Genomic DNA, 108951 nt, shown 5'->3' with positions numbered 1-108951 from the left:
CCCAGCGCCGCGGCCATCAGGCTGCCCGAGCCCACGCCGGCGCCCATGGCCAGCGAGCGCGGATCGAAGATGTGCAGGCTGGCGATGAAGCCCGCCAGCACCGCGATGAAAAGCGCGCCCAGCACCGTGCCGGTGATGTACTCGGCCAGCACGCCGCGGCCTTCGGGCGAGGCCATGCCGTATTTCTCTCCGATGATCACGAGGTTGCCCTCGCGGCCCACCGAGAAGGTGGCGCCCACCGCCTCGCGCTTGATGCCCAGCAGCAGCGCCAGCGGCAGGCCCAGCGCCAGAGTACCCAGCGCATGGCCGAACTCCTGGAACAGCAGCGCCCAGCCGGCCTGCTTGACCTGCGGCAACGCGGCACCGACCGTGAGGCCCAGCTTCACCACGAACAGCAGCAGGCCCGCATTCAGCAAGCCGCCGGCAAACGACTGCTCGGCAGTCGCCACGCGCGCCACGCCCGGCACACGGCTGTGCGCGATGCCCCATGCGGCTGCGATCAGCAGCGCCCACAGCATCGGCAGCAGCGCCACCTTGCCCGGGCCGACGCTGAACTGCACCGGGCCGATGAGCTCGGCCACGGCCACGATGGCCAGGGTTACGAGCGCGAGCTTGAGTTTTCCGGAGGCGCTGGAGGGCGCGGCAGCGGCAAGGACGGAGGCGGCAGAGGTCATGGGTGGGGCGTCTTTTCGTGGCGCAGTACCTGCGGGGTGCCGGCGAGTTTCGGCTTGCAGGTCTATTGCATCAATGACCGTAAATCGGGATATTCGATGCATTGAATGCAACACTCACCACGAACTTCAGGAGACCGGGCCATGGACGACAAGCTCGACACGCGCCGCGTGCGCTACTTCATGCAGGTGCTCGACAGCGGTTCGGTGCGCGGCGCCGCCGACGTGCTCGACATGGACCCTTCGGCCGTGAGCCGCGCCATCGGCATCCTCGAGCAGGAGTGCGGCGTGCCGCTGCTGGAGCGCCACGGCCGTGGCGTGGTGCCCACCGACGCGGGCGAGATGCTGGCTGGCTACGTGCGGCGCCAGAACAGTCAGAAGCAGCACCTGATGGCGCAAATGGACAGCATCCGCAAGATCGAGCGCGGCCACATCGACGTCGTGGCCGGTGAGGGGTACGTCGACTGGCTCATGCGCCACAGCCTGCGAGACTTCATGACCACGCACCCGAAGATCACCATCGACCTCGACGTGGCGAGCACCGACGAGATCGTGCAGCGCGTGGTCGAGGAACGCGCCCACATCGGCATGCTGTTCCAGCCGCCGAAGGACGACAGGCTCACCTCCCACCAGTCGCACTCGCAGCCGATCCAGGCGCTGGTGCTGGCCACGCACCCGCTCGCGCAGCTGGGCCGTCCGCTGAAGCTGGCCGACCTGCTGCCCTACCCGGGCGCCACGCTGCACCGCAACTTCGGCGTGCGGCAGCACATCGAGGCAGCGGAAGTCAGCGAGGGCGTGCGGCTGCCGTCGCTGCTGACCACCACCTCGTTCAGCGCGCTCGGCCACTTCGTGTCGGCCGGGCTGGGCTATGCGCTGGGCACGCGCATCTCGCTCACGCCGAACGCCACCAACCCCGAACTGGTCGAGCTGCCGATGAAGAACCCGCTGCTGTCGCAGGGCCGCTCGCACATCGTGTCGCGGCACGGGCGCATGCTGTCGCCGGCCGCGGCGGAATTGCTGCGGTGCGTGGTGGCCGACATGCGGCGATATGCCGATCTGGCCGCCGGCAAGGACAAGCCGGAGAAAGCGGAGAAGCGCGCGGCCTCGCGTGCACGAAGCACCGCGGCATGAGGCACGACATTGCGCGCCTCGCCCTTTCGGTGTTCTGATCGGGCCCCATGTCGTACGCCATTCCGCTTTTCATTCACCTGCTCTGCGCCGCCTTCTGGGTCGGCGGCATGGCGACCATGCACTTCGCGGTGCGCCCTTCCGCCGTCGCCACGCTGGAGCCGCCGCTGCGCCTGCGCATGATGGCCGCGACGCTGCGGCGCTTCTTCGTGGGGGTGGACGCGTCGGTCACGCTGCTGTTCGTGACCGGCGTGGCGATGATCCTCTCGACGGGCGGCTTCCGCGGCCTGCACTGGCGCATCGAGGCGATGATGAGCATCGCGATCGTGATGGCCGCCATCTACGTCTACATCCGCGCCTCGGTGTTCAAGGCAATGCGGCGCGCGGTGGAAGAAAGCGCCTGGCCAGTGGCGGCCGCGCGGCTCAACACCGTGCGCAAGCTGGTGATGGTGAACCTGGTGTTGGGCGTGATCGTGTTCGGCGTGGCGACCATCGGGCGGGCTGGCTGAGGCTGCGGCGCTCAGACCAGGTTGAGCTCGACGTCGATGTTGCCGCGCGTGAGCTTGGAGTACGGGCAGGTCTGGTGCGCGGCGTCGACCACAGCGCGGGCGGTTTCGCGCTCGAGGCCCGGCAGGCTCACGTTCAGGCGCGCGCGCAGGAAGTACTGGCCGTCTTCGTTGGCCAGGTCGACCTCGGCATCGACGGCCAGGTCGGCGGGCAGCTTGATCTTCATCGCGCCGGCCGCCTTGCCCATCGCACCGATGAAGCAGGCCGACCAGCCCGCGGCGAACAGTTGCTCGGGGTTGGTGCCCGCGCCAGAGGTGCCGGGCGACGAAAGCCGGATGTCGAGGCGCCCGTCGTCGCTGCGCGATGCGCCGTCGCGCCCGCCGGTGGTGTGGGTCTTGCCGGTGTAGAGGATCTTTGCGGTGGTGGAGCTCATGGGGATTCCTTTCAGGCTCGCCGGAATGGCGATGCATGGATTGAATCGGCGGGCTGTATCCGCGATGTGTCGAGCGGGGCGCACTTTTGCATGCCCATGTGTGCCGCGGGCGGCCAGACACACTGGCGTACAAAGCGGCCACTCGGTCGAGCCGCAGGTCAGCGAGGAGCGCCCTTGAGCTCGACGGTGTTGCCGTCGGGGTCGGCGATGTAGATCGAGGGGCCATTGCCCTCGGCGCCGAAGTTGTTCTGCACCTCGCCATTCACCGCTACGCCGTGGGCAACCATCAGCGCGCGAATGGCGGCTTCGTCGAAAGGCTCGATGCGCAGGCAGATGTGATCGACGTTGCGGCCTTCCACGCCGGCAAGCGCCCCGCCCTGCCTGCCCAGCGGGCCATCGGGCGTGACGAGATCGATCAGGCTCGCGCCGGCGCGCAGGTGCACGAGCCCCAGGTCGTCGCGGCGCTTCTCGATGGCGCAGCCCAGCACGTCGCGGTAGAACGTGATGGCGCGTTCGATGTCCTTCACGCGCAGCACGATGTGGTCGATGCGCAGCACCGAGAACGGTGGCGTGCGCATCGGGCTCGTCATGGCTGCCTGGTGGTCAGACCACGCCGGCCGATCGCAGGGCGTCGAAGCGGGCGGCGTCGATGCCCATTTCCGCCAGCACTTCCTGCGTGTGCTGGCCCAGCGCCGGTGGTGCGTGGCGCAGCACGGGCGGCGTGGCCGTCAGCCGCAGCGGGCTCGCCACGCCCGTGATGCCGGCGATGCCGTCGCCCGCATCGCGCGGCAGCGTGACCGCAAGGCCGCGCGCCTTGACTTGCGCGTCATCGAAGGCCTGGGCAATGTCGTTGATCGGGCCGCAGGGCACGGCCTTGTCTTCGAGCAGCGTGACCCACGCGGCCGTGGTGCGGGTGCGCGTGAGTTCTTCCATCATCGGGATCAGCACCAGACGGTGCTTCACGCGCAGTGTGTTGGTGGCAAAGCGCGCGTCGGTCGCCCATTCCGGATGGCCCGCTGCTTCGCAGAAGCGCGCGAACTGCCCGTTGTTGCCGATGGCCAGCAGCATCGAGCCGTCCTGCGTCGGAAAGTCCTGATACGGCGCGAGGCTCGGGTGCGTGTTGCCCTGGCGTTCGGGCGCCTTGCCGGTGTTGAGGAACGCGCTCGCCTGGTTGGCGAGGATGGCCATGCCCACGTCGAGCAGCGCCATGTCGATGTGCTGGCCTTCGCCGGTGCGGTCGCGCACCTGCAGCGCCGCGAGGATGGCGGTACTCGCGTAGACGCCGGTGAACAGGTCCGTGAGCGCCACGCCCACGCGCAACGGGCCGCCACCGGGTACGTCATCGGGGCGGCCGGTGATGCTCATCATGCCGGTCATGGCCTGGATCATCAGGTCGTAGCCCGCGCGCTCGGCATAAGGGCCGTCGTGGCCGAAGCCGGTCACGCTGCAGTAGATGAGGCGCGGGTTGGCCGCGCGCAGGCTCTCGTGGTCGAGGCCGTATTGCTTGAGGCCACCGGTCTTGAAGTTCTCCACCACGATGTCGGCCTGCGCCGCCATCTGCCTGAGCAGCGCCTGCCCGTCGGGCGTGGCCATGTCGACCGTGACCGAACGCTTGTTGCGGTTGCAGGACGTGAAGTAGCTCGCCTGGTCGGTGTCGTTGCCGTCCGCGTCCTTGATGAAGGGCGGACCCCAGGTGCGCGTGTCGTCGCCGACGCCGGGGCGCTCGATCTTGACGACGTCGGCGCCCAGGTCCGCCAGGATCTGCGTGCACCACGGGCCCGCGAGCACGCGGGACAGATCGAGGACCCTGATGCCGTCGAGTGCTGCGGGCTTGGTCATGCGGCTCAGTTGGCGAAAGCTGCGATGCCAGTGATGGCGCGGCCCAGGATGAGCGCGTGGATGTCGTGCGTGCCTTCGTAGGTATTGACCACTTCCAGGTTCACCAGGTGGCGGGCCACGCCGAACTCGTCGCTGATGCCGTTGCCGCCCATCATGTCGCGCGCCATGCGGGCGATGTCGAGCGACTTGCCGCAGTTGTTGCGCTTCATGATCGAGGTGATTTCCACCGCGGCGATGCCTTCGTCCTTCATGCGGCCCAGGCGCAGGCTGCCTTGCAGGCCCAGCGTGATTTCGGTCTGCATGTCGGCCAGCTTCTTCTGGATGAGCTGGTTGGCGGCGAGCGGGCGGCCGAACTGCTTGCGGTCCAGCGTGTACTGGCGGGCGCGATGCCAGCAGTCTTCGGCGGCGCCGATCGCGCCCCACGAGATGCCGTAGCGGGCGCTGTTCAGGCAGGTGAACGGGCCCTTGAGGCCCTGCACTTCGGGGAAGGCGTTTTCTTCGGGGCAGAACACGCCGTCCATCACGATCTCGCCGGTGATGCTGGCGCGCAGGCCGACCTTGCCGTGGATCGCCGGAGCCGACAGGCCCTTCATGCCCTTTTCGAGCACGAAGCCGCGGATGGGGCCGACCGTGCCGCTTTCGCTGACTTCCTTGGCCCACACCACGAACACGTCGGCGATGGGCGAGTTGCTGATCCACATCTTCGAGCCGCTGAGCGAGTAGCCGCCCGGCACCTTCTTGGCACGCGTGGCCATGCTGCCGGGGTCGGAGCCATGGTCGGGCTCGGTCAGGCCGAAGCAGCCGATCCATTCGCCGGTGGCGAGCTTGGGCAGGAACTTCTGCTTTTGCGCTTCGGTGCCGAATTCGAAGATCGGCACCATCACCAGCGAACTCTGCACGCTGGCCATCGAGCGGTAGCCCGAGTCGACGCGCTCGACTTCACGGGCGATCAGGCCGTAAGCCACGTAGTTGAGGCCGGGGCCACCGTACTGCTCGGGGATCGTCGGGCCCAGCAGGCCGAGCGCGCCCATTTCGCGAAAGATGGCGGGGTCGGTTTCGCCGGTGCGGAAGCCTTCGATGACGCGGGGCGCAAGGCGCTCCTGGCAGTAGGCATTGGCCGCGTCGCGGATCATGCGTTCTTCGTCGGTCAGTTGCTGGTCGAGAAGAAGGGGGTCGTCCCAGTGGAATTGCGCTTTGGCGGCCATGTGGCTGTCTCCGGAAATTAGGGGAAAGGTGAAAAGAGGGGGAATGGGGCCGATGCTAGCCATGCGGGTGGCATGACGCAAACGATGATTCCGCACCCAGATATGCGTTCGTAGAATGTCTTGCAAGATGTTCGATCGGCCTCTTCATTGGTGAGGCCAGGGTTTCATACATACACCCGAGGCATACATGCGCCGCAAGATCCCACCCCTGCAAACCCTCGTGTGCTTCGACGCCGCCGCGCGCCACGAGAGCTACACCCGCGCTGCGCAGGAACTGGCGCTCACCCAAAGCGCCGTGTCGCGCCAGATCGGCACGCTCGAAGCCTTCCTCGGCGTGGCGCTGTTCCGCCGCACGCGGCACGGGGTAGCGCTCACGGCCAGCGGCGCGGCCTACGCACGGCAGATCACCAAGCGGCTCGAAGCGATGGAGCGCGACACGCTCGACGCAATGGCCCACCAGGGCGAAGGCGGCTCGCTCTCGCTGGCGGCCGTGCCCACCTTCGCCACCCGCTGGCTGATGCCGCGCCTGAAGGGCTTCGCGGCGCTGCAGCCCGACGTGGTTGTGCACATCGAGACGCGCACCCGCCCCTTTCTGTTTGCCGACGCCGAGTTCGACGCCGCGCTGTACGCCGGCACGCCCGCGCAGGTAGAGAACTGGGCCGGTACGCGCGCGCTGCTGCTGATGCACGAAGACGTGGTGCCGGTGTGCAGCCCGTCGCTGCTCCCACGCGGCAAGGCCGTGACGCCGGCCGCCATCGCGAAGATGCCGCTGCTGCAGCAAAGCACGCGGCCCGACGGCTGGCGCCAGTGGTTCGACGCGCAGCAGATCGACGCGCCCAACGCGCGCGGTGGTCCGCGCTACGAGCTGTTCTCGATATTGGCCGCGGCCGCGTCGCACGGGCTCGGCGTGGCGCTGATGCCGACGATGCTGGTGGCCGACGAACTGGCGCGCGGCGAGCTGGTGGTGGCGTGCGCACGGCCCTTGTCGGGCGAGCGCAACTACTACCTCGTGACGCCGGAGCGGGCCGATCAGCGGCCGCTGCTGAAGTTCTTCAGCGACTGGCTGCTGGAGCAGGCCCGGCAGGAGCCCGAACGCGGGGCAGCTTGAAAGGGCCGGTGACTTTCTCGCCATGTGGGGCGCCAAAGCCCATGCCCGAAACCCGCGTCCGGAAACGGCGAGCCTTGCGGGCCCGCGGGCGGGACACTGGGCGCATGACAAGAAAGCCTTCCCGCATCGATTCGCTCGACTGGCCCCGCATCGAAGCGGACCTCGCCGCCCGCGGCTGCGCCGTCACCGGCCAGCTGTTCACTCCCGAGGAATGCGCCGCGCTCACAGCCATGTACGACGAAGGCCACCGCTTTCGCAGCCGCGTGGTGATGCAGCGCCACGGCTTCGGACAAGGCGAGTACCAATACTTTGCAAACCCGCTGCCGCCCAGGCTCGCGGCATACCGCAGCGCGCTGTACGAACGCCTCGCGCCGCTGGCCAACGCGTGGGCCGCGGCGATGGGCCAGCCGGCCGACTACCCGCCGGACCACGCCGCGTATCTCGCGCGCTGCCACGCGGCGGGCCAGTTGCGCCCCACCCCGCTGCTGCTGCGCTACGACGAGGGCGACTACAACTGCCTGCACCAGGATCTGTACGGCGACCTGCAGTTTCCGCTGCAGCTCACGGTGCTGCTGAGCAAGCCGGGCGAAGACTTCACCGGCGGCGAGTTCGTGCTGACCGAGCAGCGCCCGCGCATGCAATCGCGCGCCGAGGTGGCGCCGCTCGCGCAGGGCGAGGCGGTGATCTTCGCGGTCAACCAGCGGCCGGTGGCCGGCACGCGCGGCAGCTACCGCGTGACGATGCGCCACGGCGTGAGCCGCGTGCGTTCGGGCCGGCGGCATACGCTGGGCATCATCTTTCACGACGCGCGCTGAAGGGCTGCTCCCACGCGCTTCCACGACTCCGGTCTAGACAGGCCTGAGCCACCGCGGCGCTGTTCAGTACCGCACAGACAGCCGAAGTCGAGCGAAAATCGCGCCCGCCTCCGGCGCCACCAGGATCCCCGACACCAACGATCGAGGCCGTGGCTCACCGAAGGTCGGCCCGCGGCTTCGCTGCAGCGGGTGCGTTCGAGTGGTCGTCAGGGAGCTGTATGAACAACAAGAACTCTTCCGGGAATCCGGAAGTGGCTGGAAAGCCGTCGGTCGAAAAATCTGTCACACAACCGGCACCGGCCGGGCGCTCGCGCCGCTTCCGGGTAGACGTAGGCACCATCGTCAGCGTCGTGGCGCTGGCCCAGTCGCTGCTGCTGGTGTCGCTCGGCTACTGGGGCTCGCAGCGGCTGGTGTCGCGCATCGGCGTGTCCGCGCACAAGGCCAACCATGACCGCACCGAAGACAAGGTGCTGGCCTTTCTGCAGAAAGCCGAGTCGGTCATCAATGCGGTGGGCACCGCCCCCAGCCTGCAGCCCGCGGGCGAGCACTCCGAAAGAACGGCGGAGCTGCTCTGGACGCTGCTGCAGCAGTCGCCCGAGCTCGACAGCATCTACGTCAGCAACGAGAAGGGCCAGATGCTGATGGCGCTGCGCTACCCGGTGCCGGCCATGCGCTACATCGAGCGCGGCGCAGGCTCCACCACCGAGACCTGGCAGTACAAGCTGCCGCTGGATGCCGAGGCCGACGTGCAGCAGCGCTATGCCACGCAGCGCCTCGAGTCGTTCCGCAGCAACTACAACCCGACGCAGCGCAGCTGGTACGTGCAGGCATGCAAGGCACAGGGGCCCATCTGGACGCAGCCGTACGTGTTCGCAGCCGCGCAAGAGCTTGGCGTGACCTACGCACTGCCCAGCAAGCGCCGCTACGCCGACAGCAGTGCGCAGGCGCTGGTGGTGGCAGGCGACGTGTCGCTCGGACGGCTGTCGGAATTCGTGCGCCAGTTCAGCAGCGACGGCTACGGCGACAGCGCGCTGCTGAGCGCCGACTTCAGCGTGCTCGCGCGCAGCGACATGCCGGGCGTGCTGCACGAGCTGCAGCCGCCCAGCGGCGTGCTCGGTGCATTGCATGCGCACATGGTGGCCGACGGCACGGCGGGCGGCGGCACCGACACGGAGTTTTCCTTCACGCACGAAGGCCGCCGCTATCTGGTGCAGGCCTCGCGCATTCCCAGCACCGGCTGGCAACTGGTGAGCTGGGTGCCCGAAGACATGCTGCTGGGCGACCTGCACCGCGCGGTGCTGTGGGGCCTGGCGCTGGCACTGGTCTTCCTGGCGATGGCGTTGTTCATGTCGCTGAAGCTGTCGAAGCTGGTGACAGCGCCGGTCGAGAACCTCTCGCACATCGCGCGCCGCATCGGCCTGCTGGAGCTGGACAACCTGCCGCGCGAACCGAGCCGGGTGCTCGAGATCCAGCACCTGGACCAGGCCCTGGACGACTCGGCCCGCAGCCTGAAGGCCTTCAGCAAGTTCGTGCCGGTGGACGTGATCAACCAGCTGATCGACGCGGGCCACACGCTCGCACCCAGCGGCTCACCGCGGCGCGTGACGGTGATGTTCACCGACGTGGAGGGCTTCACCTCGATCTCGGAGTCGCTCGACACCGACGTGCTGGTGGTCATGCTGACCGAGTACTTCAACCTGGCGACGGGCGTGTTCGCGCGGCACGGCGGCGTGGTCGACAAGTTCATCGGCGACGGCATCATGGTGCTGTGGGGCGCGCCCTCCGACCTGAAGGACGCGGAATACAAGGCCTGCCTGGCCGCGCTGGAGCTGCACGTGGAGATGGACGATCTCAACCGCAAGTGGGCGGCACAGGGCCTGCCCGAGTTCCGCACGCGCGTGGGCATCCACACAGGCACGGTGATCGCGGGGGTGCTGGGCTCGAACGACCGGCTGTCGTACACGGCGTTCGGCGACGTGATCAACGTGGCGAGCCGCATCGAGGGCTTCAACAAGCAGCTCGGCACGCAGACGCTGATGTCGGAAACCACCTTCGCCGGGCTCGGCGGCCGGCTTCACACGCGGCGCATCGAGGAGCAGGCGGAACTGCGCGGCCGGCAGACGCGCATGGTGCTCTACGAGCTGATGACTTCCTAGCGCGGAGCCTGGGCGACGCGCACCAGCACCAGGTCGGCGCTGGTGGCGCCGCCTTGCGTGAGCACGGAATACTGCGTGTCGTTGATGAACAGAAGCTGGTCGCCGCGCGAGATGCGCGCCGACACGGCGTAGCGCATGCGCGGGTCGATGCGCGCGGCATCCACCTTCAGCTCGTAGGCAAAGGGCACCTGCTTGCCGTTGGCCTTGATGCGCTGCTCGGCAAGCACGGTCGAGGGCGCGTCCATGCGCGACACGTCGAGCAACTGCACCACGACTTCGGCCGCGGGGTCCAGCGCGATGCGTTCGCGATAGGTGACGGTGCCGCTCACGCGAAGCTGCGCGGCACCGCCTGCAGCTGGCGAAGAAGGCACTGCGCAAGCGCTCAGCAACGAGGCGCCTGCGATGATGGAGAACGTGAGGAGGCTGGTGCGTCTTTTCATGCGGCCATTATGCGGAGGCACTTGCGGAGGCACGCTGTGCGGCAAAGGCCACGTACCAGTCCAGGCTGCCGGGGTTTGCCATCGCCTCGCGGTTGACCACCTTCTCGATAGGCTGGCCCAGCAGCAGCTTCTTGATCGGCAGCTCCTGCTTCTTTCCCGAGAGCGTGCGCGGGATCTCGGCCACCTGGAAGATGTCGTTGGGCACGAAGCGCGGCGACAGCGAAGTCTTGATGGCGTTGTTGAGCCGCGTGCGCATGGCGTCGTCGAGCGACACGCCGGGGCGCAGCACGACGAACAGCGGCATGTAGCTGTCGCGGCCCAGGTATTCGAGGTCGACCACCATCGAGTCGAGTACCTCGGGCAGGCCCTCGACGGCGCTGTAGATCTCGCTGGTGCCCATGCGCAGGCCCTGGCGGTTGATGGTGGCGTCGCTGCGGCCGTAGATGATGCAGCCACCGTCCTCGCCGATCCTGATCCAGTCGCCGTGGCGCCACACGCCGGGGTAGGTGTCGAAGTAGCTCGACACGTAGCGCGCATTGCCTTCGTCGCCCCAGAAGTAGAGCGGCATCGACGGAATGGCCTTGGTGCACACCAGCTCGCCGACTTCGCCGATAACCGGCTGGCCCTGCTCGTTCCACGCCTCGACCGCATGGCCGAGTTCGCGGCACTGCATCTGGCCCGGCACTTCGGGCAGGTCGCGGTTGCCGCCGACGAAGGCGCCGCAGAAATCGGTGCCGCCGGAAATGTTGCACCACCACACCTCCTTCGAACCCGCCTCGAGAATCTGCCTGGAGCCCCATCGCTGCACCTCTTCGGGCAGCGGCGAGCCGGTGCTGCCGAGTGCACGCACGCGCGACAGGTCACCGCATTCCTTTGCGACAAGGCCGGCCTTCATGCAGTTGGTGAAGTAGGCCGCGCCCGCACCAAAGAACGTTACCTTGTGCCGCGCCACGAAGCGCCACAGCACGCTCCAGTCGGGCTTCTCCTTGCTGCCCGCCGGGTTGCCGTCGTAGATGCAGATGGTGGCGCCGAAGGCCATGCCCGAAAGCTGCGAGTTCCACATGACCCAGCCGGTGGAGCTGTACCAGTGGTAGCGCTCGCCGAAGTTGTTGGCGCCATAGCTCGCGCCCACGTCGTTGTGCAGGCCGCAGGCGTGCATGGTGAGGATGATGCCGCCCTGCCCGTGCACGATGGGCTTGGGCAGGCCGGTGGTGCCGCTCGAATAGACGATCCAGATCGGGTGGTCGAAGGGCAGCCATTCGGGCTCGAAGGCGGCAACCTCGGCACCGTTGCGCTCGGTGGCCTGCGCCCAGTCGACATCGTGCGGCACGGCATTGGCGGCGTACGGCGACTTCACCAGCAGCAGCTTCTGCACGCTCGGCAGCTGGCCGCGCAGCTCCTGCAGCACGGAGCTGCGGTCGAGCGGCTTGCCGCCGTAGTGCACGCCATCGACGGCGATCAGCACCTTGGGCTCGATCTGGCGGAAGCGGTCGGCCACTGCGGCCGTGCCCATGTCGGGCGCGCACACGCTCCAGATCGCGCCGATGCTGGAGCACGCGAGAAAGGCCACCATGGTCTCGGGCACGTTGGGCATGTAGGCCGCAACGCGATCGCCGCGCTGCACGCCTAGCGACTTGAGCGTGAGCGCCACTGACGCCACCTGGCGGCGCATTTCGGGCCACGACATCTCGCGCACTTCGCCGCGTTCGTTGTCGCTCACGATGGCGGGCATGCCGGCCGCGTGTGCCGCATCGGCATGGCGCAGCACCTCGCGGGCGTAGTTGACCTGGGCGCCCGGGAACCAGCGCGCGCCGGGCATGCGCGATTCGGCGAGCACGGCTGTGTGCGGCGTGGGCGACTCGATGCGGGCGTAGTCCCAGATGCTCTGCCAGAAGGCGTCGAGCTCGGTGACGGACCAGCGCCACAGGGCGTCGTAGCTGTCGAACACGAGGCCGCGCGTCTCGCGCAGCCAGTCTTGATAGAGGCGGATCTGGGGGATGTTGGGAGCGGGCATGGCACGAGCGTAGCGCTGCAAACGACCGTGCTCAATCGGGGTTGACCTCAGGGTTTGTACGTGTGTTCAATGTTTTTGTACAAGCGTTCAATACGCCTTCATGAGCACCCGCACACCTGCCGCAAGGCGCAGCACCTCGCGCGCTGCGACGCCTTCCCCCGCCGCAGTCGCCATCGCGACTGCGCGGCCCGACCGCAAGCAGGCGATCCTGCTGGCGGCCGAGAAGCTTTTTGCGCAGCACGGCTACCACGTGGTGACGATCCGCCAGATCGCCGAGGAGGCCGGCGTGCCGCTGGCGCTGGTGGGCTACTACTACGGCCAGAAGCACGAGCTGTTTCACGCGATCTTCGAGCACTGGGGCCACTCCATCGAGGCGCGGCTCGCGGGGCTGGCCGCTGTGAACATCGACCCCGACGACGCGCGCACGCTGCCGCGCATCATCGAAGCCTTCACCGCGCCCGTGCTGGCGCTGCGCGCAAGTTCAGAGGGCGAGTACTACGCGCTGCTGGTCGCGCGCGAGCTGTACCACGCCACCGAGGAAGCCGACCGCGTGCTGCGCGCCTACTTCGACCCGCTGGCCGAGGCGTACATCGATGCACTGCACGTCGCGCTGCCGCATGCCACGCGCAGCCAGGCGGCCTGGGGCTATCAGTTCGCGCTGGGCTCGCTGCTGCACCACCTGAACGACAGCCGCATCGAACGGCTCTCGCGCGGCGAGAACACGCGCGCCGACCCGGCCGTGGCGCCGATGCTGGTGAGCTTCATCGTGGGCGGCCTGCGCGCCGCGCTGCCGCGGCCCAAGACCCCACGCACGAACAAGACCATCTCCAGGAGACAAAAGCCATGATGAAACGACGCACCCTGCTGTCGGCGCTTGCCGCAGCATCGGTCACCGCCGCGCTGCCTTCGCGCGCCCAGTCCAACCCGAAGATCGTGTTCGGCTACACGGCCGTGACCGACTTCGCCTCGGTCTTCGTGGCGGCCGAAGAGGGCTACTTCAAGAAGCGCAATCTCGAGGTCGAGCTCAAGTTCATCCCGCTGAACTCGACGATCCCGGCGGCGCTGCAGTCCGACTCGCTGCAGATCGGCGGGCCCACGCCCTCGGTGTTCCTGCAGGCGGTGGATGGCGGGCTCGACCTGGTGCTGGTGGCCGGCGGCGGCCTCACCTCGAAGACCATCACCGGCTTCGGCCTGGTGGCGCGCGCGGGCTCGGGCATCAAGGGTCCGCAAGACTGCATTGGCAAGAAGATCGGCGTGCCGGGCCTCGGCGCCTTCCTGCACGTGACCTTCCGCGCATGGCTGAAAGACAGCGGCGTGGACTACCGCAAGGTCAACTTCATCGAGGCCGCATTCCCGCAGCATGCCGACCTGCTGCGCGGCGGCTCGGTCGATGCAGTGGTGTCGGCCGATCCGTTCATGAGCCGCATCACCGAGAGCGGCGCGGGCTACGTGGCTTCGTACTACTCGACCTTCCTGCCCGAGAACAACCAGACCATCGTGCATGCGGCCAAGCGCGAGTGGGTGGCGAAGAATCCCGCGGCGGCGCGCGCCTTTCGCGAAGCACTGGTCGAGTCGGGTGGGTTCATGCAGCAGCCGAAGAACGACGCCAAGGTGCGCGCGGCCATCGGCAAGTACATCAAGCTGCCGCCCGAAGTGCTGGCCAAGGTGCAGATCTCGCCGCCCGGCCCCGTGGTGACGGAAAAGCAGCTCGCCTACTGGACCGGGCTGATGAAAGAGCAGGACATGCTCAAGACGAGCATCGACGTTGCGAAGCTGGTGGCGAAGTGATCTCAGCACCTGCCCCCATCACCGCACGCGCCGCGCTGTCGGCGAGCGCCTTTCATTCGCCGGCCAGCCCCACGATGCAAGCCACTCCCTTCCTGCGCTTCGACGGCGTGACCATCCGCCTCGGCGGGCGCGAGATTCTGTCGCCCACCTCGTTCGACGTGGCGCGCGGCGAGTTCGTCTGCATCGTCGGCCCCAGCGGCTGCGGCAAGACCACGCTGCTGCGCGCGGCCAGCGGGCTCGTCACCGCGAGCGCGGGCGAGGTGCGGCGCAACGGCGTGAAGATGACCGAGCCTTCGCGCGAAGTCGCTTTCGTGTTCCAGGACTACGGCCGCGCGCTGCTGCCGTGGCGCACGGTGGAAGGCAATGTGAGCCTTGCGCTGGAGGCGGCTGGCGTGCCCGCCGCCGAACGCGCGCCGCGCATCGCCGACGTGCTCGGCAAGGTCGGCCTCGCGAAGCATGCGCAGAAGTTTCCGGTGCAGCTATCGGGCGGCATGCAGCAGCGTGCGCAGATTGCGCGCTGCCTCGCGCAGAAGCCCGAGCTGATGATGATGGACGAGCCCTTCGGCGCGCTCGACGCGCTCACGCGGCAAAGCCTGCAGGACGAGCTCGCGCGACTGGTGCGTGACGACGGGCTCACAGTGCTGTTCGTCACGCACGACCTGGAAGAGGCCATCTACCTTGGTGACCGCGTGATCGCGTTGCAGGCCAACCCAGGGCCGGGGCGGCCGAGCCTCGCGCGGATGATCGACGTGAAGATCCCCCGGCCGCGCGACCAGCTTACGACGAAGGAGCATCCTGAGTACCTGCAGTTGCGGCGTGAACTGTTCGCCTTCATCGAGCAGGGCCATGACTGAGAACCGCCTCTTCCGCTGGCTGCGGCCGTGGGTGTTTCCGGTGGTGCTCGTCGGAGCCTTCGAGTGGTACGCGCGACGTGCAGCCGCGCTGGGCAGCGATGCGCTCGCGCCACCGAGTGCGGCAGCCAAGGCTTTCGTCGGCGCGGCCATGGACGGCTCGCTCTGGCAGGCCACCGGCTTCACGCTCGGCACCGCGGCACTTGGTTTGCTGCTGGGCGCTGTGCTCGGCATCGCATTGGGCCTGGTGCTCGGACTCTCGCGCCGCGCGGCGCAGCTCGGCTCCGTCTCCATCGAGGTGCTGCGCCCGGTGCCTTCGGTCGCGCTGATTCCGCTCGCGATGCTGACCTTCGGCTTCGGCGTGCGCATGGAACTGGCCATCGTGGCGTTTGCCACCTTCTGGCCGCTGCTGGTGCTGGTGCAGTCGGCGGTGCAGCAGATCGAGCCACGGCTGCTCGAAGTCAGCCGCGTGCTGGGCCTGTCGGCGCGTGAGCGGGCCTTCAAGATCGTGCTGCCGGCCATCGTGCCGCGCCTGTTCGTCGCGCTGCGGCTGGGCGTGGCGGTGGCGCTGGTGGTGGCCGTGACGGTGGAGATCGCCGCCAACCCGAATGGCATGGGCTACGCGATGATGATCGCGCAGCAGAGCTTCGACCCCGCGCTGATGCTCGCCTGGCTGGGCTGGATCGGGGTGGTGGGCTTTGCGGTCAATGCGGGCATGCTGCTGTTGCAGCGCGTGGTGTCGCGGCGCATGGGGGTGCCGTCATGAGCGGCAACAACAACGATCGCACCGGTCTGAACTGGCTCGGCTCGCTGGGCGTGTTGCTCGCGCTGATCGCGCTGTGGTGGGTCGCGAGCAACGCGGGCTGGGTCAGCCGCGTGTTCCTGCCGACGCCGCAGGCTACCTTCTCCAGCCTGCTCGAAGGACTCAACCTCTCCGGCGAAGGCGGCAACGGCGAACTGCTCGGTTTCACGCAGGCCACTGTGGGCCGGATGATCGAGGGCTGGCTGCTCGCTTCGCTCTTCGGCGTGCTGCTGGGCGCGGCCATCGGCGTGTCGCCCTCGGTGCGTGCGTGGGTGCAGCCGACGCTGGAGTTCATTCGCCCCCTGCCCGCCTCGGCGCTGCTGCCGCTGGCGATTTCGATCTTCGGGCTGAACCCCGGCATGGTGCTCTTCGTGGTCGCCTTCGGCGCGATGTGGCCGGTGCTGCTGGCCACGGTGCACGGCTTCGCGGCGGTGGAGCCGCGCCTGTCGGAAGTGGCGCGCTGCCTGCAGATGTCGCGCGCGGCGTACATCTGGAAGATGGGCCTGCCCAATGCAATGCCCGACATCCTGGCCGGCATGCGGCTCGCGCTGACCATTGCGCTGATCGTCGCGGTGGTGGGCGAAATGATCGCCTCGCAAAGCGGCCTGGGCCAGGCCATTCTGCTGGCCGCGCGCGCCTTTCGCGCGAGCGACCTGTTCGCCGGCATCGTGCTGCTCGGGCTCATCGGCTTCGCGAGCAACGCGCTGCTGGCCTTTGCCGAGAAACGCCTGCTGCGCTGGCAGCAGCCCTGATTCCTTCCTCTTCTCTTTCCCTCTCTTTCCTTTTCTTCCAACACGAACACCCCACAAGGAGCCCCGCCATGCCACGCAAATTCGTCGACCTCTCGATCTTTCTCGAAAACGACGTGCTCTCCGACCCGCCGGCCTTCGCACCGAAGATCCAGTACTTCACGCACGAGCAGACCTACGAGCAGATCGAGCCCTTCTTTCCCGGCCTTCAGCGCGAAGACCTGCCCGACGGCGAAGGCTGGGCGGTGGAGCTGGTGCAGCTGTCGACGCACAACGGCACGCACCTCGATGCGCCCTATCACTTCCACTCGACCATGGACAAGGCGCTGGGCGAGAAGAAGCCCGCCATCGCGATCCATGACGTGCCGCTCGAATGGTGCTTCCAGCCGGGCGTGAAGCTCGACTTTCGCCACTTCGCCGACGGCTACGTGGTGACGGCCGACGACGTCGAGGCCGAGTTGAAGCGCATCGGCCACACGCTGAGTCCGCTGGAGATCGTGGTGGTCAACACGCGCGCCGGCTCGCGCTACGGCAACCCCGACTACGTGTCGGCCGGCGCGGGCATGGGCTACGAGGCGACGATGTACCTGCTCGAGCGCGGCGTGCGCCTCACCGGCACCGACGCATGGAGCTGGGACGCGCCCTTCGTGCACACCGCGAAGAAGTACGGCGAGACGCATGACGCCTCGCTGATCTGGGAAGGCCACAAGGCTGGCCGCGACATCGGCTACTGCCACATCGAGAAGCTGCACAACCTCGAGGTGCTACCACCCACGGGCTTCTTCATCAGCTGCTTTCCGCACAAGATCCGCGGCGCGTCGGCGGGGTGGACGCGCGCGGTCGCGATCTTCGACGACGCGCTGATGGCTTCGGTGTGAGGGCCTCTTCACCATGAGCGCACTCAACCACACGCACGACGCCAACGCGCGCAGCTGGGTCGAATCGGCCAATGCAGCGGACAGCGACTTTCCGATCCAGAACCTGCCGCATGCGGTGTTTCGCCGCGCGGGCAGCAGCGAGGCGTTTCGCGGCGGCGTCGCCATCGGCGACCAGGTGCTGGACCTTGCGGCGCTGGCCGCCCAGCAACAGCTCGACGGTCTTGCACTCGATGCGGCGCGAGCGGCCGCGCTGCCCGCGCTGAACGACTTCTTCGCGCTCGGCGGCGCCGCGTGGAAGGCGCTGCGGCACGCGCTCTTCGACCTGCTGAAGAACGACGCACCCGTCGCCACGGTGCAGGCCGTGCGCGAATGCCTGGTGCCGCAGGCCGAAGTCGAATACACGGTGCCTGCACGCATCGGCGACTACACCGACTTCTACACCTCGATCGACCATGCGCTGAACATCAGCCGCCTGATGAATCCGGATGGCGACGTGACGCCCAACTTCCGCTGGATTCCGACCGCGTACCACGGGCGCGTGTCGACCATCGGCGTGAGCGGCCAACGCTTCCGCCGGCCGATGGGGCAGGCGATGGCGCCGGGCGCGAAGGCGCCGACGTATCAGGCCTGCGCGCGGCTCGACTACGAGCTGGAGCTTGGCGTGTGGATCGGCAGGGGCAATGCGCAGGGCGAGCCCATTGCGCTCGAACATGCGGAAGAACACATCTTCGGCATCTGCCTGCTCAACGACTGGTCTGCGCGCGACATCCAGTTCTGGGAGATGGCGCCGCTCGGCCCCTTCCTCGCGAAGAACTTCGCAACCACGATCTCGCCGTGGATCGTGACGATGGAAGCGCTTGCGCCCTACCGGCAGGCGTGGACGCGGCCAACGAGCGAGCCCCAACCGCTCGCGTACCTGGAGAACGCGAAGAATCGCGAGAGCGGTGCGCTCGACATCCGCCTGGAGGTCTGGCTCGAAAGCGAGAAGGCGCGCAAGGAGAAGACCGGACCGTCGCGCCTGTCGTCCACGAGCTTCAGGCACCAGTACTGGAGCGTCGCGCAGATGGTGACGCACCACACGATGGGCGGTTGCAGCCTGAACCCGGGCGACCTGTTCGGCAGCGGCACGATCTCCGGGCCCGGTGCAGGTGAAGCCGGCGCAATCATCGAACTGACGCGCGCCGCGCAAAGCCCGGTGACGCTGACCAATGGCGAACAGCGCGGTTTTCTGGAAGACGGCGATGCGGTGCTGCTGCGCGGCTGGTGCGAGAAGCCGGGGCATGCGCGCATCGGGTTTGGGGAGAGCCGGGGGACGGTGTTGGCGGCCAGGGGTTGACGCCGCCGTAAACATTATTTACAGTCCGCCTCCTTCGCGAATTTGCTCGCGTCGATCCGACAACGGAACACACCCACAACCGCCACCCGGAAGCCTCTTCGTGAACGCAGCACTGGTCGTTGCCAACGTCATCGACAACGCGAGCCCGACATCGGGCCGTGCGTTCGTGTGCGGCATGGGCCATGCGATCGGCCTGCAGCAAGCGGGCTATCACGCATCACCGGGAGGAGTCGGCGCATAGCGCGCATCTCTTCAGCACTCTTTTCAAGGAGGCCCGGACACCGAATGGTTCCGGGCCTCTTTTCTTTTGCGTCACCATCAACCACAGGGAGAAAACAACCATGCGCAAACTCGTCACCGTCCGCACCGTCGACGCCATCCGCCCCATCCCCGGGGCCGATGCCATCGAATGCGCCATCGTCGAAGGCTGGACCGTCGTCATCAAGAAGGGGGAGTTCGCCGTCGGCGACCGCTGCGTCTTCTTCGAGATCGACGCGTTCCTGCCGCTCGACGATCCACGCTTCGCCTTCCTGGAGAAGGCCGCGATCACCTGGAACGAACAACGCGGCGTGCGGCTGCGCACGATGAAGCTGCGCGGCCAGATCTCCCAGGGGCTGATCCTGCCGCTGTCGCAGTTCGCGGAAATCGACGCGCTCGCGCTGGCCGATCCGGCACTGCGCCAGCGCGATTGGGCCGAGCTGTTCGGCATCGGCAAATGGGAGCCGGTGATCCCGGCCTGCCTGTCGGGCGAGGTGGAGGGCCCATTTCCGTCCTTCATTGCCAAGACCGACCAGGAGCGCATCCAGAACCTGCCGGAGGTGCTTGCGGCAAACGACGGGCTTGCGTTCGAGGTCACGGTCAAGCTCGACGGATCGAGCATGACCGCGTTCCACAACGCGGGAGCACTCGGCGTGTGCGGGCGCAACTGGCAACTGCGTGAAACCCCGGGCAACAGCCTGTGGCGCGTGGCGCGGGAAAACCGCCTGCTGGAAGCGCTCGCGACGCTGGGCCGCAATGTAGCGCTGCAGGGCGAGATCATCGGCGAGGGCATCCAGGGCAACCCGGAGAAGCTGCGCGGTCAGCAGTTCCACGTTTTCGATGTGTTCGACATCGACCGCGGCAGCCACTGCGGGATGGATGAGCGCAACGCCATCGTCGACGCGCTGCGCGTGTTGGGAGCGGGGGTGCGCACCGTGCCGCTGCTCGAAGTGAGCACGCTCGACCGCTTCGACGGATCGATGGCCGAGGTGCTGGCGTATGCCGAAGGGCCGTCGCTGAACCCGGGCACCTCGCGCGAGGGGGTGGTGTTCAAGCGGCTGGACGGCGGGCTGTCGTTCAAGGCGATCTCGAACAGCTACCTGCTGAAGCACTCGGACCGCTGAGCAAGCAGGGCAGTTGCCCAACGAAAAAAGGCCACCCGATGAGGTGGCCTTTTTTCTGCAATGTGGAGCGGGAAAAGAGTCTCGAACTCTCGACCTCAACCTTGGCAAGGTTGCGCTCTACCAACTGAGCTATTCCCGCGTGAAGCCTCGGATTATAGGGTGATCTTGAGCCACTTTTCCCGGATCCGGGAAAAAAGTTCATTCAAGCGTCGAACACCAGCGACCGATGCAGCGACACGCCGGCCATCAGGCCGTCCGCCGAGGCCAGCGTGGCATTGGTGAATTTCATCGAGAGGTCGCCCGCCGCGTAGACGTCGGGCACCGTCGTCATCTTCATGCCATCGACGCGCAGCACCGGGCCGAAGGGGCCGTCGTCGAAGGCGCAGCCGAGCTGTTCGGCCAGCGGGCTGGACGGACGCGTGTGCGGCACCACGTACAGCGCCTCGATCGGCACGAGCCTGCCATCGTCGATGCGCACGCCGGCAAGCTGAGGCGCCGCGCCTTCCAGGCCAACGATGCGCCCCGGCTCGATGGCCACGCCGCGCGACTGCAGCTTCGCGCGCGTCTCGGCATCAGGTCCATCGCCGCCATTCAGGAAGACCGTGGTCGGGCCCCACTCGTTGATCAGCAGCGAATGGTCCGGCGGATGCCCGCTGTGGAACAGCACGCCCAGCGGGCGCCCGCTGAACTCGTAGCCGTGGCAATAGGGGCAGTGCAATACGCTCTTGCCCCAGCGCTCGCCGATGCCGGCGATGCCGGGCAGGCCGTCCTGAATGCCGTACGCCAGGAGCAGCTTGCGGGTCTGAACCTGCTCGCCGTTGTTCAGGGACACCGTAAACCCCTCGGCGCCATCGGAGCTCGCGGCCACCGCACTGCCGCTGACGAACTTGACGGACGGATACGCAAGCAGCTTGTCGCGCGCGTCGGCAATCATCTTCAAGGGCGGCACGCCGTCCTGCCCGAAGAAACCGTGCGACGCCGCGGCAAAGCGGTTGCGCGGCGCACCCGCATCAACGACGCACACGCTCCTTCGCGCGCGCGCCAGCTGCATGGCAGCGGAGAGGCCGGCAAAGCTGCCGCCCACGATCAGAGCGTCATAGCGCATGTTCAATGTCCTTCGATGTGAAGCCGCCGCCCGTCATGCGGCGGTGGAAGTCCCTGGAAAGATCGGCCAGCGTGATGCTGTTGAAACGCCTGAGCAGCAGTGCCTCGGCCTCGTCGCACGCTCCGTCGAGCGCCGCGTTCACGGCCTGCTCGACGATGCAGCCCGGGCTCTCGGTGCGATTGCCCATGGCCAGCAGCGCGGGCGCGCCGACGGCGTTGTGGATGTCGCCCAGCGTCACCGCCGCCAGCGAACACGACAGCACCCAGCCGCCGCCGTGGCCCTTGGCCGAGCTGACGAACCCCGCCTGCCGCAGGCCGGCCATGAGGCGGCGAACGACGACCGGGTTGGTGTGCATCGCAGCCGCGAGCGACTCGGAAGTGACGGGGTCGTTCATCTCGGCCATGTGCAGGAGCACGTGGAGAACGGCTGAAAGCTTGCTGTCTCGTTTCATGCAACATTATGAGTTGCATATGTTTGTCATGGCGTGCCGAAGGGTCTTGCGGGGCCGGAACGCCCGTCGGTTGTCACGACACTGAGGTGAGAATCGGGCCGGCCGCACCAACCCCACCATGACGCCCGCCCCGACAACCCTGCTCGACGCCGCCCTGCGCGGCGTGCTGCTGGCCTTGCTGCTCGTGCTCGCGCTGGTCCTCGGCCGCGACCGCCCTCGCCTGCCGGTCGCGCGCGCCGGCGTGCTGCTGACGCTGGGCCTGTGCATCCAGGTCATCGGCTCCGCGCCGGCCTTCGAATCGCTCGTGCCGCGCGTGTGGCAGTCGCCGTTCGTCGCCGTGGCGGTCGGCAATGCTGTGCTGTTCTGGGTGTTCGTGCAGGCGCTGTTCAACGATGACTTCAGGCCGCGGCCCGTGCACGTCGCCTCGTGGCTCTTGGTGGCCGCGGTGGCCGCGCTCAACTGCGCGGTGGTGGCGGGCAGCGCCTCGGTGCTCGCACCGGTGACGATGGGAATTCAGCGCGCCGTGCCACTGGTGTTCGCGGTGCTGGCCGCGATGGCGGCAGCCTCGCAATGGCGGGCGGATCTGGTGGAGGGGCGGCGCCGGCTGCGCGTGTTCATCGTGGTGACGGGCGTCGGCTACAGCGTCGGGATGCTGGTCGTCCGGCTGGCCTCGCCGCACGGGCAGTTGTCCAGCCTGTCGGCGACGGCTGATGTGGCGATGCTGCTGCTGATCGTGGCGGTGGTGGCTTGGCGGATGGTGCGGCTGGCGGGGTCGGAGCTGTTTCCGGCCGCGGTGGTTCCGGATGCGCCTATCCCAACGGTCGAACCGCCCCCTGTCGCCCCCCCGGCCCCCGACCCCGCCGAAGACCGCCTCGCCGAATCCCTGCAACACGCCATGGCGGTCGATCACGCCTATCGCAGCGAAGACCTGAGCATCGCCGCCCTCGCCGCACGGCTCTCAGTGCCCGAATACCGCCTGCGCCGCCTCATCAACCAGCGGCTGGGCCATCGCAATTTCAACGCCTTCGTCAACGGCTTCCGGTTGGCCGAGGCAACGGCGGCGCTGGCCGACTCCTCGAAGCGCGAGCTGCCGGTGCTGACCATCGCGTTGACCGCGGGCTTCCAGTCCATCGGCCCGTTCAACCGCGCGTTCAAGGCCGTCACCGGCCTCACGCCCACCGAATTCCGCAAGCAGAAGCTGGCCGAATCCTGAAATCTCTTGCCGAAAACCGCGTTTGCGGCTTTCGGCAAGACGCGGCCGGCACGCTGCTGCATCGTCCGGGTCGCCGGGGGCATGGGCCTCCGATGACAAGGAGTTCGATGCGACGACGTTTCCATTTCATCTTCCTGCTGGCCCTGTGGTCCGGATGGGCGCAAGCCTCAATGGGCATGGCGGAGCTTCCTGCCACGGCTGACGACGGGCCAGTCACGGTGTTCTACCCGTCCACCGATGCGGCCCAGCCGACCCGGCGCGCCCGCTTCACGCTCGACATGGCGGCGCAGGGCGCACCGGTGCGCGGCAATGGACGGCTGGTCGTCGTCTCGCACGGCTCCGGCGGCGCGCCATGGGTGCACGTGGACCTGGCACGCAGTCTGGTCGAAGCCGGCTTCATCGTCGCCATGCCCGAGCACAAGGCCGACAACTACAAGGACGACAGCAACCCTGGCCCCGACAGCTGGTCGATGCGCCCGGCCGAGGTGTCGCGCGCCATCGACGCAGTGGCGCGCGACCCGCTCTTCGCGCCGCTGCTGCAGCTCGACAAGGTCGGCATGTACGGCATGTCGGCCGGCGGGCATACGGCGCTGAGCCTCGCGGGCGGGCGCTGGTCGCCGGCCGGGTTCAAACAGCATTGCGAGGCGAACCTGGTGGACGACTTCCAGTCCTGTGTCGGCCTGATCATGCGGCTGACGGGCGGGCCTTTCGATGGCCTGAAGAAATGGGCCGCGCTGTGGGTCATCCGCCATCGCTTCGACGACGCCACCCCGCGCGAGCACACCGACCCGCGCATCGCCGCCATCGCGGCGGCCGTGCCTTCATCAGCCGATTTCGACATGGCCTCGCTGGCCGACCCGCGCGTGCCGCTGGGGCTCATCACCGCCCGGCAAGACCGCTGGCTGATCCCGCGCTTTCACAGCGACCGGGTGCTGGCGGCCTGCCTGCCGCGCTGCGAACTGATTGCCGACATGCCCACCGCCGGGCACGGTTCGCTGCTGTCGCCGCTGCCGCCGGGACTCACCGGGCTGATCGGCGACATGCTCAACGACCCGTCTGGCTTCGACCGCAGCGGCGTGTTACCAGACGTGAACCGCAAGACAACAGCATTCTTCAGCACGCATCTGCTGCCTTGATGCGGGCCGGGGACTAACGTACGAGCCTCTGATTTCGCCGACAGCCGATTCCCACACGTGTGGGCGACTGTCGCGCACATGGCGACAGATGGCGGCCCGGCCATGGTTGCACCCGAATCGATCGAACCTCGGTCGGTTCTTGAAATCGTGACCATGCTACGAAAGGAACAGTCACCCATGAAGCAACAGCAACACAACCGCATCTTCCTCGGCGCCCTGCTCGCAGGCCTCCTGGCCGTCGGCGGCGCAGCCCAGGCGCAAGGCGTCGGGGTCGGCGTGGGAGTCAATGCAGACGTGAACACTTCGGGCGCCGCCGGCACCGGCTCCCCACAGGGCGGAGCCGCAGCAGGCGCCGGTGCACGCACCGGTGCGGCCGCAGGCGCCCGCACGAATGCCGGCACTACCGCCACCGACGCGGCCGGCAACTCGACAGGCGGCGTTGGCAATGCCGTCGGTGGCGTGCTGGGTGGTGCCACCGGCGCTGTCGGCGGCGCCACCAATGCAGTGGGCGGCGTAGCGAACACCGCTGGCAGCACGCTGAATGGCGCAACCGGCGCCGTGGGCTCGACCGCCGGTACCGTGAAGCCGGCAAACGCCGGCGCAAAGGCTCGCGCCAAGGCCCAAGGCTCGGGCGCTGTCGACATCAAACAGCAGTAACCCCGGCGGCCAAGCCGAAGAAAGCCCGCAGCGCCCGCGTTGCGGGCTTTCTTATTGATGAAGCCTCAGTCAGCCAACTTGAGCTTGAACAGGCTGGTGACTTCCGCGTCGAGCACCACCAGCTCGCGCTGGTTGAAGAGCCGCCAGCGCCAGCGCAGGATGCCGAGCGTGGGGCGCTTCTCGGAGCGGCGCACCTCGATCACGTCTGCCACCAGTCGCAGCGCGTCGCCGGGCCGCACGGGGTTGGGCCAGCGCACATGCTCGAGCCCCGGCGACGCAAAAGACTCGGAGCCGGCGAGCGCCGCGCCGACCACCAGCCGCATCGCGATGGAGCACGTGTGCCAGCCGCTGGCGATCAGCCCGCCGAAGGGGCTGTCGGCAGCCGCATCGGCATCGGTGTGAAACCACTGCGGGTCGTAGGCCCGCGCGAACTGCAGGAGCTCGGCTTCGGCAAGCACGTAAGGGCCGGCCTCGATGACCTGGCCCGCATGGAAGTCGGCGAACTTCATCCGCCGCAGCTTAGTACGTTTCGAGGTGCAGGCGGCCTTCGCGCTTCAGGGCAGCGCCGACGGAGTCCCAGTCGAGCCCCGCTTCCTTCGCCACGTCGCGCAGTGCGAGCACCACGCCCTCTTCCATGCTCTTGAGGCCGCACACGTAGAAGTGGCTGCTGCCGTCTTTCAGCAGTGCGGCCAGGTCGGCGGCGCGTTCGCGCATCAGGTCCTGCACGTAGCGCTTGGGTTGCCCCGGCGTGCGCGAGAACGCGAGGTTGATGTCGATGAAGTCCTTGGGCAGCGACTGCAGCGGACCGAAGTACGGCAGCTCCTGCTGCGTGCGGGCGCCGAAGAACAGCATCAGCTTGCCGCCTTCGAACTTGCCGCTCTTGCGCAGCCGGCGGCGCCATTCGGTCATGGCGCGCATCGGCGCGCTGCCGGTGCCGGTGCAGATCATCACGATGTGCGACCTGGGGTGGTTCGGCATCAGGAACGACGCGCCGAAGGGCCCCACCACCTGCACCGTGTCGCCCACCTTCAGGTCGCACACGTAGTTGGAGCACACGCCGCGCACCGGCTCGCCTTCGTGGTCTTCGGTCACGCGCTTCACGGTGAGCGAGACGTTGTTGTAGCCGGGCCGCTCGCCGTTGCGCGGGCTGGCCACCGAGTACTGGCGCGCATGGTGGCGCTTGCCGATGGCATCAATGCCCGGAGGCACGATGCCGATCGACTGGCCTTCGAGCACCGGGAACGGCAACACGCCGAAGTCGAGCACGATGTGGTGCGTCTCGCTGTCGAAGCCGGCCTCGGTGCAGTTGAAGTTGCCCACAACGGTGGCGGTGGTCGGCGTCTTCGGCGGAAAGAGATTGGTGTAGGCGTGCGCGGCCGACCAAGGCGGCACGGTGGCGCCGTACTGCGCGGAGTTGAAGGCCGGCTCGACGGATTCGACTGCAGCCTGGGCTTGCGCCTGGGTTTGCTCAGGCGCGGCAGCATCGCCAGCGGCTTCGGCAGACACGCCGGCCGCTTCCAGCTCTTCGGGTGAGAGCTCGGCGGGCAGCGATTCCCAGGTTAGCTGTTCCTCGATCGTGTACGCGCGCACCAGCGGCATCGTGCGCCAGTTGTCGATCGAGCCCGTCGGGCACGGCGAGATGCAGGCCATGCAGCCGTTGCAGACGTCGGCTCGCACGACGTAGTTGTTGTCGTCGTGCGTGATCGCGTTGACGGGGCAGGTGGCCTCGCAAGTGTTGCAGCGGATGCAGATCTCGGGGTCGATCAGGTGCTGCTTGATGACCCCGGCTTCAACGGCCATGTCCATGTTGTTCTCCATCCCCTCGCCGTGGGGACGAGGGATTCATATCCAGGCGCTCAGCCGAAACGCACGTATTCGAAGTCCACGGGCTGGCGATTGATGCCCATCACCGGCGGCGAGATCCAGCCTGCGAACTTGCCCGGCTCCACCACGCGCCCCATCAACGATGCCACGAAAGCAAAGTCTTCGGCGCTCGGCAGCCATTCGTCGCGCTTGGCGGCCCATTCGACTTCGTTCACCACGCGGCCTTCCGGCGACATCTTGATGCCGGCGAGCGCGCCGATCTGGCGGTTGAAGGCCTTGTGCGGCACCACCAGGCGGGTCGGGATGCCGGCCTTTTCCAGCACCTTGTTCCAGCGGCCGACGCCGGCCACCGAGTCCTTGATGAAGTCGTCGCGCAGCACTTCGTTCAGTGCATTGAGCATCGGCACGTCTTTCTCGACGAGCTGGCCTTCCTTCACTTCCAGCACCTTGTAGGTCTGGCCCTTGAGGATGTGATCGTCCGTGCGCTTGCCTTCTTCGTAGCGGCCCTTCAGGCCCGAGCTGTAGAAGATGGCGGCGTTGCTCGACTGGTCGGCGCCGAACAGGTCGATGGTCACGCTGTAGTGGAAGTTCAGGTAGCGCTGGATGGTGCCCAGGTCGATGCAGCCCGCGGCGCGCACCTTCTGCGCGTCATCGGTCTTCAGCTCGTTCATCACCTGAGCGGTGCGCGCGATGACGCGCGACACGCCGCTTTCGCCCACGAACATGTGGTGCGCTTCCTCGGTCAGCATGAACTTCGTGGTGCGCGCCAGCGGATCGAACGCGCTTTCGGCCAGCGCCGAAAGCTGGAACTTGCCGTCTCGGTCGGTGAAGTACGTGAACATGAAGAACGCGAGCCAGTCGGGCGTGCGCTCGTTGAACGCACCCAGGATGCGCGGGTTGTTCTCGTCGCCCGAGGTGCGCTGCAAGAGCGCCTCTGCTTCCTCGCGCCCGTCGCGGCCGAAGTGCTTGTGCAGCAGATAGACCATCGCCCACAGGTGGCGGCCTTCTTCCACATTGATCTGGAACAGGTTGCGCAGGTCGTACATGCTTGGCGCCGTGAGGCCCAGGTGGCGCTGCTGCTCGACCGATGCGGGCTCGGTGTCGCCCTGCGTCACGATGATGCGGCGCAGGTTGGCGCGGTGTTCGCCGGGCACGTCCTGCCAGGCCTTCTCGCCCTTGTGGTCGCCGAAGTGAACTTCGCGGTTGGCGTCGCCCGGGTTCAGGAAGATGCCCCAGCGGTAGTCGCGCATCTTCACGTGGCCGAACTGGGCCCAGCCCTGCGGGTCGACGCTCACGGCCGTGCGCAGGTACACCTCGTGGTTGGTGGAGCCTTCGGGGCCCACGTCGTCCCACCAGTTGATGAAGTTGGGCTGCCAGCCTTCGAGCGCGCGCTGCAGCGTGCGGTCTTCGCCGAGGTTGACGTTGTTGGGGATCTTCTCGCTGTAGTTGATCGTGCTCATCGTTGTTCCTTGGGTTGTGCGGACTGTCAGCTCAAACGCGGTTCATGTCGAAGCCGGCCTTTTCGCCGGTGCCGTAGACCTTGAGCGCACCCTTTTCGCCGACGGCGTTGGGGCGGTTGAAGATCCAGTTCTGCCAGGCGGTGAGCCGGCCGAAGATGCGGGTGGCCATGTTTTCCTTGCTCGCGAAGCGCAGGTTGGCCTCGAGGCCGGTGAGCGCGTCGGGCGACATGGCGGCGCGCTCCTCGATGACGATGCGGATCTCGTCGTCCCAGTCGATGTCGTCGGGTGCGGCGGTGACCAGGCCGAGCTTCAGCGCTTCGTCGGCGTCGAGCGCCTTGCCTGCGGCGGCGCGCGCGGCTTCGAGCGGCGCGGCCTCTTCATAGAAGCGGCGCTGCAGGCGGCTCTGGTCGTTCACCATCGGGAAGAAGCCGAAGTTGAACTCGTCGAGCGTGAGCTTGGGTGCGCGGTCGGCATCGTCGGGCAGCGCGAGCATGTACGTGCGGTCGGCGGCGAAGGCCAGCTCGGCCAGCGTGCCGGCAAAGCACGAGCCGGCTTCGACCAGCGCGAACAGGCTGCGCGAAGAAACATCGAGGCGTGCCAGCGTGCGACGCAGCGCACCGATGGTTTCGCGCACCAGCCAGTGGTCCTTGTTGGCAAGCATCACGGCGTCGGATGCGAGCACGGCGGCGGCATCGCCTTCGGTCTTGAGCAGCCAGGTGCCGGTGTCGAGTTCGTTGGTGCGCAGGTTGAGGATGGCGTCGTCGAGTTCGCGGCACATCGCGAGCGGCCACCAGGCGGCGCCTGCGGCCTCGATGGCGGCGATGTCCGCCGGCTGCGTGCCGGTGGGGGCCTTGACGGTGATCGTGGCGGTGCGCTTGCTGCGGTCGATCTGCACGTTGACGTGCGAATAGGCGATGCCGTCGGCGCTGTCGGTGCGCTCGAGGCGGGTCAGGGCCACGCCCTTGCCGCTGGCGGGGCGGTCGCTGCCTGCGGCGAGCTGCGAAGCACGGTCTTGCACCGCAGCGGCGAACTGCGCGGGCTTGGCCACGGCATCGACCAGACGCCAGTCGACCGCGCGCTGGCCGCGTACGCCTTCGACGCTGGTACAGAAGATGTCGGCGAGGTCATGGCGCACGTGGCGCTTGTCGGTCACGCGGGTCAGGCCGCCGGTGCCGGGCAGCACGCCGAGCAGCGGCACTTCGGGCAGCGACACGGCGGAGGAGCGGTCGTCCACCAGCAAAATCTCGTCGCAAGCCAGTGCCAGTTCGTAGCCGCCGCCCGCGCAGGCACCATTCACGGCCGCGAGGAACTTCAGGCCCGAATGCTTCGAGGAGTCTTCGATGCCGTTGCGCGTCTCGTTGGTGAACTTGCAGAAGTTGACCTTCCACGCATGGCCCGAGACGCCGAGCATGAAGATGTTGGCGCCCGAGCAGAAGATGCGGTCCTTGCCGCTGGTGACGATCACGCTGCGCACTTCGGGGTGCTCGAAGCGCACGCGGTTGAGCGCGTCGTTCAGCTCGATGTCCACGCCCAGGTCGTAGCTGTTGAGCTTCAACTTGTAGCCGGGGCGGATGCCGCCGTCTTCCGCAATGTCGAGCACGAGGCGCGCGATGGCACCGTCGAAGCTCAGCGACCAGTGGCGGTACTGTCCGGGTTCGGTGCGGTAGTCGACGCGCGGGGGCGCCTGGAGCGTGGTGGTGTCGGTCATGCGGAAGTCTCCTGTGGGGCAGTGTTCGGAAACCGTGAACAGGAAAGATAGTGCACTTTCTTGCTCCGATGACATGCATCATGCTGCATGCAAATAGGCAAGTCAATGCCTAGTGCACTTTTTTTCAGATTTCAGGCGCCTAGACCAGTCCCATGGACTGGCGGGCGACGGAGCGCAAGGCCTGGAAGCTCTGCGACAAGGTCTTGCCGCTCGTATCCACCGACAGATCGGCCTTCGAATAAAAGGCGGCCCGGCCGTTCAGGATGCGGCGTAGGTCTTCCATCGCTTCCTTGCTGGCGGCCATCGGGCGGGTGTCGCCCTGCGCGGCCACACGACCCATGTGCTCCTCGGGCGCGGCCTGCAGCCACACAGTGGTGCAGTGCGCGAGCAGTTCGTTGAAGGTGGCCGGGTCTGACACGATGCCGCCGGGCGTGGCGATGACCACCTCGCTGTAGATCTGCACAGCCTCCTCGAGCGCGCGGCGCTCGTAGCGACGGTAGGCGTTGGTGCCGTACAGGTCGTGGATCTCGCGCACGCTGCAGCCGGCGAGCTTCTCGATCTCGCGGCTCAGCTCGATGAAGGGCAGCTCCAGGTCTTCGGCCAGCATCTGCCCCAGCGTCGACTTGCCCGCGCCGCGCAGCCCCACGAGGGCGATGCGCCGGTGCCGCGCCGGGTCGACCGAGGCGGTGCCCAGCAGCTCGCCGAGCGCCACGCGCACGCGGCGCAGGTCGGCTTCGCTGCGGTGCTCGAGCAGTTCGCGGATCAGCAGCCACTCGGGCGAGCTGGTCGTGACGTCACCCACCAGTTCGGCCAGCGAGCAGTGCAGCGCACCGGCCACCTGCTGCAGCACCAGGATCGACGCGTTGCCGATGCCGTATTCAAGATTCGCCAGGTGGCGCTCCGACACGTCGGCCGAAATAGCCACCGCCTTGCGCGTGAGGCCGCGCTGCGCGCGCAGGTTGCGCACGCGGTCGCCCAGCGCCACCAGCAGCGGATTCTTCGCCTCCCCGGCGACGGCGTGACCCTGGGCACCGTTGCTGCCGTTGCCGCTTTCCAGCGCGGCGGCCAGCCCCGCGTCTACATGCTCATTCATGCAATTCCTCGTTCTTCGCCGGGATTGTGCGCGCTCAGGGTAAACACCATAGATGCACTATATTGCTTGACACTCATTGTCTCGATGCTTATTGTTCGGCCACACGCAAGATACTGCACGCGCAGTGATCCTGCAAGGTAGTTCCAAAGTTCGAGGCCCCACGATGTCCGACAGCAGCACTCCCGCCACCGGCAAGGAAGCATTTCACCAGCTGATCGCCGGCCTGACCGCCGAGATTGCCGGCAGGCCGCTCGACGGCACGCTCGACCAGTGGCTCAACGCCACCCACGGCGCGGGCAGCGCCAGCTTCGAACAACTGCGCCAGGCCTGCATCGGCGGCGTCGCCGAAGGCTGGCTCTGCGAACGCGAAGGCGGCGGCATCAGGTACGGCCGCGTCTTCAAGGCCGAAGACGCGCTGCACCGCTTCTCGGTCGACGTGGTCGACATGAAGGACATCGCCGGCCCGCACCACACGCATCCGAACGGCGAGATCGACCTGATCATGCCGCTCGACGACAGCGCCGCCACCTTCGACGGACGGCCCGCGGGCTGGTGCGTCTACGGGCCCGGCACCGCGCACCGCCCGACCGTGGCCAGTGGCCGCGCGCTCGTCCTGTATCTGCTGCCCGAAGGGCAGATCAAGTTCACCGTATGAAGCACTCCCCCAGGCTTGCCCACTTCGTGTGGCCGCCAACCCCCTCGCCGGGGGCAACACCAGCGGCCCGGCAAAGCCGGTTCCGCGGTGTTCCCCGAACCTGCCCACGTTGAGACCCATCGAATGACCGAGCTCCTTTCCAACTACGTCGCCGGCCGCTGGCAAAGCGGATCGGGCGCCGGTACGCCCCTGTTCGACCCGGTGCTGGGCACCGAGCTCGCGCGCGTCGATGCCACCGGCCTCGACCTGCCCGCGGCCTTTGCCTTTGCACGCGAACAGGGCGGCCAGGCGCTGCGCGCCCTCACCTACCGCCAGCGCGCCGCCTTGCTCGCAGCCGTCGTGAAGGTGCTGCAAGCCAACCGCGACGCGTACTACGAGATCGCCACCGCCAATTCCGGCACGGTGAAGAACGACTCGGCCGTCGACATCGACGGCGCGATCTTCACGATCGGCCAATACGCGAAATGGGGCGACGCACTGGGCGACGTTCGCGCGCTGCGCGACGGCGAAGCCGTGAAGCTCGGCAAGGAACCGGTGTTCCAGTCGCAGCACCTGCAGGTGCCAACACACGGCGTGGCGTTGTTCATCAACGCCTTCAACTTCCCCTCCTGGGGCTTGTGGGAAAAGGCTGCGCCCGCGCTGCTGTCGGGCGTGCCCGTGATCGTGAAGCCCGCCACGGCCACCGCCTGGCTCACGCAGCGCATGGTGAAGGACGTGGTCGATGCAGGCGTGCTGCCCGCTGGCGCGCTCTCCATCGTCTGCGGCAGCTCGGCCGGTTTGATGGACGCGCTGCAGCCCTTCGACGTGGCCTCGTTCACCGGTTCGGCCGAGACGGCCGCAGTGATCCGCTCGCACCCCGCCGTGGCCGAGCGCTCTGTGCGCGTGAACATCGAGGCCGACAGCCTTAACAGCGCCCTGCTGCTGCCCGGCGCCGCACCCGGTAGCGAGGCCTTCAACCTGCTCGTGCGTGAAGTGGTGCGCGAGATGACGGTGAAGTCGGGCCAGAAATGCACGGCCATCCGCCGCATCCTGGTGCCAGCCGAGGTGTACGACGCGGCGGCCGAAGCCATCGGCGCCAAGCTCGCGGGCATCACCGTCGGCAATCCGCGCAACGAGAGCGTGCGCATGGGTTCGCTCGTGAGCCGCGCGCAGTTGAACGCAGTGCGCGAAGGCCTCGACGCACTGGCCGCGCAAACAACTGTGCTGCACGATGGCCGCAACAAGCCGCTGATCGACGCCGACCCGAACATCGCCGCCTGCATCGGCCCCGTGCTGCTTGGCGCGCGTGACGCCGATGCGGCGCAGCGCGTGCACGACGTGGAAGTGTTCGGCCCCGTGGCCACGCTGCTGCCCTACCGCGACCTCGCGCACGGCATCGCGCTGGCGCACCGCGGCCAGGGCTCGCTCGTCACCTCTCTATATGGCAGCGACGACGCAGCTCTGGCGCAAGCCGCGCTGTCGGTCGCGCCCAGCCACGGCCGCGTGCACGTCATCACCCCCGAAGTGGCACAGGCCCATACCGGCCACGGCAACGTGATGCCGATGTCGCTGCATGGCGGCCCCGGCCGCGCGGGCGGCGGTGCAGAGCTCGGCGGGCTGCGAGCGCTCGATTTCTATCACCGCCGCAGCGCGGTGCAGGCGAGCCCCGGCGTCATCGCCGCGCTCGGCCTCTAGAACAAGAACACGGCCGAAGGAGACAAGACCATGACCCTGCCCACACGATTCAACTTCGCCGAGCATCTGTTCGCCCTCAACCGCGGCCGCGCCGAACGCACCGCCTACATCGATGACCGCGGCACGCTGAGCTACGGCCAGCTCGAAGACCGCGCGCGCCGCCTGGCCGCCGCGCTGAAGGCCGCAGGCATCCGGCGCGAAGAGCGCGTGCTGCTGCTGATGCTCGATGGCAACGACTGGCCCGTGAGCTTTCTCGGCAGCCTCTATGCCGGCGTCGTGCCAGTCGCTGTCAACACGCTGCTCACGCCCGACGACTACGCCTACATGCTCGACCACAGCCGCGCGCAGGCGGTGCTGGTGTCGGGCGCGCTGCTGCCCACGCTGCAGGAGGCGATGGCGCGCGGCGGCCATGAAGTGCACACGCTGTTCGTGTCGCAGCCCACGGGCGCCCTGCCCGATGGCGCGAAGGAATTCAATGCCGCGCTCGCCACCGTCGAGCCCCTGGCGTCGCCCGTGACAACCGCTTCCGATGACCCGGGTTTCTGGCTGTACTCCTCCGGCTCCACCGGCAAGCCCAAGGGCACTGTGCACACGCACGCCAACCTGTGGTGGACGGCCGAGCTCTATGGCAAGCCTGTGCTCGACCTCACCGAGAACGACGTGTGCTTCTCGGCCGCCAAGATGTACTTCGCCTACGGCCTCGGCAATGCGCTGACCTTCCCGCTGTCGGTCGGCGCCACCGTGGTGCTGATGGCCGAGCGGCCCACGCCCGACGCCACCTTCCGCCGCTGGGTGGAGCACAAGCCCACCGTGTTCTTCGGTGCGCCCACGGGCTTCGCGGGCATGCTCGCATCGCCCAAGCTGCCTGCGCGCGAAGCGGTGGCGCTGCGCATGTGCTCATCGGCCGGTGAAGCCTTGCCGGGCGAGATCGCTCAGCGCTTCAAGGCGCACTTCGGCTGCGAAATCATCGACGGCATCGGCTCGACCGAGATGCTGCACATCTTCATCTCCAACCGCCCCGGCGACATCCGCTACGGAACCACCGGCAAGCCGGTGGACGGCTACGAGGTCGAGCTGCGCGGCGAAGACGGCCGCCCGGTGCCCGACGGCGAAGTGGGCGACCTCTACATCCGCGGCCCCAGCTCGGCCCTGATGTACTGGGCCAACCGCGAGAAGTCGCGCGAGACCTTCCAGGGCGGCTGGACCAAGAGCGGCGACAAGTACACGCGCGACGCCGACGGCTACTTCACCTACGCCGGCCGCAGCGACGACATGCTCAAGGTCAGCGGCATCTACGTGTCGCCCTTCGAGGTCGAGGCCACGCTGATGCAGCACCCGGCCGTGCTCGAAGCGGCAGTCATCGGCAAGGAAGACGCCGAAGGGTTGACCAAGACCAAGGCCTTCGTGGTGCTGAAAGACGGCAGCGCGGCAACCGAGGAAGAGCTGAAGGCCTTCGTCAAGGAACGCCTCGCGCCATATAAATACCCGCGCTTCCTGGAGTTCGTGAGCGAGCTGCCGAAGACGGCGACCGGCAAGATCCAGCGCTTCAGGCTGCGCGAGCGCGAGAAGCAGGCATGAGCACGCCCGACTTCGCCGCCATCGACTGGCGCGGCCGCACTGTGCGCATCGAGTGCCAGTGGATCGCCCCCGAGCGCACCGACGCTCCGCTCATCGTGTTCCTGCACGAAGGCCTCGGCTCCGTCGCCATGTGGAAGGACTTCCCCGCACAAGTCTGCGAAGCCGCCAGCGCGCGAGGCCTGGTCTTCTCGCGCCCCGGCTACGGCCGCTCCACCCCGCGCGCCGAAGGCGACATCTGGGACGTCGACTTCATGCACCGCCAGGCGCACGAAGTGCTGCCCGCCCTCTTCGCCGCGCTGGGGCTCGGCGATGAAAAGCCCTGGCTCTTCGGCCACAGCGACGGCGGCTCGATCGCGCTGCTGTACGCCTCGCGCTTTCCCGAAAAAGTCGAAGGCCTGGTCGTGCTCGCTCCGCACATCTTCGTGGAAGACAAGACCGTCGCGAACATCGAGATCGCCCGCACCGCGTACCTGGGCACCGACCTGCCGAAGAAGCTCGGCCGCTATCACGACAGCGCCGACTCCGCCTTCTGGGGCTGGAACCGCATCTGGCTGCACCCGCCCTTTCGCGACTGGAACATCGAGGCGGAGCTCGACACCATCCGCTGCCCCGTGCTTGCCATGCAGGGCATCGACGACGAGTACGGCACGCTCGCGCAGATCCGCGGCATCGCCGCGCGCGTCAGTGGTTGCGAGCTGCTCGAAATCCCTGAATGCGGGCATTCCCCGCATCGCGATCAGCCGGATCGTGTCATCGTCGCGGCCACTTCTTTCATCACCAAAAACAGGAGACAGACACCATGACCCTTCCCACCTCCGTACGTACAGCCCGACTGGCCCTCACGGCCATCGCTTTCGCCGCGCTGGCCTCGGCCGCCGGCGCCCAGGGCACCGGCAAGCTCAAGGTCGGCCTGATGCTGCCCTACAGCGGCACCTACACCGCCCTGGGCGTGGCCATCGAGAACGGCTTCAAGCTCTACGTCGACGAGCAAGGCGGCAAGCTCGCCGGCCGCGAGATCGAATACTTCAAGGTCGACGATGAGTCCGACCCCGCCAAGGCCACCGACAACGTCAACAAGCTCATCAAGCGCGACAACGTCGACGTGATCGTCGGCACCGTGCACTCGGGCGTCGCTATGGCCATGGCCAAGGCCGCCAAGGAAAGCGGCACCGTGCTGATCGTGCCGAATGCCGGCGCCGACGCCGTGACCGGGCCGATGTGCGCGCCCAACATCTTCCGCAGCTCGTTCAGCAACTGGCAGCCGGCCTTCGCCATGGGCGAAGTGGCGGCCAAGCAGCAGGGCAAGAAGAAGGCGATGACCATCACCTGGAAATACGCTGCCGGCGACGAGTCGGTCAACGGCTTCAAGGAAGGCTTCGAGAAGAACGGCGGCAAGGTCGACAAGCAGCTCACGCTGCCCTTCCCCAACGTGGAGTTCCAGGCGCTGCTGACCGAGATCGCGGCGGCCAAGCCCGATGCGGTGTACGCCTTCTTCGCGGGCGGCGGCGCGGTGAAGTTCGTGAAGGACTACCAGGCCGCAGGCCTGAACAAGACCATTCCTCTGTACGGCCCCGGCTTCCTGACCGACGGCACGCTCGATGCGCAGGGCGAATCGGCACAAGGCATGCTGACCACGCTGCACTACGCCGACGGCTTGAATACCGCGCGCGACAACGCCTTCCGCGTCGGCTATGCCAAGGCCTTCAAGCTGCAGCCCGACGTGTACGCCGTGCAGGGCTACGACGCGGCGCAGATGCTGGGCGTGGGCCTTGCCGCCACCAAGGGCGACATCGGCAAGAAGGCCGAGTTCACGGCCGCCATCGAGAAGGCCAGGATCGACAGCCCGCGCGGCACGTTCACGATGAGCAAGTCGCACAACCCGGTGCAGGACATCTACCTGCGCAAGGTCGAGGGCAAGGAAAACAAGCTGGTGAGCACGGCCATCAAGGGACTGGCCGACCCAGCCCGCGGCTGCAGGATGTAAATAGGCTCACCCCCAGGCTTCGCTCACTTCGTGTGCTGCGCCAACCCCCTTGCAGGGGGCGACACCTGCGGCCCGGCAAAGCCGGTTCCGCGGTGTCCCGCGCAGTGCATTCCCATTGAACAACGATCCCGCCCAGAGAGAACCTCCTCGTGGATTTCGGAACCTTCTTGGTCCAGTGCCTGAACTCGGTTCAGTACGGACTCCTGCTCTTTCTCGTGGCCTCGGGGCTGACGCTGATCTTCGGGATCATGGGCGTCATCAACCTCGCCCACGGCAGCTTCTACATGATCGGTGCGTACATGGCGTTCGCGCTCGCGCCGCTGTTCGGCGACCAGTTCCTGCTGATGCTGGTGGCCGGCGTGGTGCTGGCCGCCGTGTTCGGCTACCTGCTCGAATGGGCCTTCTTCAGCTACCTCTACCAGCGCGACCATCTGCAGCAGGTGCTGATGACCTACGGCCTGATCCTGGTGTTCGAGGAACTGCGCTCCATCCTGGTGGGCAACGACGTGCACGGCGTGAAGGTGCCCGCATGGCTCGACGGCAGCTTCGCGCTGGGCAACGTCATGAGCTACCCGTGGTATCGCCTCTTCGCCTCGGCCGCCTGCATCGTGCTGGCCGTGGGGCTGTACTGGGTGGTCAACCGCACGCGGCTGGGCATGATGATCCGCGCCGGCGCGAGCAACCGCGACATGGTGCGTGGCCTGGGCATCGACGTGAAGCGGCTCTACCGCATCGTGTTCGCGGCCGGCGTGGCGCTGGCGGCGCTGGCCGGCATGATCGCCGCGCCGATGTCCTCGGTGTACCCGAACATGGGTGCGAGCGTGCTCATCATCTGCTTCGTGCTGGTGGTGATCGGCGGCATCGGCTCGATCACGGGCGCGCTGGTGGCCTCGCTGCTGGTGGGCTTCGTCGACACCTTCGGCAAGGTGTTCTTCGCGGACCTCAGCGGCATCGGCATCTATCTTCTGATGGCCATCGTGCTCATATGGAAGCCCGAGGGGCTGATGGGGAAGCGGCCATGACAGCCATGAAAAAAACCGCCTTCCTCCTGCCCGTAGCCTGCGCGGTGGCCATCGGCATCGCCGGTCCGTTGCTGGGCAACTATGCGTCGGACTTCATCGTGAAGGTGATGATCCTGTCGATCTTCGCGCTGAGCCTGGAGCTGCTGGTGGGCATGACGGGTCTCGTGAGCCTGGGCCACGCGGCGTTCTACGGCATTGGTGCGTACATGACCGTGCTCGCCTCGGGCAGCGAGGGCGGCAACTTCGCGCTGCTGCTGCCGCTGGCCATGGGCGCGGCTGCGCTCTATGCGCTGTTCGTCGGCGCCCTGAGCCTGCGCACGCGCGGCGTGTACTTCATCATGGTGACGCTGGCCTTCGCGCAGATGGCCTTCTTCGTGTTCCACGACACCAAGGTCGGCGGCGGCAGCGACGGCATCTACATGTATGTACGCCCTGCCATCGGCGCGCTCGACATGGAGAACCGCACGGTGCTGTTCTACGTGGTGCTGGCGTCGCTGGTGTTCACCTACGGGCTGCTGGCACTCATTCGCCGCTCGCGCTTCGGCGCAGCGCTGGCCGGCATCCGCGTGAACGAGCAGCGCATGCGCGCGGCAGGGTTCGCGGTGTATGGCTACAAGCTCGCGGCCTTCGTGCTGGCCGGTGCGCTGGCCGGGCTCGCGGGTTTCCTGCTGGCCTCGCGCGACGGCGTGGTCAACCCGGAGCTGATGGCATGGCACAACTCGGGCGAAGTGCTGCTGATGGTGATCCTCGGCGGCCTCGGCCATCTGCGCGGCGCGGTGATCGGCGCCATCGCGTTCACGCTGCTGAAGGAAATCTTCTCGACGCATGCGGTGATGGGCCCGCTGGCGGACCACTGGCAGCTGACGCTGGGGCTGACGATCATCGTGTTCGTGGCGCTGCTGCCCAAGGGGCTGATCGGCCTGGTCCAACGCCTGTCGCCGAAGGGGGCCGCATGACGACCGCACTGCTTTCCGTCGAAGGCCTCACGCGCCGCTTCGGCGGCCTCACGGCCGTCAACGCCGTCACGCTCGACCTGCACGTCGGCGAAGTCCATGCGGTGATCGGCACCAATGGCGCGGGCAAGTCGACGCTGATCAACATGCTCTCCGGCGAGATCGAAGCCTCCGAAGGCCGCATCGCGCTCGACGGCGTGGACATCACCGGCCGCGCCCAGTCGAAGCGTGCGCGCGACGGCGTGGGCCGCAGCTACCAGCGCACGACCATCTTCCCGGAGTTCAGCGTGCACGAGAACTGCCGGCTCGCCGCGCAAGCCGCCACGCCCAAACCCTGGGCGTTCTGGCAATCGTCGAAAGATTGCGCCACCAGCAACGCATCGGCCGACGCGGCACTGGAAGCTGCCGGCCTCGCCCATGAAGCGGGCCGCATCGCCGGTACCATGAGCCACGGCGCGCAACGCCAGCTCGAAGTGGCCATGTGCCTGGCGACCAACCCGCGCGTGCTGCTGCTCGACGAGCCGCTCGCCGGCATGGGCGCGGAGGAAACCGACCGCATGCTCACGCTGCTCGCGCGGCTGAAGGCCACGCATGCCATCCTGCTGGTGGAGCACGACATGGACGCGGTCTTCCGCATTGCCGACCGCATCACGGTGATGGTGAACGGCACCGTCATCGCCACAGGCAACCCCAAAGAGATTCGCGAGAACCCCGAAGTGCGCACCGCCTACCTCGGAGAAGACCACTGATGCTCATCGTCCGCGACCTCAACACCTACTACGGCAACAGCCACATCCTGCGCGGCGTGCACGCCGGCATTCCGGCGGCCACATCGGTCGGCCTGCTCGGGCGCAACGGCATGGGCAAGACCACGCTGATCCGCACGATGATGGGCTACGTGCGCCCCGCCTCGGGCGAAGTGCAGGTCGACGGCCGCACCGTCACCGGCCTGCCGCCCGAGAAGATGGCGCGGCTGGGCATCGGCTACGTGCCCGAGGGCCGCGGCATCTTCCCGAACCTGTCGGTGCGCGAGAACCTCGTGATGAGCGAACGCGCCGGCATCGACGGCCGGCGCGAGTGGACCTTCGACCGCGTGATGGCCACCTTTCCGCGACTTGCCGAGCGGCTGTCGCACGGCGGCCAGCAGCTGTCGGGCGGCGAGCAGCAGATGCTGTCGATCGGCCGCGCACTCATGACCAACCCGCGCCTGCTGATCCTCGACGAGGCCACCGAAGGCCTGGCGCCGCTGATCGTGGCCGAGATCTGGCGCGTGATCGGCGAGATCCGTGCGACCGGCATCGCGACGCTGATCGTGGACCGCGACTACCGCAAGGTGTTGGCGCACACCGATCTTGCGGTGGTGATGGAGAAGGGACAGATCGTGCGGCACGGAGCCTCGGCCGATCTGCTGGCCGAGCCGCAGGCGCTGGAAGAACTGCTGGGCGTGTAGAAGGGGTGCGCCCGCATGCGGTTGCGGCTGACGCAGTGAGCAATCAGGCCACGCGCTGCTTGAGAACAGTCGGTTCGATGACCGGCGCCGGCCAGAGCTGCAGGTGGTAGCGATCGCCGCCTTCCAGCCCGTCTTCGGAAAGCGTGTTGAGGCCCGCATAGCAGGCACGCAGCCTGTAGGTTCCGGGCGCAACGGGAATGCGCGCCGCATCGGGAAAGTAGTCGGTACAACCGGCGATGACCAGGTTGGCGCTCTGCGTCACCAGGGTGCATTCGACGACATGCTCCCACTGGTCGAGATCGAGCGGGCTTTCCGTATCGAGGATCTCGACGGTGACGGGCACGTCCATGTTGCGAACGGTGCCGATGCCGACGACGCCGGCTTCGGTCGCAAGCATGCGTTCCACGGCTTCGTCTGTCCACGCATCGGAGAGGTCGCCATCCGCGGCCTCGTCCTGGATGTAGAACTGGAAGTAGTCGGCAAAGATGCTGAATTCATGCATGGGGCGTACTCCGATTCCTTTTTTTGCTATTCGATGAAGCGCCGCAGCCCTTCGAGATCGATCACGGTGATGCCACCGTACTCGATGCGCAGGAAGCCCGCTTCCTTCAGCCGGTTCAGCGCCGCATTGCACCGCTGACGCGACACGCCCGAGAGATTCGCAATCTCCTCCTGCGAGGTCTGCAGGTGAGGCTCGCTCCCCGGATGCAGCCACGGGTGGAACAGCCCCGCCAGCGCGCGCGCCACCTGGCTGTCGGCATCGAGCAGCCTGTGCGCCGCGTAGTTGCCCATGAACCAGTGCAGCCGCTCGTTGATCTGCTGCAGCAGGAAGTGGTCGAAGCCGCGCTGCGTGCGGTGCAGCCACTCGAAGGTTTCGAGCGGCAACTGCGCTACGCGGCTCGGCCGCAGCGCGATGATGTCGGCCGAACGCGGCAGCGCCCGCAGCAACGTACCCTCGCCAAACCAGCTGCCGACCGAGAGCCCGCCGAAGGTCACGGAGCGTCCGTCGCTCGAGGTGATCGACCACTTGAGCAGCCCTTCGAGCGTGCCGTACCAGTGCAGTGGCGTGTCGCCGCGCCGGCACAGCGCGGCACCCGCGGCCACGTCGACCTCGCGTATCTCGTCGAGCACGCGCTCGCCCGCCGCCACGTCGAGCAGCGGGAACCAGGCCGAGCCCTGGAGCAACTGGGGAATCGTGAGCGATGCCGCCTGGATGGCGGGCCTGGTCGTGGGCATTTTCTTTTTACTGCGCGCCCTTGAGCTGTTGCAGCTCGGCCTGCGCTTCACGCAATTTTTCTTCGCGGTCTGCGATCTTGTCGGCTCGGCCCTTGTGCTGCGCCTCGCGCAGGTCACGCTCGCGTTCTGCCACCTTGCGTTCCTGGCTGCGAATGCGCCGCTGGTGCTCTGCACCCAGCTTCGCGTCGCTGCAGGTGCGGCGCACTTCGCCCAGCGCCTTTTCGAGCCCGCGCACGCGCTGCTTCTGGCCCTTGGCCTTGGCCGCCTCGATGTCGCGGCCAATGGCCTCGCGCTTGGCTTCGCAAGTGGTGGGGCCTGCCGGTTGCGCGAGCGTCCAGGTCGAGGTCAGCGCGGCCGCGGCGGCCAGGAGGATGGGCAGTAGTCTCATTGGTTCTCCTTGATGCGCGCAATGGCGCTGGGGCGACTTTAGCGTTTGGCGCAGCGTAAACCCTGCCCCCAAATGTCGTCGCGATGACTGAGTGCAAATGCGCCCCAAAAAATAATGACGCGCCCCCATGAAAGACACCAGGAGTCCCCGAGCATGTCGAAGCGCAAAGTGATCGTGACCATCGCCCCTACCGGCGGCATGGCGCACAAGTCGCAGAACCCCCATCTCCCCACGCAGCCCGCCGAAATCGCCGCCGACGTGCTGCGCTGCTGGAACGCCGGTGCCAGCGTGGTGGCCATCCACGCGCGCCGCCCGGACGACGGCGCCACCTGCAACGCCGACGTGTACCGCGACATCAACAGCCGCATCCGCGCAGGCGGCAGCGACATCGTCATCAACAACTCCACCGGCGGCGGCGTACACGGCGACATGGTGAAGCCGCTGGCCGGCGAGCGCTGGGAGATCGCGTGGGAAGAGCGCATCAAGGGCATGGACGCCGGCGCCGAGATGTGCACGCTCGACGCGACCACGCTCAACCTGAGCTTCGAGGGCAGGCAGATCCTGATGGACACGCCCATCACCCGCGGCCGCGAACTGGCCGCCGGCATGAAGGCGCGCGGCATCAAGCCCGAGTGGGAGGTGTTCAGCCCCACGCACATCCTGCAGGACACGACCACGCTGATCCAGGAAGGCCACGACGACGAGCCCTACTTCATCAACATGGTGATGAACGTGCACCGCAACTTCCAGAACGCGATGCCCTACTCGCCGCGCTTCCTGCAGATGATGGTCGACACCCTGCCCAAGGGCAGCATCTTCTGCGTGAGCGGCATCGGCCCCTCGCAGCTCGAAGCCAACGTGGCGGCGCTGCTGCTGGGCGGCCATGCGCGCGTGGGCCTGGAAGACAACCTCTACTTCCGCCAGGGCGAGCTGGCCACCAACGTACAGCTCACCGAGCGCATCGTGCGGGTGATACGCGAGCTCGACATGGAGGTGGCCACGCCGGCCGAGGCGCGGCAGATGATGGGCCTGCCGCGGGTGGGCACGCCGAGGCCCGAGTTCGCGCTGGGCTGACGACGAAGAAGAACCAGAACAACGAACGAACGGAGACAGGCACATGAACATTTCCCGCACCGCCCTGGCCCTCGCCCTGGGCACGGCTTTCGCAGCAAGCGCCTCGGCCCAGGTGTCCGACGACACGATACGCATCGGCTTCATCAGCGACATGTCGGGCATCTACCGCGACTACGACGGCCCGGCGGGCGCCGAGGCCATCCGCATGGCCATTGCCGACATGGGCGGGGCCATCGGCGGCAAGAAGATCGAGCTGGTCACGGCCGACCACCAGAACAAGCCCGACATCGCCGCCGCCAAGGCACGCGAATGGTTCGACGTGCAGAAGGTCGACATGCTGATCGCCGGCGTCAACTCGGGCGCGGCCATTGCGATGGCTGGCGTGGCGGCCGACAAGAAGAAGCCTTACTTCGTGGTGGGCTCGGGCGCGTCGAGCCTCACCAACGAGTACTGCTCGCCCTACACGGTGCACTACGCCTACGACACGGTGGCCATGGCGCGCGGCACTGCGAGCGCGGTGGTCAAGGCTGGCGGCAAGAGCTGGTACTTCGTGACGGCCGACTACGCCTTCGGCGCGGCGCTGCAGAACGACGCGGCCAAGATCGTGCAGGCCAGTGGCGGCACGGTGGCGGGCTCGGTGAAGCATCCGCTGGGCGCGAGCGATTTCTCTTCGTTCATGCTGCAGGCACAGAACTCGAAGGCGCAGGTGCTGGCGCTGGCCAATGCGGGCGGCGACACGGTCAATGCCATCAAGTCGGCGGCGGAGTTCGGCATCAGCAAGAACATGAAGCTGGCCGGCATGATCATCACCATCAATGATGTGCATGCGCTGGGCCTGAAGAGCTCGCAGGGCATGTACCTCACCGACAGCTGGTACTGGAACCAGAGCCCCGAGGCGCGCGAATGGGCGCGCCGCTTCTTCGACAAGCACAAGCGCATGCCCTCCTCCTTCCATGCCGGCGACTACTCGGCCGCGCTGCAGTACCTGCAGGCCGTGAAGGCCGCGGGCAGCGACGATGCCGACAAGGTGATGGCGCAGTTGCGCAAGACGAAGTTCAATGACATGTTCGTCAAGGGCGGCTGGCTGCGCGACGACGGGCTGATGGTGCACGACATGCACCTGATGCAGGTGAAGACGCCGGCCGAGTCGAAAGAACCATGGGACTATTACAAGGTGGTCGAGCCGATCCGCGGCGAGGCCGCATGGACCACGAAGGCGGAGAGCCGCTGCGCGCGGTGGAAATCAGCATGAGCATGAGCACTTCTTCTTCGAGCGTGAAGCGCGTGGCGGTTGTCGGCACCGGGGTGATCGGTGCGAGCTGGGTCGCGTACTTTCTCGCGCACGGGCTCGACGTGAACGCGACCGATCCGTCGCCCGGCGCCGAAGACAGGCTGCGCGCTGCGGTGGCGCAGCACTGGCCCACGCTGGAGCGCTTCGGCCTGGTGCCGGGTGCATCGGTAGACCGGCTGCGCTTTCACGACAGCCTGGAAGACGCCGTTTCGGTGGCCGACTTCGTGCAGGAGAACGGCCCCGAGCGCATGGATTTCAAGATCGACCTGTTCCGCCGCATGGATGCCGCCGCGCCGCCGGACACGATCCTCGCGTCGAGCTCGTCGGGCCTTGCGATCAGCGGCGTGCAGTCGGGCTGCGCGCATCCACAGCGCGTCGTTCTGGGGCATCCGTTCAACCCGCCGCACCTGATTCCGCTGGTGGAGGTGATCGGTGGCGAGCAGACCTCGGCCGAGGCCATCGAGCGCACGATGGCGTTCTACGCCGCCATCGGCAAGCGGCCGATCCACGTGAAGCGCGAGGTGAAAGGCCACATCGCGAACCGGCTGCAGGCGGCGCTGTGGCGCGAAGCCTTCCACCTCGTCAACGAAGGCGTGGCGAGCGTGGCCGACATCGACACGGCCATCGCGCACGGACCCGGCCTGCGCTGGGCGGTGATGGGGCCGTTCATGAACCTGCATCTCTCGGGTGGTGCTGGTGGCATCGAGCACGTGCTCGCGCACCTGGGTGGACCGATCGAGGACTGGTGGAAGGACCTGGGCACGCCGTCGATGACTGCAGATCTCAAGCAGAAGGTGACGGACGGCGTGGCCCAGGAACTGGGCTCACGCCGCACCAGCGACCTCGAAGCTGCCCGCGACACCCTGCTGTTAAACCTGATTCGCGCGAAGGCAGAGACCGGCAAGCTCGACTAGATGAAAGCTTGCTTTTCGATTTTTCGCGTTGTTCGTTCGGGGTGCGATCACGCCGACGGGGTGCCTTGCTCCGCGAATGTCCCCCGGCCTGCGGCCTCCTCCTTTATTTCGCTGCGCAAGGCACCCCATCGACGTGATCGATGGACGCAACGCTCGTGCGGCCGGCAATACGGCTGCGCCCATGTGCGAATGGCACCGGGTGCTCCCCGCAGCGAAATAAAGGAGGAGGGGCGCAGCCCCGGGGGACATTCGCGGAGGGGAGTACCCGGTGTCATTCGCACACGCCCTGAACAAACCCCGGAACACTGAAATGACCGACTTCCTCAATGACGAAAGTCTGATCGCCCCACCCCGCACGGTGCGCATCGACTTCGACGACGGCTCCTTCGCGCTGCGCTCGCCGATGGCGTTGAAGCCTTACGCACGCTGCATCGGAGAATGGCTGGAACGCTGGGCCGCGGAAACGCCCGACGCGCTGGCCTTCGCCGAGCGCGACGAAACAGGCGAAGGCTGGCGCAAGCTCGACTACCGTGCGCTGCGCCAAACAGTCGGCTCAGTGGCGCAAGGCCTGCTCGACCTGAACCTGCCGGCAGGCCAGCCGGTCGTGATCCTCTCGGACAACGCCATAGACCACGCCGTGCTGATGCTCGCGACCATGCACATCGGCCGCACCGCGTGTTCGCTCTCCAGCGCCTACTCGCGCATGGCCAAGGACCCTTCGCGGCTGCACGGCATGCTGCAGGCGCTGAAGCCCGCGTTGATCTATGCATCCGACGCCAAGATATACGGCGCATCGCTCGCAGGCTGCGGCGTGGAAGCGGTCACGGTGTTCAGCCGCAACGCCGATGCGCATCCCGGTGCGATCGGGTTTGAACGATTGCTCGCAGCGAAGGAAACACCCGCCGTCATGCAGGCCTTCGCCGACGTGCTGCCCGATACGCACGCCAAGTACCTGCTGACCTCCGGCTCCACCGGCAAGCCCAAGGTGGTCATCAACACGCACCGCATGCTTTGCGCCAACCAGCAGATGATGGCGCAGACCTGGCGCTTCCTCGCGCAGGAAAAGCCGGTGCTGGTCGACTGGCTGCCCTGGAGCCACACCTTCGGTGCGAACCACAACCTGCACATGGTGCTGTGCCACGGCGGCGCGCTCTACATCGACGAGGGCCGGCCCGCGCCGGGGCTGATCGAGAAGACGGTGCGCAACCTGCGCGAGGTGAAGCCCACGCTGCTGTTCAACGTGCCGCGCGGCTTCGACATGCTGCTGCCCTTTCTCGAAGCCGACGACGCGCTGGCCGCCGAAGTGTTCTCGCGGCTAAGGCTTGCCTTCTATGCGGCGGCGGCGCTGGCACCCTCCACCTGGCAGCGGCTCGAAGCGGTGGCAAAGCGCGTGCGGCCCACGCGGCCGCTGTGGCTCACCACCTCGTGGGGCGCGACAGAGACCTCGCCCGCCATCACCTCCGCGCACTGGAAGCTCGACGGTGCCGGCTGCATCGGCGCGCCGCTGCCGGGGCTGGAGCTGAAGTTCGTGCCCAACGGCGAGAAGCTGGAGATGCGCGTCAAGGGCGTCTCGGTGTTCCCCGGCTACCGCGATGCGCCGCGCGAAACGGCGCAGGCTTTCGACGAAGAGGGCTACTACCGCATCGGCGACGCCGGCTTTCTCGCGAACCCGGCGCAGCCCGCGCATGGCGTGATCTTCAACGGCCGCGTGGCGGAAGACTTCAAGCTCTCGACCGGCACCTGGGTGTCGGTGGGCACGCTGCGCGTGAAACTCGTGTCGATGCTCGCGCCGCATGCGCAGGACGTGGTGCTCACAGGCCACGACCGCGACGAGATCGGCATGCTGGTGTTTGCGAGCCCGCAAGGCGCGGCGCTGCCGCCGGAGGCCATGGGTGAGCGCATCGCCGGCGTGCTGCGTTCGCTGCGCGACGAAGGCGCGGGTTCCTCGCAATGCCCGGCCTGTGCACTGGTGCTGGCCGAGCCGCCGAGCCTCGATGCGGGCGAGATCACCGACAAGGGCTACATCAACCAGCGCGCCGTGCTCACGCGCCGCGCGGCGGACGTGGCGCGCCTGCACGCCCTTGCCGATGACGACCTGCAGGTGGTGCGGCTGCGCGCCTGATCAAGAAGATCACGAAGGCTGCTCGAACAGCGCCAGCAGCGTGTTCTTCAGCCACTGGTGCAGCGCGGAGGTTTCGTGCCGCTGGTGCCAGAACAGTTCGATGACGCGTGCCGGCGCCTCCAGCGGCACGGGCATCCGGCGCAGGCCGGCCAGGCGCGCAGGCTCGAACTTCTCGGACCACGGCAGCACCGCGATCAGGTCGGAGCGGCGCACCACTTCGTACGCGGCGCCGTAGTGGTTCACCGTCGCGACCAGGTTGCGCTGCAGCCCTCGGCTGTGCAGGAACAGGTCGTAAGTCGGCGTGGTCTTGCCGACCAGGCTCACGTCCACATGGCGGGCCGCGAGGAATTTCTTCAGCGGAATCCTGTCGGCGCGCGCCAGCGGATGCCCGGTGCGCATGACGCATACGAAGTCAGGCGACCACAGCGCCCTCGACTTGAGAAACGCCGGCCGCTGCACTTCCTCGTTGTAGACGCTGATCGCGAAGTCGGCCTTGTTGTCGGCCAGCACCTTGTCGAAATCCACCAGCGTGTTGGGAATGGCGTGGATCAACATCGACGGCGCCGCCTTGCTGAGCTTGCTGGCGAGCCGCGGCACCACGATGCCCGAGACGTAATCGGACATCGCGATGCTGAGGCTGGCGGTACTGCGCAGCGCATCGAAGCGCTCCAGGTCGAGCGTGCCGCGAATCGCATGCAGCGATTGCGACAGCGGCTCCCACAGGTCGATGGCCCGCCGCGTCGGGTTGACGCCGGCCCCGCTGCGCACGAACAGCGCGTCGTCGAAGGTCTCGCGCAGACGGCGCAGCGCATTGCTGACCGCGGGCTGCGTCAGCGACAGCTTGCTGGCTGCACGCGTGACGTTGCCCTCGGTCATGAGGGCCTCGAACACCTTCAGCAGGTTGAGATCGGCGGAGCGGTAGTTCATCGTGCGGCCTGACCATTCACTGAATCAATAAACACAATCACACGTATAAATTTGTCGTGATATCCCCGCGATCCTACGATCTGCCGCTTCTCTGCACCACCGAAGTCGAGGGATTCACATGACCATGCTGTCGGCCCGCATCGAGCGCCTGCCGTTCTCCGGTTTCCATCGGCGCCTGCTCCTCATGGGAGGACTGGGCTACACCTTCGACGCAATGGACGCAGCGGTGATCGCCTTCGTGCTGCCGGTGCTGCGCACCGAATGGGGGCTCAGCAGCGTGCAGATCGGTGTGCTGGCCAGCGCGAACTTCATCGGCTTTTTCTTCGGCGCCCTCGCGTCCGGCACCTGCGGCGACCTGTTCGGGCGGCGCGTGGTGATGATGTCGGCACTGGCGATCTACTGCGTGGCGTCGCTCTTCAGCGGCATGGTCGACAGCTGGACGGTGTTTCTCGGGCTGCGCATCGTGGCCGGCTTCGGCGCCGGCGCCGAGAGCGCGATCATCGCGCCCTACCTGTCGGAGTTCGTGGCGCGCCGCTACCGGGGCACCTTCACCGGCGCACTGGCGGGCTTCTTCTCGTTCGGCTTCGTGGCGGCGGCGCTGCTGGGCTACTTCATCGTGCCGGCGCATCCGCAGGGCTGGCGCATCGTCATCTTCATCACCGCGATGCCGGTGCTGCTGCTGCTGTGGTGGCGGCGCGCGCTGCCCGAATCGCCGCGCTGGCTGGAAAGCCAGGGGCGGCAGGCCGAGGCCGGGACCATCGTGGACGCGATGGAGTCCGAGACCGTGCAGCGCGGCCTTGCGCTGCCCGCGCTCAATGCAGAGGACGTGGCCGCCCCGCCGCCCAGCAACAGCCGCGGCAGCCTGCTGAAGAACTACGCCACGCTGGTCTCCAGCAAGCTCATCCGCATCAGCACCATGACCTGGCTGATGTGGCTGGCGATCACCTTCAGCTACTACTCGTTCTTCACCTGGATTCCCAGCCTGCTGATCCAGAACGGAATGACGATCACCAAGAGCTTCGGCTACTCGCTGGTGATCTACCTCGCGCAGATTCCGGGCTACTTCTCAGCCGCCTGGCTCAACGAGAAGATCGGCCGGCAGGCCACCATCGTGAGCTACATGCTGCTGGGCGGCCTCTCTGCGCTGGGGCTGGCCTTCACGCACAGCGACGGGCAGATCATGGCGGCGGGCGTGCTGCTGTCCTTCTTCATGAACGGCACCTATGCGGGCGTCTATGCCTACACGCCGGAGGTTTTTCCGACACAGGTACGTGCGACGGGCTCCGGCCTGGCGTCGGCCATCGGGCGCATCGGCGGCATCACGGCGCCGATCCTGGTCGGCTTCATCTATCCGGCGCTGGGCTTCGCGGGGGTGTTCGGCATGACGACGGCAGTGCTGCTGCTGGGCGCGGCGGCCGTCACCTTCATGGGCATCCCGACGCGCGGCCGTTCGCTGGAAGACATTGCGGCCGCCGAACTTTCCTGACTCAGGGCATCCATGCAACCCAAGCTTCTCGATGAATCGCTGTCGGCCGTCGCGCGCGCGCATGCCGACACGCAACAACCCCAGGCCACCTTCGACGCGCTCGAGAAGGCGGTGGCCGCGACCATCGGCCACCGGCTCTTCACCATCCTGGTGCACCACCGCGAGGCGCGCGAGTCGGAACGCATCTACACCAACATGCGCGAGGCCTATCCGGTGGGCGGGCGCAAGCCGATCACCGATTCGCCGTGGATGCAGCAGGTGATGCAGCGCGGCCTGCCCTACATCGGCCGCAACGCCGACGACCTGCGCGACGTGTTCTACGACCACGAGCTCATCGTGTCGCTGGGTTGCCACAGCGTGCTGAACATTCCGCTGCGCTGGCGCGGCGAGACGCTGGGCACGCTCAACATGCTGCACGAGGAAAACTGGTACGACACCGGGCACGTCGAGCCCGCGCGTGTGTTCGCGCAGCTGGCGCTGCCCGCAGTGATGGCACAACAGACCAAGGAGTCCATGGCATGACGAACACCGTACTTTTCAAGAACGCCAACCTGCTCGACCCGCAGCGCCCCGAGCTGCTGGAAAACCACCACATCCTGGTCGAAGGCGGCGTGGTCCGCGAGGTTTCCGACAAGCCTATCCACAGCCCCTCGGCGCGCACGATCGACGTGAAGGGCAAGACCGTGATGCCCGGCCTCATCGACCTGCACGTGCACGTGATCGCGGTGGAGCTCAATCTCTCGCGGCAGGTGCATATGCCCAACGTGCTCATCACGCTGCGCAGCGTGCCCATGCTGCGCGGCATGCTGCGCCGTGGCTTCACCACGGTGCGCGACGCGGGCGGTGCGGGCTTCGCGTTCAAGCAGGCGGTGGAATCAGGGCTGGCGCAGGGTCCTCGCCTGTTCGTCTCCGGCCGCGCACTGAGCCAGACCGGCGGGCACGGCGACATGCGCGCGCGCTCCGACTACCTGATGAGCAACGACGGGGCGTGCGCCACCTGCGTGCGCGTCGGTGCGCTGGCGCGCGTGGCCGACGGCGTGGACGCGGTGCGCCGTGCCGTCCGCGAGGAGCTGCAGATGGGCGCTGACCAGATCAAGATCATGGCCTCCGGCGGCGTGGCCTCCCCAACCGACCCGGTGGGCGCCTTCGGCTACAGCGAGGACGAGATCCGCGCCATCGTCGAAGAGGCCCGCGGGCGCGGCACCTATGTGATGGCACACGCCTACACCGCCGAGGCCATCGCGCGGGCCGTGCGCTGCGGCGTGCGCACCATCGAGCACGGCAACCTTGTCGATGCGCCCACGGCCGAACTCATGGCGCAGCTCGGCGCGTATGTGGTGCCAACGCTGGTCACCTACGACGCATTGGCCAACGAGGGCGAGAGCTTCGGGCTGCCGAAGGAAAGCGTGGCCAAGGTGGCCAGCGTGCGCGAGGCCGGCCTGCGCTCGCTTGAGATCTACAAGGCAGCAGGCGTGAAGATGGGCTACGGCTCCGACCTGCTGGGCGAATCGCAGCGCCTGCAGAGCGACGAGTTCCGCCTGCGCGCTGAAGTGCTGTCACCCGCCGAGGCCATTGCCAGCGCAACGACGGTCGCGGCCGAGGTGCTGGGCATGAGCGAACGCCTGGGCCGGCTGGTGCCCGGTGCACTGGCCGACATCCTGGTGGTGGACGGCAATCCGCTGCGCGACGTCGGCTGCCTGCTGGGCCAGGGCGAGCGCATTCCGCTGGTCATGAAGGAAGGCGTGGTGCAGTTCGACGAGCTGGGCACCGTCCACTGAAGGGCTACGGCAGCGCCAGCCACTTGCGCCAGAGAACCAGCGCCTTGTCCTGGTAGCGACGGGTGGCAGCGAGCAGCGCGGCGCGCGGTTCGGGCGACATGAGTTCGGCCGGCAGCAGCGGATCGCGGATGAGGTGCGCGATCACGGCACGCCCCAGCAGCAGCGACTCGCGCGTGGCCACTTCGAGCCGCTGGGTGCGCAGCCGCTTCTCGCTGCGTTCCAGGCCCGTCTGCAGGCGGCTGCAATCGGCCGTCAGCGCACGCACATTCCAAAGCTTGCGTGCGGCGGCCTGCGCGGCATCGTCCAGATCGGCCAGCCGGAACACCAGGGCGATGCGCGACAGGCCCAGATCGGCCAGCTGCACGCGCTCGCCTTCCAGCCCACCCGCGAGGTTGTCGGGCCGGATGTTCAGCCCCGGCCGCAGCGCCGCAAAGCCGCGCAGCGACAGCGCAAGAGCGTGATGGCGCCACGCTGTCTTGTCGGCGCGCGGCACGCCGGCGTCGTGCACGGCGAGCCAGTCGCCGCGCCACGCGACGGCCTGCGCCTGCTTGTGCCGCCAGTCGTCGACCGCGCGCGACAGCGCCGGGCCCTTGCGGTTGAGCGCGTAGCTGCCTCGCTCGCCGCGCGCGATCTTGCCCTCGGCCGCGAGCCGCGTCAGGCCCACGCGCAGCGTCGATTCGCCGATGCCCATGAGCTCGCCCGCGCGGCACAGCGCCTGCGAACTCAGCGTGCCGCCGTCGGCAACCAGCAGGTCGAGGATCAGCTCCGGCGCGCTGGGGATGGCGACCGGCACATTACATACTTTGTCCATAATTGCGAAACAGAGAAATATTTCCTACGATGCAACCGAGCGACCGCTAATGTAATTTAGCCCGAAAGGATGCACGCATGGCCATGCAGTACGTGGCGTACGACGTGGACCGCACGGTCTGCACCATCACGCTGAGCCGCCCGGAGAAACGCAATGCGGTCGACGGCGTGGTGGCCGCCGAATTGCGCCAGGCCTTCGAGCGCTTCGAAGCCGACGACGCACTGCGCGTCGCGGTGCTGGCCGGCGCGGGCGGCAACTTCTGCGCAGGCGCCGACCTCTCGGCCGTAGGCGACCCGGCCCGGCGCAATGAGCTCGATACCGAAGGCGGTGGCAGCGGCCCGATGGGGCCGACGCGCATGGCGCTGTCGAAGCCGTTGATCGCGGCGGTGAACGGCTATGCGGTGGCGGGCGGCCTCGAGCTCGCGCTGCTGGCCGACCTGCGCGTGGCCGACGACGACGCGGTGTTCGGCGTGTTCTGCCGCCGCTGGGGCGTGCCGCTGATCGACGGCGGCACGGTGCGGCTGCCGCGCATCGTGGGCATGGGGCGCGCGCTCGACATGATTCTTTCGGGCCGTCCGGTGGGCGCGCCCGAGGCGCTGGCGATGGGTTTGGTCAACCGCGTGACGCCGCCCGGCGGTGCGCTGGCCGCCGCGCAGGAGCTGGCTCACCAGCTCTCTGCATTCCCGCAGCAATGCATGCTGGCCGACCGCCGCTCCGCCTACGGGCAGTGGGACATGCCGCTGGCCGAGGCGCTGCGCCGCGAGGGTGCGCAGGGCGTACCGATGGTTTTCGCCGAAGGCGAAGCCGGCGCGGCGCGCTTCGCCGGCGGCGCAGGTCGCCACGGGGAATTCAAGCGCTGAAGAAGCGCAGCGTGGTACGCAGCGCCTTGGCGAAGCGCGGGTCGGCCATGGCGCCCACGTTGAAGCGCGACCAGCGCGACACCTGCGTCGAGTCGACGCTGAAGATGCGCCCCGGCGCCATCACTATCTTGCGTGGCAGCAGCTCCTTCGCGAAGGCCAGCGAGTCGGCCACACCGGGCAGCGCGGCCCACACGTAGAGCGACTGCGGGGTGCGCGCGAACACCTCTGCGTCGACCGAGTCGAACAGCTTGATCGCGTTGCGCGTGGCCTCGCCGAGCCGCGCCTGCAGGCGATTGAGGTGCCGCTGGTAGTGGCCCTCGCTCAGGATGACGTCGACCGTGCGCTCGCAATACTCCGAACTGCTCACGTGGATCAGCGCCTTCAGGTCCGCGAGGTCGCTCGCCAGGTCGGCGCCGCAGGCGATGAAGCCCACGCGCAGCGCTGCGGAGAACGACTTGGAGAAGCTGCCGATGTAGATCGTGCGCTCCAGCTGGTCGAGCGCGGCCAGGCGCGGCAGCGAGGTGGGCTTGAAGTCGGCCAGCGGATCGTTCTCGACGATCAGCAGGTCGTGCTTCTGCGCGAGCTGCAGCACGCGGAAGGCCTTGGCGGGCGAGATGTCGGAGCCCGTGGGGTTGTGCGCGATCGACTGCGTGAAGAACAGGCGTGGCCGCTCGGCAACGAGCAGGCGCTCCAGCGCCTCGAGGTCGGGCCCGTCGGCCAGGCGCGGCACGCCCAGCACCTGCGCGCCCGCGAGCTTGAGCTTGCCGAAGAGGGGGTAGTAGCCAGGGTCGTCCACCAGCACCTTGCCGCCGGGAGGCACGAAGTAGCGGATGACGATGTCCATCGCCTCGTTGGCGCCGTGCGTCAGCACGATCTGCCGCGGCTCGGCGCCGATGCCGAAGTCGGCCAGCTTGCGCACGAGATGGTCGCGCAGCGGCGCATAGCCGAAGCGGCTGCCGTAGCGGAACAGCGCGCCGAGCCCCGTGCGGACCACCTTCGGGTGGTACTTGTCGAGCCGCACGTCGGCCAGCCATTCGACTGGTGGAAAGCCATCGCCCACCGCAATGGCGTCGGGCTGGGTCTTGAGCTGCTCGCGCATGAGCCACACGATGTCCATGGCGCGGCCGAGACTGCCGGCGTCTTCTTCCACCGGCTTGACCACCTGCTGCGGCAGCACGAAGTAGCCCGAACCGCGGCGCGGCTCGACCAACCCGCGCGACACCAGCAGCTCGAAGGCGGCCACGACGGTGTTCTTGGCGTAGCGATGAAGCTGCGCAAGCTCGCGCAGAGAAGGAAGCTTGTCGCCGGCCTTGTAGGCGCCGCTGGCGATCTGGCGCGCAAGAGTCTCTGCGAGCGAATCGGCAATGGTGGTCATGGGCGCCGACTGTGACACAGCGGCCCGCTTTCGCGCACCACTGTCCGCACTGTCCCGCCAAACTGTGCCTTCCGCCGGCGGTACAGCCGGCCTAAATTGCCTGCTCCCGAATTCATCTTCCGAAGAGACAAGCAACGATGGTCGCCGATTCCCGCATTCCCAACTTCCGCGCACTCACGCCCGCGCAGCGCCTGGCCCACATCGCGCAGGCCGCATCGCTCTCCGGGGATGAAGTGGCACTGCTTTCCCAGCCCGGCGCCCTCCGCGTAGACCGCGCCAACGGCATGGTCGAGAACGTGATCGGCACCTTCGAGCTGCCGCTGGGCGTGGCCGGCAACTTCACCGTCAACGGGCGCGACTACCTCGTGCCGATGGCGGTGGAGGAGCCCTCGGTGGTGGCCGCCGCCTCCTTCATGGCCAAGCTGGCGCGCGAGGGCGGTGGTTTCGAGGCTTCGAGCACCGGCCCGCTGATGCGCGCACAGGTGCAGGTGATCGGCATCACTGACCCGTACGGCGCGCGACTGGCGCTGCTGCGCGCGCGCGACGAAATCCTTGCCGTGGCGAACAGCCGCGACAAGGTGCTGATCGGCCTGGGCGGCGGCTGCCGCGACATCGAGGTGCATGTGTTCGGCGACACGCCGCGCGGCGCGATGGTGGTGATGCACCTGATCGTCGACGTGCGCGACGCGATGGGCGCGAACACCGTCAACACCATGGCCGAGGCGGTGTCGCCGCTGGTCGAGAAGCTCACGGGCGGCACGGTGCGGCTGCGCATCCTGTCGAACCTGGCCGATCTGCGGCTGGCGCGTGCCCGCGTGCGGCTGGCACCCTCGGTGCTGGCCACGCGCGAGCGCAGCGGCGAAGAGGTGGTCGAGGGCGTGATCGACGCATACACCTTCGCGGCCATCGACCCCTACCGCGCGGCGACGCACAACAAGGGAATCATGAACGGCGTCGATCCCGTGATCGTCGCGACCGGCAACGACTGGCGCGCAGTGGAAGCCGGCGCGCATGCCTATGCCTGCCGCAGCGGGCGCTACACCTCGCTGACCACCTGGGAGAAGGACACCGCGGGCGCGCTGGTCGGCACCATCGAGATGCCGATGCCGGTGGGCCTGGTCGGCGGTGCAACCAAGACACACCCGCTCGCACGGCTCGCACTGAAGATCCTCGACGTGAAGTCGGCACAGGAGCTGGGCGAAGTCGCGGTGGCCGTGGGCCTCGCGCAGAACCTCGGCGCGCTGCGCGCGCTCGCCACCGAAGGCATCCAGCGCGGCCACATGGCGCTGCATGCCCGCAACATCGCGCTGGTCGCGGGCGCCACCGGGGACGAGGTCGACAGCATCGCGAAGCAGATGGCGGTCGAGCACGACGTGCGCACCGACCGCGCGGTCGCACTGCTCGAAGCGCTGCGCAAGAAGTAAGCAGACGAGCACCGCGGCGGCCACGCAAGACGGCCGTCAGATAACCACAGACGGAGACATCGAAAAATGAGTGCAGACAGTGCAACGCCCGCCCGCTGGCGGCTGGTGGAGATATGGGGCGACACGGCCGACCTGGGCCACCTCGCGTGGTCGATCGCCATCGGCATCGCGGTGAGCCTCACGGGCTACCTCGTGGCCAGCCGCGTGCTCATGAGCACTGTCGGCACGCCCGAGCTGGCACGGGCCTACGCCATGCTCGCCGGCCTGGGCGGCTGCGTGGTGTCGGGCCTGATCTGCGCAAAGCTCTTCACGCCGAAGCGCGAAGTCGTCGAAGGAGCAGCGGCCGATCCGCGCTGGCGCGAAGAGGTGCTGGCCGAACTGGCCGGCGAGCAAGGCGACCTCGGCTCGGTGGACGACCTGCCGCCCGCCGTGGTGCGCGAGATGAAGGAACTCGAAATCCACGACCTGTTCGCGTCGTACAAGCCCCGCGCTCGCCGCACCGAAGGAGCCGCGCCATGATCGATGCCGCACTCCTGAACCAGATCCTCGTGGCCACCGGCATGGGCCTGGTCGGCGCCGTCGTGTTCGCGGCCATCGGCCTCGTCTCGGGCACCGACGAGACCACCACGCTCGCGCCGCTCACCCTGCTGGTGGTGCTGCTCGGCGTGCCGCCCGAAGGCGTGTTCACCTTCTTCCTGGCGGCGGCCGTGGCCAAGCACATGACGCATGCGGTGCCCACCGCGCTGCTGGGCATTCCGGGCGACACCATGGCCACGCCGCTGCTGCAGGATGCGAACGTGCTGCGCAACCTCGGCGTGCCGCACATCGCGCTGCGCAAGATGGTGTCGGGCGCGATCATCGCGGCCTTCATCGCGGTGCCGCTGGCCGTGCTGTTCGCGGTGCTGCTGGCGCCCTACGGCGCGGCCATCACCAAGGCGGCCCCGTGGATCTTCGTGGTGGCGGCCGTGGCCATCGCGTACTTCTCCAGCGGGCGCTGGGCCTCGGTGGCCACGCTGGTGCCGTTCGTGATGGTGATCGTGGCGCTGCAGGCGCTCACCGGCAAGTACGGCGTGAAGCTCGGCATCAGCTACTTCCTGGGCATCGCCATCGGGCCGCTGGTGGCCGACCTGTTCTCGGTGATCTCGCCGGCGGCGCGCGCACGCATGAAGCGCGACAAGGTCCGCACCTTCTCGCTCGCGCCCGACGTGAAGGGCTGGTCGGGCTACTTCCCGAATCCGTTCAAGGTGCTGGACCGCACGCAGGTGAAGTGGACCTTCGCGACGGCCGCGATCTCCAGCGCCACCTTCGTGTTCAGCCCGGTCGCGATGACCGTGGTGCTGGGCGAACTGGTGGGCTCGCGCATCAAGCATGCGTACCACCGGCTCACCACCACGCTGGCCGCGCGCAACGGCGTGACCGAGGCCACCTACATCGCCGAGGCGCTGATCCCGCTGATCGCCATCGGCCTGCCGCTGAGCCCTGTGGCGGCCGGCCCGGCCGCGCCGCTGTTCAACGCGCCGCCGGTGTTCACCATCGATGCGGCCACCGGCCAGACGCACAACCTGCACAACCTGCTGAACCACTGGGAGTTCCTGGGCTACGGCATGCTGGCGGTGGTGCTCGCTGCCCTGGTGGCCTATCCGTTCACGATGAACTTCGCGCGCCGCGCGGCGCTGTTCGTGTCGCGCAAGGTGAGCCACGAGGCGATCATCGCGACCTTCGTCGGGCTGATCGTGGTCATCAGCGTATGGGAAGGCCAGCTGCTCGGGCTGCTGGTGATCCTGACGATGGGGCTGCTGGGCGGGCTGCTGTCGCGCGCGATCGGATTCAACACCGGCGTGCAGTTCATGGGGTACTACACGGCGGTGCTGACGGTGCCGGCGGCGATCAAGGCGTTTGCCTAGGGCCGGTGCGCGGCCTGGGTGCCGGCTTGGGCTTGGGCTTCGGCTTGCTCCCGCCGAACATCTTCTCCACCTGCTGCCCCACGCGCGCCCCGATGGCCGTGCCCACGCCCGGCAGCACCGCGCTGCCGATGGCCGCGCCGGTGAGCGCGGCGCCGGTCAGCGAGAGCTCGGGGTCGCTCGCGGTGCCGCTGATCTTCAGCGGCACGCCGATCACGCCGTCGACAAGGTCCACCGCGATCTCGCCGTCGAGCTTGCGGTTGAAGAGCTTCAGGTTGCCGCTTGCCGTGAGCACGCCCGAGCGGGCCTTGAGGTTGGTGTACTGGATCACCACGCCGTCTTCCGTGCCCTGGGTGTCGACTGTGCCTGTGAGCTCGTCCAGCTGCGTCGTGCCACCGCGGCTGACGCCTGCAGTGGCGACGGCCTTGGCCACGTCCAGCTTGGTGAGCGTGGCGGGCTGTACCGAGAAGGTGGTGCGGGTGTGCAGGCTGCGGATCAGCGCGCCCAGCTCCTCGGAGCTCCCGGCCTCGGCCACGAGCGTGGTGTTGCCCGAGAACTTGCCCGCCACCGAGGTGCGGCGGTCGAAGGCCTGCACCAGGCTCTCGATGTCGATCTGGCGCGGCTCCAGTTCGGCGGAAAACTGCAGCTTGCCGTCGGGCAGTGTCTCCAAGCGGGAGACGCCGTTCCAGGTGCCTCCGCCCGCGTCGATGCGGGTGCGCCAGCGGTCCTGTCCGGCCTGGCGGTCCAGGCGCAGGCGCACGGGTGGCGTGACACTGGCGCGCTCGAGCCGGGCCTGGCGCGGGCGCCAGCCGGGGTCGAAGCGGACGTCGCCGTCGTAGGCCAGCGAGATGTCGCGCCGGTCGATCCAGACCACGTCGCGCCAGCGCAGCAGTTCCACGGGCACGGGCGCGAGCGTCCATGGCGCGGGCAGCGCGACGACGTTGCCGCTGCCCTCCTGCGGCTTGGGCCCCTTGCCGCGGAACGCCCGCACCGAGGTGCGCGGCAGCACCAGGCTCTCGATTTCGATCTCGTCCACGGCAATGACGCGCTGCAGCAGCGGCGCGAGCTGCAGCCGCAGGGTGGCGCGGCGCAGGGTGATGGGGCGCGGCTGGTCGGTGGCGATGTCGGACAGCACCAGCACGGGCACCGGCAACAGCGACCAGTGGGCGCCGCCTACCTTCAGGGCAACGCCGAAGCGCTTCTCGAAGCCTTCGGCGATCTTCGCGGCCACCTCGTCGTCGGTGGGCAGGCGCGCGCTCACCACCCACACCAGCGCGCCCACGCCCAGCAGCAGTGCGACGGCAATGCCAATGAGCCAGCGGCGGACGGGGTGCTTCATCGATTCAAGGTAACACGCAAAGGCGACTCGGTTTGTCAGTCGCCATCGCTATAGTTTTGGCCACTGTTACAGGCACAAAGAAAGAAGCACTCCATGCGTATCTGGAAAAAAGAAATCTCCGTCGAGGCGCTGACGCGCAACCACGTGGGCACCGTCGTATCGGCACTGGGCATGGAATTCCTGGAGGTGGGCGACGACTTCATCCGTGCCCGCTGCCCGGTGGACGAACGCACCCGCCAGCCCTACGGCATCCTGCACGGCGGCGTGTCGGTGGTGCTGGCCGAGACGCTGGGCTCCTGCGGCGCCCACTACTCGGCCCCCGAAGGCGACCGCGCCGTGGGCCTGGACATCAACGCCAACCACATCCGCTCCGTCACCAGCGGCTGGGTGATCGGCACGGCGCGGCCGGTGCACCGCGGACGCACCACGCAGGTCTGGCAGATCGACCTGACGAACGAGGCGGGCGAACTGACCTGCGTGTCGCGCATCACGATGGCGGTGCTGCAGCCGCGCTGACCGGCGGGAGCGCCTGCCGCTCCTTCCTTCTTCTCCTGTGGGTGCGGTGTTCAGCGCGGGGTTCATCGACCACAATCACGCCCCACCAACAACCAACAAGAGGAGACAAGAAATGTTCAACTGGACTGAACGGCCCGCGTCCTCGCTGGCCAACGGCGCGGTCATCGCGCCCGACGAGCGGCTGCCCTGGCTGCAGACCGGCGCCATGGGCGTGCAGCACGTGATCGCGATGTTCGGCGCCACGGTGCTGGCGCCGATCCTGATGGGCTTCAGCCCCAACATCGCGATCCTGATGAGCGGCATCGGCACGCTGATCTTCTATTTCGTCACCGGCGGCAAGGTGCCCAGCTACCTGGGCTCGAGCTTCGCCTTCATCGGCGTGGTGATCGCGGCCAGCGGCTATGCGGGCAAGGGGCCCAACGCCAACATCGCGGTGGCTCTGGGGGGCATCGTGGCCTGCGGGGTGGTGTACATCCTGATCGGGGCCATCGTGCAGGCCGTCGGCACGGGGTGGATCGAGCGCTTCATGCCGCCGGTGGTCACGGGCGCGGTGGTGGCGGTGATCGGCCTCAACCTGGCGAGCGTACCGATCAAGAACATGGCGGCCAGCAACTTCGACTCGTGGATGCAGGCCGTGACCTTCCTCTGCGTGGGCCTGGTGGCGGTGTTCGCGCGCGGCATGCTGCAGCGCCTGCTGATCCTGGTGGGGCTGATCCTGGCCACTGTGGTCTATGCGGTGCTGACCAACGTCATGGGCATGGGCAAGCCGGTCGATCTGAGCGGCATTGCCAACGCGGCGTGGTTCGGCCTGCCGACCTTCACGACGCCGGTGTTCACGGCCAACGCGATGCTGCTGATCGCGCCCGTGGCGATCATCCTGGTGGCGGAAAACCTCGGCCACCTGAAGGCGGTGACGGCCATGACGGGCCGCAACCTCGACCCGTACATGGGCCGCGCTTTCATCGGCGACGGCATTGCCACGGTGGTGAGCGGCGCCGCGGGCGGTACGGGCGTGACCACCTACGCCGAGAACATCGGCGTGATGGCGGCCACGCGCATCTACTCGACGGCGGTGTTCGTGGTAGCGGCCGTCATCGCGCTGGTGCTGGGCTTCAGCCCCAAGTTCGGCGCGCTGATCCAGGCGATTCCGCTGCCGGTGATGGGCGGGGTGAGCATCGTGGTGTTCGGCCTGATCGCCATTGCCGGCGCCAAGATCTGGGTCGACAACAAGGTCGACTTCTCGCAGAACAAGAACCTGATCGTAGCGGCCATCACGCTGATCATCGGCACGGGCGACTTCACGCTGAAGTTCGGCGACTTCGCTCTCGGCGGCATCGGTACCGCGACCTTCGGCGCGATCATTCTTTATGCCCTGCTGGGCCGTTCGAAGAACTGAAGCGAAGCCCCCGGAAAAGTGCAACCTCATGAAAGAAGTGTTCTCCAAGGGGCCTGTTGCGGGGGCAGGTCACCGGGGTTTGGCCCGCGCCCGTTAGACTCCAACGCTTTTCGCACCGACGTTTTCCAATGGCCGATGTCTCCGCCGCGCGCACCAAGGCGGTTTTCGAATTCAAGAGCGCCACGCTGCCGCTGATCGCAGTGATCCTCAAGACGTCCGACCTGGACGTGCTGGCCGAGGCACTCGACGCCCAGCTGGCGGATTCGCCCGACTTCTTCGAGCAGGAGCCGGTGGTGATCGACCTCTCGCTGCTGCAGGAAGCACAGGGCGAGGGTGGCGAAACCGTCGGCGACATCGACTTTGCCGCCCTGCGCAGCCTGCTGGCGCGCCACCAGACCCAACCCATCGCGGTGCGCGGCGGCAATGCCGGGCAGAACGCCGCGGCCCGGGCTGCCGGCCTTTCGGTGGCGGCCATGCCTGCAGCCCCCGCACCCCGCGCCCCGGCGCCGCCAGCCGAGGCCCCCGCCTCGGAAGCCCCGCAGATCGTGCGCGAGGTGCCGGTGCCGGCCAACGGCACGCTCTTGATCGACAAGCCACTGCGCTCGGGCCAGCAGGTGTACGCCCGCGGCGGCGACGTGGTGGTGACGGCGGTGGTGAGCTTCGGCGCCGAGGTCATCGCAGACGGCAACGTGCATGTGTACGCACCGCTGCGCGGCAAGGCCATTGCCGGTGCACGGGGCAACACCGAGGCGCGGATCTTCTCGACCTGCATGGAAGCGCAGCTGGTGGCCATTGCGGGCATCTACCGGACCAACGAGGTGCCGCTGCCCGACACGGTGCTGGGCAAGTCGGCCCAGGTGCGGCTGGACGGCAAGAAAATTGCGATCGACGCTATTCCATGACCCGGATCACCGGCTCAAGGAACGCGGCGACCCTGACAAGCAACAACTGAATCGAAACAAGAAGGAATGGCCATGGCCAAAATTGTGGTGGTGACTTCGGGCAAGGGCGGCGTCGGCAAGACGACGACGAGCGCCAGCTTCGCGTCGGGCCTCGCGCTCGCGGGCAAGAAGACGGCGGTGATCGACTTCGACGTGGGCCTGCGCAACCTCGACCTGATCATGGGCTGCGAACGCCGCGTGGTGTACGACCTGATCAACGTCATCCAGGGCGAAGCCAACCTGAGCCAGGCACTCATCAAGGACAAGCAGTGCGACAACCTGTTCGTGCTGGCCGCATCGCAGACGCGCGACAAGGAAGCGCTCACGCAGGAAGGCGTGGAGAAGGTGCTGACCGACCTCGCCGCGATGGACTTCGAATACATCGTCTGCGACTCGCCCGCGGGTATCGAGACCGGCGCCATGATGGCCATGCACTTCGCCGACGAGGCGCTGGTGGTGACCAACCCCGAGGTTTCTTCGGTGCGCGACTCGGACCGCATCCTGGGCATGCTCAGCAGCAAGACCAAGCGCGCCAAGGACGGCAGCGAGCCCATCAAGGAGCACCTGCTCATCACCCGCTACAACCCGAACCGGGTGGCGGGCGGGCAGATGCTGTCGCTCGAAGACATCCAGGACATCCTGCGCATCAAGCTGATCGGCGTGATCCCCGAGTCGGAAAGCGTGCTGCACGCTTCCAACCAGGGCGTGCCCGCGATCCACGACAAGGAAACCGACGTGGCGCAGGCCTACAGCGACGTGGTGGCGCGCTTTCTCGGCGAAGACAAGCCGATGCGCTTCGTCGACGCCGAGAAGCCGGGCTTCTTCAAGCGGATTTTCGGAGGCAAGTAGTCCATGTCCTTTCTCTCGTTCCTGCTGGGCGAAAAGAAGAAGACTGCCAGCGTCGCGAAGGAGCGGCTGCAGATCATCCTCGCCCACGAGCGGTCCAGCCTCAGCGGCAAGAAGCGGCCCGACTATCTGCCCGAACTCCAGCGCGAGCTGGTGGCGGTGATTTCCAAGTACGTGTCCATCAACGCGGAAGACATCAAGGTGCACCTGGAGACCCAGGACAACCTCGAAGTGCTCGACATCAAGATCGAGCTGCCCGACCCGACTCCTGCGCCGGCGCGCTGAGCGGAAAGAAGCGAAAGCGCACGGACGGGTCCTGCAGGACCCGTTCTGCCAATGCGCGTTCCCACGCGAGGTAGTCGGCCCAGGCCGCATCGCGGCGCGGACCGAACACGCGCATCACCGAGCCCCAGTCGTCGTCGAAGGGGGTCAGCAGCTGGGCCGCCACGAAAGCGGTCGCGAGCGGCCTGCCGGAAGCCTTCCAGCCCTGTGTTCCGCCCTGGAGCCAGGTGAACACCGCCCCCGAACCTGGCCAGCGCTGGTGCGCATCGCGCGCCACGCGGGCGGCGGCCGTGCCGTCGGGCGAAGTGAAGACCAGCGTGCGACCAGCCACGGCGTGCGAAGCCAGTGGCGCCAGCGAGGCCGGCAGCATGTAGAGCGCGCCCGGCAGGTGGCCGCGCTCGTAGTCGAGGCTGGGGCCGACGTCGATCACCGTGACGGCGCCGTTCCTGCGCAACTGGGCCAGCGCGTCGGGGGCGAGAGGCGAAGGGGCATCGTTCACCGTCGCTGCGGTGGCAGGCGGTGCCTGGTCCGGTGCCAGCTCGCCTTCATAGACGTAGATCTCGGCCTGGTTGAGTTGCGTGAGCCAGAAGCTGGTGATGGCGGCGCGCAGCCGATGCGCCGGATCGTCGAGCAGCACGATGCGCGCGCCACGCGTGCCGACGAGGTTCTCGAAATGCATCAGCAGCTGGCCACCCGGTACCTGCTGCACGCCTGTGCCCACGAAGGCCGGGTCGGCGGCAGGCCGCACGTCGAAGACGTAGAGGGTGCGGTCGTTGTCGTCGCGCCAGCGGGCGAGCTGTGTGGCGTCGGCCACGGGCAGGGCGAAGCGTTCGAGCAGGTCGTCGCCGATGCGGCGCAGCACTTCGGGGGATTCGGTCGGCAGTTCGTCGCTGGGGGCTGCGTTCTGCACGGTCGGTGCGCCCTGCAGGCCCCAGGCCATGACGCCGTCCTCGACGAACACTGCATCGGGCGCGCGGCCCAGCAGCCGCAGCGTGGTCGCACCGATGATGCCGCGGGTGCGGCTGAAGCAGTTGATGGCCCAGAGATGGTCATCGGCCCCGTGCGGCTCGAAGCGGCGCAGCGCCAGCTCGGTGCCTGCGTGATTGCGCGCGCCGGGCAGCGAGAGAAATTCGAACTCGGCGCGCGGCCGCGCATCGACCAGCGTGGTCGGCCGGCCTTCGCGCTGGCGTGCGCGCAGCGCTTCGATGGGCAGTGCCGGCGTGCCGTAGTGCAGCCGTGCGCGGTCGCCGAAGGCCTTGACCAGCGTGCCGTAGCCGTCGATGGCGGGCAGGCCTTCGGTCACCCAGCGCTGCAGGCCGCCGTCGAGCGTGCGCACGTCGGTGTAGCCCAGGCGCGCGAGTACGGCCACGGCGGCTTGTGCAACGCCGTCGGGCGCGTTGTAGTCGTCGTAGAACACGACGGGCGTGGAGCGGCGCGGCACCAGCGTGCCGACCTGCAGTTCGAGCCCGCTGAAGGGTGCATTGCGCGCGAGGTTGGGGTGGCGCTGGACGAACCACCGGGTTTCGCGCACGTCGAGCAGCGCCAGCTCGGCTGCGGGCTCTTGCAGCAGCAGAGCCTGCAGGTCTGCGGGGGTGACGGTTTTTGCCCTGGTCGGATTCATGTGTACTTGCTTTCGGGGTGCGTGCGAATGACACCGGGTACTCCCCTCCGCGAATGTCCCCCATCGGCGTGATCGCACCCTGAACAACGGCAAGAACACCAAGCGTAGACCGCATAGCGCCAATGCGGGAAAGAAGTTTCACGCCGATGCTTATGCGAAATGCGCGCATGCAGACAGGTTCTTCATGCCTAGCATCGCAGTCCTTCGCACCATGACAACGACTGCCGACCCGTCCATCGCCCTGGCACGCACACGCCGGCACTGGTGGTGGCACTACGAAGTGCCCACGCTGCTGCTGGCCACCGTGCTCTATGCCGCATGGGCCGCGCTGCTGTGGTGGCACACGGCGCTGCCGGGCTGGGCGCTGTTCCTTGCCGGCGGCTTTCTCGCGCAACTGCACTTCTCTTTGCAGCACGAGAGCATTCATGCGATGCGCCACCTGCCGAAGTGGCTGCGCCACGCGGTGGTGTGGCCGCCGCTGAACCTGTGGCTGCCGTATCCGTTCTACAACCGCGGCCACAGCTCGCACCACGTCAACTTCCACCTCACGCACCCGGAGCGCGACAACGAGAGTGCCTACCACTCCGCGCCTGCGTGGGCGGGCTACGGCCTGGTGTGGCGATGGATCTACATGGCCAACCAGACGATCGCGTTCCGCGTGGTGCTGGGGCCGTTCCTGCGGCTGTGGAAGCTGGTGCGCTTCGAAACCGCCCAGGTGCTGTCGGGCAATTTCTCGCGCCTGCCGACGTGGCTCTGGCATGCGCTGAGCGTGGCGCCGGTGCTGTATTACGTGACCGTCGTCTGCGGCATGGGCTTCGGCGAGTACCTGCTGTACTTCGTGTACCCGGGGATGATGCTGGGGTCGCTGCGTACCTTCACCGAGCATCGCTGGGCCGATACGCCGCACGAGCGCGTGGCCATCGTCGAATCGAATCTCGTGTTCGGGCTGCTGTACCTCTTCAACAACCTGCACCACGTGCACCACCGCGCGCCCACCATGCCCTGGTACGAGATACCGGTGTATTTCCGCAAGCATCGCGCGGCTGTGCTCGCGGCGAACGGCAACTTCTACTACCGGGGGTATGGGGAGATCGTGCGGCGGCACCTGTTCAGGCCGGTGTTCACGCCCGTCCACCCTACTTGGTAGCGCGCCGCGTTCAGTCAGCCGCCACGAAACGCGTGACCTGCGCCAGTACCTCGGCCTCCTTGAGGATGCGGCGATGCCCCCAGCCCTGCGTAGCCACGAGCCGGGCGCCCGCTATCGCGTCGCGATACGCCTCGGCGTCGGCAAAGCGGTTCACGCGATCGTCGCGGTCATGCACGATCAACGTGGGCTGCGCGATGCGCGGGCCCACGGCGGCCGGCTCCAGCTGCGGCATCAGCACGCCTTCGCGCGATTCGAACAGCCGCTGCATCGACAGGCGCGTGGCTTCGTTGAGACCGAAGGTGTGCGCGAAGTAGCGCGTGTATTCGCGCGGCGAGGCAGGCGGCGCGAGCAGCACGAGGCGCTCTGCCGGCAGGCCACGCGCCGCAGCGAGCGCAAGCCCGTTGGCGCCAAGCGAGTGCGCGACTGCGGCACGCAACGCGTGGCCATCTGCCACGAGCCGGGCCGTGACGTAGGCAATGGCGCGCGCGAACTGCGGCGAGTTGCTCATCGTGCCCGCGCTGCGGCCATGCGCCGGCAGCTCGAGCAACACGGGCCGCAGGCCCGCAGCCGCCACGGCCTGCGCGAGCGGCAGCATCTGCCCCGCGTGCCCGCCCCAGCCATGCACCAGCAGCACCACCGGCGCCGACTCGGCACCCGAGTCCTGCGCAGCCAGGTGGTAGATGCCGACGCTCGCGTCTTCGAAGGCCCAGCCCTCGCGCCGCCATTCCGCGCCGGGGCCCTGGCCGCGGTAGAGCCACTTGGGCGGCAGCGGCGTGCCGAACAGGCGGTAGGCGGCGCGCACGCCCAGCGCGGGCCAGAGGCGCTGCGACGTGGTCAGGCCGAAGCGCAGCGCGCGCATCGTGCGGCTGGGCTTGTAGTAGTTCGACTGCGCGGCATGGCCGGCAGTCGGGGTGGAAGTGCTCGTCATGGCGTGGCGTTCCTTCAGGGCGTTCAGTACCAGACCCAGTCCTGGTTGCTTCGGGGCAGGCTGCGCAAGGTGTCGCGAAGGCCCTTGGCACCAACGACGAGCGCGTAGGCGGCAAGAAAGAGGGCAATGATCAGCATGGTGCTTCTCCTGTTTATCGCACGACTGTGCGAAATTATGGCAAATGGAAACGTGAGAGATCCGCCTGCTTCGTGAACAGGTCAGGCGAGGTAGCTGGAAAGAAGCCGCTGCCAGGTCTGCATGGCGCGGTCGGCGGCCTGCGGATCGCGCAGGAAGCGCGCGTCGTGCAGCTGGGTCATGGTCAGGCCGTTGATTTCGCTCACGAGCTGTGCGGGGTCGGTGTCGGCCTTGAGCTCGCCGGTCTCGATGGCTTGCAGCACGGTGCGGCGCAGCGCAGCGCGCCAGCGGGTGATCTCGCCCAGCAGCATGTCGCGCAGCTCGCCTTCGCGGTCGTCGAACTCGAAGGCGCCGGCTGTGTAGAGGCAACCGGTGTGCATTTCGACGTCACGCGTGCGGGCGATCCAGCGCGCGACGATCTCGTTGAGCCGGGGCAGGCCCTTGGGCTTTTGCATGGCGGGCACGAACACCTCGGCCAGGAAGCCGCGGCCGTACTCTTCGATGACAGCCTTCTGCAGCGCCTCGCGCGAACCCACGCGCGAGAACACGCCGCTCTTGGACAGGCCCAGCCGGCTGGCCACGGCCTGCAGCGTGATCGCTTCAAGGCCTTCGGCCAGCGCAAGGTTCATCGCCGCGCCGACGATGGCGGCACGGGTGAGTTCGCTTTTCTGGGTCTTGGCGTCCATGCGGCGAACTTTAGCACAGTCGTGCGAAATCTCAAGAGGCCACTCCTGAAGCGCCTTAAAGATGTTTTACTCATGTGAAACCAACAAACGCATCGTTCCCCGAATAAGCACTTCTGCCGAGAATCGCCGGTCGGTCCCAACCGGGGCCCTGATGACTCTTCCGCGCCAGATGAACTTTCAACAACTGCGCTCGGTACGCGAGGCCGTTCGTTGCGGCTTCAACCTGACCGAAGTCGCCCACACCCTTCACACCTCCCAGCCCGGCGTGAGCCGGCAGATCCGCGAGCTCGAGGAGGAACTCGGCATCGAGCTCTTCGTGCGCGCCGGCAAGCGGCTCACGGGGCTCACCGAGCCCGGCGGGCACGTGCTGCCGATCATCGAGCGCATGCTGATGGAGAGCAGCAACCTGCGCCATGCGGGCCAGGAATTCGTCGCGCAGCAGAGCGGCCTGCTCTCGGTGGCCGCCACGCACTCGCAGGCGCGCTATGCGATGCCGGTGGCGGTGCAGGAGTTTCGCGCGCAGTTTCCGAACGTGAAGCTGCACCTGCACCAGGGCTCTCCCAAGCAGATCGCGCAGATGCTGCTCGACGGCGAGGCCGACGTGGGCATCGCCACAGAGGCTCTGGGCGACTATCCGCAGCTCGTCGCCCTGCCCTGCTATCGCTGGACACATTCGGTGATCGTGCCGCCGGAGCATCCATTGCTCGACGCCCCGCTGACGCTCGAAGCGCTCACGCGCTATCCGCTGATCACCTACGACACGGGCTTCACGGGCCGCTCGCGCATCGACGAAGCCTTCGAGCAGCGCGGGCTGCAACCCAACATCGTGCTGGCCGCGATGGACGCCGACGTGATCAAGACCTACGTGCAGTTGGGCCTGGGCATTGGCATCGTCGCCGGCGTGGCCTACGAAGCCGAGCGCGATACGCAGCTGCGCGCGCTCGATGCGGGGCGGCTGTTCGGCATCAACCTCACCAAGCTCGCGGTGCGGCGTGGCACTTACCTGCGCAAGTACGTCTATGCCTTCATCGAGTCGTTCGCGCCGACGCTGACGCGCGCGGTCGTCGAGAAGGCCCTGGGCGACGAGGCCAGGGCCTCTCACTACGAAATCTAGAGCCTGTCCAGAGGCTGCGGCGTGGTGTGTACTGCGGACGACAGAATGGTTAAAAAAGAAGAATGCAGCTTCACACAAGGGGCGTACATTCGGGTTAATTCCCTGGCTTCCTGGAAACGGATCAGCAATGGCATCGACCCCGCAGCAGCAGCAACAGCAAACAAGGGCCGCCCTCAAGGCGGCCAATGCAGCCGAGCGGCGTGAGAGATTGAGACGAGCCTTGCCCGCAACGGTAGAGCTGCTGCAAAGCCGCCAGGCAGACCGCATCGACGACGCCGACATCGACGCGTATGTGAGCCTCAACTGGCTCGAGTGGCATGGTGGCGGCCTGCGGTTGACCATCACCGGGCGCAATGTGTGCGCCCAATCGGCGCCCACCGCGCTGGTCTGAAGACCGGCTCCGGCGTTCCATCAAAAGAAAAACCGCCACAGTTGCCTGTGGCGGTTTTTGTGCTGTCTGGCCGGCTGTTTACTGGCCAGCGATGATGTTTGCGATCACACCGGTGGCGATTGCCGCGAGCACGAAGTCTCCGCCCACGCCAACCCATTGATAGCCACGGGGCGGCTGCTGCAGGCGGTAGGCACGCCAGTCTTGCACCACGTAGTTGCGGCCACGGTACTCGGGCGGCACGCGGCCACCACGGCGCCATTCGGCATGCGGCTGCGGGAAGCCACGGCGATCGAACTGGCGGCCGTCGCGGAAGTCCTGGTTGCCGCGGTAGTAACCGCCTTGCGGACCACCCCGACGGTCGAAATTGCGGTCGCGCTGTTCATAGCGTCCGTCACCTGGACGGCCATCGCCATGACGGTCTTGCGCAAAGGCGCTCCCTGCGGCCATGCACATCGCGAGCGCTGCTGCGGCGACTGCCATGCTCTTTGAATTGCTGATCATCTGGAACTCCTTCATGCGTTGATGACGAGTCCATTGTGGGCCGCACTTGTGTCCGCTTCGGGCACTTCAGGTCGTGGTCAGGTGAAATCAGGTAAGCGCTGGTATCCGCGCGGCGCCTTGTCCTTCAAACCGCTCAACCCGGCGTGTAGCAGTTGACCACCATGCCGCATTCGTACGCCGTCGAACGCAGCAGCCGCAGCTTGTGGCCCTTGCGCTGGTCGTGGAACACCGAACGCCCCGCGCCCACCGCCGTGGGGTTCACGAAGAACTGGAATTCGTCGACCAGCCCCGCCGCAACCAGCGCGGATGCGAAGCCGACACCGCCGATGGTGATGATGTCCTTGCCCGGTTCACGCTTCAGCGCATTCACCTCCTCGACCATGTCGCCGCGCGCGATGACGGTGCGCTCCCAGCGCGAGGCCGCGAGCTTGTCGGTGAGCACCACCTTGCGTGCATCGACGATCTTCTGTGCGAAGGCGTAGTGCGGGTTCGCAGGAAAGTTCTTCGCCGCGCGACTCCAGTGATCGAGGTAGCCCTCTTCCGCGATCAGCCGGCTCAGCAGGATGGTGTCTATATCTTCGAAGACGGCGTTGAAGTCTTGCTTCAGCTTGTCGTCCCAGCCCCAGCGATCACCCCAGCCCCACAGTTGCCAGTCGAGGTTGCCATTGGCCGGCGAGACATAGCCGTCGACCGACATCTGCATCTGGAGGATGAGCTTTCTCATACCGGTTCTCCTTCATGAGGACTGAAACAACCGCTTGTTGAATGCAAGCAGTGCCAGTATGCAGAAGAAGATGCAGGCCGAGCTGCGCAAGGCACATCTCGGCGGGCACTAACGTCGATACGAGATGCTCAAGGGTGCGGCAACGGCCAGCTCATCCGCCGACCAGGCTGTTGACCTGGTCGCTGCGCGAGCTGCTGCCGTGCTTCACGTGACGGTCCAGCGGTGGCAGGTCGAGTTCGATCAGTGCGCCATGCGCACGTGCAAGGTCAAAGGTGCCGGTAGATTGCGGCCTGTCGGTATGCAGCACCAGCGCATACGGGCCCTCACCGCGCGCCGCAATGCGTTGCGCGAGAATGCCGCTGCCCTCCTCCGCATCCGGCACATTGTTGTTCTCGCGCGGCGATGAAAGCACGAGCACGCTGCCTCCCAACGCGATGATCGCCACCCGCACGTTGCTGCCGGGCACCGCCACGGGCTCGCCGATGTGCGTGTCGGCATCGTCGGGCACGGTGCCGAGCAAGGCGCGGTAGCGCGCCAGCGTGGCGTCGAGATCGCGCACCGCAATGGCCAGGCTCGCCACGCCGAGCGCGCCGTTGGCATGCACGCGCACATCGCCTTCGGGCACGCGCAATGCGCGCGGCGTGAGGTCGCCGCACAGGAAGGGCAAGTCGGCCGAAGGCGCGCGCGCCGTCTGCCAGCGCAGGCGCTCGCCATCGGGGCGCACGCGGCCGCCGTCGAGCGGGCCATCGAGTGCGAGCCCCCGCGCCTTCGCGTCGGCCACGGTGGCGGCGGTGTCGCGCGGCAGCAGCGCGAAGTCGACGATACCTTCGCCGTGGCGTTGCAGCAGCTGCCACCAGCGTTCGGTGGGCGACGGCTCGCGCCATGCGATCAGCTCGAAGTAGCTGCCGTCGCCGAACACCACCAGCGCGTTGTGCGTGGCACGGCCCGGATGGTCGCCGCCGCGCAGCACGTGAAAGCCCAGCGCGCCGTAGTCGGCAATGGTGCGTTCGAGGTCGTGCACCGCGATGACGATGTGGTCGAGTTTCAATGACATGTGTTTTCTCCCGTGGATGGCCGGATCAGGAAGCAGTGCGCGCCGCGCCATCACCGCCAAGGTAGGCATCGCGAATGCGCGCATCGGCCAGCAGCTCGCGCGCCGGACCCGAGAGCACGATGCGCCCCGTCTGCAGCACATAGCCGTGATGCGCAATCTGCAGCGCGAGGCTCGCGTTCTGCTCGACCATGAACACCGACACGCCCTGGCTGTTGATGCGCGCGATGAGCTCCAGCACCTTGTCGACGTACAGCGGCGACAGGCCCATGGTCGGCTCGTCCATGCAGATGAGCTGCGGGCGGCCCATGAGCGCGCGCGCCATCGCCACCATCTGCTGCTCGCCGCCCGAGAGCGTGCCGGCCTGGAACTCGATGCGCTCGGCCACGCGCGGAAACAGCTCCAGCATGCGTTCGAGGTCTTCGGCCACGGCCTTGCGGTCGCTGCGCGCATAGGCGCCCATCAGCAGGTTCTCGCGCACGGTCATTGCGGGAAACAGGCGGCGCGCTTCGGGCACCGAGCCTATGCCGCGGCGGATGATCTGCGGCGTGCTCAGCCCGAGCATCGATTCGCCGTTGAAATTGACTTCGCCCGAGCGCGGCTTGAGCAGGCCGAGCACGATCTTCATGGTCGTCGACTTGCCACTCGCGTTGCCGCCGAGCAGGCTGACGATCTGGCCCTTGCGCACTTCGATGTCGAGGTCGAAGTGGGCCTGGACGGGGCCGTAGAAGCTGTTGATCTTCCTGAGCTGGAGCAGGGGCTGCAGCGACCCGCTGGAAGCAGGTGCAGCGGCGCGTTCGGGCAGCCCCTCGTCCCTGCCCTCTCCCCAGAGGGGCGAAGGAGAAAGACCGGTGCGCGCGACGGTGGCGATCATGCGGGCACCGCCTCTCCGACATGGCGATGGCCCAGGTACGCCTCGATTACTGCCGGGTCGTTGCGCACTTCGTCGGGCAGGCCTTCGGCGATCTTGCGGCCGTCGTCGAGCACGGCCACGCGGTCGGACAGCTGCATCACCAGGTCGAGCTTGTGCTCGATCAGCAGGATGGTCTGGCCGCGCGCCTTCAGGCCGCGGATGATCTCCAGCATCTCCGCCGTCTCGCTCTCGTTCATGCCGGCAGTGGGCTCGTCGAGCAGCAGCAAGCGCGGCTTGAGCGCCAGCGCCCGTGCGATCTCCACGCGGCGGCGGTTGGCGTACGAGAGGCTGTACGCGGGGTGATCGATGCGCGGTGCGAGGCGTTCGCCGAAGAGCGCGATGATTTCTCGCGCCTCCTCACGCAGCGCCTGTTCTTCGCGGCGCACGGCACCGGGCTGCACCAGCGCGAGCGCGAGTTCGGCCAACGCACCCAACCCTGGCACACCACCGATGCGAGGTTTCACGGCGCGCAGCCGCGTGTGTGCGCCGACCAGCACGTTGTCGAGCACCGAGAGGTTCGCGAACACACGCCCATGCTGGAAGGTGCGCGCCAGCCCGCGCTGCGCGAGCTGCTCTGCCGGCAGTCCGGTGATGTCCCGTCCGTCGAACAGCACCTGCCCCGCGTCGGGCTTGTCGAGGCCGGTGACGAGGTTGAACAGCGTGGTCTTGCCCGCGCCGTTCGGCCCGATCACGCTCAGCAGTTCGCCCTCGCCCACGTGCAGGTCGACGGCATCGACGGCCGTGAGCCCGCCGAAGCGGCGTGTGAGGCCGCGTATCTCAAGCAGCGATGGCATCGGCTTCCTTCTTCGCCGCTTGCGCCTTCGAGTTGACCAGCTTCACCTCGGCGCGGATGGTCTGCGGATTGCGCAGCAGGTTGAGGATCGGGCAGTTGCGCTCCACCGCCTCGAACAGCGCGTCGATATCTTTGCGGCTTGCGGGCGAATCGATGTGCACCGTGTAGCCGATCTCGTGCGGCCAGATCGGCGTCTTCTCGTGGCCGGGCTTGCCGCCTCGCGGATCGATGATGCCGGTCACTTCCACTTCGAGGCTTTCGAGCGGCACCTGCCGTTCGGCCGCCTGGATCAGGAAGATGTGCGTGACGCAGGTGCCGAGCACGCCCAGCTGCAGCTCGGGCGAGCTGGGGCCGAGGTTGTAGCCCGCGAAGTCCGGCGGGCTGTCGCTGATGATCTGGTGCTCGCGGATGCGCAGGCGGCGCACGCCGCTGCGGCCTTCTGCCTTCACGCTGGCCTTCAGTTGCACGGGCTGTGCGGTGCCCGCTTCGACGGCGGCATTGCGTGCCAGCACGGCGGCACGTTTCTCGGCGAGGTAGTCGTTGAGGTGGCTCATGGTGTGGTGTTCTTTCAGACGGTGCCCAGCAGGCCTTGCGGGCGGAAGCGAATCAAGAGAAGCAGCGCGACGCCGTAGATCAGCATGCGGTACTCGGCCGTCACGCGGAACAGCTCTGGCAGGCTCACGAGCGCGACCGCGCCGAGCAGAGCGCCGCTGATGTTCCCGAGCCCGCCGAGGATCACCATCGTCAGCGCGAGGATCGAGATCTGCGAACCGAAGGTCTCGTGGTTGATGTACGAGTACATGTGCGCGGTGAAGGCGCCGCTCACGCCTGCCGCGAAGCCGCCGAAGCCGAAGGCCAGTGCCTTGTAGCGATCGGGGCTCACGCCGTAGGCGCGCGCGGCCACTTCGTCTTCGCGCACCGCGCGGAAGGTGCGGCCCAGGTGCGAACGCAGCAGGCGCCATTGCAGCAAGGCCAGCAGCACCATCGCGCCGAACGATGCCCAGTAGACGGCCTCGTTCGACGATGCATCGCGCCCGAACAGCGAGAGCGGCGGAATGCCCGAGACGCCGATGGGCCCGTGCGTGAGGCTTTCCCAGTTGAGGATGGTGAGCGCCACGATCTCGCCGATGCCGAGCGTGGCAATCGATACATAGTGGCCACGCAGCCTGAAGGCAGGGAAGATCAGCGCAGTACCGATCAGCGAGGTGAGGATGCCCGCGAGCACGATGCCCGTGCCGACCGGCAGGTGCAGGTCGAGCACCAGCAGCGACGATGCATACGCGCCGATGGCCAGCAGCCCCGCATGGCCCAGCGAGATCTGCCCGATGGTGCCGGCAACGAGCGTGAGGCTCAACGCGAGCGCCCCGTAGAGCCACGCATTGGTGAGCGTCTGCAGCAGGTACGGCGATGGATCGAAGAGCGGCAACGCCACCGCTGCTACAAACAACGCAAGGAGCAGACGCCGCGGCACATGCCACGGCTTGCTCGGTGCGATGAAGGTGCCCGTCAGCGGCTCCGGCGGCAACGCGCGCTTGCGTCCGAACAACCCGTTGGGCTTCCACACCAGGATGACCAGCAGCAGCGCGAAGGCGAAGAGATTTCGATACGGCGTGCCGAGGATCGCTACGCCATAGCTCTCGATCAGCCCCAGCAGCAGGCTGCCGACGATGGCGCCCGGCACGTTGCCCACGCCGCCGACCACGGTGGCCACCACGCCCTTGAGCGTGGCCTGGAAGCTCATCGCCGGGCTGATGTTGTTGTAGTACATGCCCACCAGCAGGCCCGAGAGACCGCCAAGCGCGGCGGCGATGGCAAACACGGTCTGGTTCACGCGGTCGACGTCCACGCCCATCTGCTGGGCCGCGTCGCGGTCTTGTGCGGTGGCGCGCACGGCCCAGCCGAGTTTCGTGAAACGCAGGAAGACGAACAGCACGGCCGCGCTCGCGATGCCGATGCCCGCGATCAGGATGTCGAGCGCGCCGATGGTGCCGGTGCCGATCTGCAGGCGCCAGTCGGGCAGCTGCGTGGGCAGCGAGCGCGGGTCTGGGCTGAACACCAGCTGCACGACGATGTCGAGCACGAAACTGATGCCGATGGTCGCCAGCAGCGGCGCGATGCGTGCCGCGCCCTGCAGCGGGCGAAGGCCCACGCGTTCGATCAGCATGCCGAGCGCGCCCGAGCCGAGCACCACCAGCAGGATGGTCACCGGCAGCGGCGTGTGCAGGAAGGTGATCGACGCCCAGCCGATGTACGCGCCCACCGTGTACACCGAGCCGTGCGCGAAGTTGATGAGGTGCGAGACGCCGAAGATCAATGCGAGGCCGACCGCCAGCAACGCATAGATGTTGCCGATGATCAGGCCGTTGACGGTGTAGTCGAAAAAGGAGGTGAAGCTCATCGACTACCTGGCCACTGCCACGGCCGCCTTCTCGTCGACCTGCGCCCACTTGCCGTCTTTCACGACGAGGTTGACGCTCTTCACGCCGATCACGCGGCGCGTCTGTGGGTCGAAGCTCGCCTTGCCGAAGATCACGCTGGGCACGTCCTTGATCTTGTAGAACGCATCGCGCACGGCCTTGCGGTCGGCCTTCGGGCCCGCCTGGCGTAGCGCTGCAGCGGCGTACGCGACTGCGTCGTAGGCATAGGCGTTGAAGGCGTCTGGCTCCTTGCCGTACTTCGCGCGGAAGCTCTTCACGAAGTCCTGCACCTCGGCGCGCGGCTCCTCTGGATAGAAGGCGGTGTTGGTGTAGATGCCGTTCACTGCCGCGCCACCGAGCTCGATGAACTTCGGCGAATACACCGAGCCTACGGCGGCGATCGGCTGCTTGAGGCCCACGCTGCGCACCTGGCCCGCGATGAGCGCGCCGTCAGGGTAGTAGGAGATGAGCACCAGCCCGTCGGGGTTGGCGTCGCGCACGCGCACCAGCGTCGAGCGGAAGTCTTTCTCGTCGGCCTGGTAGCCCTCGGCAATCGCGAGCTGCGCGCCGCGCTCCTGCGCGGCCTTCACGAGCACGTCCTTGCTGGTGCGGCCCCAGTCGGTGTTGAGGTACAGCACGGCGATGCGCTTGAAGCCCAGCGTCTTCACCGCGAGTTCGGCGAGCAGCGGCTGCGCATCGGCCTGGCTGATCGAGGGACTCCAGATATAGTCGCCGCCCTTGGTGAAGTCGGGATGCGAGTTGGTGAAGCCCAGCTGCACCAGGCCCGCGCGCTGGTAGATGGGCGAGGCGGCCATCGAGGCCGGGCTGGAGAAGTCACCGAGCTCGATGAGCACGCGCTTGTCGTTCACCAGCTTCTGCGCAATGGCCACCGACTGGCGCGGATCGCTCTGGCTGTCCTCGAAGTTGTAGGCCAGCGGCCGGCCGTGGATGCCGCCCTGCGCGTTGATGTGTTCGAGGGCAAGGTCGAAGCCCGCCTTCCACTGCGCACCGTACTGCGCGTTCTGCCCGGTGAGCGGACCGCTCACGCCGAACCACACGGGCTCGCCGGTGGCGGGCGCGGCCCAGGCGACGACGGGCGCGGCCAGCAAGGCCATGGAGAGAGCGGCCACATGACGCAGGAAGCGGTGGCGAGTGAGCAGCGGCATGGTGTCGAACCCCGGAGATGAATGAAGGTGCAGGGCAACGATTCTTCGCCTGCGCCCACTGGCCGGGAACGAACAAAAACGGGGAGGCTTATGCGCTTTCCGAGCAAAGGGACAAGCGCCCGTGCGCCCTCAGGCTGCGTTTAAGCTGCGCGCCACATGAAGCGACGACACCTCCTCCACCTGCTGGCCGGCGTGCCTGCCATCACTCTTCTGTCGGCCTGCGGCAAGCGCAAGGCCTCGGCCACCGCGCTGAAATCCGATGCCCACGTGCTGGCCCTGGGCGACAGCCTGACCCATGGCTATGGCGCACCGCCCGACGCAGCCTGGCCCGTGAAACTGGGCGAGCTCACGGGCTGGCAGGTCGAGAACGCGGGCGTCAACGGCGACACCTCTGAAGGCGCGCTGCAGCGCTTGCCGGGCCTGCTGAGTGCCACGAGCTACGACGCGATCCTGATCGGGATTGGCGGCAACGACATGCTGCGCGGCGTGTCGGCCACGGCCACGCGCGACAACCTCGTCGAGCTGATCACCCAGGCGCGTGCGCACACGCCCTACGTCGCCGTGCTGGCCACGCCGGCGCCCGACGCCATGCGCGCGGCCGTCGGCTCGCTCAGCGATGCGCCGTTCTACGAAGAGGTGGCGAAATCGCAGCAGGCGCTGCTGGTCGCCAATGTGTATTCGAGCGTCCTGTCGGATTCGTCGCTGCGCTCCGACCGCATCCATGCCAATGCACGAGGCTATGAAAAGGTCGCGCAGCTTCTGGCGGATCAGCTCAAGGCTGCTGGCTGGCGCTGATCAACCGTTGATCAGGTCGACGTAGGCGCCCTGCACCAGCTGGTCGATGCTGATGCCGAGCTGCGACATGAGTGCGTGTGCTTCGGCTGTGCCGGCTTCGGCGGACTCGCCCTCTTCCAGCACCACTTCGAGTTCGAGGAATTCTCCGAGGCCTTCGACACGGTCGAGATGCACACGCGTGCGGCCCACGATGAATAACCGGCGCTGCTTGCGAACCCGGCCGGCCTGTCCCCATGCGAGCGTGAGCGATTCGCGCAGCACGTCGGGCGTGCTGCAGGGCGTGATCAGGTAGAACGACTCCTTCGGTCCGGTGCTGTTCGCGCGGCGGTAGAAGATCAGCTCGGCACGGTCGGGCGCGAAGGTGCGCAGCTTGAGGCGGTCGGCGCTGTCGTTGCAGCGGAAGAAGGTGTCGTCCTGTGCGATCTCGATGGGGCCCTGGTCGGCCAGCGTTAGGGCGATGCTTGCGACGCGGTCTACGCTGTCGATACGGGCCTTGATCTCGATGTTTCTTGCCATTTGTGCCTTGGAGGTTTTGTTCGGGGTGCGTGCGAATGGCACCGGGTACTCCCCTCCGCGAATGTCCCCCGTCGGCGTGAGCGCGCCCCGAACTGACCCGCGAGGATCAAGGCGCGTTGCCCTGCGGACCGACAGGCGGCGGTGCAGCGCGACCGCTGGAACCGGGTGACAACTTGCGGCCAAAGGCCTCGCCCACGTTGCGCACCGGTCGGCTGGCCTTCTCCGACACGTTGTTCACGCCACGTCGCGTGGCAGCGTCTGCGCGGTTGACTCCGCGGCCCGCGGCGTTGGTGCCGCGCTGCACGCTGCCCACGACCTTGCCGCTGCGGGAGGGCGACTTGATGGTGTGGGCGCGTTGCGCCTGGGGCGGGTTGTCCGCGCTCTGGGCCTGTGCACCGGCTGGCAGCCACAGCGCGGCAGCCATCGTCACGGCGAGCGAGGTGCGAAGGGTGTTGATCGGGAATTTCATGGGGCCTCCTTGGTGTTGGTGTCGTCTGCTTCGGCTTCTGCAGCGGCTGCGCGTGCCATGCGCTCGCTCTTCCAGTAGACGTCGTCGCCGCCGTTCATTCGGTTGAGCACGCGTGCAAGCACGAAGAGCAGGTCGCTAAGCCGGTTGAGGTACTGGCGCAAGGCGTCGTTGAGTTCGGCGGTGGCGCCGAGCGCAACCACCGCACGCTCCGCGCGCCGCGCCACCGTGCGGCACACATGCGCGAGCGATGCCGCGCGCGTGCCGGCGGGCAAGATGAATTCGGCCAGGCGCGGCAACGCGGCGTTGTGCTCGGCCAGCGCGTTGTCCAGCTGCAGCAGCGCATCGGCCTTCAGCAACGTGAAACCCGGCATCGACAGCTCGCCGCCGAGGTTGAAGAGCTGGTGCTGCACGTCGACCAGCAGCTCGCGCACGGGCTCTGGCATGGGCTCGCACAGCAGCACGCCGATGTGCGAGTTGAGTTCGTCCACGTCGCCCATCGCGTGCACGCGCAAGTGGTCTTTCGGCACGCGCGTGTTGTCGCCGAGGCCGGTGGTGCCGTCGTCGCCGGTGCGGGTGGCGATCTGGGAGAGTCGGTTGCCCATGGAGGCTCCTGTTCTTACTGATCGACGGTCGATGCGTCGATCTTGCCTGCCAGCCATTGCAGGCCCGCAAGATGCTGCTGGTCGTGGCTGCAGAGGTAGTGGATGAGGCTGCGCATCGTGAGCGGGCCGTAGCCTTCGAACACCGCGGTGCGCGCGAGCTGCGCGTCGCTCAGGCTGGAGATGATTTCCATCGTCTGCACGCGTGCCAGGCGGAATTCGGCCAGCACCTTCGCCGCATCGGCGGTGCCGTACGCGCGCTCGATGGCCAGCGGTTCGCTGTCGATGGAGGCGAGCATCGGGTGCGTCTCCTGCAGCGTGCGGCGAAAGCGCACGTGGTAGCCCTCGATCTCGATGTCGCGCACATGGCAGAGCTGCTCGATGGCGGTGAAGGCCTCGCTGGGCACGCCCTCCCACGAGGGCGGCGCCCAATGCCTGTAGGCGGTGGGAATGGCCGCGTAGTGGGCCTCCAGTTGCGACGGGAAGGCCGCGAGAGCGCTGAGGGTCGTGGGGTTCATGTTTTTTCCGAAGCGCATTATGGTGCTCGCTCCGTAAAATGGCCGATCACCCTCACCCGCCAGGAGACTCCCGATGAACGCCCCGACCCAAACCTCGCACCTGATGCCGGAGCTTCATCTGCGCGACGTCCCGGCCAGCCTGATCGACGGACTGAAGGCCCGCTTCGGCGCCAACTGCTCCACGGCCATGGCAGTGCGCACGCAGCACGGGCGCGACGAGTCTTCCTTCGACGCACCACCCCCCTCCGCCGTGGTGTTCGCAGAGAGCACGCAGGACGTGGCCGACGCGGTGAAGCTCGCGAGCGAGCACAGCGTGCCCGTCATTCCCTTCGGTGTGGGCTCCTCGCTCGAAGGCCACCTGCTGGCGGTGCAGGGCGGCATCAGCATCGACGTGTCGCGCATGAGCAAGGTGCTGTCGATCAATGCCGACGACCTCACGGTAACGGTGCAGCCCGGCGTCACGCGCAAGCAACTCAACGAAGAGATCAAGAGCACGGGCCTGTTCTTCCCCATCGACCCGGGCGCCGACGCCTCCATCGGCGGCATGACGGCCACGCGCGCCAGCGGCACGAACGCGGTGCGCTACGGCACGATGCGCGAGAACGTACTGGCGCTCGAAGTGGTCACTGCTGCCGGCGAGGTCATCCGCACCGGCACGCGCGCGAAGAAGTCGTCGGCCGGCTATGACCTCACGCGCCTCATGGTGGGCAGCGAAGGCACGCTGGGCGTGGTCACCGAGATCACGCTGCGCATCTACCCGCTGCCCGAGGCGGTGTCGGCGGCGATCTGCTCGTTCCCGAGCATCGAGGCCGCGGTGCGCACGACCATCGAGACCATCCAGCTGGGCGTGCCGATCGCGCGCGTGGAACTGATTGACGTGAACACGGTGCGCATGGTGAACGCGTACGCCAAGCTGAACCTGCGCGAAGAGCCGATGCTGCTGATGGAATTCCACGGCTCGCCCGCCGGCGTGAAGGAACAGGCCGAGACGGTTCAGGAGCTCGCGAGCGGCCATGGCGGCAATGCATTCGAATGGGCCAGCACACCCGAAGAGCGCACGCGCCTGTGGACCGCGCGGCACAACAGCTACTTCGCGGCGGTGCAGTCGCGCCCCGGCTGCCGCGTGATCTCGACCGACACCTGCGTGCCGATCTCGCGCCTGGCCGATTGCCTGCTCGACTCGGTGGCCGAAGCCGATGCGAGCGGTATTCCGTACTTCCTCGTCGGCCATGTGGGCGACGGCAATTTCCACTTTGGCTATCTGCTCGACCCGAACATTCCCGAAGAGCGCGTGAAGGCCGAAGAACTGAACCACGCGCTGGTGAGCCGCGCGCTGGCGCTCGAAGGCACCTGCACCGGCGAGCATGGCGTGGGGCTGCACAAAATGGACTTCCTGGTCACCGAAGCGGGCGTGGGTGCGATCGACATGATGCGCACGATCAAGCGCGCGCTCGACCCGAAGAACATCATGAATCCGGGCAAGATCTTCAGCCTCTGACCCGTTCGCTCAGGCGTTCAATGAAAAAGCCCGGCGGCTCGCAAGAGCACCGGGCTTCTTTGATTTGCTTGCGGCAGCTGCCGCGCTATCAGTTGGTGTTGTTGCTGCGGCGGCGTGCCGGTGCCTTCTCCGCAGGCACATAGGTCTGCGACGGCGCAGCGCCGCCATCCACGCCCAGACGCCCGCCACCACCAAGACCCTGGCCACGCACCGTCTGCGCCTTGTAGTTGCGCAGCGAACGAACCATCTGGTTGAAGGCGTCCATGAAGGCCGCGGCAATCACCTTGCCCTGCGCCGTGTTGGTGTAGCCACCCACGCCGCCGCCACCGCTGCGACCGGCCAGCGCACCGAAAGCGCCGAAGTCGGTCTTGGAGGCGCTGCCTTCTGCGGCTGCAACCTGCACGCCCGAACGGTTGTCGATGAGGGTCAGCAGCGCGCTGGCTTCCTTGGTCTGCATGCTGCCGCCGAGGGCCGCGAGGGCTCGGCCACGGCCGCCACCCACCAGGCCGCCGAGCGCGCCGCCGACGCCGCCGGCATCGCTGTTGCTGAAGACGATTTCGGGCGACAGGCCGTAGTCGGACGCCACCATCTGGCCGCGACCGAAGTTGCTGCCGCCGCGCATTTCACCCGACTGCTGCAGCGCGCGTTCGCGCGTCATGGCGTTCATGCTGGCCGCGCCGCGCTCGACCACGATGAAGCAGTTCGATTGCTGCACCAGCAGGCGCAGCAGGTTGGCCGTGGGCGGCAGCTTGTATTCGCCGGTGAGGATGGTGTACCAGCCAGCGCTCTGGTTCTCGATCAGCGAGACCGTGCCGAGCGGCGATTCGCAGCGCTCGAGCTGGCTGCTCGCGTTGTCGGTGGCGCCGCCTGCGGCGCTGCCGGTGGCCATGGTCTTGGCCGACTGGCTGCCCATTTGCATGTCGGTCGTGGCGCAACCGGTGAGGAGAACTGCGCCGACGGCAATGGCCGCGAGCGGGAACTTGGTGAGCTGCATGGTGGACTCCCTCTGTTTGTTCAGAGATCTGGGATTGAAAAAACCAGCGGTCGAGGATACGCGCAAAGGATTGCAGGAATCAATCAAACGAACGCCAGTCCCCGAGTTCACAACACTAGGCCGTTCGGCGGATGCGCTCGATCAATCCGTTGAGTGCTTCGATGGAGCCGAAGTGGATGGCGAGCTCGCCGCTTTCCTCGATGCGGCCGCCGCGCTTGCTGCGCTTCTTGATGCGCACCTCGACCTCGGCGGTGAGCAGGTCGGCCAGTTCTTCTTCCACGCGCTGCAGGTCGCGCGACTTTTCGCCGTCGTTGCCGCGACGCGAGGGCGTGAGCGTGAACTCGGCCGCGAGCTTCTTTACCAGCGCCTCGGCTTCGCGCACCGACATCTTCTTGGCCGCAATCTGGTTGGCCGCCGTGATCTGCGTGCCACGGTCCAGCGACAGCAGCGCGCGGGCATGGCCCATGTCGATGTCGCCGGCCATCAGCATCTGCTGTGCGGGCTCGGCCAGGTTCAACAGGCGCAGCAGGTTGCTCGCCGCGCTGCGCGAACGGCCCACGGCCTGTGCGGCCTGCTCGTGAGTGAGCCCAAACTCGTTCACCAGGCGTTGCAGGCCTTGGGCCTCTTCCAGCGGGTTGAGGTCTTCACGCTGGATGTTCTCGATGAGCGACATCGCCGCGGCGGCTTCGTTGGGCACGTCGCGCACCAGCACCGGCACGCTGTCGAGGCCAGCGAGCCTGGCGGCGCGAAAGCGGCGTTCGCCCGCGATGATTTCGTACTCGGCGTTCTTGGCGGCTGCCGATTCGGCGTCGAGCCGGCGCACCAGGATCGGCTGCATGATGCCCTGCGCCTTGATGCTTTCGGCCAGCTCGTAGAGCGCGCCTTCGTCCATGCGTGTGCGCGGCTGGTAGACGCCGGCCACCATCTGGTCGAGCATCAGCGTCGTCGGATTCCTCTGTGCGCCGCCCTCTTCCGAGCCCGAATTGCCGCCATTGCCGTTGTCGGCGGAAGGCGCGGCCGTCGGGCCGAGCAGCGCTTCGAGGCCGCGGCCCAGGCCCTTGGGTTTCTTGGTCGCCATCAGTTCTTTTCTTTCGAGATTTCGTTCAGGAGTTTCCGGCCCTCGGGCCAGTCGCCCAGGCCGGATTCGGCATTCAGGTGGCCGCCCGGGCCGGCATCGATGAAGCGTGCGCCCCAGTCTTTGGCAAGCTGCTGCGAGCGCGAGGCTTCGCAGTACGGGTCGTCGTTGGCGGCGATCAGCACCGCCGGGAACGGCAGCGGCTTGCGCACGATCGGCGCCCAGCCTGGAATCAGCTGGCGCAGGTTGTCGCTCTCGACGTCGCCCGGCGCGACCAGCAGCGCGCCGCGCACTTTGTGCGTGTTGCGCGAGTGCGCGGCCCACGCGGCAACGAGGATGCAGCCGAGGCTGTGCGCCGCAAAAGCCACAGGGCCGGGCGAGGCCAGCACTTCTTCTTCGAGCCGCGCGGACCAGTCGCCGCGCAGCGGGCGCATCCACTCATGCTGATCGACACGGTGATCGCCGTGCACCGACTCCCAGCGGGTTTGCCAATGGCCGGGGCCGCTGTTCTGCCAACCGGGCAGCAGCAGGATGCGCGGAGTTGTCATTTGCTACGAACTTGATCGCGCCTTGCCCAGCAGCGGCAAGCGTCAGGCATTGTTTTCACTGGTGGAGTCGGATGCGGGCGCGGGTGCCATCACGTCATCGGGAATGGGCAGGTCCGGGGCGATGCGCGTGACCGGCGCAATCGGCGGCGCCACCGCACCCGAAGCAAAGGCGCTCGCGGGCGGCATCTTGTCGACCAGCTCCTGGGCGAAGGCGATGAAAGCCTGGCTGCCGCGGGCGGCCGGGTCGAACACCACACCCGGCAGTCCGTAGCTGGGCGCCTCGGCCAGCCGCACATTGCGCGGGATCACCGTGTCGAACACCTTGTCGCCGAAGTGGGACTTGAGCTGCTCGCTCACCTGCTGCTGCAGCGTGATGCGCGGATCGAACATCACGCGCAGCAGGCCGATGATCTGCAGGTTCTTGTTGAGGTTGGCGTGTACCTGCTTGATGGTGTTGACCAGGTCGGTCAGCCCTTCGAGCGCGAAGTACTCGCACTGCATCGGCACGATCACGCCGTGGGCGGCGCACAGGCCGTTGAGGGTCAGCAGGCTCAGGCTCGGTGGGCAATCGATCAGCACGAAGTCGTACTCGGCGCCGACCGCGGCCAGCGCGGTGCGCAGGCGCTTTTCGCGACGGTCGAGCGCAACCATTTCGACTTCGGCACCCGCCAGTTCGCGGTTGGCGCCCAGCACGTCGTAGCCGCAACCGCCCTCCACCAGCTTGTCGGCCTTGACCCGGGCTTCGGCCACCGAGGCCGATTCGAGCAGCACGTCGTACACCGTCAGCTCCAGCTGCCGCTTGTCGATGCCCGAGCCCATGGTGGCATTGCCCTGCGGGTCGAGGTCGATCATCAGCACGCGCTGGCCGACCTTGGCCAGGCCGGCCGCGAGGTTGACGGTGGTGGTGGTCTTGCCGACGCCGCCCTTTTGGTTGGCAATGCAGAAAATCTTGGCCATGTCAGTACCGGAGGATCGATCAGCGCGAGATTGCGAGCTTGACGCCGAAGGCGATCAAAAAGGTGCCGGCAAGCTTCTCGAGCGTGGCGGAAATGCGGGGATTCGCACGGATGCGCTCGGCCAGGAAGTGCGTGAGCAGCGTCGAGGTCAGGCCGTACAGGAAGGTCAGCGCCGCAATCGTCACGGCCATCGCGCCGAAAGTGACCAGGCCCTGATGGCGGGCCGGGTCGACGAACAGCGGGAAGAAGGCCATGTAGAACACGATCGCCTTGGGATTCAGCAGGGTGATGGTGAAGGCCTGGCGCAGGAAATGGCTGGGCTTGATGTCGAGGATGGGCGCCGAGCCGGGCTTGGCCAGCAACATCTTGAGGCCCAGCCACGCCAGGTAGGCGGCGCCCAGCCACTGCACTGCCTTGAAAGCGGTCGGGTAAGCGGCCAGCACGGCCGACACACCAGCCACTGCGGCCCACATCAGGCACTGGTCACCAATGATCAGGCCGGCTGTTGCGGCCAGTCCTCCACGGATGCCGCCTTTGCTCGTCGAGGTGATCAGCGCCAGATTGCCCGGACCGGGAATCAGAAGGAACAGGACGATGGCGGCGACGAATGCGCCGTAGTCAGCGATGCCGAACATGGGATTTGCCTCGAAAAAGCGAGCCAGGAAAGGGACCAGAGGGAGGCATCGAGTCTAAGCGAGCACACCGCCGCGAGGATCGTTCGGACACCGGCTTTTACCGGTGTCGCCGCTTCTTTTGCGGATTCAGGCGCCGATTTCGGCAGCTTCTTTGTGTGCCCAGACGATGCAACGCTCGGCATCCAGGCCGGGAACCGTCAGTTGTTCCACGTGAAACACTGCCACGCCTTTTGGCAAAGCGGCGAGTTCGTCGGTCGGCACTTTGCCCTTCATGGCGAGCCAGACGCCACCGGGTGCGAGCAGATTCATCGAGCCGTTGAAGAAATCCGGCAGCGATGCGAAGGCGCGCGAGCTGATGACTTCGTAGCTGCCGACTAGCGATTCGACCCGGGCGTGCAGTCCCCGAAGGTTCGAGAGCTCCAGTTCGGCTGCCACTTGCTGGACGAAGGCAGCCTTCTTGGCGACCGCATCGAGGCAGCTCACCTCAAGATCAGGTCGCATGATGGCAATCACCACACCCGGCAAGCCACCGCCGGAACCCACGTCCAGCAGCTTGCCCTTCCCTACCCACTCGCGCTGCAGCGGCGCGACTGCCGCCAGACTGTCGAGCAGGTGGTGCGTCAGCACGCTGCCCGGATCGCGCAACGCCGTGAGGTTGTAGACCTTGTTCCACTTGAGCATCAGCGTGCCGTAGGCCAGCAGCTGTTCACCTTGAAGATCGGACAGTGCCACGCCCATGGCGGCTGCGCCGGCGCGCAGCGTATCGATCGGCGCCGTCATTCCGCGGAATGCGGCTCGGTGGCTGCTTCCGTGGTGGCGGTATCGCGGGCGAAGGCCTTGTGGCCGCCCTTGCGCAGATGGATCATCAACAAGGAGATGGCGGCAGGCGTCACACCGGAGATGCGCGAGGCCAAGCCCAGCGTTTCCGGCCGGTGCTTGTCCAGCTTTTGCCGCACCTCGAAGCTCAGCGCCTTGACCTGGCCGTAGTCGAAATCAGCCGGCAGCTTCAGGTTCTCGAAGTGCGCGGCCCGCTCCACTTCGTCGTGCTGACGCTCGATGTAGCCAGAGTACTTGGCCGAGATCTCGATCTGCTCGATCTCGGTTTCGCTCAGCGCCGTCTGGGCACCATACTTGCCGCCGTCCAGCGACATCAGCGTTTCGTAGTTCACGTCGGGCCGGCGCAGCAGGTCGGCCAGGTTGTATTCGTGGTCGATGGCCTTGCCCAGCACCCGCTCCGACTCGGCGGCTGGCAGGTTGCGCGGGTTCACCCAGATCGACTTGAGCCGCTCTGTTTCACGTGAAACAGCGTCGCGCTTGCGGCTGAAAGCATCCCAGCGCGCGTCGTCTACCAAGCCCAGCTTGCGCCCTGCTTCGGTCAGACGCATGTCGGCATTGTCTTCACGCAGTTGCAGGCGGAATTCCGCGCGGCTCGTGAACATACGGTACGGCTCGGTCACGCCCTTTGTAATCAGATCGTCGACCAGCACGCCCAAGTAAGCTTCGTCGCGGCGCGGCAGCCAGGCATCTTCGCCACGGCATTGCAGCGCAGCATTGATGCCGGCGAACAAGCCTTGAGCCGCCGCCTCTTCATAGCCAGTCGTACCGTTGATCTGTCCGGCAAAGTACAGGCCCTTGACCGAGCGGGTCTCGAAGCTGCTCTTGAGTTCGCGCGGATCGAAGTAGTCGTACTCGATGGCGTAGCCCGGCCGCAGGATGTGCGCGTTCTCCAGCCCCGGCATCGAGCGCACCAGCTGGTATTGGATGTCGAACGGCAGGCTCGTCGAGATCCCGTTCGGGTAGTACTCGTTGGTCGTCAAGCCTTCAGGCTCGAGAAAGATCTGGTGGCTTTCCTTGTCGGCAAAGCGGTTGATCTTGTCTTCCACGCTCGGGCAGTAGCGCGGACCCACGCCGTCGATCTTGCCGGTGAACATCGGGCTGCGGTCGAAGCCCGAGCGGATGATCTCGTGCGTGCGCGCGTTGGTGTGAGTAATCCAGCAGGGCATTTGCTGCGGATGCATGTCCGCGCGGCCCATGAAGCTGAACACTGGCATCGGCCCTGCCCCACCGGGCATGCCGTCGCCGGGTTGCTCGGTGCACTTCGAAAAATCGATGCTGCGGCCGTCGAGCCGTGGCGGCGTACCGGTCTTGAGCCGGCCTTGCGGCAGCTTCAGTTCCTTGAGCCGCGCCGACAGGCTGATGGCTGGCGGATCACCCGCGCGCCCAGCCTGGTAGTTGTCGAGGCCGACGTGGATGCGGCCATCGAGAAAAGTACCCGCCGTCAGCACCACGGTGCGCGCACGAAATGCGATGCCAACCTGCGTGACGGCACCGACCACGCGATCGCCCTCCACCATCAGGTCGTCGACGGCTTGCTGGAACAGGCTCAGATTCGGCTGGTTCTCCAGCCGATGGCGGATGGCCGCCTTGTACAGAACCCGATCCGCCTGCGCCCGAGTGGCGCGCACCGCCGGGCCCTTGCTCGAATTGAGAATCCGGAACTGGATGCCGGCCTCGTCCGTGGCAATCGCCATCGCACCGCCGAGCGCATCGACCTCCTTCACCAGATGGCCCTTGCCGATACCGCCGATCGACGGGTTGCAGCTCATCTGCCCCAACGTCTCGATGTTGTGGGAGAGCAGCAGCGTCTTGGCGCCCATGCGCGCAGCGGCGAGCGCGGCTTCGGTGCCGGCATGGCCACCGCCGACGACGATCACGTCGAATTCTTCGGGGTACAGCATTTGAAATGGGGAGCGCACAACTGACGCGTGCGCGGCGCAAAAGGGGCACTGATTTTAATCGTCCAGGCCGATCTGCGCCCTTTGTGTGGACAAGCTAGAGGGCCATGCCAAATTACCCGCCAATGCCCACGGAGCCTCGATAGTTTGCTATATATTTCATAGCAAACTATCCGCGTCAGCCCGTCGCTTCGGCCACCTGCACCACCGGCACAGGCTTCTCGATGCCGACCAGCGCGCCAGTCGGCGGCGGCGCCTTCGACGGTTCAAGGCTTTCATCCTGCAGCTCGCGAACGACGAGCTTCTTGTCCGTCATGCGCACGTTGCCGAAGATCGTGCAGAAGGCCACGTCCTTCGCGTCGCGCCCAGTGCCCACGCGCACCACCCGGTCGACTGGCGCCATACGCGTCGGATCGAACAGCACCCACTGCCCGCCGAGCCAGGCTTCGAACACGGCGTGGAAATCCTGCGGCGGCTCGTCGAACCACACATAGCCCACCACCAGCCGCGCCGGAATGTTGAGCGCGCGGCAGAAGGTGATGCCCAGGTGCGCGAAGTCGCGGCACACGCCCGCGCGTTCCACGAACACCTCGCGCGCCGTCGTTGTCGAGTCGCTGCTGCCCGGCTCGTAGGCGATGCTCTCGTGGATCCAGTCGACGATGGCCTGCACACGGCCGATGCCCGGCGGCAGGTCGCCGAAGAGCTGCTGCGCGCAGCGCGACATCAGGTCCGACTCGCAGTAGCGCGTCGGCATCATGTAGTGCAGCACCTCGTCGGGCACTTCGCTGACCGGCACCTCTCGCAGGTCGGTCGGCACCACCACATGCGCGCGCTGCACGCTGGCCTTGTAGCGAATCTTCAGCGGCCCGGGCTTCGCGTCGAAACGGATGAAGCGGTTGCCGCTGCCCTCGTCGCAGAACACCTGCATCTCGGTCGGCGGCTCGATCGTCAGCTCCTCGCTGACGACGGCCTGCGCACCCGAGCGCGCCGCTTCGATGTTGAGCAGCATGTGGGCCGGCGCGACGACCTCGTAGCCGAGCTGCGCATCGACGTGGGAGATGTGCATCAGTCGAGCGCCTTTTTCACCGCACCCACGCCAAGCGCGGCCAGCACGACGAACAGCACAGCCAGCACCAGGAACAGGCCGAACAGCAGCTTGGCAATGCCGGCAGCCCCGGCCGCCACGCCACCGAAGCCGAGCAGGCCGGCCACGAGGGAGATGACCGCAAAAATGATCGCGTACTTCAACATCGGGTACTCCTTGCAGCAGGCCTTGCCCACCGTGCGACGCAGCTTAGGAAGCGGCCCGCTCGCGCCCGATAGTCGCCTCGCGCGTGCGGCCGTAGGACAAAAACGCGAGGCAGCCAAACCCGCTAGCATCCGCTGCGATCTCCCACAACAATCAATCAACCTCGTCATCCATTGGAGTTTTTCGAATGAAGCTGTATTACTCGCCCGGTGCCTGTTCGCTCTCGCCCCACATCGCGCTGCACGAAGCAGGCATCGCCGTCGAACCCGTGCTGGCCAGCACCAAGAGCCACAAGCTGCAGGACGGCACCGACTACTACGGCATCAACCCGCTGGGCTACGTGCCGATGCTCGAGCTCGACGACGGCACCCGCCTGCGCGAAGGCCCGGCCATCCTGCAGTACATCGCCGACCTCGCACCCATCAAGAACCTCGCGCCCGCAGCCGGCACCCTGCAGCGCTACCGCCTGCAGGAGTGGCTGACCTTCATCGGCACCGAAGTGCACAAGGGTTTCAGCCCGCTGTTCAATCCGAACATGCCCGAAGAAGCCAAGACCATCTTCAAGGACAAGCTCAAGTCGCGCTTCCAATGGCTCGACGGCGAACTGGCCAACAAGCAATACCTGATGGGCGACCACTTCAGCGTGGCCGACGGCTACCTGTTCACCGTCACCAACTGGACCAAGCCCACGGGCGTGGACATCTCCGGCTTTCCCAACGTCCAGGCCTGGCACGCACGCGTTGGCGCCCGCCCCGCGGTGCAGGATGCAATGAAGGCCGAAGGCCTGCTGAAGTAAGCCGAAGCACGCGAAAGCGTGCAGAAGCATTGAAGCGGCCGGATGCCCTCTAGGGGAAAACCCGGACTGCTTCAGCCACAAGCCGCACGATGCGGCTTTTTTTTCGGGTCACGCTAAGGGCAGAACTTCAGATGACCGAAGAAGGAACCCGCGCCATGCCCGAAACCCCGCCCCCCGTCGAACTGCGCGAAGAGATGCGCGGGCCCGTCATGTGGCTCACCATCGACCGCGAAGAGCGCCGCAACGCCATCAACGGCGCAGTGCTCGCCGGCCTGAGCGACGCACTGGCCCGCGCCAACAACGACGCCGCCGTGCGCGCCGTGGTCATCACCGGTGCCGGCACGCGCGCCTTCTGCGCCGGCGCCGACCTGCAGAGCGGCACCTCCTTCAAGTTCGACTACGCCGCGCCCTACCAGGGCTTTGCCAACCTGTTCCGCCAGGCCCGGCAATCGACTGTGCCGCTGATCGCGCGCGTCAACGGCGCATGCATGGCCGGCGGCATGGGGATCATGGCGATGTGCGACATGGCCGTGGCCAGCAGCCAGGCCGTGTTCGGCCTGCCCGAGGTGAAGGTCGGCCTCTTTCCCGCACAGGTGCTCAGCGTGCTCGGCGGCCTGCTGCCGCGCCGCGTGCTGGCCGAGATGTGCATCACCGGTGAGCCCATCACCGCCGCGCAGGCGCTCGAACTGCGGCTCGTCAACCGCGTGAGCGACGACGTCGACGAAAGCGTCGACTGGCTGCTCGGCCGCATGCTCGACAAGTCGCCCGCCGCCATCCGCCGCGGCCTCTACACAATGAAGAAGATCGAGGCGATGGCCTTCGAGGAATCGATGGCCTTCACCGAAAGCCAGATCGGCCTGTTCGCACTCACCGAAGACGCCGCCGAAGGACAACTCGCCTTCCGCGAGAAGCGCAAGCCGCAATGGAGTGGCCGATGAACAGCAGCAACAACAACGAACGCATCGTCCGCATCGGCGGCGCATCGGGCTTCTGGGGCGACAGCAGCGTGGGCGCGCCGCAACTCGTGGGCAGCGGGCAGATCGACTACCTCGTGTTCGACTACCTCGCCGAACTCACCATGTCGATCCTCGCGGGTGCCCGGCTCAAGAAGCCCGAGTTGGGCTACGCAACCGACTTCGTTTCCGTCGCGATGAAGGCCGTGCTGAAGGACGCCGTGAAACAGGGCATCCGCGTGGTGAGCAACGCTGGCGGCGTCAACCCGCAAGGCTGCGCCGACGCACTCGCCGCGCTGGCCGCCGAGCAGGGCATCGCATTGAAGATCGCCGTGGTGAGCGGTGACGATGTGTCCCCGCTGCTGCCGCAACTGCGCCAGGCACAACCACCCTTGCGCGAACTGCAGAGCGGCGCCGCGCTGCCCGAACGCGTGCTCACCGCCAACGCGTATCTCGGCGCACGGCCGATACAGGCTGCGCTCGATGCAGGTGCGCAGATCGTCATCACCGGCCGCTGTGTCGACTCCGCCGTCACGCTCGGCGTGCTCATGCACGAATTCAAGTGGCAGTCGGGCGACTACGACCTGCTGGCCGCCGGCAGTCTCGCGGGCCACATCATCGAATGCGGCTGCCAGGCCACCGGCGGCCTGCACACCGACTGGGACACCGTGCCCGACTGGCCGAACATCGGCTACCCCATCGTCGAATGCAGCGCCGACGGCAGCTTCGTCGTCACCAAGCCGGAGGGTACCGGCGGCAAGCTCACGCCCGCGGTGGTGGGCGAGCAGATGCTCTACGAGATCGGAGACCCCGCGGCCTACCTGCTGCCCGACGTGGTGGCCGACTTCACGCAGGTGCGCATCGAGCAGGCCGGCGAGCACCACGTGCGTGTGCACGGCGCGCGCGGCCATGCGCCGACCGCGAGCTACAAGGTCAGCGCCACGTATGTCGACGGCTTCAAGACGGCAGCGCAGCTCACCATCGTGGGCTTCGATGCGGTGGCCAAGGCGAAGCGCACGGGCGAAGCCATCCTCGCGCGCACGGGCACGCTGTTCTCGCAATACGGCTTCGGGCCGTACAGCGGCACGCAGCTCGAAGTGCTGGGCGCGGAGTCGTGCTACGGGCCGCATGCGCAGGCATTGCAGACGCGCGAAGCGGTGCTGCGGCTCGCGGTGACGCATCCGCGCAAGGAAGCGCTGGAGCTGTTCGCACGCGAGGTCGCACCGGCGGGCACGTCGTGGGCGCCAGGCACCACGGGTGCGGGCGGTGGACGCGCCTCGGTGTCGCCTTCGATCCGGCAATACGCGTTCCTGCTCGACAAGTCGCGGGTCGAGGCCACGGTGGCCATCGATGGGGAACGCGTCGATGTTCCGCGCAGCGAGGTTTCCGCGTCAGCCCCCATCCCATCGCCTGCCAGAGCGCCAGAAACGCATGAAGCACCCCTGGCCCCTGACGCCATCGAGGTACCTCTCATACGCCTCGCCTGGGCTCGCAGCGGCGACAAGGGCGACACATCGAACATCGGCATCATCGCGCGCCACCCTGCCCTGCTGCCGCTGCTGCGCGAACAGCTCACCGAAGCGCGCGTGGCCGAATGGCTCGCGCACCTCGTCAAAGGCCGCGTCACGCGCTACGAGGTGCCGGGCATCGACGCCTTCAACTTCGTCTGCGAGCAGGCGCTGGGCGGCGGCGGCATGGCCTCGCTGCGCAACGACCCGCTCGGCAAGGGCATGGGCCAGATCCTGCTGGCCGTGCCCCTGCGCGCAAGCCCCGCGCTGCTGGCGTTGCTTGCCTAGCACCAATCGGGACAACCGTGCGACAGCAGGGTTGAGGCCGGGGGCTTAGCCTTGCGCCTCTTTCAACTTTGCTTTCGATCGCACGATGTCCACCCTTTTCGACCCCGTCCAGGCCGGCGACCTGAAGCTCGCCAACCGCATCGTGATGGCGCCGCTCACGCGCAACCGCTCGCCGAACGCGATCCCACCCGACATCGCCGCCACCTACTACGCGCAGCGCGCCAGTGCCGGCCTGCTCATCACCGAGGCCACCGCCATCAGCCACCAGGGCCAGGGCTATGCCGACGTGCCCGGCCTCTACGGCACCGAGCAGCTCGACGCCTGGAAGCACGTGACCGACGCCGTGCACGCCAAGGGCGGCAAGATCGTCGTGCAGCTGTGGCACGTGGGCCGCGTCTCGCACACCGAACTGCAACCCGGTGGCGGCAAGCCCGTCGCCCCCTCGGCCATCACCGCCAAGACCAAGACCGTGCTCATCAAGGAAGGCGTGCCCACCTTCGTCGAGACCTCCGAGCCGCGCGCGCTCGACGCCGGCGAATTGCCCGGCATCGTGCACGCCTACGCGGTGGCCGCGCGCAGCGCGGTCGAGACCGCCGGCTTCGACGGCGTGGAACTGCACGGCGCCAACGGCTACCTGCTCGACCAGTTCCTCAAGGACGGCAGCAACAAGCGCACCGACGACTACGGCGGCAGTATCGAGAACCGCGCCCGCCTGCTGCTCGAATCCGCGCGTGCCGTGGTCGACGCCGTCGGCGGCGGCAAGACCGGCATCCGCCTGTCGCCCGTGACGCCGGCCAACGACGTGCACGACAGCAACCCGCAGCCGCTGTTCACCTACGTGGTGAAGCAACTCGCCACGCTCAACCTCGCCTACATCCACATCATCGAAGGCGCCACCGGTGGCCCGCGCGAAATCGAAGACCGGCCCTTCGACTACGAAGCGCTGAAGGCCGCCTACCGCGAAGCCGGCGGCAAGGGTGCATGGATGGTCAACAACGGCTACGACCGCCCGCTGGCCGAAGAAGCGCTGAAGGAAGGCGACGACCTCGTGGCCTTCGGCAAGCCCTTCATCTCGAACCCCGACCTCGTGCGCCGCCTGCGCGAGAACGCACCGCTCAACGAGCTCGACAAGGCCACCATGTACGGTGGTGGCGCGAAGGGCTACACGGACTACCCCGCACTGGCGTAATCCGGAAAAGGCCATGGCAAGATGCGGCGGACGCTTTGTGTCCGCCCCAGGAGAGAAATGCCATGGCCCGCATCGAGCAACGACTGGCCGCGCTCGGCCTCGTTCTTCCACCAGCAGTGACGCCGCCACCCGGCGTCGTGCTGCCCTTTCAATTCATCCGCATCGTCGGCCGCCGCGCATTGATCTCGGGTCACGGCCCGCTCAATGCCGATGGCACCATCGCCGCGCCGCTTGGCAAGTTGGGCCGCGAACTGAGCGTCGAGCAGGGCTACACCGCCGCACGTCTCACGGGGCTCGCGATGCTCGGCAGCCTGCAGCGCGCGCTCGGCGATCTCGACCGCATCACGGCCTGGACACGCGTGTTCGGCATGGTCGCTTCGGCGCCCGGCTTCGACAAACAGCCAGCGGTGATCAACGGCTTCTCGGACCTCATCCTCGAGCTCTTCGGACCCGACATCGGCGCGCATTCGCGCAGTGCGGTGGGCATGGCTGAGCTGCCGTTCAACATACCGGTCGAGATCGAAGGCGAAGTGGAATTCGACGCATGACGACGTGGACCATCAGGCGCGCCACCGAGAGCGATGCAACATCCGTCGCCAACTGCGCCGTCGAAGCCTTCCGCCACTACATTCCGCGCCTGGGCCTCACGCCGATTCCGATGATCAGGGACTACAGCGCGGCCATCGCCAATGCACAGGTCTGGATCGCCACGCAGCATGGCGAGACCATCGCTGCGCTGGTGCTCGACACTACCGACGAAGGCTTCCTGATCGACGTGATCGCGGTGCGGCCGCAGCACCAGGGCACCGGCGTGGGCCGCGCGCTGCTCGAACTCGCGGAACAGGAAGCACTGCGGCAAGGCCACGACTCGATCTACCTCTTCACCAACGAGAAGATGACCGAGAACCGAGCTCTCTACGAACGCATCGGCTACGTCGAATACAAGCGCCTGGCCCTCGCGGAACGCACCCGCATCTTCCTGCGCAAGCCATTGAAGTGACCGCCATGCAGCTGGCCCGCATCCATCACGTCGCGATCATCTGCGCCGACTACGCAGTGTCGAAGCGCTTCTACACCGAAGTGCTCGGCCTGCGCGTGATCGCCGAAAACTACCGCGCCGCGCGCGACTCGTACAAGCTCGACCTGGCACTGCCAGACGGCTCGCAGATCGAACTCTTCTCTTTCCCCGATGCGCCTGCGCGCCTCACGCGGCCCGAGGCGCAGGGGCTGCGGCACCTGTCTTTCGAGGTGCCCGACGTGCAGGCCGCGGCCGACGAACTCGCAGCACAGGGCATTGCGGTCGAGCCACTGCGCACCGATGAATTCACGGGCCGGCGCTTCACCTTCTTCGCCGATCCCGATGGCCTTCCGCTCGAACTCTACGAGGCTGCACCGACCGCCGATCTCGACGCGCTGCTGCTGAAACTCGAAGGCGCATTGCATCTTCGCGAGGTGCGCGCAAACGCCGCACGACTCGAAGAACTGCTCGACGACGACTTCCATGAACTGGGCGTCTCGGGCACGGTGTGGACGCGGGCCGCCATCATCGAAGCGCTGCGCGACGAGGCGTTTTCGCAGCGGACGATGTCGGACTTTCGCGTGCTGCGCATGGCACCCGATGTGGCGCTGGTCACCTATCGCGCGCACCGCGAAGCCATTGCGCAGCGACCCGCCGCGGACTCGCTGCGCAGCTCGCTGTGGCAACGCCGCGCCGGCCGCTGGCGCATGGCGTTCCACCAGGGCACACCGCTCCAAACGCTCTAGATTGCCTCGCCGAACGCCACGCTCACGCGCAGGCCGGTGGGCTCGGCCGCTTCAAGCCGCAGCTCAGCCCCCAGCAACTCCGCATAGCGCGACACGATCGACAACCCCAGCCCCGAGCCCTGCCCGAGCTTCTCGCCCGCGGGCCCTTGCGCCCAGCGCTGCATCAGGGCACGTTGCGCCTCGAGCGGAATGCCAGGCCCGTCGTCGATCACGCTCAGCGTGCGGCCCGCGAGCTCGACGGTGATGGTGCGCCCGCCATAACGCAGTGCGTTGTCGATCAGGTTGTCGAGGATGCCTTCCACCAGCGCCTCGTTGGCATGCACGACCACGCCGTCGTCGAGGCCGCGCGCGCCGAGGTCGACGCCGCGTGCATCGGCACGCGCGAGGTGCCGCAGCACCGTCTGCTCGGCCAGCACGTCGAGCCGCACCGGCACGCGCTTGAGCTCGGTGCGCGCTTCCTCGGCCAGCGCCAGCGCCAGCAGCTGGTCGATCAGGTGGCTTGCGCGCGCCTGCCGTTCCGACACACGCTCGAGCTGCTCGCGCCACACGTTGGTGTCCTGTTGCGCGAGCCCGTACTCGGCCAGCGCGCGGATGCCGGCCAATGGCGTGCGCAGTTCGTGCGCCACGTTGCCCACGAACTCGCGTTGTGCCTGCACGCTGTTGCCGAGACGCTCGAACAGCGAGTTGACCGCATTGCCCAGGCGCTGAAGCTCGCGCGAAGTCTGTGCCACCGCCACCGGCGACAGGTCGCGCACGTCACGCCTGTCGAGCGCGCGCTGCAGGTCGGCGAGCGGGCGCAGATCGCTGCGAATGCCGTACCAGAGCCAGACTGCAAGCAGGATCAGCAGCACGATCTGCGGCGCCAGCGCATAGCCCAGCAGCTGCCGCACCAGTGCGGTCCGGCTCAGCGTGGTCTGCGCAATGATCACGCGGTAGGGCATGCTGATGTCGGGCTCGGCGTCATGCTCGAGCACCACCGCGCGCAGCGTGCCGCCTTCGTAGCGGATGTCGGAAAAGCGGTAGCGCGAGCCGTCCACCGGCAGCGGCGCCTGCAGGCCCGATTGCCCCGAGATCAGTGAGCCGTCGAGCCTCTGCACCGCGAAGTACACCTTGTCGACCTGGTCGAAGAGCACGGTGGCCACTTCGCGCGGCGTCAGCAGCAGTTCGATGCCGCGCTCACCCGCCTGCACGTTGGCCGACAGCGCATAGGCATCGTCGAGCATGCCGCGGTCGAAGGCCTGCTCGGAAAAGTAGTTGGCGATGACCAGCGCGATGACAGCACCGACCATCCACGTGAGCGCCAGCGGCACCAGCACGTTGCGCAGCACGCGCCGCGTGAGCGACGGCGCACGCACGATGGCCGCGGGTTGCGTTTCCGTCGGCTGTTGCTGCGGCTCGGTCACGCGCGGATCACACCTCGGCTTCGAGCAGGTAGCCGATGCCGCGCAGCGTGCGGATGCTCGCGCCCGTGCCCTGCAGCTTCTTGCGCAGGCGGGAGATGAAGGCCTCGAGCGCGTTGTCGCCGAGCGATTCGTCGAAGCTCGACAGCTTGTCGGACAGCGCACGCTTGCTCACGGTGCGGCCCGGCGGACTCATGAGTTCCCACAGCACCTCGAACTCGCGCGCCGGCAGGTCGAGCGGACCGCTCGCGGTCGAGAAGCGGCGTGCCTTGCGATCGAGCTTCAGCTGGCCCAGCAGCACGATGTCTTCGGTGCCCTTGGCGCGGCGCACCAGCGCACGCAGGCGGGCTTCGACCTCGGCCAGGTCGAAGGGCTTGCCGAGGTAGTCGTCGGCGCCCGCATCGAGGCCGGCAATGCGCTCTTCGGTGCGACCGCGCGCGGTGAGCACCAGCACAGGAGTGCGGTCGCCGCGCGCACGTGCCTGCCGCAGCGCGGTGAGGCCGCTTGCGAGGCCGCTGGTCGGGCTCGCGGTGGCCGGCAGGTTGAGGTCGAGCAGCACGGCATCGAAGGGCTGCACGCGCCACAGGTGATCGGCATCTTCGACGTTGGTCGACACGTCGACACGATGGCCGGCATCCGCGAGGCTGCGCACCATCACATCGCGCAGAACGGCGTCATCTTCGACAAGCAGAATTCGCATGGTTATTGAGTGGTTGGGGGTGATCTGCCTTGCGAACGACGGGTCAGCGGCCGGTCAGTCGCTCCAAGCGATAAACGCAACATGAGCATACGACAGCAAGATGAAATACGGGCCATTTTCATGGCCGACGCCACACGATGAGCGCGCGTGAACCCTCCGATCTTTTGAGCCTGGTGCCTCCGGAGGTGCAACGCACCGCCGTGGTCCTGCTGCATGGTTTATGCAGCACGCCTGACGAGTTGCTGACCGTGCAGTCTGCCCTGCGCAGCCGCGGCTACTCGGTGCACCCGCTGTCGATCGAGGGTTACTCGTTCGACGCCAATGCGCCGCTGCAGCGCGCGGCGCCGTACGAACGCTGGCTCGATGCGATCCAGGCGCAGGTGAAGGCACTGCGCGCGCAGCACGACCGCGTGATGCTGGTGGGCATTTCCGCCGGCTCCTCGCTCGCGCTTGGCGCGGCCATCCGCTGCGGCAGCGAAGTCGATGCGCTGGTGCTCATGTCGACCACGCTGCGCTTCGACGGCTGGGCCATTCCACGCACGCAGTTCCTGCTGCCGCTGGCCTTCTACACGCCGCTCGGCCGGCTCTGGCAATACCGCGAACGCCCGCCCTACGGCGTGAAGAACGAACGCGTGCGCGCCTGGATCGAGCGCGAGCTGCGCCACCGCAAGGTCTCGCGGGCCGGCAGTTCCGTCATCGGCGTGGGCCACCTGCGCGAGCACGACCGGCTCATCCGCCACGTGCGCCGCAACCTCAACAGCGTGCGATGCGACAACGTGCTCGCACTGCACGCCCAGCAGGACGAAGTGGCCAGCGTGGCCAACCTCGACATCCTCGCGCGCGGCCTGCGCTGCCGCGCCTTCCGCACCGTGGTGGTCGCCAACAGCTACCACATGATCACAATCGACAACGATCGTCAACAGGTTGTGCGCGAAACAGTGTCGTTCGTCGATGCCGTGGCGCATGGCACGATGCCCGAGCATCCGCTGTACGCCTGACACCTTCGACAACGTTCGATCACGCCCGAAAGGAAAGCATTTCCATGTCTTCTTCCAACGCTTCTTCGCCTACCTTCAACAGCATCGCCGCGATCCTGGAAACCGACTTCCGCGTCGAGCGCTCGGCCATCTCGCCGGACACCGCGCTGTCCGACCTCGGCCTCGACTCGCTCGCGCTGATGGAGTTCGTCTTCGCCGTCGAAGACGCCTTCCACCTGCGCATTCCCGAAGACCGCCTCGACCCGCGCGAAGCCGGCATCACGCTGCAGCGCCTGTGCGAAGTGATCGACACGGAAAGTGCCGGCGGCGCAGCTGCTGCCCAGCCCGCCGAAGCCACCGCATGAGCAGCGGTGCAGCCCACGCCGCGCTCGCCGCTTCGGCCGCACGCGCCGCCTCCGCGCCGGTGCGCGTGAGCGGCATCGGTTTCGTCACGCCCATCGGTCGCACCGTCGAGGCCTTCGACGAGGCGTTGTTCGCGGGTCGCTCGGCCGTGCGCGCGCAGACGCTGGAGATCAAGGGCATGGACCCGATGCTGCTCGCCGTTGCCGCCTGTGACTTCGATTCGAACGGCGTGCGCAGCACCTCGCGCCTGCCACTGGACCGCGGCACCGCCATGGCGCTGGCCGCCGCGCAGGACGCGGCTGGCGAAGCGAAGCTCGACCTCGACACCATCGACCGCGACCGCCTCGGCATCTTCTGGGGCAGCGGCCTCGCGGGCGCCGGCACCTTCGACAACACCACCAGCGCGCTCTACGGCGAACAGCGCCGCATGCGCCCGACGACAGTGCTCACCGTGATGCCCAACGCCGCCGTGGCAGAGCTCGCGCTGCACTTCGGCGCACGCGGTTCGGCCATTGCCTACGCCTGTGCCTGCGCGTCCTCGGCAGTGGCCATCGGCGAGGCGATGCGCGCCATTCGCGGTGGCTGGATCGACGTTGCCATCGTCGGTGGTCACGACGCCATGCTCACGCCAGGCGTGATGGCCAGCTGGCACGCGATGCGCGTAATGGCTCCGCCGCCGGCCGATGCGCCCTCTTCGGCCTGCCGCCCGTTCTCGGGTGACCGCGCGGGCTTTGCCATTGGCGAAGGCGCGGCCGCGCTGGTGCTCGAATCCGAAGCGCATGCAGCCGCACGCGGCGCCGAGGCCGCGCCCTTCGTGCTTGCGGGCTACGCCACCAACTGCGACGGCACACACATCACCAACCCCGACGCCCCGGGCCAGGTGCGCGCGATGCGCGCCGCACTGCGCGACGCGGGCATCGAAGCCTCTGACGTCGGCCATATCAACGCGCACGGCACGGCCACTTCCGCAGGCGATGCAGCCGAAGCCACATCTATCCGTGAGGTGTTCGGCAACCACACACCGGTCAGCGCGACCAAGGCCATCCACGGCCACGTGCTCGGCGGTGGTGGCGCGATCGAGCTCATTGCGGCGCTGCGCGCACTGGCGCGCGAGACGCTGCCGCCCATCGCCAACCTGCAGACGCCTGATGCCGCATTCGATCTCGACTTCGTGCAAGGCGAGGCGCGCGAGGCCAAGGGCATCCGCTATGTGCTGTCCAATTCCTTCGCCTTTGGCGGCACCAACGCGGTCATCGTGGCCGGCCGCGCGTCCTGACGCTGAAGATTCGCTGAACCCTTCCTGAAAAACGAACGCGGTGCACCGGCTGGTTGTTTTCGTCGTGCCCGTGTTCGCGCTGCTCATGGCGTGCGAGTTCGCATGGGGTTGGCTCAAGCGGCGCAACACCTACCGCTTCAGCGACACGCTCGGCAGCCTGAGCCAGGGGCTGCTGAGCCAGGCACTGTCGGTGTGCACGCAGCTGTTCCAGATCGGTCTCTACGCGATGGTCTATCCGCTGGTCGCGATCTGGGCGCGGCCGAGCTTCTGGGACAGCATCATTGGCTGGATCGTCGCCGTGCTGCTGTTCGACTTCTTCGACTACTGGCTGCATCGCGCAGGCCATGAATCGGCCGTGTTCTGGGCCGCGCACTCGGTGCACCACCAGAGCCAGCACTTCAATTTTTCCACCGCGCTGCGGCAAGAAAGCACCGTGGCCTTTCTGGGCTGGGCCTTCTACCTGCCGATGGCGGTGGTGGGGGTGCCGCCCGAGCAGTTCGGCCTTGCGGGGCTGATCGTGCTGGTCTACCAGTTCTGGATCCACACCGAGCACATCGGCAAGCTCGGCTGGTTCGACCGCGTGTTCTCGTCACCGTCGAACCATCGCGTGCATCACGCGGTGAACGACGGCTACGTGGACCGCAACTACGGCGGCATGCTCGTGGTATGGGACCGCATGTTCGGCACCTTCGCCGAAGAGAAAGAGCGCTGCGTCTACGGCACGCGCAAGGCGCTTGCGAGCTTCGACCCGATGCGTGCGATCCTCGGCCCGTATGCGCCGCTGCTGCGAGACGCCTGGTACACGCGGCGCTGGCAGGACAAGATTGCCGTGTGGTTCAAGCCGCCGGGCTGGCGGCCGGCCGACGTGGCGCAACGGTTTCCCGATGCACCCTTTTCGCTGGAAGAAGCGATGCACATTCACGATCCGGTGCTGACGCGCCCGCAGGTGGCTTCGGCCTCGATTCACTTCGCGTGCTGGGTCGGCGTGACGCTGGCCTTTCTGTGGCGCGCCGACGACCTCGCGTTCCAGACGGGACTGGGACTGCTTGCGCTGGCCGTTGGTGGCTTCTGGTCCATTGGCGCCGTGCTCGACTCGCAACTGCGGCTGCGATGGGCCTGGTGCGCACAGCTGGCCTTGCTGGGAATTTCGGCGGTACTGCTCGCCTGACGGCCTCGCTATGTATGCTCGGCGCTCTCATCGCACCGGGAGCATTCCATCATCATGCGCAGGCTGACCACACCCGAAGACATCGACGCCGTTTTTGCCCTCTACATGCACGAGAAGGTCGTGCGCTTCCTCGGCTACGACCCGATGCCGATCGAAGACTTTCGCGCCATCTACCAGGCACTGCTCGACACCCGGTGCTTCTACGTCTACGAACGCGAAGGACGCATCGCCGGCTTCTACCGCGCCACACGCCATCCGGGTCGCATTCAGCATGTGGCCGGCCTCGGTACGCTCGCTGTCGATCCCGCATTCCATGGTCAAGGCGTTGCGCTCGCCATGGTCAGCGAGGCCATCGATGCACTGAAGACTGCCGGCGTCAAGCGCATCGAACTCTTCGCCGAAAGCGACAACGCGCCCGCGCTGCGCTTCTACGAGAAGCTGGGCTTCGAGCGCGAAGGTACGCTGCGCAAGTACTACAAGCGGGCCGGCGAAGAGAACTACGTCGACGAATACGTGATGGCGCTGCTGTTCGACTGAAAAGGCATCGTCAGGGCTTCCAGCGCCGCAGCAGCAGCGCGTTGGCCATCACGCTCACGCTCGACAGCGCCATGGCTGCACCGGCCACCACCGGGCTCAGCAAGCCGAAAGCCGCGAGCGGAATGCCGGCCACGTTGTAGGCAAAGGCCCAGAACAGGTTCTGCCGGATCTTCGCGACCGTGCGTGCAGAGAGCTCGAAGGCCTGTGCCACCAGCGCGAGATCGCCACGCATCAGTGTGATGCCGGCCGCTTCCATCGCCACGTCGGTGCCGCCACCCGAAGGCGCCATCGCGATGCCCACGTCGGCTGCGGCCAGCGCGGGCGCATCGTTCGCGCCGTCGCCGACCATCGCCACGACGTGCCCGTTCTTCCTCAATGCTGAAACCTGCGCCGCCTTGTCGGCCGGCAGCACATCGGCGCGTACGTCTTCGGCCGCAATGCCCAACCGCGCCGCCATGGCTTGAGCCGCACGCAGGTTGTCGCCCGAGATCATCACCACGCGAAGGCCGCGTGCACGCAGCGTGCGGATGGCTTCTGCAGCTTGCGGCTTGGGCTCGTCGGCGAAGGCGAACAATGCCTGCACGTGCGCGGCACCGGCTTCATCGAAGCGCAACAGCGCGGACACCGTGGCGCCTCGAGACTGCAGACGATCGACTTCCGCAGCGTCGGGCATCGCGTCGAGTTCACGACACCAACGCAGGCTGGCGATGGCCCAGTGCACGCCGTCGACTTCACCACGCACACCACGACCCGGCCACGCCTGCATCACACCCAGCGCAGGCGCCTGCACGTTGCGCTGCGCCGCAGCGGCCAGCACCGCCTTGGCCAGCGGATGCTCGCTGCCGCTCTGCAGGCTGGCGGCCGTCGCCAGCAATTGGTCTTCACTGGCATCGGTGCCTGCCACGGGTACCAGCGCAGTGAGCACCGGCCGGCCGATCGTCAGCGTGCCGGTCTTGTCGAATGCAACGGTGTCGACGCGGTGCGCGATTTCCAGCGCACGCGCATCCTTGATCAGGATGCCGTGACGCGCCGCCACGCCGGTACCCGCCATCACCGCGACAGGCGTTGCGAGGCCCAGCGCACACGGGCAGGCAATGACGAGCACTGCCACGGCATGGATCAACGCAGTCTCGATTCCCGCGCCCGCAACCAGCCAACTGGCCAGTGTGACAAGCGCGATCACCAGCACCACCGGCACGAACACGGCCGCAACCTTGTCCACCAGCCGCTGGATCGGCGCCTTCGCTGCTTGTGCGTCTTCGACGAGCCGGATGATCCGCGCGAGCACGCTCTCGGCGCCGATCGCGCTCACTTCGATGACCATGCGGCCATCGCCGTTCACCGCGCCGCCGGTCAATGCATCGCCCGGCCCTTTGGCCACGGGCAGCGGCTCGCCGGTGAGCATCGATTCATCGACTTCGGATTGCCCTTCGATCACGCGTGCGTCGGCCGGCACGCGTTCGCCGGGCCGCACCGCGAGGCGGTCGCCCACCATCACTTCGGCCAGCGGCACATCGCTTTCCTTGCCGCGCGCGCCGACCAGGTGAGCCACTTCGGGCCGCAACTGCTGCAACGCACGGATCGCCGACGTGGCCTGGCGCTTGGCACGCGCCTCCAGCCACTTGCCGAGCAGCACCAGCGTGATCACCACCGCCGAAGCCTCGAAGTACAGGTGCGGCATCGCACCGTGGCCCGCATGCTCGCCGGTGGCCGCGCGCCACCAGAGCCAGAGCGACAAGCCAAAGGCCGCGCTGGTGCCGAGCGCCACCAGCAGATCCATATTGCCGGTGCGCGCTTTTGCCGCATGCCAGCCCGCGCGATAGAAGCGCGCACCCAGCCAGAACTGCACCGGCGTCGCGAGCAGCAGTTGCAACCATGGCGGCAGCATCCAGTCTTGCCCGAAAGGATCGCCGAGCATCGGTGCCAGCAAGGGAATCGAAAGCACCAGGCCGACAGCGACCGGGCCGAAGCCGTGCCATGGCGACAGCGCGGCTTCTTCGGCCGCTGTGCTCGCCGCGCGCGGCTCGTAGCCTGCGGCCCGTACGGCTCGGCGCAGCAGGACGTCCATGTCTTCGTTGCCGCCTGTCACCACGCGGGCCGATTCGGTCGCGAGATTCACGCTCACGTCCTGCACGCCCGGCACGTTTTTCAGAGCACGCTCGACACGCATCACGCACGAGGCGCAAGTCATGCCGCCGACCGAGAGGTCGAGCGTGGTGGTGCCGGGGATTTGCTGCTGCAGAACTTTTTCCATGCGCCAAGGCTAAAGCCTCACACCATGGCAAGGTCAAGCGAAAAAAATTCAGTGCCCCTGCGCTGGACATTGACATCGTGAGAGGGTTCAAACTTGCGTCCTCAATCAATCACTTCCAAGGAGCTACCACGATGAGCCAGAAATTCCAGGTCACGGGCATGAGTTGCGGCCACTGCGTGAGCGCAGTACAGAACGCGGTGCAAACGGTGGACCCCGAAGCGCAGGTCACGGTCGATCTGGAAACGGGCCATGTCGACGTATTGAGCGAACAGCCGCGCAAGGACATCGTGGCCGCGATCGAGAACGCGGGCTACGCGGTTCAATGACGACGGGCCACGTCGCCATCGGCGAAGCGGCGCAGCGCTCCGGCGTGTCGGCCCGCATGGTCCGCCACTACGAAGGGCTGGGCCTGCTGCCGGCGGTGGCGCGCACCGAAAGCGGCTACCGCCAATATGGGGAGGCCGACATCCACACGCTGCGCTTCATCAAGCGCTCGCGCGACCTGGGTTTCTCGATGGAAGAAATCGCGGAGCTGGTCGGGCTGTGGAACAACCGTCGGCGCGCAAGCTCGAGCGTGAAGCGCATCGCCGAAAAGCATCTTGGTGAACTGGAGCAGCGCATTGCCGACATGCAATCCATGCGCAACACGCTGGCCCACCTGGTTCATTGCTGCCACGGCGACGCAAGGCCGGACTGCCCCATCCTCGACGACCTGAGCAAGGTCTAGATCAGGCGCCCCGCACCAGCGACAGCACCTTGCCTGCATCCAGCGTGCGGGCCTTTTCCTGGATGGCCGGCAGGTACTGCGTCTGCAGGCTCTGCCCTTCCTTCACCACGCCCGAGAACGCGTCCTTCAGCATCTGCGTCGACAGCGTGCGGCCGCCGGCGTAATAGCGCTTGGCCACATGGCCCAGTGCGTAGGTCGAAGCAAAGCTCATCCCCGAACTCACGGCCTGGTTGCCCAGCCCGCGAAGCAATCCACCGCCAACCTTGCCAAGGAGGCCGCCGAGCAGCTTTCGCCCGGCCTGCTCCAGGTACTGCGAAGTCAGGCCCACGCCGACCGTGGCCAGGAAATCCTTGATGTGGCCGCTGTCGAGCTGATAGCCATACGACTGGCCGATGCGGTAGACCAGCTTCATCTGCAGCGGAATGATCGCCATGGTCGAGAGCGTCTCGGGCAGCAGCTCCAGCGCGCCGTTGAGGATGGCGGCGTTGAGGATCGACTTGTCGAGCTCGGCGGTGTCGGGCGTATTCGGCGTCGATGGCGCCGCGACCGCGATGCCGGCAGCAGCAGCAACAGGCACCGCCGCAATGTCTTCGGCCTGCTGCGAAAACGCGGCCGCCGAAGCATCCAGCCCCAGCGACGTGCGCACATCGGCCAGGAACATGCGCTCCGCCTCCGACTGCGTGCCGTCCGCATCGCACACGCACACCGCCATCTCGTAGGCGAGTTGCCTGGCTTCGCTGCTTTTCAGCTCTCCGGCCACCGAGGCCAGCGACACGCGCTTCATCAGCACGTCCTGGTACAGCGTCGGCAGGTTCAGGCCATCGGCCTGCGACAGGCCCTCGGCAATCCGCTTGATCTCGGCCCGTTCACGCTCGTGCTTCTCACCATCGACAAAGGCAGCCAGCAGGCTCAGGGTAACTATCGACTTTGTTTCTGAAGGTGTCATGTTCAACATTTCGCAATATGAAGGATCAGGTTCGGTCGTCGAAGGGGCCGGAAGGTTCCGGCGAGCTTCTCCCCACAAACCTTGAGTAACTCTGTGGATAACGTTGGTACTTCTGTGTAGCGGAGTTGCAAGTCTTTGATTTAAAAGGGAAATCTACAGATCGCCCAAATTTTCAGCAATGAATTTCTCCGGGGAAAAACCGCCTTTCGCAGATTTTCCGGAAGGAGTCAAAGCACAACTCTGGGGACAGTTTTTGAACAAGCCATGGCTTATCCACAGGCCGGATCGGTTACCCAATGTTGTTCATGTGGCGGGTACAAACCGGAAGCGCAGCTGCGCACAGTGACAGAGCCATGACAAGTGCTTGTCACATAACGAAAAAAGCGGCATGTCCACAGAAGAGGGCAACCCTTATCTACTACTACTAATTTGAATAAGAAGAATAAGAAGACAGGGAAAGGGAAAGCTGCGCGCGAAAAAAAAGCCGCGAACGGCCGCGCCAGTCGATGGCGCCTTTGAACAAAACCAGTCCTCCCGGTCCACTCCCCTCGGTAACATTCGTGGATGAGCTTCAAACCCCGGATCCTGATTGCCGAAGACGAATCAGGCATCGCCGACACGCTGCAGTACGTCCTCAAGAGCGACGGGTTTATTCCGGTCTGGTGCGCCACGGCCGAAGAAGCCATCGCCCAGTTCGCGCAGGAACCCCCGGCGCTGGCCATCCTGGACGTCGGATTGCCCGATCTCAATGGTTTCGAGCTCTTCAAGCGCCTCCAGGCGCTAAACCAGTCCATGGGCGGCCCGGAGGTGCCCATGGTGTTCCTGACGGCCCGCAGCGACGAAATAGACCGCGTGGTGGGCCTCGAACTGGGCGCGGACGACTACATCGCCAAGCCGTTTTCGCCGCGCGAACTCGTCGCCCGCGTGCGGACCATCCTGCGGCGCAGCGCCAGAAACGGCGCAGGAGCCTCCACAACAGGCGCGGCTCCAAACCATGGGATACCCCATCAAATCCAGGGCCAGACGCCTCCAGCGAGCTCACAGGCACCCGCACTGCCCTTTTCGCTTGACAACGAGCGCATGCAGATTCGTTATTACGGACGCCTGCTGGAACTCTCCCGTTACGAATACGGGTTGCTCAGACTGCTGGTGCAACGGCCCGGCCGCGTCTTCACGCGCGACGAACTGCTCGAACTTGTCTGGGACGATTCCAGCGACAGCTTCGACCGGACGGTAGACGCGCACATCAAGACCCTGCGCGCCAAGCTCAAGGCAATCGCGCCGGAAGTGGAGCCGATCCGCACGCTGCGTGGCACCGGCTACGCACTGAACGAAGAACTGCCCGCCAAGGCGTCGTGACCCGGCGCACGCGGATCTTCATCGGCATCCTGCTGATCTACACGGCGGGCATCGCCTTCCTGCTGTACCGCGTCGTTTCCGACATCGACCCGCGCTACCGCGAGTCGGCCGAGGAATCGCTGGTCGAAACCTCGCAGCTCGTGGCGAGCTTGGTCGAGCAGGACGTGATCGCCGGTGCCATCAACACGGCGCGGCTCGAGCCTCTGTTCCGAACGGTCTACGCGCGCGAGTTCTCCGCCCAGATCTACAACCTGCACAAAAGCCGTGTCGAACTGCGCGTGTACGTCACCGACCGCAACGGCCGTGTGATGTTCGATTCGCTCGGCAGGCATCTCGGTGCCGACTATTCGCAATGGGCCGACGTGAGCCGCACGCTCGCCGGTCTTTACGGCGCGCGCACCTCGCGCGATGTCGACGGCGACCCGCGTACTTCGGTCATGTACGTGGGCGCACCGATCCGCTGGAACAACGAGATCGTCGGCATGGTCAGCGTGGGCAAGCCGGTGCAGAGCTTCGGCCAGTTCGTGGAAGACGCCCGCGTGCGCACCATCTGGGTGGGCGTCGGCTCGGCACTCGCGCTGCTGCTGCTCACGCTCATCGTCTCGATCTGGCTGGTGCGGCCCTTCGGCCTGATCCGCGACTACTGGGCCTGGGTGCGCGCGCAGCGCAGCCTGAGCCTCGTGCGCATGGCACGCCGCGCGGTCGACGGCGTACGCACCGGTTTCAGCGAAATGCGCGATGCTCTCACCGGCCGCAACTACGTGGCCGACTATGTGCAGACCTTCACGCACGAAGTGAAAAGCCCGCTCTCGGCCATCCGCGGCGCGGCCGAGCTGCTGCAGGAGCCGTCGATGCCGCATGCCGAGCGAGAACGTTTCCTGAAGAACATCGAACGCGAGACGCAGCGCATCCAGGAAATCGTCGACCGCATGATGGAGCTCACCGCGCTCGAGACGCGGCGCACGCTGGACCGCACAGAACCGGTGGCGCTGGCTTCGCTGATCGAGGACATCGCCGCCAGCGCACAACCCGCGGCAGCCAAGCGCAACATCAAACTGCTCGTGAACATCCGCGACGATGCCCGCACCGAAGGCGACCCGTTCCTCCTGCGCCGCGCCATCAGCAACCTGCTCGACAACGCCATCGATTTCTCACCGCGCGACAGCGAAGTTCTGCTCACGCTGGAAACGACGTCGAAGCTGGCCCGCGTGAGCGTGCGCGACCACGGCCCGGGCATTCCGGAATACGCGCAGGAAAAAGTCTTCGAGAAGTTCTATTCGCTCGCCAGGCCGCACAGCCAGAAGAAGAGCACGGGGCTGGGGCTGGCGTTCGTGAAGGAGATCGCGGCATTGCACCGCGGCCGGATCGATCTGGGCAACGCGTCGCGCGGTGGCGCGGTGGCGACGCTCACGCTGCCGTTGTTGTCACATCACTGAGGGCGGCCGATCAGCGCGCAATAGGCGCTGCGAGTTTCCGGACTCACAGCCCCGAGCGCCTGCAGGTACTGCGTCTGGTGCTGCCCGATCATGCGAGCCGACGCCACCGTCTTCGAGCGGCAATACCAGTGGCAGGTGTGCTGCATCAGGAACAGCTCGGCCGA

At 67.1% G+C, this 108951-nt stretch carries 113 protein-coding genes and 1 tRNA gene (2 of these 114 only partly in view); 63 read left to right on the top strand and 51 right to left on the bottom strand.

What is annotated here, in order from left to right; translation table 11 throughout:
* Positions 1–674: the 5' portion of a DUF3100 domain-containing protein gene (locus tag BLW48_RS11750; RefSeq protein ID WP_093174809.1), read on the bottom strand. Its footprint begins 667 nt before the window's first position; 674 of the gene's 1341 nt are visible here — the first part of the coding sequence; it begins with the start codon at positions 672–674; the stop codon falls past the left edge of the window.
* Between the two features lie 141 nt (positions 675–815).
* Here BLW48_RS11750 and BLW48_RS11745 point away from each other — a divergent pair, with 141 nt between their 5' ends.
* Positions 816–1802, top strand: a complete 987-nt coding sequence (locus BLW48_RS11745) for a LysR family transcriptional regulator (RefSeq protein WP_256330757.1) — start codon at positions 816–818, stop codon at positions 1800–1802.
* A 47-nt stretch (positions 1803–1849) separates the two neighbouring features.
* Entirely contained in the window at positions 1850–2308 is a 459-nt protein-coding gene (locus BLW48_RS11740; protein WP_093076580.1) for a CopD family protein, read from the top strand.
* 11 nt (positions 2309–2319) lie between these two features.
* Here BLW48_RS11740 and BLW48_RS11735 read toward each other — a convergent pair whose 3' ends face one another.
* The 4 genes from BLW48_RS11735 to BLW48_RS11720 all read right to left on the bottom strand — a co-directional run bounded on the left by BLW48_RS11735 (position 2320) and on the right by BLW48_RS11720 (position 5783).
* Positions 2320–2739 carry an organic hydroperoxide resistance protein gene (locus tag BLW48_RS11735; RefSeq protein WP_093057033.1) on the bottom strand — a complete coding sequence of 140 codons (420 nt, stop codon included), beginning with the start codon at positions 2737–2739 and terminating at the stop codon, positions 2320–2322.
* A 158-nt stretch (positions 2740–2897) separates the two neighbouring features.
* Positions 2898–3329, bottom strand: coding sequence for a VOC family protein (locus tag BLW48_RS11730; RefSeq protein WP_093174806.1), 432 nt, complete (start codon positions 3327–3329; stop codon positions 2898–2900).
* 13 nt (positions 3330–3342) lie between these two features.
* A complete protein-coding gene (locus BLW48_RS11725; RefSeq protein ID WP_093174804.1) occupies positions 3343–4578 on the bottom strand; it encodes a CaiB/BaiF CoA transferase family protein in 1236 nt (411 codons plus the stop codon).
* Between the two features lie 5 nt (positions 4579–4583).
* Positions 4584–5783, bottom strand: coding sequence for an acyl-CoA dehydrogenase (locus BLW48_RS11720; RefSeq protein ID WP_093057036.1), 1200 nt, complete (start codon positions 5781–5783; stop codon positions 4584–4586).
* Between the two features lie 187 nt (positions 5784–5970).
* Here BLW48_RS11720 and BLW48_RS11715 point away from each other — a divergent pair, with 187 nt between their 5' ends.
* From BLW48_RS11715 to BLW48_RS11705, 3 genes are all read left to right on the top strand, one after another.
* Entirely contained in the window at positions 5971–6891 is a 921-nt protein-coding gene (locus BLW48_RS11715; protein WP_093174801.1) for a LysR substrate-binding domain-containing protein, read from the top strand.
* 104 nt (positions 6892–6995) lie between these two features.
* A complete protein-coding gene (locus BLW48_RS11710) occupies positions 6996–7706 on the top strand; it encodes a 2OG-Fe(II) oxygenase (protein WP_093174798.1) in 711 nt (236 codons plus the stop codon).
* 218 nt (positions 7707–7924) lie between these two features.
* Complete coding sequence (locus tag BLW48_RS11705) at positions 7925–9862, top strand: adenylate/guanylate cyclase domain-containing protein (protein WP_093174796.1); 1938 nt, start codon at positions 7925–7927, stop codon at positions 9860–9862.
* Here BLW48_RS11705 and BLW48_RS11700 read toward each other — a convergent pair.
* Positions 9859–10302 (bottom strand): YbaY family lipoprotein, encoded by a 444-nt coding sequence (locus BLW48_RS11700; RefSeq protein ID WP_093174793.1) that lies wholly within the window; start codon positions 10300–10302, stop codon positions 9859–9861. The genes BLW48_RS11705 and BLW48_RS11700 overlap by 4 nt on opposite strands.
* Positions 10303–10309: 7 nt before the next feature.
* Positions 10310–12316: an acetoacetate--CoA ligase gene (locus tag BLW48_RS11695; protein WP_093174791.1), complete on the bottom strand. Its 2007-nt coding sequence runs from the start codon at positions 12314–12316 to the stop codon at positions 10310–10312.
* Between the two features lie 100 nt (positions 12317–12416).
* On the opposite strand from BLW48_RS11695, the gene BLW48_RS11690 reads away from it, so the two are divergent.
* The 9 genes from BLW48_RS11690 to BLW48_RS11655 all read left to right on the top strand — a co-directional run bounded on the left by BLW48_RS11690 (position 12417) and on the right by BLW48_RS11655 (position 20102).
* Positions 12417–13163: a TetR/AcrR family transcriptional regulator gene (locus BLW48_RS11690; RefSeq protein WP_093174788.1), complete on the top strand. Its 747-nt coding sequence runs from the start codon at positions 12417–12419 to the stop codon at positions 13161–13163.
* On the top strand, positions 13160–14104 hold the full coding sequence (locus BLW48_RS11685; RefSeq protein ID WP_093174786.1) for an ABC transporter substrate-binding protein: 945 nt from the start codon (positions 13160–13162) through the stop codon (positions 14102–14104). Before BLW48_RS11690 ends, BLW48_RS11685 begins: the two co-directional genes overlap by 4 nt.
* A complete protein-coding gene (locus BLW48_RS11680; protein WP_093057044.1) occupies positions 14101–14958 on the top strand; it encodes an ABC transporter ATP-binding protein in 858 nt (285 codons plus the stop codon). Before BLW48_RS11685 ends, BLW48_RS11680 begins: the two co-directional genes overlap by 4 nt.
* Positions 14951–15721 (top strand): ABC transporter permease, encoded by a 771-nt coding sequence (locus BLW48_RS11675; RefSeq protein WP_093076568.1) that lies wholly within the window; start codon positions 14951–14953, stop codon positions 15719–15721. Before BLW48_RS11680 ends, BLW48_RS11675 begins: the two co-directional genes overlap by 8 nt.
* On the top strand, positions 15718–16509 hold the full coding sequence (locus BLW48_RS11670) for an ABC transporter permease (RefSeq protein WP_093174783.1): 792 nt from the start codon (positions 15718–15720) through the stop codon (positions 16507–16509). Before BLW48_RS11675 ends, BLW48_RS11670 begins: the two co-directional genes overlap by 4 nt.
* 68 nt (positions 16510–16577) lie before the next feature.
* Complete coding sequence (locus BLW48_RS11665) at positions 16578–17384, top strand: cyclase family protein (RefSeq protein WP_093076564.1); 807 nt, start codon at positions 16578–16580, stop codon at positions 17382–17384.
* A gap of 13 nt (positions 17385–17397) precedes the next feature.
* Positions 17398–18720, top strand: coding sequence for a fumarylacetoacetase (fahA, locus tag BLW48_RS11660; RefSeq protein WP_093174781.1), 1323 nt, complete (start codon positions 17398–17400; stop codon positions 18718–18720).
* Positions 18721–18820: 100 nt separating this feature from the next.
* A complete protein-coding gene (locus BLW48_RS35400; RefSeq protein ID WP_177142322.1) occupies positions 18821–18961 on the top strand; it encodes a hypothetical protein in 141 nt (46 codons plus the stop codon).
* A 100-nt stretch (positions 18962–19061) separates the two neighbouring features.
* Positions 19062–20102 (top strand): RNA ligase (ATP), encoded by a 1041-nt coding sequence (locus BLW48_RS11655; protein WP_177142321.1) that lies wholly within the window; start codon positions 19062–19064, stop codon positions 20100–20102.
* Between the two features lie 63 nt (positions 20103–20165).
* Here BLW48_RS11655 and BLW48_RS11650 read toward each other — a convergent pair.
* The 3 genes from BLW48_RS11650 to BLW48_RS11640 all read right to left on the bottom strand — a co-directional run bounded on the left by BLW48_RS11650 (position 20166) and on the right by BLW48_RS11640 (position 21658).
* A tRNA-Gly gene (locus BLW48_RS11650) sits at positions 20166–20241 on the bottom strand.
* A 63-nt stretch (positions 20242–20304) separates the two neighbouring features.
* On the bottom strand, positions 20305–21207 hold the full coding sequence (locus BLW48_RS11645; RefSeq protein ID WP_093174775.1) for an NAD(P)/FAD-dependent oxidoreductase: 903 nt from the start codon (positions 21205–21207) through the stop codon (positions 20305–20307).
* Positions 21197–21658: an RrF2 family transcriptional regulator gene (locus tag BLW48_RS11640; RefSeq protein WP_093057051.1), complete on the bottom strand. Its 462-nt coding sequence runs from the start codon at positions 21656–21658 to the stop codon at positions 21197–21199. The genes BLW48_RS11645 and BLW48_RS11640 overlap by 11 nt, the downstream gene beginning before the upstream one ends.
* 118 nt (positions 21659–21776) lie before the next feature.
* Between BLW48_RS11640 and BLW48_RS11635 the strand changes: the two genes are divergently transcribed.
* The 3 genes from BLW48_RS11635 to BLW48_RS11625 all read left to right on the top strand — a co-directional run bounded on the left by BLW48_RS11635 (position 21777) and on the right by BLW48_RS11625 (position 24664).
* On the top strand, positions 21777–22871 hold the full coding sequence (locus BLW48_RS11635; RefSeq protein ID WP_093174772.1) for an AraC family transcriptional regulator: 1095 nt from the start codon (positions 21777–21779) through the stop codon (positions 22869–22871).
* 107 nt (positions 22872–22978) lie between these two features.
* Positions 22979–24007, top strand: coding sequence for an alpha/beta hydrolase family protein (locus BLW48_RS11630; protein WP_093174770.1), 1029 nt, complete (start codon positions 22979–22981; stop codon positions 24005–24007).
* Positions 24008–24184: 177 nt separating this feature from the next.
* A complete protein-coding gene (locus BLW48_RS11625) occupies positions 24185–24664 on the top strand; it encodes an adhesin (protein ID WP_093057054.1) in 480 nt (159 codons plus the stop codon).
* A gap of 65 nt (positions 24665–24729) precedes the next feature.
* On the opposite strand, the gene BLW48_RS11620 is transcribed toward BLW48_RS11625, so the two are convergent.
* The 5 genes from BLW48_RS11620 to BLW48_RS11600 all read right to left on the bottom strand — a co-directional run bounded on the left by BLW48_RS11620 (position 24730) and on the right by BLW48_RS11600 (position 30749).
* Positions 24730–25173, bottom strand: coding sequence for a MaoC family dehydratase (locus BLW48_RS11620; RefSeq protein WP_093174767.1), 444 nt, complete (start codon positions 25171–25173; stop codon positions 24730–24732).
* Positions 25174–25183: 10 nt separating this feature from the next.
* Positions 25184–26470, bottom strand: coding sequence for a benzoyl-CoA 2,3-epoxidase subunit BoxA (gene boxA, locus BLW48_RS11615; RefSeq protein WP_093174946.1), 1287 nt, complete (start codon positions 26468–26470; stop codon positions 25184–25186).
* Positions 26471–26520: 50 nt separating this feature from the next.
* Positions 26521–27948, bottom strand: a complete 1428-nt coding sequence (gene boxB, locus BLW48_RS11610; RefSeq protein ID WP_093174765.1) for a benzoyl-CoA 2,3-epoxidase subunit BoxB — start codon at positions 27946–27948, stop codon at positions 26521–26523.
* A 31-nt stretch (positions 27949–27979) separates the two neighbouring features.
* Complete coding sequence (gene boxC, locus BLW48_RS11605) at positions 27980–29656, bottom strand: 2,3-epoxybenzoyl-CoA dihydrolase (RefSeq protein ID WP_093174762.1); 1677 nt, start codon at positions 29654–29656, stop codon at positions 27980–27982.
* Between the two features lie 139 nt (positions 29657–29795).
* Positions 29796–30749: a helix-turn-helix transcriptional regulator gene (locus BLW48_RS11600; protein ID WP_093174760.1), complete on the bottom strand. Its 954-nt coding sequence runs from the start codon at positions 30747–30749 to the stop codon at positions 29796–29798.
* A 163-nt stretch (positions 30750–30912) separates the two neighbouring features.
* Here BLW48_RS11600 and BLW48_RS11595 point away from each other — a divergent pair, with 163 nt between their 5' ends.
* The 9 genes from BLW48_RS11595 to BLW48_RS11555 all read left to right on the top strand — a co-directional run bounded on the left by BLW48_RS11595 (position 30913) and on the right by BLW48_RS11555 (position 40065).
* Positions 30913–31404: a DUF4863 family protein gene (locus tag BLW48_RS11595; RefSeq protein WP_093057059.1), complete on the top strand. Its 492-nt coding sequence runs from the start codon at positions 30913–30915 to the stop codon at positions 31402–31404.
* Positions 31405–31527: 123 nt separating this feature from the next.
* Positions 31528–33078 carry a 3,4-dehydroadipyl-CoA semialdehyde dehydrogenase gene (locus BLW48_RS11590; RefSeq protein ID WP_093174757.1) on the top strand — a complete coding sequence of 517 codons (1551 nt, stop codon included), beginning with the start codon at positions 31528–31530 and terminating at the stop codon, positions 33076–33078.
* Positions 33079–33108: 30 nt separating this feature from the next.
* Complete coding sequence (locus BLW48_RS11585; protein ID WP_093174755.1) at positions 33109–34656, top strand: benzoate-CoA ligase family protein; 1548 nt, start codon at positions 33109–33111, stop codon at positions 34654–34656.
* The gene (locus tag BLW48_RS11580; RefSeq protein ID WP_093174752.1) at positions 34653–35459 is read left to right on the top strand and encodes an alpha/beta fold hydrolase; all 807 of its coding nucleotides are present in this window, start codon (positions 34653–34655) and stop codon (positions 35457–35459) included. Before BLW48_RS11585 ends, BLW48_RS11580 begins: the two co-directional genes overlap by 4 nt.
* Positions 35456–36640 (top strand): ABC transporter substrate-binding protein, encoded by a 1185-nt coding sequence (locus BLW48_RS11575; protein WP_093057063.1) that lies wholly within the window; start codon positions 35456–35458, stop codon positions 36638–36640. Before BLW48_RS11580 ends, BLW48_RS11575 begins: the two co-directional genes overlap by 4 nt.
* Positions 36641–36789: 149 nt before the next feature.
* Entirely contained in the window at positions 36790–37662 is an 873-nt protein-coding gene (locus tag BLW48_RS11570) for a branched-chain amino acid ABC transporter permease (protein ID WP_093174750.1), read from the top strand.
* A 5-nt stretch (positions 37663–37667) separates the two neighbouring features.
* A complete protein-coding gene (locus tag BLW48_RS11565) occupies positions 37668–38618 on the top strand; it encodes a branched-chain amino acid ABC transporter permease (protein WP_371127547.1) in 951 nt (316 codons plus the stop codon).
* On the top strand, positions 38615–39364 hold the full coding sequence (locus BLW48_RS11560; protein WP_093057066.1) for an ABC transporter ATP-binding protein: 750 nt from the start codon (positions 38615–38617) through the stop codon (positions 39362–39364). Before BLW48_RS11565 ends, BLW48_RS11560 begins: the two co-directional genes overlap by 4 nt.
* Positions 39364–40065, top strand: coding sequence for an ABC transporter ATP-binding protein (locus BLW48_RS11555; RefSeq protein WP_093076543.1), 702 nt, complete (start codon positions 39364–39366; stop codon positions 40063–40065). Before BLW48_RS11560 ends, BLW48_RS11555 begins: the two co-directional genes overlap by 1 nt.
* A 43-nt stretch (positions 40066–40108) precedes the next feature.
* On the opposite strand, the gene BLW48_RS11550 is transcribed toward BLW48_RS11555, so the two are convergent.
* The 3 genes from BLW48_RS11550 to BLW48_RS34975 are packed head-to-tail and all read right to left on the bottom strand — an operon-like array spanning position 40109 to position 41689.
* Positions 40109–40567, bottom strand: a complete 459-nt coding sequence (locus BLW48_RS11550; protein ID WP_093174745.1) for a hypothetical protein — start codon at positions 40565–40567, stop codon at positions 40109–40111.
* A gap of 26 nt (positions 40568–40593) precedes the next feature.
* The gene (locus BLW48_RS11545) at positions 40594–41301 is read right to left on the bottom strand and encodes a Crp/Fnr family transcriptional regulator (protein WP_093076540.1); all 708 of its coding nucleotides are present in this window, start codon (positions 41299–41301) and stop codon (positions 40594–40596) included.
* Between the two features lie 7 nt (positions 41302–41308).
* Positions 41309–41689 carry a DUF1090 domain-containing protein gene (locus BLW48_RS34975; RefSeq protein ID WP_143047741.1) on the bottom strand — a complete coding sequence of 127 codons (381 nt, stop codon included), beginning with the start codon at positions 41687–41689 and terminating at the stop codon, positions 41309–41311.
* 153 nt (positions 41690–41842) lie between these two features.
* Here BLW48_RS34975 and BLW48_RS11535 point away from each other — a divergent pair, with 153 nt between their 5' ends.
* The 4 genes from BLW48_RS11535 (at position 41843) to BLW48_RS11520 (ending at position 47090) form a co-directional block, all read left to right on the top strand.
* Positions 41843–42763: a beta-keto acid cleavage family enzyme gene (locus tag BLW48_RS11535; protein ID WP_093174741.1), complete on the top strand. Its 921-nt coding sequence runs from the start codon at positions 41843–41845 to the stop codon at positions 42761–42763.
* Between the two features lie 43 nt (positions 42764–42806).
* Positions 42807–44015 (top strand): ABC transporter substrate-binding protein, encoded by a 1209-nt coding sequence (locus BLW48_RS11530; protein ID WP_093174739.1) that lies wholly within the window; start codon positions 42807–42809, stop codon positions 44013–44015.
* Between the two features lie 2 nt (positions 44016–44017).
* The gene (locus BLW48_RS11525; RefSeq protein ID WP_371127549.1) at positions 44018–44968 is read left to right on the top strand and encodes a 3-hydroxyacyl-CoA dehydrogenase NAD-binding domain-containing protein; all 951 of its coding nucleotides are present in this window, start codon (positions 44018–44020) and stop codon (positions 44966–44968) included.
* Between the two features lie 310 nt (positions 44969–45278).
* Positions 45279–47090, top strand: a complete 1812-nt coding sequence (locus tag BLW48_RS11520) for a feruloyl-CoA synthase (protein WP_093174737.1) — start codon at positions 45279–45281, stop codon at positions 47088–47090.
* A 9-nt stretch (positions 47091–47099) separates the two neighbouring features.
* On the opposite strand, the gene BLW48_RS11515 is transcribed toward BLW48_RS11520, so the two are convergent.
* Positions 47100–48017, bottom strand: a complete 918-nt coding sequence (locus BLW48_RS11515; RefSeq protein WP_093057074.1) for a LysR family transcriptional regulator — start codon at positions 48015–48017, stop codon at positions 47100–47102.
* A gap of 118 nt (positions 48018–48135) precedes the next feature.
* On the opposite strand from BLW48_RS11515, the gene BLW48_RS11510 reads away from it, so the two are divergent.
* Genes BLW48_RS11510 through BLW48_RS11500 form a run of 3 tightly spaced genes read left to right on the top strand, consistent with a single transcriptional unit; the run spans position 48136 to position 51281 of the window.
* Positions 48136–49503, top strand: a complete 1368-nt coding sequence (locus BLW48_RS11510; RefSeq protein WP_093174735.1) for an MFS transporter — start codon at positions 48136–48138, stop codon at positions 49501–49503.
* A 12-nt stretch (positions 49504–49515) separates the two neighbouring features.
* Positions 49516–50025, top strand: a complete 510-nt coding sequence (locus tag BLW48_RS11505; RefSeq protein WP_093076531.1) for a GAF domain-containing protein — start codon at positions 49516–49518, stop codon at positions 50023–50025.
* A complete protein-coding gene (locus tag BLW48_RS11500) occupies positions 50022–51281 on the top strand; it encodes a metal-dependent hydrolase family protein (protein ID WP_093174733.1) in 1260 nt (419 codons plus the stop codon). The genes BLW48_RS11505 and BLW48_RS11500 overlap by 4 nt, the downstream gene beginning before the upstream one ends.
* Before the next feature lie 4 nt (positions 51282–51285).
* On the opposite strand, the gene BLW48_RS11495 is transcribed toward BLW48_RS11500, so the two are convergent.
* Entirely contained in the window at positions 51286–52074 is a 789-nt protein-coding gene (locus tag BLW48_RS11495; protein WP_256330756.1) for a PaaX family transcriptional regulator, read from the bottom strand.
* Between the two features lie 95 nt (positions 52075–52169).
* Here BLW48_RS11495 and BLW48_RS11490 point away from each other — a divergent pair, with 95 nt between their 5' ends.
* Positions 52170–52952 carry a crotonase/enoyl-CoA hydratase family protein gene (locus tag BLW48_RS11490; protein ID WP_093174729.1) on the top strand — a complete coding sequence of 261 codons (783 nt, stop codon included), beginning with the start codon at positions 52170–52172 and terminating at the stop codon, positions 52950–52952.
* Here BLW48_RS11490 and BLW48_RS11485 read toward each other — a convergent pair.
* Positions 52942–54327 carry an aminotransferase-like domain-containing protein gene (locus BLW48_RS11485; protein ID WP_093057080.1) on the bottom strand — a complete coding sequence of 462 codons (1386 nt, stop codon included), beginning with the start codon at positions 54325–54327 and terminating at the stop codon, positions 52942–52944. The genes BLW48_RS11490 and BLW48_RS11485 overlap by 11 nt on opposite strands.
* A gap of 137 nt (positions 54328–54464) precedes the next feature.
* On the opposite strand from BLW48_RS11485, the gene BLW48_RS11480 reads away from it, so the two are divergent.
* From BLW48_RS11480 to BLW48_RS11470, 3 genes are all read left to right on the top strand, one after another.
* Positions 54465–55751 carry a hydroxymethylglutaryl-CoA reductase, degradative gene (locus tag BLW48_RS11480; RefSeq protein ID WP_093174727.1) on the top strand — a complete coding sequence of 429 codons (1287 nt, stop codon included), beginning with the start codon at positions 54465–54467 and terminating at the stop codon, positions 55749–55751.
* Between the two features lie 66 nt (positions 55752–55817).
* Entirely contained in the window at positions 55818–56270 is a 453-nt protein-coding gene (locus BLW48_RS11475; RefSeq protein ID WP_093057082.1) for a hypothetical protein, read from the top strand.
* The gene (locus BLW48_RS11470) at positions 56267–57655 is read left to right on the top strand and encodes a tripartite tricarboxylate transporter permease (protein ID WP_093057083.1); all 1389 of its coding nucleotides are present in this window, start codon (positions 56267–56269) and stop codon (positions 57653–57655) included. Before BLW48_RS11475 ends, BLW48_RS11470 begins: the two co-directional genes overlap by 4 nt.
* On the opposite strand, the gene BLW48_RS11465 is transcribed toward BLW48_RS11470, so the two are convergent.
* A complete protein-coding gene (locus BLW48_RS11465; protein ID WP_093174725.1) occupies positions 57639–58991 on the bottom strand; it encodes an AsmA family protein in 1353 nt (450 codons plus the stop codon). The genes BLW48_RS11470 and BLW48_RS11465 overlap by 17 nt on opposite strands.
* Before the next feature lie 93 nt (positions 58992–59084).
* Between BLW48_RS11465 and BLW48_RS11460 the strand changes: the two genes are divergently transcribed.
* The 5 genes from BLW48_RS11460 to minE all read left to right on the top strand — a co-directional run bounded on the left by BLW48_RS11460 (position 59085) and on the right by minE (position 62975).
* Positions 59085–59507, top strand: coding sequence for a hotdog fold thioesterase (locus tag BLW48_RS11460; RefSeq protein ID WP_093057085.1), 423 nt, complete (start codon positions 59085–59087; stop codon positions 59505–59507).
* A 112-nt stretch (positions 59508–59619) separates the two neighbouring features.
* Positions 59620–60903, top strand: a complete 1284-nt coding sequence (locus tag BLW48_RS11455; protein ID WP_093057086.1) for a solute carrier family 23 protein — start codon at positions 59620–59622, stop codon at positions 60901–60903.
* A gap of 128 nt (positions 60904–61031) precedes the next feature.
* Positions 61032–61805 (top strand): septum site-determining protein MinC, encoded by a 774-nt coding sequence (gene minC / locus BLW48_RS11450; RefSeq protein WP_093174723.1) that lies wholly within the window; start codon positions 61032–61034, stop codon positions 61803–61805.
* A 72-nt stretch (positions 61806–61877) separates the two neighbouring features.
* A complete protein-coding gene (gene minD, locus BLW48_RS11445) occupies positions 61878–62693 on the top strand; it encodes a septum site-determining protein MinD (protein ID WP_093057168.1) in 816 nt (271 codons plus the stop codon).
* Positions 62694–62696: 3 nt separating this feature from the next.
* A complete protein-coding gene (gene minE, locus BLW48_RS11440) occupies positions 62697–62975 on the top strand; it encodes a cell division topological specificity factor MinE (protein WP_093057088.1) in 279 nt (92 codons plus the stop codon).
* Here minE and BLW48_RS11435 read toward each other — a convergent pair.
* Entirely contained in the window at positions 62932–64593 is a 1662-nt protein-coding gene (locus tag BLW48_RS11435) for a rhodanese-like domain-containing protein (RefSeq protein ID WP_093174722.1), read from the bottom strand. The genes minE and BLW48_RS11435 overlap by 44 nt on opposite strands.
* 211 nt (positions 64594–64804) lie before the next feature.
* Here BLW48_RS11435 and BLW48_RS11430 point away from each other — a divergent pair, with 211 nt between their 5' ends.
* The gene (locus BLW48_RS11430) at positions 64805–65740 is read left to right on the top strand and encodes a fatty acid desaturase (protein ID WP_093174720.1); all 936 of its coding nucleotides are present in this window, start codon (positions 64805–64807) and stop codon (positions 65738–65740) included.
* A 10-nt stretch (positions 65741–65750) separates the two neighbouring features.
* On the opposite strand, the gene BLW48_RS11425 is transcribed toward BLW48_RS11430, so the two are convergent.
* A complete protein-coding gene (locus BLW48_RS11425) occupies positions 65751–66668 on the bottom strand; it encodes an alpha/beta fold hydrolase (RefSeq protein ID WP_093174718.1) in 918 nt (305 codons plus the stop codon).
* A 218-nt stretch (positions 66669–66886) separates the two neighbouring features.
* Positions 66887–67489: a TetR/AcrR family transcriptional regulator gene (locus BLW48_RS11420; protein WP_093076513.1), complete on the bottom strand. Its 603-nt coding sequence runs from the start codon at positions 67487–67489 to the stop codon at positions 66887–66889.
* A gap of 169 nt (positions 67490–67658) precedes the next feature.
* Here BLW48_RS11420 and BLW48_RS11415 point away from each other — a divergent pair, with 169 nt between their 5' ends.
* Both BLW48_RS11415 and BLW48_RS11410 read left to right on the top strand, forming a co-directional pair.
* Positions 67659–68603 (top strand): CysB family HTH-type transcriptional regulator, encoded by a 945-nt coding sequence (locus BLW48_RS11415; protein ID WP_093076511.1) that lies wholly within the window; start codon positions 67659–67661, stop codon positions 68601–68603.
* A 127-nt stretch (positions 68604–68730) separates the two neighbouring features.
* Positions 68731–68994 (top strand): hypothetical protein, encoded by a 264-nt coding sequence (locus tag BLW48_RS11410; RefSeq protein ID WP_093057093.1) that lies wholly within the window; start codon positions 68731–68733, stop codon positions 68992–68994.
* A 78-nt stretch (positions 68995–69072) separates the two neighbouring features.
* Here the strand turns inward: BLW48_RS11410 and BLW48_RS11405 are convergent, their stop codons facing one another.
* From BLW48_RS11405 to BLW48_RS11370, 8 genes are all read right to left on the bottom strand, one after another.
* Entirely contained in the window at positions 69073–69495 is a 423-nt protein-coding gene (locus BLW48_RS11405) for an RcnB family protein (protein WP_093174716.1), read from the bottom strand.
* 133 nt (positions 69496–69628) lie between these two features.
* Positions 69629–70219: a dihydrofolate reductase family protein gene (locus BLW48_RS11400; RefSeq protein WP_093174714.1), complete on the bottom strand. Its 591-nt coding sequence runs from the start codon at positions 70217–70219 to the stop codon at positions 69629–69631.
* A 151-nt stretch (positions 70220–70370) separates the two neighbouring features.
* Positions 70371–71273, bottom strand: coding sequence for a VOC family protein (locus BLW48_RS11395; protein WP_093174712.1), 903 nt, complete (start codon positions 71271–71273; stop codon positions 70371–70373).
* Between the two features lie 25 nt (positions 71274–71298).
* Positions 71299–72144, bottom strand: a complete 846-nt coding sequence (locus BLW48_RS11390) for an ABC transporter ATP-binding protein (protein ID WP_256216735.1) — start codon at positions 72142–72144, stop codon at positions 71299–71301.
* On the bottom strand, positions 72141–72977 hold the full coding sequence (locus tag BLW48_RS11385; RefSeq protein WP_093174710.1) for an ABC transporter ATP-binding protein: 837 nt from the start codon (positions 72975–72977) through the stop codon (positions 72141–72143). The genes BLW48_RS11390 and BLW48_RS11385 overlap by 4 nt, the downstream gene beginning before the upstream one ends.
* Positions 72961–73530: an OsmC family protein gene (locus tag BLW48_RS11380; RefSeq protein ID WP_093174708.1), complete on the bottom strand. Its 570-nt coding sequence runs from the start codon at positions 73528–73530 to the stop codon at positions 72961–72963. The genes BLW48_RS11385 and BLW48_RS11380 overlap by 17 nt, the downstream gene beginning before the upstream one ends.
* A 14-nt stretch (positions 73531–73544) precedes the next feature.
* Positions 73545–75374 (bottom strand): ABC transporter permease, encoded by a 1830-nt coding sequence (locus BLW48_RS11375; RefSeq protein ID WP_093076504.1) that lies wholly within the window; start codon positions 75372–75374, stop codon positions 73545–73547.
* Between the two features lie 3 nt (positions 75375–75377).
* Positions 75378–76559 (bottom strand): ABC transporter substrate-binding protein, encoded by a 1182-nt coding sequence (locus BLW48_RS11370; protein ID WP_093174706.1) that lies wholly within the window; start codon positions 76557–76559, stop codon positions 75378–75380.
* A 156-nt stretch (positions 76560–76715) separates the two neighbouring features.
* Between BLW48_RS11370 and BLW48_RS11365 the strand changes: the two genes are divergently transcribed.
* A complete protein-coding gene (locus BLW48_RS11365; protein ID WP_093174704.1) occupies positions 76716–77354 on the top strand; it encodes a GDSL-type esterase/lipase family protein in 639 nt (212 codons plus the stop codon).
* On the opposite strand, the gene BLW48_RS11360 is transcribed toward BLW48_RS11365, so the two are convergent.
* The 4 genes from BLW48_RS11360 to BLW48_RS11345 all read right to left on the bottom strand — a co-directional run bounded on the left by BLW48_RS11360 (position 77355) and on the right by BLW48_RS11345 (position 79456).
* On the bottom strand, positions 77355–77870 hold the full coding sequence (locus BLW48_RS11360) for a class IV adenylate cyclase (RefSeq protein WP_093076499.1): 516 nt from the start codon (positions 77868–77870) through the stop codon (positions 77355–77357). It abuts the gene before it with no gap.
* A 106-nt stretch (positions 77871–77976) separates the two neighbouring features.
* On the bottom strand, positions 77977–78339 hold the full coding sequence (locus tag BLW48_RS11355) for a hypothetical protein (protein WP_093057102.1): 363 nt from the start codon (positions 78337–78339) through the stop codon (positions 77977–77979).
* Complete coding sequence (locus BLW48_RS11350; RefSeq protein ID WP_093174702.1) at positions 78336–78941, bottom strand: cob(I)yrinic acid a,c-diamide adenosyltransferase; 606 nt, start codon at positions 78939–78941, stop codon at positions 78336–78338. The genes BLW48_RS11355 and BLW48_RS11350 overlap by 4 nt, the downstream gene beginning before the upstream one ends.
* 14 nt (positions 78942–78955) lie before the next feature.
* Positions 78956–79456 carry a DinB family protein gene (locus BLW48_RS11345; RefSeq protein ID WP_093174941.1) on the bottom strand — a complete coding sequence of 167 codons (501 nt, stop codon included), beginning with the start codon at positions 79454–79456 and terminating at the stop codon, positions 78956–78958.
* Between the two features lie 73 nt (positions 79457–79529).
* On the opposite strand from BLW48_RS11345, the gene BLW48_RS11340 reads away from it, so the two are divergent.
* Positions 79530–80954 (top strand): FAD-binding oxidoreductase, encoded by a 1425-nt coding sequence (locus BLW48_RS11340; protein ID WP_093057104.1) that lies wholly within the window; start codon positions 79530–79532, stop codon positions 80952–80954.
* Between the two features lie 88 nt (positions 80955–81042).
* On the opposite strand, the gene BLW48_RS11335 is transcribed toward BLW48_RS11340, so the two are convergent.
* The 9 genes from BLW48_RS11335 to BLW48_RS11295 form a co-directional block, all read right to left on the bottom strand.
* Entirely contained in the window at positions 81043–81948 is a 906-nt protein-coding gene (locus BLW48_RS11335) for a CsgG/HfaB family protein (protein WP_093174700.1), read from the bottom strand.
* Positions 81949–82063: 115 nt separating this feature from the next.
* Positions 82064–83026 carry a ParB/RepB/Spo0J family partition protein gene (locus tag BLW48_RS11330; RefSeq protein WP_093057106.1) on the bottom strand — a complete coding sequence of 321 codons (963 nt, stop codon included), beginning with the start codon at positions 83024–83026 and terminating at the stop codon, positions 82064–82066.
* A complete protein-coding gene (locus BLW48_RS11325; RefSeq protein WP_093057107.1) occupies positions 83026–83571 on the bottom strand; it encodes an RBBP9/YdeN family alpha/beta hydrolase in 546 nt (181 codons plus the stop codon). The genes BLW48_RS11330 and BLW48_RS11325 overlap by 1 nt, the downstream gene beginning before the upstream one ends.
* A 42-nt stretch (positions 83572–83613) precedes the next feature.
* Entirely contained in the window at positions 83614–84528 is a 915-nt protein-coding gene (locus BLW48_RS11320) for a ParA family protein (RefSeq protein ID WP_093057108.1), read from the bottom strand.
* Positions 84529–84547: 19 nt separating this feature from the next.
* Positions 84548–85162, bottom strand: coding sequence for a LysE family transporter (locus BLW48_RS11315; RefSeq protein WP_093057109.1), 615 nt, complete (start codon positions 85160–85162; stop codon positions 84548–84550).
* 126 nt (positions 85163–85288) lie between these two features.
* On the bottom strand, positions 85289–85942 hold the full coding sequence (gene rsmG / locus BLW48_RS11310; protein WP_093174698.1) for a 16S rRNA (guanine(527)-N(7))-methyltransferase RsmG: 654 nt from the start codon (positions 85940–85942) through the stop codon (positions 85289–85291).
* On the bottom strand, positions 85939–87900 hold the full coding sequence (gene mnmG, locus BLW48_RS11305) for a tRNA uridine-5-carboxymethylaminomethyl(34) synthesis enzyme MnmG (RefSeq protein ID WP_093174696.1): 1962 nt from the start codon (positions 87898–87900) through the stop codon (positions 85939–85941). The genes rsmG and mnmG overlap by 4 nt, the downstream gene beginning before the upstream one ends.
* 175 nt (positions 87901–88075) lie before the next feature.
* Positions 88076–88963, bottom strand: coding sequence for a transglutaminase-like domain-containing protein (locus BLW48_RS11300; RefSeq protein ID WP_093174694.1), 888 nt, complete (start codon positions 88961–88963; stop codon positions 88076–88078).
* Positions 88963–89148: a DUF1328 family protein gene (locus tag BLW48_RS11295; protein ID WP_013538518.1), complete on the bottom strand. Its 186-nt coding sequence runs from the start codon at positions 89146–89148 to the stop codon at positions 88963–88965. The genes BLW48_RS11300 and BLW48_RS11295 overlap by 1 nt, the downstream gene beginning before the upstream one ends.
* Before the next feature lie 185 nt (positions 89149–89333).
* Between BLW48_RS11295 and gstA the strand changes: the two genes are divergently transcribed.
* The 7 genes from gstA (at position 89334) to BLW48_RS11260 (ending at position 95644) form a co-directional block, all read left to right on the top strand.
* On the top strand, positions 89334–89942 hold the full coding sequence (gene gstA, locus BLW48_RS11290; protein ID WP_093076490.1) for a glutathione transferase GstA: 609 nt from the start codon (positions 89334–89336) through the stop codon (positions 89940–89942).
* A gap of 155 nt (positions 89943–90097) precedes the next feature.
* Positions 90098–90880 (top strand): enoyl-CoA hydratase/isomerase family protein, encoded by a 783-nt coding sequence (locus BLW48_RS11285; protein ID WP_093076489.1) that lies wholly within the window; start codon positions 90098–90100, stop codon positions 90878–90880.
* Positions 90877–92691 (top strand): acyclic terpene utilization AtuA family protein, encoded by a 1815-nt coding sequence (locus tag BLW48_RS11280; protein ID WP_093174692.1) that lies wholly within the window; start codon positions 90877–90879, stop codon positions 92689–92691. The genes BLW48_RS11285 and BLW48_RS11280 overlap by 4 nt, the downstream gene beginning before the upstream one ends.
* Positions 92692–92776: 85 nt before the next feature.
* A complete protein-coding gene (locus BLW48_RS11275; protein ID WP_093174690.1) occupies positions 92777–93880 on the top strand; it encodes an alkene reductase in 1104 nt (367 codons plus the stop codon).
* 62 nt (positions 93881–93942) lie between these two features.
* The gene (locus tag BLW48_RS11270; protein WP_093174688.1) at positions 93943–94428 is read left to right on the top strand and encodes a RidA family protein; all 486 of its coding nucleotides are present in this window, start codon (positions 93943–93945) and stop codon (positions 94426–94428) included.
* Positions 94425–94880, top strand: coding sequence for a GNAT family N-acetyltransferase (locus BLW48_RS11265; RefSeq protein WP_093174686.1), 456 nt, complete (start codon positions 94425–94427; stop codon positions 94878–94880). The genes BLW48_RS11270 and BLW48_RS11265 overlap by 4 nt, the downstream gene beginning before the upstream one ends.
* A 5-nt stretch (positions 94881–94885) precedes the next feature.
* Entirely contained in the window at positions 94886–95644 is a 759-nt protein-coding gene (locus tag BLW48_RS11260; RefSeq protein ID WP_093174684.1) for an SMU1112c/YaeR family gloxylase I-like metalloprotein, read from the top strand.
* Here the strand turns inward: BLW48_RS11260 and BLW48_RS11255 are convergent.
* Together BLW48_RS11255 and BLW48_RS11250 are read right to left on the bottom strand one after the other, a co-directional pair.
* Positions 95641–97047 (bottom strand): sensor histidine kinase, encoded by a 1407-nt coding sequence (locus BLW48_RS11255; RefSeq protein ID WP_176928844.1) that lies wholly within the window; start codon positions 97045–97047, stop codon positions 95641–95643. The two genes, BLW48_RS11260 and BLW48_RS11255, sit on opposite strands and share 4 nt — an antisense overlap.
* A 7-nt stretch (positions 97048–97054) precedes the next feature.
* On the bottom strand, positions 97055–97744 hold the full coding sequence (locus tag BLW48_RS11250) for a response regulator transcription factor (protein ID WP_093057118.1): 690 nt from the start codon (positions 97742–97744) through the stop codon (positions 97055–97057).
* A 137-nt stretch (positions 97745–97881) separates the two neighbouring features.
* On the opposite strand from BLW48_RS11250, the gene BLW48_RS11245 reads away from it, so the two are divergent.
* The 5 genes from BLW48_RS11245 to BLW48_RS11225 are packed head-to-tail and all read left to right on the top strand — an operon-like array spanning position 97882 to position 102065.
* Positions 97882–98742 carry an alpha/beta hydrolase gene (locus BLW48_RS11245; RefSeq protein ID WP_093057119.1) on the top strand — a complete coding sequence of 287 codons (861 nt, stop codon included), beginning with the start codon at positions 97882–97884 and terminating at the stop codon, positions 98740–98742.
* Between the two features lie 44 nt (positions 98743–98786).
* Complete coding sequence (locus BLW48_RS11240) at positions 98787–99086, top strand: acyl carrier protein (RefSeq protein WP_093174682.1); 300 nt, start codon at positions 98787–98789, stop codon at positions 99084–99086.
* On the top strand, positions 99083–100360 hold the full coding sequence (locus tag BLW48_RS11235; RefSeq protein WP_093174680.1) for a beta-ketoacyl-[acyl-carrier-protein] synthase family protein: 1278 nt from the start codon (positions 99083–99085) through the stop codon (positions 100358–100360). Before BLW48_RS11240 ends, BLW48_RS11235 begins: the two co-directional genes overlap by 4 nt.
* Positions 100361–100400: 40 nt before the next feature.
* A complete protein-coding gene (locus BLW48_RS11230; RefSeq protein ID WP_093174678.1) occupies positions 100401–101528 on the top strand; it encodes a sterol desaturase family protein in 1128 nt (375 codons plus the stop codon).
* Between the two features lie 54 nt (positions 101529–101582).
* Entirely contained in the window at positions 101583–102065 is a 483-nt protein-coding gene (locus BLW48_RS11225) for a GNAT family N-acetyltransferase (protein WP_093174676.1), read from the top strand.
* A 10-nt stretch (positions 102066–102075) separates the two neighbouring features.
* Here the strand turns inward: BLW48_RS11225 and BLW48_RS11220 are convergent, their stop codons facing one another.
* Positions 102076–104319, bottom strand: a complete 2244-nt coding sequence (locus tag BLW48_RS11220) for a heavy metal translocating P-type ATPase (RefSeq protein WP_093174674.1) — start codon at positions 104317–104319, stop codon at positions 102076–102078.
* Positions 104320–104450: 131 nt separating this feature from the next.
* On the opposite strand from BLW48_RS11220, the gene BLW48_RS11215 reads away from it, so the two are divergent.
* Positions 104451–104645, top strand: a complete 195-nt coding sequence (locus tag BLW48_RS11215; protein WP_007833622.1) for a heavy-metal-associated domain-containing protein — start codon at positions 104451–104453, stop codon at positions 104643–104645.
* Entirely contained in the window at positions 104642–105046 is a 405-nt protein-coding gene (gene cueR, locus BLW48_RS11210) for a Cu(I)-responsive transcriptional regulator (protein WP_093057125.1), read from the top strand. Before BLW48_RS11215 ends, cueR begins: the two co-directional genes overlap by 4 nt.
* A gap of 1 nt (position 105047) precedes the next feature.
* Here cueR and BLW48_RS11205 read toward each other — a convergent pair whose 3' ends face one another.
* Complete coding sequence (locus BLW48_RS11205) at positions 105048–105992, bottom strand: YcjF family protein (protein WP_093076662.1); 945 nt, start codon at positions 105990–105992, stop codon at positions 105048–105050.
* A 564-nt stretch (positions 105993–106556) separates the two neighbouring features.
* Between BLW48_RS11205 and creB the strand changes: the two genes are divergently transcribed.
* A complete protein-coding gene (gene creB / locus BLW48_RS11200) occupies positions 106557–107351 on the top strand; it encodes a two-component system response regulator CreB (protein WP_093174672.1) in 795 nt (264 codons plus the stop codon).
* Positions 107348–108787 (top strand): two-component system sensor histidine kinase CreC, encoded by a 1440-nt coding sequence (gene creC, locus BLW48_RS11195; RefSeq protein WP_093057127.1) that lies wholly within the window; start codon positions 107348–107350, stop codon positions 108785–108787. The genes creB and creC overlap by 4 nt, the downstream gene beginning before the upstream one ends.
* Here creC and BLW48_RS11190 read toward each other — a convergent pair.
* Positions 108781–108951, bottom strand: the 3' end of a protein-coding gene (locus BLW48_RS11190; RefSeq protein ID WP_093057128.1) for a hypothetical protein. 441 nt of this gene lie beyond the right edge of the window; 171 of the gene's 612 nt are visible here — the last part of the coding sequence; the start codon falls outside the window, past its right edge; its stop codon occupies positions 108781–108783. The two genes, creC and BLW48_RS11190, sit on opposite strands and share 7 nt — an antisense overlap.

The organism is Variovorax sp. YR266 (genome assembly GCF_900107295.1).
Taxonomy (GTDB): domain Bacteria; phylum Pseudomonadota; class Gammaproteobacteria; order Burkholderiales; family Burkholderiaceae_C; genus Variovorax.
The sequence above is the reverse complement of the archived record's forward strand: the minus strand, read 5'-3'. Positions and strand labels throughout refer to the sequence as shown.

Coding starts and splice junctions, on each gene's coding strand:
- BLW48_RS11505 (WP_093076531.1), top strand. CDS start 49,516: ATGCAACCCAAGCTTCTCGATGAATCGCTGTCGGCCGTCGCGCGCGCG.
- BLW48_RS11465 (WP_093174725.1), bottom strand. CDS start 58,991: ATGAAGCACCCCGTCCGCCGCTGGCTCATTGGCATTGCCGTCGCACTG.
- BLW48_RS11295 (WP_013538518.1), bottom strand. CDS start 89,148: ATGTTGAAGTACGCGATCATTTTTGCGGTCATCTCCCTCGTGGCCGGC.
- BLW48_RS11370 (WP_093174706.1), bottom strand. CDS start 76,559: ATGCCGCTGCTCACTCGCCACCGCTTCCTGCGTCATGTGGCCGCTCTC.
- BLW48_RS11655 (WP_177142321.1), top strand. CDS start 19,062: ATGCGCAAACTCGTCACCGTCCGCACCGTCGACGCCATCCGCCCCATC.
- BLW48_RS11265 (WP_093174686.1), top strand. CDS start 94,425: ATGACGACGTGGACCATCAGGCGCGCCACCGAGAGCGATGCAACATCC.
- BLW48_RS11420 (WP_093076513.1), bottom strand. CDS start 67,489: ATGGACGCCAAGACCCAGAAAAGCGAACTCACCCGTGCCGCCATCGTC.
- BLW48_RS11225 (WP_093174676.1), top strand. CDS start 101,583: ATGCGCAGGCTGACCACACCCGAAGACATCGACGCCGTTTTTGCCCTC.
- BLW48_RS11385 (WP_093174710.1), bottom strand. CDS start 72,977: ATGCCATCGCTGCTTGAGATACGCGGCCTCACACGCCGCTTCGGCGGG.
- BLW48_RS11510 (WP_093174735.1), top strand. CDS start 48,136: ATGACCATGCTGTCGGCCCGCATCGAGCGCCTGCCGTTCTCCGGTTTC.
- BLW48_RS11320 (WP_093057108.1), bottom strand. CDS start 84,528: ATGGCCAAGATTTTCTGCATTGCCAACCAAAAGGGCGGCGTCGGCAAG.
- BLW48_RS11725 (WP_093174804.1), bottom strand. CDS start 4,578: ATGACCAAGCCCGCAGCACTCGACGGCATCAGGGTCCTCGATCTGTCC.
- BLW48_RS11565 (WP_371127547.1), top strand. CDS start 37,668: ATGAAAAAAACCGCCTTCCTCCTGCCCGTAGCCTGCGCGGTGGCCATC.
- mnmG (WP_093174696.1), bottom strand. CDS start 87,900: ATGCTGTACCCCGAAGAATTCGACGTGATCGTCGTCGGCGGTGGCCAT.
- BLW48_RS34975 (WP_143047741.1), bottom strand. CDS start 41,689: ATGAGACTACTGCCCATCCTCCTGGCCGCCGCGGCCGCGCTGACCTCG.
- BLW48_RS11620 (WP_093174767.1), bottom strand. CDS start 25,173: ATGAAGTTCGCCGACTTCCATGCGGGCCAGGTCATCGAGGCCGGCCCT.
- BLW48_RS11350 (WP_093174702.1), bottom strand. CDS start 78,941: ATGGGCAACCGACTCTCCCAGATCGCCACCCGCACCGGCGACGACGGC.
- BLW48_RS11330 (WP_093057106.1), bottom strand. CDS start 83,026: ATGGCGACCAAGAAACCCAAGGGCCTGGGCCGCGGCCTCGAAGCGCTG.
- BLW48_RS11405 (WP_093174716.1), bottom strand. CDS start 69,495: ATGATCAGCAATTCAAAGAGCATGGCAGTCGCCGCAGCAGCGCTCGCG.
- BLW48_RS11720 (WP_093057036.1), bottom strand. CDS start 5,783: ATGGCCGCCAAAGCGCAATTCCACTGGGACGACCCCCTTCTTCTCGAC.
- BLW48_RS11520 (WP_093174737.1), top strand. CDS start 45,279: ATGACCGACTTCCTCAATGACGAAAGTCTGATCGCCCCACCCCGCACG.
- BLW48_RS11575 (WP_093057063.1), top strand. CDS start 35,456: ATGACCCTTCCCACCTCCGTACGTACAGCCCGACTGGCCCTCACGGCC.
- BLW48_RS11585 (WP_093174755.1), top strand. CDS start 33,109: ATGACCCTGCCCACACGATTCAACTTCGCCGAGCATCTGTTCGCCCTC.
- BLW48_RS11250 (WP_093057118.1), bottom strand. CDS start 97,744: ATGCGAATTCTGCTTGTCGAAGATGACGCCGTTCTGCGCGATGTGATG.
- BLW48_RS11410 (WP_093057093.1), top strand. CDS start 68,731: ATGGCATCGACCCCGCAGCAGCAGCAACAGCAAACAAGGGCCGCCCTC.
- cueR (WP_093057125.1), top strand. CDS start 104,642: ATGACGACGGGCCACGTCGCCATCGGCGAAGCGGCGCAGCGCTCCGGC.
- BLW48_RS11315 (WP_093057109.1), bottom strand. CDS start 85,162: ATGTTCGGCATCGCTGACTACGGCGCATTCGTCGCCGCCATCGTCCTG.
- boxC (WP_093174762.1), bottom strand. CDS start 29,656: ATGACCGACACCACCACGCTCCAGGCGCCCCCGCGCGTCGACTACCGC.
- BLW48_RS11475 (WP_093057082.1), top strand. CDS start 55,818: ATGAGTGCAGACAGTGCAACGCCCGCCCGCTGGCGGCTGGTGGAGATA.
- BLW48_RS11670 (WP_093174783.1), top strand. CDS start 15,718: ATGAGCGGCAACAACAACGATCGCACCGGTCTGAACTGGCTCGGCTCG.
- gstA (WP_093076490.1), top strand. CDS start 89,334: ATGAAGCTGTATTACTCGCCCGGTGCCTGTTCGCTCTCGCCCCACATC.
- BLW48_RS11245 (WP_093057119.1), top strand. CDS start 97,882: ATGAGCGCGCGTGAACCCTCCGATCTTTTGAGCCTGGTGCCTCCGGAG.
- BLW48_RS11710 (WP_093174798.1), top strand. CDS start 6,996: ATGACAAGAAAGCCTTCCCGCATCGATTCGCTCGACTGGCCCCGCATC.
- BLW48_RS11390 (WP_256216735.1), bottom strand. CDS start 72,144: ATGATCGCCACCGTCGCGCGCACCGGTCTTTCTCCTTCGCCCCTCTGG.
- minE (WP_093057088.1), top strand. CDS start 62,697: ATGTCCTTTCTCTCGTTCCTGCTGGGCGAAAAGAAGAAGACTGCCAGC.
- BLW48_RS11490 (WP_093174729.1), top strand. CDS start 52,170: ATGGCCATGCAGTACGTGGCGTACGACGTGGACCGCACGGTCTGCACC.
- fahA (WP_093174781.1), top strand. CDS start 17,398: ATGAGCGCACTCAACCACACGCACGACGCCAACGCGCGCAGCTGGGTC.
- BLW48_RS11530 (WP_093174739.1), top strand. CDS start 42,807: ATGAACATTTCCCGCACCGCCCTGGCCCTCGCCCTGGGCACGGCTTTC.
- BLW48_RS11685 (WP_093174786.1), top strand. CDS start 13,160: ATGATGAAACGACGCACCCTGCTGTCGGCGCTTGCCGCAGCATCGGTC.
- BLW48_RS11580 (WP_093174752.1), top strand. CDS start 34,653: ATGAGCACGCCCGACTTCGCCGCCATCGACTGGCGCGGCCGCACTGTG.
- BLW48_RS11345 (WP_093174941.1), bottom strand. CDS start 79,456: ATGAACCCCACGACCCTCAGCGCTCTCGCGGCCTTCCCGTCGCAACTG.
- BLW48_RS11705 (WP_093174796.1), top strand. CDS start 7,925: ATGAACAACAAGAACTCTTCCGGGAATCCGGAAGTGGCTGGAAAGCCG.
- BLW48_RS11300 (WP_093174694.1), bottom strand. CDS start 88,963: ATGCACATCTCCCACGTCGATGCGCAGCTCGGCTACGAGGTCGTCGCG.
- boxB (WP_093174765.1), bottom strand. CDS start 27,948: ATGAGCACGATCAACTACAGCGAGAAGATCCCCAACAACGTCAACCTC.
- BLW48_RS11690 (WP_093174788.1), top strand. CDS start 12,417: ATGAGCACCCGCACACCTGCCGCAAGGCGCAGCACCTCGCGCGCTGCG.
- BLW48_RS11325 (WP_093057107.1), bottom strand. CDS start 83,571: ATGACAACTCCGCGCATCCTGCTGCTGCCCGGTTGGCAGAACAGCGGC.
- BLW48_RS11535 (WP_093174741.1), top strand. CDS start 41,843: ATGTCGAAGCGCAAAGTGATCGTGACCATCGCCCCTACCGGCGGCATG.
- BLW48_RS11700 (WP_093174793.1), bottom strand. CDS start 10,302: ATGAAAAGACGCACCAGCCTCCTCACGTTCTCCATCATCGCAGGCGCC.
- minC (WP_093174723.1), top strand. CDS start 61,032: ATGGCCGATGTCTCCGCCGCGCGCACCAAGGCGGTTTTCGAATTCAAG.
- BLW48_RS11240 (WP_093174682.1), top strand. CDS start 98,787: ATGTCTTCTTCCAACGCTTCTTCGCCTACCTTCAACAGCATCGCCGCG.
- BLW48_RS11340 (WP_093057104.1), top strand. CDS start 79,530: ATGAACGCCCCGACCCAAACCTCGCACCTGATGCCGGAGCTTCATCTG.
- BLW48_RS11415 (WP_093076511.1), top strand. CDS start 67,659: ATGAACTTTCAACAACTGCGCTCGGTACGCGAGGCCGTTCGTTGCGGC.
- BLW48_RS11500 (WP_093174733.1), top strand. CDS start 50,022: ATGACGAACACCGTACTTTTCAAGAACGCCAACCTGCTCGACCCGCAG.
- BLW48_RS11435 (WP_093174722.1), bottom strand. CDS start 64,593: ATGAATCCGACCAGGGCAAAAACCGTCACCCCCGCAGACCTGCAGGCT.
- BLW48_RS11280 (WP_093174692.1), top strand. CDS start 90,877: ATGAACAGCAGCAACAACAACGAACGCATCGTCCGCATCGGCGGCGCA.
- BLW48_RS11695 (WP_093174791.1), bottom strand. CDS start 12,316: ATGCCCGCTCCCAACATCCCCCAGATCCGCCTCTATCAAGACTGGCTG.
- BLW48_RS11560 (WP_093057066.1), top strand. CDS start 38,615: ATGACGACCGCACTGCTTTCCGTCGAAGGCCTCACGCGCCGCTTCGGC.
- BLW48_RS11645 (WP_093174775.1), bottom strand. CDS start 21,207: ATGCGCTATGACGCTCTGATCGTGGGCGGCAGCTTTGCCGGCCTCTCC.
- BLW48_RS11630 (WP_093174770.1), top strand. CDS start 22,979: ATGCGACGACGTTTCCATTTCATCTTCCTGCTGGCCCTGTGGTCCGGA.
- BLW48_RS11640 (WP_093057051.1), bottom strand. CDS start 21,658: ATGAAACGAGACAGCAAGCTTTCAGCCGTTCTCCACGTGCTCCTGCAC.
- BLW48_RS11375 (WP_093076504.1), bottom strand. CDS start 75,374: ATGAGCTTCACCTCCTTTTTCGACTACACCGTCAACGGCCTGATCATC.
- BLW48_RS11355 (WP_093057102.1), bottom strand. CDS start 78,339: ATGAAATTCCCGATCAACACCCTTCGCACCTCGCTCGCCGTGACGATG.
- BLW48_RS11215 (WP_007833622.1), top strand. CDS start 104,451: ATGAGCCAGAAATTCCAGGTCACGGGCATGAGTTGCGGCCACTGCGTG.
- BLW48_RS11480 (WP_093174727.1), top strand. CDS start 54,465: ATGGTCGCCGATTCCCGCATTCCCAACTTCCGCGCACTCACGCCCGCG.
- BLW48_RS11545 (WP_093076540.1), bottom strand. CDS start 41,301: ATGCCCACGACCAGGCCCGCCATCCAGGCGGCATCGCTCACGATTCCC.
- BLW48_RS11735 (WP_093057033.1), bottom strand. CDS start 2,739: ATGAGCTCCACCACCGCAAAGATCCTCTACACCGGCAAGACCCACACC.
- BLW48_RS11235 (WP_093174680.1), top strand. CDS start 99,083: ATGAGCAGCGGTGCAGCCCACGCCGCGCTCGCCGCTTCGGCCGCACGC.
- BLW48_RS11460 (WP_093057085.1), top strand. CDS start 59,085: ATGCGTATCTGGAAAAAAGAAATCTCCGTCGAGGCGCTGACGCGCAAC.
- BLW48_RS11205 (WP_093076662.1), bottom strand. CDS start 105,992: ATGACACCTTCAGAAACAAAGTCGATAGTTACCCTGAGCCTGCTGGCT.
- creB (WP_093174672.1), top strand. CDS start 106,557: ATGAGCTTCAAACCCCGGATCCTGATTGCCGAAGACGAATCAGGCATC.
- BLW48_RS11665 (WP_093076564.1), top strand. CDS start 16,578: ATGCCACGCAAATTCGTCGACCTCTCGATCTTTCTCGAAAACGACGTG.
- BLW48_RS11730 (WP_093174806.1), bottom strand. CDS start 3,329: ATGACGAGCCCGATGCGCACGCCACCGTTCTCGGTGCTGCGCATCGAC.
- rsmG (WP_093174698.1), bottom strand. CDS start 85,942: ATGACGGCGCCGATCGATACGCTGCGCGCCGGCGCAGCCGCCATGGGC.
- BLW48_RS11635 (WP_093174772.1), top strand. CDS start 21,777: ATGACGCCCGCCCCGACAACCCTGCTCGACGCCGCCCTGCGCGGCGTG.
- BLW48_RS11270 (WP_093174688.1), top strand. CDS start 93,943: ATGGCCCGCATCGAGCAACGACTGGCCGCGCTCGGCCTCGTTCTTCCA.
- boxA (WP_093174946.1), bottom strand. CDS start 26,470: ATGGACATGGCCGTTGAAGCCGGGGTCATCAAGCAGCACCTGATCGAC.
- BLW48_RS11485 (WP_093057080.1), bottom strand. CDS start 54,327: ATGACCACCATTGCCGATTCGCTCGCAGAGACTCTTGCGCGCCAGATC.
- BLW48_RS11515 (WP_093057074.1), bottom strand. CDS start 48,017: ATGAACTACCGCTCCGCCGATCTCAACCTGCTGAAGGTGTTCGAGGCC.
- BLW48_RS11285 (WP_093076489.1), top strand. CDS start 90,098: ATGCCCGAAACCCCGCCCCCCGTCGAACTGCGCGAAGAGATGCGCGGG.
- minD (WP_093057168.1), top strand. CDS start 61,878: ATGGCCAAAATTGTGGTGGTGACTTCGGGCAAGGGCGGCGTCGGCAAG.
- BLW48_RS11550 (WP_093174745.1), bottom strand. CDS start 40,567: ATGCATGAATTCAGCATCTTTGCCGACTACTTCCAGTTCTACATCCAG.
- BLW48_RS11220 (WP_093174674.1), bottom strand. CDS start 104,319: ATGGAAAAAGTTCTGCAGCAGCAAATCCCCGGCACCACCACGCTCGAC.
- BLW48_RS11675 (WP_093076568.1), top strand. CDS start 14,951: ATGACTGAGAACCGCCTCTTCCGCTGGCTGCGGCCGTGGGTGTTTCCG.
- BLW48_RS11275 (WP_093174690.1), top strand. CDS start 92,777: ATGTCCACCCTTTTCGACCCCGTCCAGGCCGGCGACCTGAAGCTCGCC.
- BLW48_RS11745 (WP_256330757.1), top strand. CDS start 816: ATGGACGACAAGCTCGACACGCGCCGCGTGCGCTACTTCATGCAGGTG.
- BLW48_RS11625 (WP_093057054.1), top strand. CDS start 24,185: ATGAAGCAACAGCAACACAACCGCATCTTCCTCGGCGCCCTGCTCGCA.
- BLW48_RS11740 (WP_093076580.1), top strand. CDS start 1,850: ATGTCGTACGCCATTCCGCTTTTCATTCACCTGCTCTGCGCCGCCTTC.
- BLW48_RS11395 (WP_093174712.1), bottom strand. CDS start 71,273: ATGTCATTGAAACTCGACCACATCGTCATCGCGGTGCACGACCTCGAA.
- BLW48_RS11380 (WP_093174708.1), bottom strand. CDS start 73,530: ATGAGCCACCTCAACGACTACCTCGCCGAGAAACGTGCCGCCGTGCTG.
- BLW48_RS11260 (WP_093174684.1), top strand. CDS start 94,886: ATGCAGCTGGCCCGCATCCATCACGTCGCGATCATCTGCGCCGACTAC.
- BLW48_RS11425 (WP_093174718.1), bottom strand. CDS start 66,668: ATGACGAGCACTTCCACCCCGACTGCCGGCCATGCCGCGCAGTCGAAC.
- BLW48_RS11430 (WP_093174720.1), top strand. CDS start 64,805: ATGACAACGACTGCCGACCCGTCCATCGCCCTGGCACGCACACGCCGG.
- BLW48_RS11400 (WP_093174714.1), bottom strand. CDS start 70,219: ATGAGAAAGCTCATCCTCCAGATGCAGATGTCGGTCGACGGCTATGTC.
- BLW48_RS11470 (WP_093057083.1), top strand. CDS start 56,267: ATGATCGATGCCGCACTCCTGAACCAGATCCTCGTGGCCACCGGCATG.
- BLW48_RS11525 (WP_371127549.1), top strand. CDS start 44,018: ATGAGCACTTCTTCTTCGAGCGTGAAGCGCGTGGCGGTTGTCGGCACC.
- BLW48_RS11335 (WP_093174700.1), bottom strand. CDS start 81,948: ATGCAGCTCACCAAGTTCCCGCTCGCGGCCATTGCCGTCGGCGCAGTT.
- BLW48_RS11595 (WP_093057059.1), top strand. CDS start 30,913: ATGTCCGACAGCAGCACTCCCGCCACCGGCAAGGAAGCATTTCACCAG.
- BLW48_RS11360 (WP_093076499.1), bottom strand. CDS start 77,870: ATGGCAAGAAACATCGAGATCAAGGCCCGTATCGACAGCGTAGACCGC.
- BLW48_RS11715 (WP_093174801.1), top strand. CDS start 5,971: ATGCGCCGCAAGATCCCACCCCTGCAAACCCTCGTGTGCTTCGACGCC.
- BLW48_RS11455 (WP_093057086.1), top strand. CDS start 59,620: ATGTTCAACTGGACTGAACGGCCCGCGTCCTCGCTGGCCAACGGCGCG.
- BLW48_RS11590 (WP_093174757.1), top strand. CDS start 31,528: ATGACCGAGCTCCTTTCCAACTACGTCGCCGGCCGCTGGCAAAGCGGA.
- BLW48_RS11600 (WP_093174760.1), bottom strand. CDS start 30,749: ATGAATGAGCATGTAGACGCGGGGCTGGCCGCCGCGCTGGAAAGCGGC.
- BLW48_RS11365 (WP_093174704.1), top strand. CDS start 76,716: ATGAAGCGACGACACCTCCTCCACCTGCTGGCCGGCGTGCCTGCCATC.
- BLW48_RS11555 (WP_093076543.1), top strand. CDS start 39,364: ATGCTCATCGTCCGCGACCTCAACACCTACTACGGCAACAGCCACATC.